General features: G+C 63.7%; 95 protein-coding genes, 4 tRNA genes, 3 rRNA genes and 1 other RNA gene (2 of these 103 running past the window's edge). 60 read left to right on the top strand and 43 right to left on the bottom strand.

What is annotated here, in order from left to right; genetic code table 11:
• Positions 1–534 carry the start of a 4-hydroxybenzaldehyde dehydrogenase gene (gene pchA, locus KF707C_RS24950; protein WP_003457363.1) on the bottom strand. The gene continues 942 nt to the left of window position 1, outside the view, so only the first 534 of its 1,476 coding nucleotides appear in the window; it begins with the start codon at positions 532–534; the stop codon falls past the left edge of the window.
• A 517-nt stretch (positions 535–1,051) separates the two neighbouring features.
• On the opposite strand from pchA, the gene KF707C_RS24945 reads away from it, so the two are divergent.
• Positions 1,052–2,878 (top strand): sigma-54-dependent Fis family transcriptional regulator, encoded by a 1,827-nt coding sequence (locus KF707C_RS24945; RefSeq protein WP_036994494.1) that lies wholly within the window; start codon positions 1,052–1,054, stop codon positions 2,876–2,878.
• Between the two features lie 178 nt (positions 2,879–3,056).
• Here the strand turns inward: KF707C_RS24945 and KF707C_RS24940 are convergent, their stop codons facing one another.
• Both KF707C_RS24940 and KF707C_RS24935 read right to left on the bottom strand, forming a co-directional pair.
• Complete coding sequence (locus tag KF707C_RS24940) at positions 3,057–3,977, bottom strand: SphA family protein (protein ID WP_003457360.1); 921 nt, start codon at positions 3,975–3,977, stop codon at positions 3,057–3,059.
• Positions 3,978–4,183: 206 nt separating this feature from the next.
• Complete coding sequence (locus KF707C_RS24935) at positions 4,184–5,074, bottom strand: helix-turn-helix domain-containing protein (RefSeq protein WP_003457358.1); 891 nt, start codon at positions 5,072–5,074, stop codon at positions 4,184–4,186.
• Between the two features lie 194 nt (positions 5,075–5,268).
• Between KF707C_RS24935 and pobA the strand changes: the two genes are divergently transcribed.
• Positions 5,269–6,456, top strand: coding sequence for a 4-hydroxybenzoate 3-monooxygenase (gene pobA, locus KF707C_RS24930; RefSeq protein WP_003457356.1), 1,188 nt, complete (start codon positions 5,269–5,271; stop codon positions 6,454–6,456).
• A gap of 192 nt (positions 6,457–6,648) precedes the next feature.
• On the opposite strand, the gene KF707C_RS24925 is transcribed toward pobA, so the two are convergent.
• On the bottom strand, positions 6,649–7,005 hold the full coding sequence (locus KF707C_RS24925; RefSeq protein WP_003457355.1) for a YkgJ family cysteine cluster protein: 357 nt from the start codon (positions 7,003–7,005) through the stop codon (positions 6,649–6,651).
• 469 nt (positions 7,006–7,474) lie between these two features.
• On the opposite strand from KF707C_RS24925, the gene KF707C_RS24920 reads away from it, so the two are divergent.
• The 3 genes from KF707C_RS24920 to KF707C_RS24910 all read left to right on the top strand — a co-directional run bounded on the left by KF707C_RS24920 (position 7,475) and on the right by KF707C_RS24910 (position 11,377).
• Positions 7,475–8,698, top strand: coding sequence for an MFS transporter (locus tag KF707C_RS24920; protein WP_003457354.1), 1,224 nt, complete (start codon positions 7,475–7,477; stop codon positions 8,696–8,698).
• Positions 8,699–9,029: 331 nt separating this feature from the next.
• Complete coding sequence (gene rsxC / locus KF707C_RS24915; protein WP_036994481.1) at positions 9,030–10,430, top strand: electron transport complex subunit RsxC; 1,401 nt, start codon at positions 9,030–9,032, stop codon at positions 10,428–10,430.
• Complete coding sequence (locus KF707C_RS24910) at positions 10,427–11,377, top strand: RnfABCDGE type electron transport complex subunit D (protein ID WP_036994480.1); 951 nt, start codon at positions 10,427–10,429, stop codon at positions 11,375–11,377. Before rsxC ends, KF707C_RS24910 begins: the two co-directional genes overlap by 4 nt.
• A gap of 393 nt (positions 11,378–11,770) precedes the next feature.
• On the opposite strand, the gene KF707C_RS24905 is transcribed toward KF707C_RS24910, so the two are convergent.
• The 4 genes from KF707C_RS24905 to KF707C_RS24890 all read right to left on the bottom strand — a co-directional run bounded on the left by KF707C_RS24905 (position 11,771) and on the right by KF707C_RS24890 (position 16,978).
• Positions 11,771–12,889 carry a class II histone deacetylase gene (locus KF707C_RS24905; RefSeq protein WP_003457348.1) on the bottom strand — a complete coding sequence of 373 codons (1,119 nt, stop codon included), beginning with the start codon at positions 12,887–12,889 and terminating at the stop codon, positions 11,771–11,773.
• The gene (locus KF707C_RS24900; protein ID WP_051050806.1) at positions 12,886–14,349 is read right to left on the bottom strand and encodes a purine-cytosine permease family protein; all 1,464 of its coding nucleotides are present in this window, start codon (positions 14,347–14,349) and stop codon (positions 12,886–12,888) included. The genes KF707C_RS24905 and KF707C_RS24900 overlap by 4 nt, the downstream gene beginning before the upstream one ends.
• Positions 14,350–14,648: 299 nt before the next feature.
• Entirely contained in the window at positions 14,649–16,436 is a 1,788-nt protein-coding gene (locus tag KF707C_RS24895) for a choline dehydrogenase (protein ID WP_003457344.1), read from the bottom strand.
• Positions 16,437–16,618: 182 nt separating this feature from the next.
• Complete coding sequence (locus KF707C_RS24890) at positions 16,619–16,978, bottom strand: cupin domain-containing protein (RefSeq protein ID WP_003457342.1); 360 nt, start codon at positions 16,976–16,978, stop codon at positions 16,619–16,621.
• Positions 16,979–17,090: 112 nt separating this feature from the next.
• Here KF707C_RS24890 and KF707C_RS24885 point away from each other — a divergent pair, with 112 nt between their 5' ends.
• On the top strand, positions 17,091–18,071 hold the full coding sequence (locus KF707C_RS24885) for a LysR family transcriptional regulator (RefSeq protein WP_081608153.1): 981 nt from the start codon (positions 17,091–17,093) through the stop codon (positions 18,069–18,071).
• 41 nt (positions 18,072–18,112) lie between these two features.
• Complete coding sequence (locus KF707C_RS24880) at positions 18,113–18,436, top strand: XRE family transcriptional regulator (protein WP_003457338.1); 324 nt, start codon at positions 18,113–18,115, stop codon at positions 18,434–18,436.
• Between the two features lie 85 nt (positions 18,437–18,521).
• Here KF707C_RS24880 and ssrA read toward each other — a convergent pair.
• Positions 18,522–18,896, bottom strand: a transfer-messenger RNA (tmRNA) gene (gene ssrA / locus KF707C_RS24875).
• Between the two features lie 141 nt (positions 18,897–19,037).
• Between ssrA and KF707C_RS24870 the strand changes: the two genes are divergently transcribed.
• The gene (locus KF707C_RS24870) at positions 19,038–21,959 is read left to right on the top strand and encodes a hybrid sensor histidine kinase/response regulator (RefSeq protein WP_036994479.1); all 2,922 of its coding nucleotides are present in this window, start codon (positions 19,038–19,040) and stop codon (positions 21,957–21,959) included.
• A gap of 169 nt (positions 21,960–22,128) precedes the next feature.
• On the opposite strand, the gene KF707C_RS24865 is transcribed toward KF707C_RS24870, so the two are convergent.
• The 4 genes from KF707C_RS24865 to KF707C_RS24850 form a co-directional block, all read right to left on the bottom strand.
• The gene (locus KF707C_RS24865; protein ID WP_003457333.1) at positions 22,129–22,374 is read right to left on the bottom strand and encodes a hypothetical protein; all 246 of its coding nucleotides are present in this window, start codon (positions 22,372–22,374) and stop codon (positions 22,129–22,131) included.
• Between the two features lie 137 nt (positions 22,375–22,511).
• Positions 22,512–25,325 carry an FAD-binding and (Fe-S)-binding domain-containing protein gene (locus KF707C_RS24860; RefSeq protein ID WP_003457332.1) on the bottom strand — a complete coding sequence of 938 codons (2,814 nt, stop codon included), beginning with the start codon at positions 25,323–25,325 and terminating at the stop codon, positions 22,512–22,514.
• Positions 25,326–25,378: 53 nt separating this feature from the next.
• A complete protein-coding gene (gene lldD, locus KF707C_RS24855) occupies positions 25,379–26,524 on the bottom strand; it encodes an FMN-dependent L-lactate dehydrogenase LldD (RefSeq protein WP_003457330.1) in 1,146 nt (381 codons plus the stop codon).
• 73 nt (positions 26,525–26,597) lie between these two features.
• Positions 26,598–28,283, bottom strand: a complete 1,686-nt coding sequence (locus KF707C_RS24850) for a lactate permease LctP family transporter (protein WP_003457328.1) — start codon at positions 28,281–28,283, stop codon at positions 26,598–26,600.
• 326 nt (positions 28,284–28,609) lie between these two features.
• Between KF707C_RS24850 and KF707C_RS24845 the strand changes: the two genes are divergently transcribed.
• On the top strand, positions 28,610–29,377 hold the full coding sequence (locus KF707C_RS24845) for an FCD domain-containing protein (protein ID WP_003457327.1): 768 nt from the start codon (positions 28,610–28,612) through the stop codon (positions 29,375–29,377).
• A gap of 50 nt (positions 29,378–29,427) precedes the next feature.
• Here the strand turns inward: KF707C_RS24845 and smpB are convergent, their stop codons facing one another.
• Complete coding sequence (smpB, locus tag KF707C_RS24840) at positions 29,428–29,907, bottom strand: SsrA-binding protein SmpB (protein WP_003457325.1); 480 nt, start codon at positions 29,905–29,907, stop codon at positions 29,428–29,430.
• A gap of 154 nt (positions 29,908–30,061) precedes the next feature.
• Here smpB and KF707C_RS24835 point away from each other — a divergent pair, with 154 nt between their 5' ends.
• On the top strand, positions 30,062–30,496 hold the full coding sequence (locus KF707C_RS24835; RefSeq protein WP_003457324.1) for a type II toxin-antitoxin system RatA family toxin: 435 nt from the start codon (positions 30,062–30,064) through the stop codon (positions 30,494–30,496).
• The gene (locus KF707C_RS24830; RefSeq protein WP_003457322.1) at positions 30,489–30,809 is read left to right on the top strand and encodes an RnfH family protein; all 321 of its coding nucleotides are present in this window, start codon (positions 30,489–30,491) and stop codon (positions 30,807–30,809) included. Before KF707C_RS24835 ends, KF707C_RS24830 begins: the two co-directional genes overlap by 8 nt.
• Positions 30,810–30,861: 52 nt before the next feature.
• Here KF707C_RS24830 and KF707C_RS24825 read toward each other — a convergent pair whose 3' ends face one another.
• A complete protein-coding gene (locus tag KF707C_RS24825; RefSeq protein WP_003457321.1) occupies positions 30,862–31,389 on the bottom strand; it encodes an outer membrane protein assembly factor BamE in 528 nt (175 codons plus the stop codon).
• Positions 31,390–31,488: 99 nt separating this feature from the next.
• Here KF707C_RS24825 and fur point away from each other — a divergent pair, with 99 nt between their 5' ends.
• Positions 31,489–31,893: a ferric iron uptake transcriptional regulator gene (gene fur, locus KF707C_RS24820; RefSeq protein WP_003457320.1), complete on the top strand. Its 405-nt coding sequence runs from the start codon at positions 31,489–31,491 to the stop codon at positions 31,891–31,893.
• Positions 31,894–31,948: 55 nt separating this feature from the next.
• Here the strand turns inward: fur and recN are convergent, their stop codons facing one another.
• Positions 31,949–33,622: a DNA repair protein RecN gene (recN, locus tag KF707C_RS24815; protein WP_003457319.1), complete on the bottom strand. Its 1,674-nt coding sequence runs from the start codon at positions 33,620–33,622 to the stop codon at positions 31,949–31,951.
• A gap of 155 nt (positions 33,623–33,777) precedes the next feature.
• Here recN and grpE point away from each other — a divergent pair, with 155 nt between their 5' ends.
• From grpE to KF707C_RS24775, 8 genes are all read left to right on the top strand, one after another.
• Positions 33,778–34,347, top strand: coding sequence for a nucleotide exchange factor GrpE (gene grpE, locus KF707C_RS24810; protein WP_003457318.1), 570 nt, complete (start codon positions 33,778–33,780; stop codon positions 34,345–34,347).
• 100 nt (positions 34,348–34,447) lie between these two features.
• Entirely contained in the window at positions 34,448–36,364 is a 1,917-nt protein-coding gene (dnaK, locus tag KF707C_RS24805; RefSeq protein WP_003457317.1) for a molecular chaperone DnaK, read from the top strand.
• Positions 36,365–36,487: 123 nt separating this feature from the next.
• Positions 36,488–37,615 (top strand): molecular chaperone DnaJ, encoded by a 1,128-nt coding sequence (gene dnaJ, locus KF707C_RS24800; RefSeq protein ID WP_036994478.1) that lies wholly within the window; start codon positions 36,488–36,490, stop codon positions 37,613–37,615.
• Between the two features lie 80 nt (positions 37,616–37,695).
• Positions 37,696–38,502: a 4-hydroxy-tetrahydrodipicolinate reductase gene (gene dapB, locus KF707C_RS24795; RefSeq protein WP_003457315.1), complete on the top strand. Its 807-nt coding sequence runs from the start codon at positions 37,696–37,698 to the stop codon at positions 38,500–38,502.
• A gap of 197 nt (positions 38,503–38,699) precedes the next feature.
• The gene (carA, locus tag KF707C_RS24790) at positions 38,700–39,836 is read left to right on the top strand and encodes a glutamine-hydrolyzing carbamoyl-phosphate synthase small subunit (protein ID WP_003457313.1); all 1,137 of its coding nucleotides are present in this window, start codon (positions 38,700–38,702) and stop codon (positions 39,834–39,836) included.
• Between the two features lie 40 nt (positions 39,837–39,876).
• A complete protein-coding gene (carB, locus tag KF707C_RS24785; protein ID WP_003457311.1) occupies positions 39,877–43,098 on the top strand; it encodes a carbamoyl-phosphate synthase large subunit in 3,222 nt (1,073 codons plus the stop codon).
• Entirely contained in the window at positions 43,095–43,571 is a 477-nt protein-coding gene (gene greA, locus KF707C_RS24780) for a transcription elongation factor GreA (RefSeq protein WP_003457309.1), read from the top strand. Before carB ends, greA begins: the two co-directional genes overlap by 4 nt.
• Complete coding sequence (locus KF707C_RS24775) at positions 43,549–43,995, top strand: hypothetical protein (protein WP_036994477.1); 447 nt, start codon at positions 43,549–43,551, stop codon at positions 43,993–43,995. The genes greA and KF707C_RS24775 overlap by 23 nt, the downstream gene beginning before the upstream one ends.
• Before the next feature lie 22 nt (positions 43,996–44,017).
• Here KF707C_RS24775 and KF707C_RS24770 read toward each other — a convergent pair whose 3' ends face one another.
• A complete protein-coding gene (locus tag KF707C_RS24770; protein WP_003457305.1) occupies positions 44,018–44,332 on the bottom strand; it encodes a YhbY family RNA-binding protein in 315 nt (104 codons plus the stop codon).
• Positions 44,333–44,408: 76 nt separating this feature from the next.
• Here KF707C_RS24770 and rlmE point away from each other — a divergent pair, with 76 nt between their 5' ends.
• The 17 genes from rlmE (at position 44,409) to KF707C_RS24685 (ending at position 61,641) form a co-directional block, all read left to right on the top strand.
• Positions 44,409–45,032, top strand: a complete 624-nt coding sequence (rlmE, locus tag KF707C_RS24765) for a 23S rRNA (uridine(2552)-2'-O)-methyltransferase RlmE (RefSeq protein WP_003457303.1) — start codon at positions 44,409–44,411, stop codon at positions 45,030–45,032.
• A 198-nt stretch (positions 45,033–45,230) separates the two neighbouring features.
• Positions 45,231–47,141 (top strand): ATP-dependent zinc metalloprotease FtsH, encoded by a 1,911-nt coding sequence (ftsH, locus tag KF707C_RS24760; RefSeq protein ID WP_003457301.1) that lies wholly within the window; start codon positions 45,231–45,233, stop codon positions 47,139–47,141.
• Between the two features lie 9 nt (positions 47,142–47,150).
• The gene (folP, locus tag KF707C_RS24755; RefSeq protein ID WP_036994472.1) at positions 47,151–48,002 is read left to right on the top strand and encodes a dihydropteroate synthase; all 852 of its coding nucleotides are present in this window, start codon (positions 47,151–47,153) and stop codon (positions 48,000–48,002) included.
• 18 nt (positions 48,003–48,020) lie between these two features.
• Positions 48,021–49,361 carry a phosphoglucosamine mutase gene (gene glmM / locus KF707C_RS24750; RefSeq protein ID WP_003457297.1) on the top strand — a complete coding sequence of 447 codons (1,341 nt, stop codon included), beginning with the start codon at positions 48,021–48,023 and terminating at the stop codon, positions 49,359–49,361.
• Positions 49,362–49,426: 65 nt separating this feature from the next.
• Positions 49,427–50,182, top strand: a complete 756-nt coding sequence (gene tpiA / locus KF707C_RS24745) for a triose-phosphate isomerase (RefSeq protein ID WP_003457295.1) — start codon at positions 49,427–49,429, stop codon at positions 50,180–50,182.
• 4 nt (positions 50,183–50,186) lie between these two features.
• Complete coding sequence (secG, locus tag KF707C_RS24740) at positions 50,187–50,570, top strand: preprotein translocase subunit SecG (protein WP_036994470.1); 384 nt, start codon at positions 50,187–50,189, stop codon at positions 50,568–50,570.
• 10 nt (positions 50,571–50,580) lie between these two features.
• Positions 50,581–50,666 (top strand) — tRNA-Leu (locus tag KF707C_RS24735).
• A 97-nt stretch (positions 50,667–50,763) separates the two neighbouring features.
• Positions 50,764–50,840: transfer RNA gene (locus tag KF707C_RS24730), tRNA-Met, on the top strand.
• 130 nt (positions 50,841–50,970) lie between these two features.
• Positions 50,971–51,429: a ribosome maturation factor RimP gene (rimP, locus tag KF707C_RS24725; protein ID WP_003457291.1), complete on the top strand. Its 459-nt coding sequence runs from the start codon at positions 50,971–50,973 to the stop codon at positions 51,427–51,429.
• Positions 51,430–51,476: 47 nt separating this feature from the next.
• Positions 51,477–52,958 (top strand): transcription termination factor NusA, encoded by a 1,482-nt coding sequence (nusA, locus tag KF707C_RS24720; protein WP_003457289.1) that lies wholly within the window; start codon positions 51,477–51,479, stop codon positions 52,956–52,958.
• A 26-nt stretch (positions 52,959–52,984) separates the two neighbouring features.
• On the top strand, positions 52,985–55,531 hold the full coding sequence (infB, locus tag KF707C_RS24715; RefSeq protein ID WP_003457287.1) for a translation initiation factor IF-2: 2,547 nt from the start codon (positions 52,985–52,987) through the stop codon (positions 55,529–55,531).
• A gap of 93 nt (positions 55,532–55,624) precedes the next feature.
• Positions 55,625–56,014, top strand: a complete 390-nt coding sequence (gene rbfA, locus KF707C_RS24710) for a 30S ribosome-binding factor RbfA (RefSeq protein ID WP_003457286.1) — start codon at positions 55,625–55,627, stop codon at positions 56,012–56,014.
• 4 nt (positions 56,015–56,018) lie between these two features.
• Entirely contained in the window at positions 56,019–56,936 is a 918-nt protein-coding gene (truB, locus tag KF707C_RS24705; protein WP_003457283.1) for a tRNA pseudouridine(55) synthase TruB, read from the top strand.
• Between the two features lie 94 nt (positions 56,937–57,030).
• Positions 57,031–57,300: a 30S ribosomal protein S15 gene (gene rpsO, locus KF707C_RS24700; RefSeq protein ID WP_003457281.1), complete on the top strand. Its 270-nt coding sequence runs from the start codon at positions 57,031–57,033 to the stop codon at positions 57,298–57,300.
• A gap of 154 nt (positions 57,301–57,454) precedes the next feature.
• Positions 57,455–59,563 (top strand): polyribonucleotide nucleotidyltransferase, encoded by a 2,109-nt coding sequence (gene pnp / locus KF707C_RS24695; protein WP_003457279.1) that lies wholly within the window; start codon positions 57,455–57,457, stop codon positions 59,561–59,563.
• 88 nt (positions 59,564–59,651) lie between these two features.
• On the top strand, positions 59,652–61,070 hold the full coding sequence (locus KF707C_RS24690) for a hypothetical protein (protein ID WP_003457277.1): 1,419 nt from the start codon (positions 59,652–59,654) through the stop codon (positions 61,068–61,070).
• Positions 61,071–61,278: 208 nt separating this feature from the next.
• On the top strand, positions 61,279–61,641 hold the full coding sequence (locus KF707C_RS24685; RefSeq protein WP_003457275.1) for a BON domain-containing protein: 363 nt from the start codon (positions 61,279–61,281) through the stop codon (positions 61,639–61,641).
• 62 nt (positions 61,642–61,703) lie between these two features.
• Here KF707C_RS24685 and KF707C_RS24680 read toward each other — a convergent pair whose 3' ends face one another.
• The 20 genes from KF707C_RS24680 to dksA form a co-directional block, all read right to left on the bottom strand.
• The gene (locus tag KF707C_RS24680; RefSeq protein WP_003457273.1) at positions 61,704–63,158 is read right to left on the bottom strand and encodes a rhomboid family intramembrane serine protease; all 1,455 of its coding nucleotides are present in this window, start codon (positions 63,156–63,158) and stop codon (positions 61,704–61,706) included.
• A 10-nt stretch (positions 63,159–63,168) separates the two neighbouring features.
• Positions 63,169–63,459: a DUF2845 domain-containing protein gene (locus tag KF707C_RS24675; RefSeq protein ID WP_003457269.1), complete on the bottom strand. Its 291-nt coding sequence runs from the start codon at positions 63,457–63,459 to the stop codon at positions 63,169–63,171.
• Positions 63,460–63,520: 61 nt separating this feature from the next.
• Positions 63,521–63,826, bottom strand: coding sequence for a DUF2845 domain-containing protein (locus KF707C_RS24670; protein ID WP_003457267.1), 306 nt, complete (start codon positions 63,824–63,826; stop codon positions 63,521–63,523).
• A 54-nt stretch (positions 63,827–63,880) separates the two neighbouring features.
• Positions 63,881–64,180 (bottom strand): DUF2845 domain-containing protein, encoded by a 300-nt coding sequence (locus KF707C_RS24665; protein WP_003457264.1) that lies wholly within the window; start codon positions 64,178–64,180, stop codon positions 63,881–63,883.
• Positions 64,177–67,074, bottom strand: coding sequence for a DUF748 domain-containing protein (locus tag KF707C_RS24660; RefSeq protein ID WP_003457261.1), 2,898 nt, complete (start codon positions 67,072–67,074; stop codon positions 64,177–64,179). Before KF707C_RS24660 ends, KF707C_RS24665 begins: the two co-directional genes overlap by 4 nt.
• A gap of 90 nt (positions 67,075–67,164) precedes the next feature.
• On the bottom strand, positions 67,165–68,184 hold the full coding sequence (locus KF707C_RS24655; protein ID WP_003457258.1) for a class I SAM-dependent rRNA methyltransferase: 1,020 nt from the start codon (positions 68,182–68,184) through the stop codon (positions 67,165–67,167).
• A 151-nt stretch (positions 68,185–68,335) separates the two neighbouring features.
• Positions 68,336–69,514: an acetyl-CoA C-acetyltransferase gene (locus tag KF707C_RS24650; protein ID WP_003457256.1), complete on the bottom strand. Its 1,179-nt coding sequence runs from the start codon at positions 69,512–69,514 to the stop codon at positions 68,336–68,338.
• Positions 69,515–69,602: 88 nt separating this feature from the next.
• On the bottom strand, positions 69,603–70,478 hold the full coding sequence (locus KF707C_RS24645; RefSeq protein WP_003457254.1) for an oxygenase MpaB family protein: 876 nt from the start codon (positions 70,476–70,478) through the stop codon (positions 69,603–69,605).
• 74 nt (positions 70,479–70,552) lie between these two features.
• Positions 70,553–72,490, bottom strand: a complete 1,938-nt coding sequence (gene acs, locus KF707C_RS24640; protein WP_003457251.1) for an acetate--CoA ligase — start codon at positions 72,488–72,490, stop codon at positions 70,553–70,555.
• Positions 72,491–72,621: 131 nt separating this feature from the next.
• Positions 72,622–74,286 (bottom strand): glucose-6-phosphate isomerase, encoded by a 1,665-nt coding sequence (gene pgi / locus KF707C_RS24635; protein WP_003457245.1) that lies wholly within the window; start codon positions 74,284–74,286, stop codon positions 72,622–72,624.
• Between the two features lie 70 nt (positions 74,287–74,356).
• The gene (gene panD / locus KF707C_RS24630; RefSeq protein ID WP_003457244.1) at positions 74,357–74,737 is read right to left on the bottom strand and encodes an aspartate 1-decarboxylase; all 381 of its coding nucleotides are present in this window, start codon (positions 74,735–74,737) and stop codon (positions 74,357–74,359) included.
• Between the two features lie 78 nt (positions 74,738–74,815).
• On the bottom strand, positions 74,816–75,676 hold the full coding sequence (gene panC / locus KF707C_RS24625) for a pantoate--beta-alanine ligase (RefSeq protein ID WP_003457241.1): 861 nt from the start codon (positions 75,674–75,676) through the stop codon (positions 74,816–74,818).
• Positions 75,673–76,473: a 3-methyl-2-oxobutanoate hydroxymethyltransferase gene (gene panB / locus KF707C_RS24620; protein ID WP_003457239.1), complete on the bottom strand. Its 801-nt coding sequence runs from the start codon at positions 76,471–76,473 to the stop codon at positions 75,673–75,675. Before panB ends, panC begins: the two co-directional genes overlap by 4 nt.
• A gap of 102 nt (positions 76,474–76,575) precedes the next feature.
• Positions 76,576–77,076, bottom strand: a complete 501-nt coding sequence (folK, locus tag KF707C_RS24615) for a 2-amino-4-hydroxy-6-hydroxymethyldihydropteridine diphosphokinase (RefSeq protein WP_003457237.1) — start codon at positions 77,074–77,076, stop codon at positions 76,576–76,578.
• A gap of 3 nt (positions 77,077–77,079) precedes the next feature.
• On the bottom strand, positions 77,080–78,486 hold the full coding sequence (locus KF707C_RS24610; protein WP_003457234.1) for a polynucleotide adenylyltransferase PcnB: 1,407 nt from the start codon (positions 78,484–78,486) through the stop codon (positions 77,080–77,082).
• Between the two features lie 684 nt (positions 78,487–79,170).
• Positions 79,171–80,598 (bottom strand): sigma-54-dependent transcriptional regulator, encoded by a 1,428-nt coding sequence (locus KF707C_RS24605; RefSeq protein ID WP_003457232.1) that lies wholly within the window; start codon positions 80,596–80,598, stop codon positions 79,171–79,173.
• Positions 80,599–80,620: 22 nt separating this feature from the next.
• Positions 80,621–83,575 (bottom strand): sensor histidine kinase, encoded by a 2,955-nt coding sequence (locus KF707C_RS24600; protein ID WP_003457230.1) that lies wholly within the window; start codon positions 83,573–83,575, stop codon positions 80,621–80,623.
• The gene (locus KF707C_RS24595) at positions 83,559–83,735 is read right to left on the bottom strand and encodes a hypothetical protein (RefSeq protein WP_003095129.1); all 177 of its coding nucleotides are present in this window, start codon (positions 83,733–83,735) and stop codon (positions 83,559–83,561) included. The genes KF707C_RS24600 and KF707C_RS24595 overlap by 17 nt, the downstream gene beginning before the upstream one ends.
• Positions 83,736–83,809: 74 nt before the next feature.
• A complete protein-coding gene (gene gluQRS, locus KF707C_RS24590; protein WP_003457227.1) occupies positions 83,810–84,697 on the bottom strand; it encodes a tRNA glutamyl-Q(34) synthetase GluQRS in 888 nt (295 codons plus the stop codon).
• A gap of 51 nt (positions 84,698–84,748) precedes the next feature.
• Positions 84,749–85,192 carry an RNA polymerase-binding protein DksA gene (gene dksA, locus KF707C_RS24585; protein ID WP_003457224.1) on the bottom strand — a complete coding sequence of 148 codons (444 nt, stop codon included), beginning with the start codon at positions 85,190–85,192 and terminating at the stop codon, positions 84,749–84,751.
• A gap of 194 nt (positions 85,193–85,386) precedes the next feature.
• On the opposite strand from dksA, the gene KF707C_RS24580 reads away from it, so the two are divergent.
• Both KF707C_RS24580 and sfsA read left to right on the top strand, forming a co-directional pair.
• Positions 85,387–86,562, top strand: coding sequence for a pyridoxal phosphate-dependent aminotransferase (locus KF707C_RS24580; protein ID WP_003457222.1), 1,176 nt, complete (start codon positions 85,387–85,389; stop codon positions 86,560–86,562).
• Positions 86,559–87,266 carry a DNA/RNA nuclease SfsA gene (gene sfsA / locus KF707C_RS24575; protein WP_003457218.1) on the top strand — a complete coding sequence of 236 codons (708 nt, stop codon included), beginning with the start codon at positions 86,559–86,561 and terminating at the stop codon, positions 87,264–87,266. Before KF707C_RS24580 ends, sfsA begins: the two co-directional genes overlap by 4 nt.
• Here the strand turns inward: sfsA and KF707C_RS24570 are convergent.
• Complete coding sequence (locus KF707C_RS24570; RefSeq protein ID WP_003457216.1) at positions 87,263–87,592, bottom strand: Rieske (2Fe-2S) protein; 330 nt, start codon at positions 87,590–87,592, stop codon at positions 87,263–87,265. The genes sfsA and KF707C_RS24570 overlap by 4 nt on opposite strands.
• A 299-nt stretch (positions 87,593–87,891) precedes the next feature.
• Between KF707C_RS24570 and KF707C_RS24565 the strand changes: the two genes are divergently transcribed.
• The 4 genes from KF707C_RS24565 to KF707C_RS24550 are packed head-to-tail and all read left to right on the top strand — an operon-like array spanning position 87,892 to position 91,495.
• Positions 87,892–88,791: a heme/hemin ABC transporter substrate-binding protein gene (locus KF707C_RS24565; RefSeq protein ID WP_003457213.1), complete on the top strand. Its 900-nt coding sequence runs from the start codon at positions 87,892–87,894 to the stop codon at positions 88,789–88,791.
• A 50-nt stretch (positions 88,792–88,841) separates the two neighbouring features.
• Entirely contained in the window at positions 88,842–89,825 is a 984-nt protein-coding gene (locus KF707C_RS24560; protein WP_085986684.1) for a FecCD family ABC transporter permease, read from the top strand.
• Positions 89,825–90,592, top strand: a complete 768-nt coding sequence (locus tag KF707C_RS24555; RefSeq protein WP_003457207.1) for a heme ABC transporter ATP-binding protein — start codon at positions 89,825–89,827, stop codon at positions 90,590–90,592. The genes KF707C_RS24560 and KF707C_RS24555 overlap by 1 nt, the downstream gene beginning before the upstream one ends.
• Before the next feature lie 18 nt (positions 90,593–90,610).
• Positions 90,611–91,495 (top strand): ChaN family lipoprotein, encoded by an 885-nt coding sequence (locus KF707C_RS24550; protein WP_036994463.1) that lies wholly within the window; start codon positions 90,611–90,613, stop codon positions 91,493–91,495.
• Between the two features lie 281 nt (positions 91,496–91,776).
• Here KF707C_RS24550 and KF707C_RS24545 read toward each other — a convergent pair whose 3' ends face one another.
• The 3 genes from KF707C_RS24545 to KF707C_RS24535 form a co-directional block, all read right to left on the bottom strand.
• Positions 91,777–92,577: a Crp/Fnr family transcriptional regulator gene (locus tag KF707C_RS24545; protein WP_003457204.1), complete on the bottom strand. Its 801-nt coding sequence runs from the start codon at positions 92,575–92,577 to the stop codon at positions 91,777–91,779.
• 105 nt (positions 92,578–92,682) lie between these two features.
• Positions 92,683–92,955: a TfoX/Sxy family protein gene (locus KF707C_RS24540; RefSeq protein WP_003457200.1), complete on the bottom strand. Its 273-nt coding sequence runs from the start codon at positions 92,953–92,955 to the stop codon at positions 92,683–92,685.
• Positions 92,956–93,226: 271 nt separating this feature from the next.
• A complete protein-coding gene (locus tag KF707C_RS24535; protein ID WP_003457197.1) occupies positions 93,227–94,786 on the bottom strand; it encodes a bifunctional aminoglycoside phosphotransferase/ATP-binding protein in 1,560 nt (519 codons plus the stop codon).
• A 115-nt stretch (positions 94,787–94,901) separates the two neighbouring features.
• Between KF707C_RS24535 and mrcB the strand changes: the two genes are divergently transcribed.
• From mrcB to KF707C_RS24520, 3 genes are read left to right on the top strand one after another with little or no spacing between them, the layout of a single operon-like run.
• Positions 94,902–97,220, top strand: a complete 2,319-nt coding sequence (gene mrcB / locus KF707C_RS24530; RefSeq protein ID WP_036994461.1) for a penicillin-binding protein 1B — start codon at positions 94,902–94,904, stop codon at positions 97,218–97,220.
• A 16-nt stretch (positions 97,221–97,236) separates the two neighbouring features.
• Complete coding sequence (locus tag KF707C_RS24525) at positions 97,237–97,989, top strand: tetratricopeptide repeat protein (RefSeq protein ID WP_003457192.1); 753 nt, start codon at positions 97,237–97,239, stop codon at positions 97,987–97,989.
• Positions 97,989–98,318 (top strand): YqcC family protein, encoded by a 330-nt coding sequence (locus KF707C_RS24520; protein WP_003457190.1) that lies wholly within the window; start codon positions 97,989–97,991, stop codon positions 98,316–98,318. The genes KF707C_RS24525 and KF707C_RS24520 overlap by 1 nt, the downstream gene beginning before the upstream one ends.
• Positions 98,319–98,327: 9 nt before the next feature.
• Here KF707C_RS24520 and KF707C_RS24515 read toward each other — a convergent pair whose 3' ends face one another.
• Positions 98,328–98,771 (bottom strand): DUF4124 domain-containing protein, encoded by a 444-nt coding sequence (locus KF707C_RS24515; RefSeq protein WP_003457186.1) that lies wholly within the window; start codon positions 98,769–98,771, stop codon positions 98,328–98,330.
• Positions 98,772–99,181: 410 nt separating this feature from the next.
• On the opposite strand from KF707C_RS24515, the gene KF707C_RS24510 reads away from it, so the two are divergent.
• Complete coding sequence (locus KF707C_RS24510; RefSeq protein WP_003457184.1) at positions 99,182–100,906, top strand: acetolactate synthase 3 large subunit; 1,725 nt, start codon at positions 99,182–99,184, stop codon at positions 100,904–100,906.
• 2 nt (positions 100,907–100,908) lie between these two features.
• A complete protein-coding gene (ilvN, locus tag KF707C_RS24505; protein WP_003457181.1) occupies positions 100,909–101,400 on the top strand; it encodes an acetolactate synthase small subunit in 492 nt (163 codons plus the stop codon).
• Between the two features lie 50 nt (positions 101,401–101,450).
• Here ilvN and ilvY read toward each other — a convergent pair whose 3' ends face one another.
• Positions 101,451–102,332 carry an HTH-type transcriptional activator IlvY gene (gene ilvY, locus KF707C_RS24500; protein WP_003457180.1) on the bottom strand — a complete coding sequence of 294 codons (882 nt, stop codon included), beginning with the start codon at positions 102,330–102,332 and terminating at the stop codon, positions 101,451–101,453.
• 126 nt (positions 102,333–102,458) lie between these two features.
• Here ilvY and ilvC point away from each other — a divergent pair, with 126 nt between their 5' ends.
• The 12 genes from ilvC to KF707C_RS24435 all read left to right on the top strand — a co-directional run.
• The gene (ilvC, locus tag KF707C_RS24495; RefSeq protein ID WP_003457178.1) at positions 102,459–103,475 is read left to right on the top strand and encodes a ketol-acid reductoisomerase; all 1,017 of its coding nucleotides are present in this window, start codon (positions 102,459–102,461) and stop codon (positions 103,473–103,475) included.
• 143 nt (positions 103,476–103,618) lie between these two features.
• The gene (gene pssA, locus KF707C_RS24490; RefSeq protein WP_003457177.1) at positions 103,619–104,434 is read left to right on the top strand and encodes a CDP-diacylglycerol--serine O-phosphatidyltransferase; all 816 of its coding nucleotides are present in this window, start codon (positions 103,619–103,621) and stop codon (positions 104,432–104,434) included.
• Between the two features lie 60 nt (positions 104,435–104,494).
• On the top strand, positions 104,495–105,499 hold the full coding sequence (msrP, locus tag KF707C_RS24485) for a protein-methionine-sulfoxide reductase catalytic subunit MsrP (protein WP_003457174.1): 1,005 nt from the start codon (positions 104,495–104,497) through the stop codon (positions 105,497–105,499).
• The gene (msrQ, locus tag KF707C_RS24480) at positions 105,499–106,107 is read left to right on the top strand and encodes a protein-methionine-sulfoxide reductase heme-binding subunit MsrQ (protein WP_036994451.1); all 609 of its coding nucleotides are present in this window, start codon (positions 105,499–105,501) and stop codon (positions 106,105–106,107) included. The genes msrP and msrQ overlap by 1 nt, the downstream gene beginning before the upstream one ends.
• Before the next feature lie 466 nt (positions 106,108–106,573).
• A 16S ribosomal RNA gene (locus KF707C_RS24470) occupies positions 106,574–108,109 on the top strand.
• A gap of 65 nt (positions 108,110–108,174) precedes the next feature.
• A tRNA-Ile gene (locus KF707C_RS24465) sits at positions 108,175–108,251 on the top strand.
• Positions 108,252–108,283: 32 nt separating this feature from the next.
• A tRNA-Ala gene (locus KF707C_RS24460) sits at positions 108,284–108,359 on the top strand.
• 230 nt (positions 108,360–108,589) lie between these two features.
• Positions 108,590–111,480, top strand: a 23S ribosomal RNA gene (locus KF707C_RS24455).
• A 139-nt stretch (positions 111,481–111,619) separates the two neighbouring features.
• Positions 111,620–111,735, top strand: a 5S ribosomal RNA gene (gene rrf / locus KF707C_RS24450).
• The 16S, 23S and 5S rRNA genes sit together here with 2 tRNA genes alongside, the layout of an rRNA operon.
• Positions 111,736–111,900: 165 nt before the next feature.
• Positions 111,901–112,563: a paraquat-inducible protein A gene (locus tag KF707C_RS24445; RefSeq protein ID WP_004422833.1), complete on the top strand. Its 663-nt coding sequence runs from the start codon at positions 111,901–111,903 to the stop codon at positions 112,561–112,563.
• The gene (locus tag KF707C_RS24440; protein WP_004422832.1) at positions 112,550–113,173 is read left to right on the top strand and encodes a paraquat-inducible protein A; all 624 of its coding nucleotides are present in this window, start codon (positions 112,550–112,552) and stop codon (positions 113,171–113,173) included. Before KF707C_RS24445 ends, KF707C_RS24440 begins: the two co-directional genes overlap by 14 nt.
• Positions 113,166–113,563: the 5' end (the start) of a PqiB family protein gene (locus KF707C_RS24435; protein ID WP_004422831.1), read on the top strand. Its footprint extends 1,894 nt past the window's final position; only the first 398 of its 2,292 coding nucleotides appear in the window; the start codon lies at positions 113,166–113,168; its stop codon lies beyond the right edge, outside the window. The genes KF707C_RS24440 and KF707C_RS24435 overlap by 8 nt, the downstream gene beginning before the upstream one ends.

The following is a 113,563-nucleotide window of genomic DNA, read 5'->3' as shown; positions in this document are numbered from 1 at the left end:
CACGGCGTTGCCCAGCGCCAGGGCCGGCGCCAGGGAGCGGGCGGTGAGATGGAGCGGGAAGTTCCACGGGCTGATGACGCCGATCACGCCCAGGGGCACGCGGTAGACGCGGCTTTCCTTGCCGGGAATGTTGGAGCCGATGATGCGGCCGTGGACGCGGTTCGGCAGGCTCGCCGATTCCAGGGTGATCGCCCGCGCGGCGCCCCATTCGATCTGGGCCTTGATACGGGTGCTGCCGGATTCGCGGATGATCCAGTCGATGATCTCCTCACGGCGCTCGTCGAAGATCTTCACCGCCTCCAGCAGCACCCGGGCGCGCTCCGCCGGGGCCTTGGCCGCCCACTCCCGCTGGCTGTCGCGGGCCTTGCGGTAGGCCTCATCGAGGTCCTCGCGGCTGGCCAGGGCGATGCGCAGCAGCGGCGCTTCGGTGAAGGGGTCGACCACCTCGAGGGGGCGGCCGGTGCTCCCGGCGCGCCATTGCCCGGCGAGGGGTTGCAGGTCGAGGTTCTGGTAGGCAGGGCGGATGCTGTTCATGGGGTCTCTCTTGTTGGTTCCAGGGTTCGCCGGCTGGCGGCGACCACGCGCGGTTTTCCAGGGGCGTGCGAGGACGCGGGCGCGATGGCGGGCGTCAGCTCCGGGCGGGCGGAATGGGGGTCAACAACGAAGCGGCGGTGCCGGCGGGTGATGAAAGGCGCTGGGCAGGGGAAGAATGTTCATGGGCCGTAACCTGCGTTGTTGTTGTGGGCGATGCACGCAGTTGAGCCCTAAACAACTACCGTGCCAGCTTCCTGTGTTTCTGGTTTTTTCTTTTAAAACAAAGGCTTGTATTGATCGTTTGCCGGCGCGTGGAGGGGCCTTGGGCGGCGTTGGCAGGGGGTTGCGCGGAAATTTCTGCAGAGAAGTCTGCGTGTCGGCGAATCTTCCTCGCCTCGGTTGCCGGAGACTGTGCGGTTATCGAGTGGTCGCCGATTCAGCGGACGAGCCGGGCAATTGACCGGACTTTCGAGGCGGGCATACTGAAAAACTCCTTTCCTGCCTCCCGTCCATGACCATGACTCGCAAATCCCCGAGCAATCCCGGCCGCGCCATGGGGGATGATTTCCTCAAGCAGTTGCTTGGCCGACAGAAGCGCCTGATCGTCGACCGTGCCAACCAGTTCGGCAGCAGTGGCCTGCCGTCCGCCGAGCAGTTGGCCGAAACCGTCGCCTTCGCCCCCCAGGACGGCAATATCTGGCTCTGCGGCCAGCGCATGATGCTGTTGCAGGGGGCGGCCTTCGGCGCCATCCGCCGCGAGCTGGTGGAGGCCCTGGGGCTGGACAAGGCCCGAGGCCTGCTGACCCGCATCGGCTGGCAGGCCGGCGCGCGGGACGCCGCCCAGGTCAGCGCGCACTGGCCCGAGGGCGATCACGCCAGCCTCTACAGCGCCGGCCCGCGCCTGCACATGCTGGAGGGCATGGTGAACGTGGAGGTGGTGCGCTTCGACATCGACTCCAGCGTCGGGCACTTCTACTCGGAGTTCTTCTGGCACAACTCCCTGGAAGCGGACGAGCACATCGCCGCCTACGGGCTGGGCAGCGAGCCGGGCTGCTGGATGGAGGTGGGCTACGCCAGCGGCTACGCCTCGTCCCTGCTGGGGCGGCTGGTGGTGTTCCGCGAGCAGGAGTGCCGTTGCATGGGGCATTCGGCCTGCCGCATCGTCGGCAAGCCGGCCGAGCAATGGGACGATATCGACCTCGACCTGGCCCATCTGGATGCCCTGGATTTCCTCAGTCGCAGCACCTATGGCTCGGATGAGGAAACCCGCATGGCCGAACTGCCGGAGCCCGCCGATGACCGGGCCATGGTGGGCATTTCCGCCGCCTTCGTCGCCGCCAGCCAGCAGCTCTACCGCGTGGCGCCGACCCAGGCCACGGTGCTGCTGACCGGCGAATCCGGGGTGGGCAAGGAACTCTTCGCCCGCTCCCTGCACCAGGCCAGCCCGCGTGCCGGCACGCCCCTGGTGGCGCTGAACTGCGCGGCCCTGCCGGAGACGCTGCTGGAGGCGGAACTGTTCGGCGTGGAGCGTGGCGCCTTCACCGGCGCCGACCGCTCCCGGCCCGGGCGCTTCGAACGGGCCAGGGGCGGCACCCTGTTCCTCGATGAAATCGCCACCCTGAGCCTCAGCGCCCAGAGCAAGATCCTGCGGGTGCTGCAGGAGGGCGAGATCGAGCGGGTGGGCGGCACGACGCCGATCCCCGTGGATGTGCGGGTGATCGCCGCGACCAACCTCGACCTGCGCCGGGAAGTGGAGGCCGGGCGCTTTCGCGAGGACCTGCTGTACCGGCTGAACGTCTTCCCCATCCACCTGCCGCCGCTGCGGGAGCGCCGCGAGGATATCCCGCTGCTGATGAGCTACTTCCTGCGCAAGTTCAGTGCCCGTCACGGACGCAAGCCCCTGGGCTTCAGCACCCGGCTGGTGAACGCCCTGCTCACCTACCGCTTCCCGGGGAACATCCGCGAGTTGCAGAACCTCATCGAGCGGGGCGTGATCGCCGCCGGCGACGGTGAGCTGATGGACCTGGTGCACCTGGCCGAGGCCGGGGAACCGCTGCGTTCCTGCGGTATCGGCCTGACGGCCGAAGGAAAGCTGGATGGGCTGTCCGAGAAGCCGCAGACGGCCGCGACAAGCACCACGCAGGAGGTGGGGATCGAACCGGAGCTCGCCAATCTTCAGGCGTTTCTCAGTGGCCGCGAGCGGGTGCTCGGCACCTCCCTGAAAGAGATCGAGCAGCGCCTGGTGCAACTGGCGCTGGAGCGCAGCGGCGGCAACCTCACCGCCGCCGCGCAGATGCTGGGCATGAGCCGGGCGCAGATCAGCTACCGGCTCAAGGGCGAGTGAGCGCAGCGAAACCCATCAACCACGGCCCGCATGGATTTCGTCCCTCAGCCCATCCGGGGCTCATCCCTCTCGTAGGATGCGGTAGAGCGAAGCGAAACCCATCAACCACGGGTCGCATGGGTTTCGTGCCTCAACCCCTCCTACGGCTGCGGGGCCTTGCCCGGATGATCGGCTCCGTTCAGAGCGGCATGGTGAACTTCAGCCAGTAGGTCTGGCCTTCCGCGCGGTTGCGCACGCCGCTTTCGTCCTGCCACTTGGCGCTGAGGAACCAGCCCTCGCCGGTGTACTGCACGGCCGGGCCGATGGAGAAGCTGCGGCCTCGGTTGCCGTCGTTGGCGTCCACCAGGGCGGCGGAGGCGCAGTTGGACGCGCTGCACTTGTCGTCGCTGATCTGTTGGTAGGCGTGCCCGCCCACGCCGACCACCCAGCCGTTGCCCAGGCCCCAGCCGAGGGTGTAGTCGGCGTGCAATTCGCGGCCGGACTGGTAGTGGGTGTCGCGGTTCTCGAAGTTGTAGTCGTGCATCAGGCGCACGTCGGCGTTGAAGCCGGCAGGGTCGGTGTAGGTCAGCGCATACACCGCCTGCACCGTGTAGGTGTTGTTGCCGAGGTTGACCAGGTCGTCCCTGTCGTAGCTGCCGGTGGGCAGCACGAAGTCGATGCCCACCGCGCTGTGCAGCTTCTCGCTGTGGTGGAAGCCGATGACCGGGCCGAGGTGGGCGTCGCCGATGCCGCGCTTGTGGTCGTGGGGGCCGTTCTTGACGTTCAGGCGGATGTCGTTCAGGGGCAGCAGGGCGTGGAAGCCGAGGTTGCCGCCGAGCACCTGCTGCTCGGTCACCCAGACGAAGCGCGGGACGATGGTGGTGGCGCGCAGGTCGATATCGGCGGCCTTCCTGCCTGCGTCATCGCGCAGGGAGTCGGCCAGGTAGTTGCCGACGAACACCTGCCCGTAGGTGCCGGGCGGCGGCAGGATGCCCATGCCGTAGATCTCGATGCCCATGGGCCAGGAGGACAGGCCGCCCTCGGTGGCGGAGGCGGTGGTGCCGAGCATCAGGCTGGCGGTGCAGGCAAGCAAGGAGGTGCAAAGGACGTTCTTGTTCATGGTGGACAGCCTTGTTGTTGTTGGAGGCGCTCACGGTCCGGCCGTGGCTGGGGCTGCCCTAAACAATTTGCATGCCAGCGGTTGTTTCATGGTTTTTGGCGATGATGCGCGCATGATCGCGTTCATTTGTCGGTATCGATCACGCCCTGCCGACCACGCGGCGGCAAGCTGTTAAGAAAATTCCGCAGGCTGGAGAAATCTCGACGCTAGCGTTCCTCTTTCCCCTGGCCGTTCTCGCGACGGAAGGCGTTGGGCGACTGGCCGCTCAAGCGGCGGAAGAAGCGGGAGAAGTAGGTGGGGTCGCTGAAACCGAGCCGGTCCGAGACCTGGGCGATGGTCATGTTGGTGTAGATGAGGTTGCGCCGGGCCTCCAGCAGCAGGCGCTGGTGGATGATCTGCAGCGCGCTCTGGCCGGCCAGCCGGCGGCACAGGGTATTGAGGTGGACGCTGGAGAGGTCCAGGCGATGGGCGAAGGCTTCCACCGTGAGGTGCTCGCGGTAGTGCCGTTCCACCAGCTTGATGAAGCGCCCCAGCAACTGGCGATTGCGCTCGTCGCGGCCGCTGGGGGGCGTGTTCTGCTGGCTGCGCCGGGTGATCCAGACCATCAGCACATTGACCAGGGAGTCCAGCACCAGGTCGCGTGAGGCGGCGCTGCCCTCGTACTCCTGCAGCAGCGCGGCGAACAGGGTGTTGATGTAGCGGCGGTCGCGCCCCACCGGGTAGCAGCCGGAGGAGGCCAGCACCGCCAGGGGGGCGCCCAGCCGCTCCTCCAGGCGCTCCACCAGGGGCGCGCCGAGGGTGAGGACGAAGCCCTCGATGTTCTCGGAGAACTGGAAGCCGTGGACGCACAGCGGCGGCGTCACCTGGATCGAGGGTTCGGTGATTTCGCTGCGCCGGCCCTCCACCTCCACCACCGCCTGTCCGCGCTGCACGTAGAGCAGCTGGAACAGGTCGGCGTGGCTGTGGGGCTTGATCTCCCAGTGGTGCAGGCTGCTGCGCTTGGGGATGGATTCGCAGTGCAGCAGGTCCGGGGTCGGCCAGGCCTGGTTTTCGCCATAGAGCTTGAATACGGGAACGCCTGGGATGCGGGTCGTCATGGGTTGGCCGGGTGCGTATGGGGATGGTCAGGAGTTGATCGATAATCGGACGTTGTTTTCAAAAGTGCAATTACTGGTGTGGATATCACCTTCTTTTTCGATTTCCGTCAGCAAAAATGCAGGGGAGTCCAAACCCACCCGTTCGCGACCGCTGCCAGCCACAAGGTCGCGACGCACCATGAGAGACAAGAACAATGAAAACCCAGGTTGCCATTATCGGTGCCGGTCCTTCCGGCCTGCTGCTCGGTCAATTGCTGCACAAGGCGGGTATCGACACCCTCATCGTCGAGCGCCAGAGCCCTGAGTACGTGCTCGGCCGCATCCGCGCCGGCGTGCTGGAACAGGGCACCGTGGACATGCTCCGCGAGGCGGGCGTGAGCGAGCGCATGGACGCCGAGGGCCTGGTACACCACGGCGTCGAGCTGGTGTTCGATGGCAAGCGGGTGCCGGTCCACCTCACCGAGCTGACCGGTGGCAAGAGCGTGATGGTCTACGGCCAGACCGAAGTCACCCGCGACCTGATGGACGCCCGGGCCGCCAGCGGCGCCCCCATCGTCTACTCCGCCAGCAACGTGGAGCTGCATGAACTCAAGGGCGAGCGCCCCTACGTGACCTTCGAGAAGGACGGCGAGCGGGTGCGCGTCGACTGCGACTACATCGCCGGCTGCGACGGCTTCCACGGCGTGTCGCGCAAGAGCATCCCGGAAGGCGTGCTGACCGAGTACGAGCGCGTCTATCCCTTCGGCTGGTTGGGCCTGCTCTCCGACACCCCGCCGGTGCATGAGGAACTCATCTACGCCCACCACGAGCGCGGCTTCTCCCTGTGCAGCCAGCGTTCCCTCACCCGCAGCCGCTACTACTTGCAGGTGCCGCTGACCGACAAGGTGGAGGACTGGTCCGACGAGCGCTTCTGGAACGAGCTGAAGGCGCGCCTGCCCGAGGACGTGGCGGACAAGCTGGTGACCGGCCCGTCCCTGGAGAAGAGCATCGCGCCCCTGCGCAGCTTCGTGGTCGAGCCCATGCAGTACGGCCATCTGTTCCTGGTGGGTGACGCCGCCCACATCGTGCCGCCCACCGGCGCCAAGGGCCTGAACCTGGCGGCTTCCGACGTCTGCTACCTCTACCGCATCCTGGTGAAGGTGTACCGCGAAGGCCGTACCGACCTGCTGGAGAAATACTCCGAACTGGCCCTGCGCCGGGTGTGGAAAGGCGAGCGCTTCAGCTGGTTCATGACCAACCTGCTGCACGACTTCGACGGCCACAAGGACGCCTGGGACCAGAAGATGCAGCAGGCCGACCGCGAGTACTTCCTCGGTTCCCACGCGGGCCTGGTGAACATCGCCGAGAACTACGTGGGCCTGCCCTACGAAGACGTGGAATAACCGCGCCGCTCCCTGGCGGACGTCACCCGTGCGGTCGAATCAGGGCTGGACGAGGTGCCGGCTCCGAAGCAGCGGTTGAGACCAGGCGGGCCCGGTGGCCCTGCTGATGCCTCCAGAAGCCCCTGGGCCCCGTGCTTCAGGGGCTTTGCGTTTCGAGGGCGAAATGGTCCGGACTTCTCCATCCGCCGCCGGCTAGACCAGCACCTGGCGGGTGCTGGCGATCAGCTGATGGACCTGGCGCTCGACATGCGCCTCCGTCGGGGTCTCCGGTCCGCGTCCGTGGGGGCAGGGCAGGCTCGGGGTCGTCCCGAACAGCCGGCAGATCAGCGGACGCTGGTCGTAGGCTTCGCACCCGTGCTCACCCAGGTGCACACAGTTCCAGTGCGCCAGCGCGGCGTCGTGCTCGGCATCGCTTTTCACCGGCAGTCGCGACAGTTCCTCGGATGACGCCGTCACCGGCCCGCAGCAATCGTGGCAGCCCGGCACGCAGGCGAACGATGGGATCTGGCGGCGCAACTGGTCGATCTTTCGAAAGTTCGTGCAGCTCACCGGGCTGACCGCCCTGCGCCGTCGCCCGGCATTCCTGCAAGGCGGTCCGGTGCATCGAGCCGCGTCCTGGGCGTGATCGCGAGGCCCCGGGGGCAACGCTCATGGCGCGGCCGCACTCGGTGGGTCGGCGAATCGATCTGTTCTGGCATGACGGAGTCTCCGGTCGGCCTGGCCTGTAGGCGGTGGATTTTCACACGTTGATTCCGAGGCCGCGCGGTTTGTGCATCAAGCCTTACATGGCGGTGGGGAGCATGTGGAGGACGCTTCCATCGTTACGCCGAACTGAACGCTCAGTAGAGTCGGGTGGCTGCAGGGCAGTCATGGCCACCCGCGCATCCGGGGGATCGAGGTCGGGCCAGCCAGGGCGAGCCGGCTTCGCCGCTTGCCTGCACGAAGGATGCTCCGTTGTTTGCGCGCCCCATATACCGACGTGCTGTCGTCAACGCCAACAGTTCATGAGGAACTCGCCATGCGCTTGAATGTTGCGGTTGTAGTTTTGCTGACCGGCCTGGTGGCGGCGACCTATGGCTTCGGGATCTATCTGTTCGCCCAGCTCGTACCCGATATGCAGGCGTCCCTGGGGTTCGGTTTTTCCTACGTGGGCACCATCACCGCTTCAGCGCAACTGGGGTTCCTGCTCTGCGCCATGCTGGCGGTCTGGCTGACGCCCAAGGTCGGCGGCGGCAGGATGATCGCGGCGTCGGGGGCGGTGTGCGCGCTGGCGTTGCTGCTGATCCCGCTGTCGAGCAACACATTCGTCATAGGTGTGCTGCTGACCCTGCTGGCGGGCACCGCCGCCACTGTCTTCGTGCCCATGGTCGATGTCATCGCCAGGGTGGTCGCCTACCGCTACCGAGGCCTGGCCATGGGGCTGGTGTCCAGCGGGACCAGCTATGGCGTCGCCATCAACAGCCTGCTGGTGCCCATCTATGCCCCCCAGGGCGAGTGGCGCAGCGTCTGGTGGGTGGTGGGGCTGCTCACGTTGGCGATGGCCGTGCTGGTGCTGGTGGTGCTGAAGCGGGGAGGCTTGCTCGGCCAGACCCTGCCGTCAGCGCCGACGGCAACGACAGACGAAGCCGCCTCATCCAGCGGCCGCCCAGGACTGATAAGACCCTGGGTACTGCTGATCTGGTCAATGAACTTCCTGATAGGTTTCGCCACCTTCCCGTTCCAGACCTACCTCTCGTCCTATCTCCGCACCGAGCTTGGCTTCGACGTGCAGTACACCGCCCAGGTCTGGGCCGTGATCGGATTCGTCGGCATGTTCGCCGGGCTCGCGGTCGGTTGGCTCTCGGACCGCACCGGATTGCGCTTTGCCATGTATCTCGTCTACGGCTGCGTGGTGACGGCGGCGCTGATCTTCGTGGTGCAGCCTTCAGGTCATTGGCCCCTGGTTGCCGCCGTACTGTTTTCCACTGCCTTCTACCCCATCTTCGGCCTTATTCCGGCTTACGTTTCCAAGTTGGCATCCTCCAGCGCCATGGCCGTCTCGATCTTCGGTATCGCCAATGTGATGCAAGGCTCCGGCGGCATGCTCGGCAACTATGGTGCGGGGCTGCTGGCCAATCACAGCGGCAGCTTTGCCGGGGTTTACGCCGTCATCAGTGGTGTCGGCGTGTTGCTGATAGTGCTGACGCTGAGACTGCCCAGTGAGGCCCCGGCCGCGGCTTCCAAGGGGTTGGCCGTCGGTTGACGGCGTGGTCTGGACGGGGGTGGCCAGGTTAGGCGGGTTCATCATCGCGGCTCCTGCGGGCGCGCCTGGTGTCGTCGTCATTCACCCCTGTCGGGGCAGTCCCCTTCGCCTTGCAGCGTTCCCGGCAATCGGTACACAGGTCCCAAATAGACCTACCATTTGTCAGGTTTTTGTTCAAAAACTGAACAACACCCTCGTCCGGCGCTCTGAGTTCCCTGAGTGATCGAGTGCCCCGCCTCGCTTTTCCCTCAAAGTTCCCGGAAGCGATAACCCCTTGATGCGCAAAGGCGCGCAGGGGCGCTTCATGTCCAAGAAAATTGGAGGGCAGAGAATGTCTAGCCAATCGTTGCAGAGCATCGAGCGCCTGCCACGCCTCGTACAGGCCCAACGTCAGCCGCAACAGAAAACCTTCTGGCGCCGTCTGTTTGCCATCGCCTCGCCCTCAGGGCGCAGCTGGCACGGAGGGCTGAAGCTCAGAGGCTACAAGGAGTTGTCCAACGCCGATCCCATCGCCCCCGTGGCGGTGGGACAGCTGCAGCTGGCGATCCCCCTCGAGCGGGGTCGCCGCTGCGCCCAGCCTTGCGTGCAGCCGGGACAGCCTGTGCGCAAGGGCGAGGTGATCGGCATCGGCGATCACGACACCCCCTGGGTGCATGCCAGCACCTCCGGCGTCGTGGAACGGGTCGGCCTCGCCTATGCGGCCGACTCGGCCGAGCCGGTCATGGCCGTCATCCTGAATGCCGATGGCCGGGATGAGTGGATCGAACGCACGGTGACCGAGGTGCCGCAAACCCCCGAGGCGCTGGTCGAGCGCGCCTTGCGGATGGGGATAGTCGGCCTGGGCGGGGCGGGTTTCCCGACCGCCCTCAAGCTGGCCGACGCCCGGCACCCCGACCTGCTGCTGATCAACGGCGCCGAATGCGAACCCTTCCTGACCTGCGATGACCGTCTCATGCGCGAACGCGCCGAGGCGCTGATCGAGAGCGCCGACTATCTCGCGTCCTTGATGGGAATCACGCTGACCCGCTTTGGCGTCGAAACCAACAAACCCGAGGCGATGGCCGCGTTGCGCGCCGCCTCCCGCCAGGCCCGCACCCGGGTCGAGATCTGCCCGCTGCCGGCGCGTTACCCGGCCGGAGGGCAGCCGCTGATGATCAAGAGCCTGAGCGGCCGCAACCTGGCGCCAGGGACCCGGCCCGCCGAGATCGGCGTGCTGGCGTTGAATGTCGCGACACTGCATGCGCTGGGACGTGCCGCCTTCCACGGCGAACCGCTGATATCACGCGTGCTGACGCTGACGGGCGGCTGTGAGCGGCCCGGGAATGTCGAGGTGCCGGTGGGCTATCCGGTCAGCGCGTTGCGCGCGCTTGCCGGTGCCGACTCCGAAGGCCGGTTGACCCAGGTCGGCGGCCCGATGATGGGGCAGCCGCTGCCGGACCCTGCAGCCGTGATCAGCAAGACCAGCAGTTGCCTGATCTTCGCGGCCGAGCGCTACCTGCCGGCAGCCCAGCCCGCGGGCAGCTGCATCCGCTGTACGCGCTGCGTCGATGTCTGTCCGATGTCCCTCAGGCCGCTGGACCTCTACGCCGCCGCCGAACGTCAGGACAAGGCCGACCTCCAGGCGCTGCGGCTGGACGCCTGCATCGAATGCGGCAGCTGCAGCAGCACCTGCCCGAGCCATCTGCCGCTGCGCGAGCGCTTCCGCCAGAGCAAGACGGAGCTGCGTCCATGAGCCTGATACTCCGTCCCGCCCCCCATCGTCTCCGCACGGTGATGCTGCTGGTCAGCCTGTGCCTGCTGCCGGGCACCGTCCTCTACGCCTGGCAGTTCGGTGTCGTGGTCTGGTTGCAGACCTTCTGGTGCGTGCTGCTGGCCTTCGGCTTCGAAGCGGGCCTGCTGCGCCTGCGCGGACTGGATGTGCGCGCCGGCTTGAGCGACCTGAGCTGGCTGGTGCTCGGCCTGATACTGGCTCGGGCCCTGCCGTTGCTGGTGCCGCTGTGGATGATGGCGCTGGCCAGCTTTGCCGCGCTCGCGCTCTGCAAGCACGGCAGCGGCGGTCTGGGCCGCAACCGCCTGAACCCCGCCATGGTGGGACTGGGGATCATCGCCATCTGCTTCTACCAGCAGTTGTACCCGGCGCCCTCGAACCATGCCCCCTGGACCCACGGCCTGGGTGCCAGGGAGGTTCTGCTGCAGCAGTTGCAGCTGGCGCCCCCCCTCGCCCTCGATGCCTTCGCCGGCGCCACCCAGCTGTCCCGGGACCAGCTCACGCCGATCACCCCCAATCTGTCGGGGTACGGCTATGTCGCCGGCGGTCTGATACTGGCGGTCCTGCGGGTGATCCGGATCGAGATTCCGCTGGCGATGCTCGCCAGCACGGCATTGCTCTGCCTGGCGGCCGGACATAGCCCGCAGGAAAGCCTCTACAGCCTCAGCCTGGGCGGCCTCCTGTTCACCGCCTTCTTCATCGCCACCGACCCGGTCACCAGTCCCGATACGCGCACCGGCCGCATCCTCTTCGGCGTGGCCATTGGCGTGCTGACCGAGTTGATTCGCGAGTTCGGGCTTTATGCCGATGGCCTTTGCTTCGCCGTGCTGGCCGCCAACCTGCTGGTGCCGCAGATCGACCAGCTGGTGCGGCGCCTGCAACGGCCCTGGTACGCGGCGAGCCGGAGCTGATTCCGCGCGGCGAGCCGAGGCGCCGCTGTCTCAGGTGGCACAGGTATGCCACGCGCTGGAAGAGTCTGTGCCGCCGCAACCGCGACCTGGCGATCACGCCCCTTTTCCCCTCGGCGAAGGCTGATCGTGCCCGGTCGGCCTTCGAGCATCGGGGGCCGGGACGGGTGGGCTAGGGGCTTTGCGGCGATGGCCGGATTCGCCAGCGCGTTGCACTGACAATGGCATGACGACGTTCCTGCGGAGCCTCGGCCTGGCGGCTTGGCGTTCGTGATTCCTGTTCAGCCCAGGTCAGGTGTTCAAGCCAGCCTGCCGGCTCGAGGCGCAGTGCTCGTGAGCACTGGCCTCTCGACAAGCCGTTCGTTCTCCTTCAGGTGCGGCTGATGAAGCGCCTTGTCACCGCGCCTTGCCGGACCCATCCGGCACGCCTGCGACAAGTTGCTCGCACGCGCGTATGGCCGCGTCGTGGTGGGGCAACAGGGCCTGTTCCGGAAGATTCAGGACAGTGCCGATCCAGGGATCCTCGACTGCCGTGCGCCGCCCGGCGAGGGTTTCAACCACGGCGAGCCCGCAGAACGGCCCCATGAGCGGGTCGTAGCCGCCCTCGTGCACGGCGGCCACTCGCGACTTGCACACTTCATCGGCCAGGTCCATCACGAGCGTCGTCAGTTCGCGATAGGCCTCGGAGTGCAGGAGCTGGCGGCCAAAGGGGTCCATCGCCGCCGAGTCGAACCCGCTCGCTATCACGATGAGGTCCGGCCGGAAGCGGCGGATCGCCGGTACCACGACACGCTCGAACGCGGCCACGTACGCCCCTCGCCCCGACCCTGCGGGAAGAGGGATATTGAGGTTGGCGCCCACTCCGGGGCCGGTGCCGACGTCCTGTACCTTCCCGCGTCCGATGGGGTAGAGGTCGTCCTGATGGAGCGAGATGGTCAACACCGACGGGTCGTCGTAGAAAAGGGTCTCGGTCCCGTTGCCGTGATGAACGTCCCAGTCGATGACCGCGACGCGTGACACCGCTCCCGTTTGCTGGAGATGGCGGATTCCGATCGCGGTGTTGTGGAATATGCAGTAGCCCATTCCCTGACCGGCAATCGCATGGTGGCCCGGCGGTCGTACGAGGGCGTAGGCGTTGGTCACAGTGCCCGATACAACGGCACCGAAGGTCGAGATGACGGCCCCAGCGGCGAGCCTGGCAACGTCCGCCGAGCCAGGCCCAACCGGCGTCTCGCCATCGCCCGCATCGCTCCAGGCGGGACCGGTCGGGTTCAGGATCCGGTCGACGTACTCCGGCGTATGCACCCGCAGCAGGTCGGCTTCCGAGGCCGGGCTGAACGGCAGCGGAACGAGGTGCTGTTCAAGGCCGCTGCGTTTCACCAGGCTCGCGAAGCGTCGTTTGGTGTCGCCCTTCTCGGGATGGTCGATGGGTTCCTGCCACGGCAGGCTCCATGCCCGCGTATCGTGAGTGATGAACCTTTCGTCCCAGATCCAGCCGGTTGTCTTCGTATTCATGATTCGCTGACCTTCCTTTCCTTTTCCACCAGGCTGCGTTCGGCGCCCAGATCAAGGGTTCGAGATGTGAGGAGATAAAGTGCGCTGGCAACCAGGAGACCTACGAACATCGAGATGTCGATATCGCCGATTTGGCGAGCTATCCATCCGGTGTAAGGCGCGGTGACGAAGAAGGGCACCATTGCCGCCAGTGCCCCGATATAGGCGACATTCCCTTGCCATCCCCATCGTCCGTAAATACCAGCGGGATTGAAGAGTTCGCGGATCGAGTAGCAACCCTTGCGAACGAGGTAGAAGTCCACCAGGTTGATGGCCGTCCAGGGTGTGAACAGGTACGCCAGGAACACCAGGACGTTTCCGTAGAACAGGTTGAACCGCTCCTCGCCGACCATCGCCGCGACAATCCACACCGACAGCGTCATCACCATGATGGTGATGGCTCGCATGGCCAGCGATGGCCGGACCCGGCGGAAACAGTCCAGGATCGAGATGAGGGTCAGGCTGCCGCCATAGGCATTGAGCGCCATCACCACCAGCAGGCCGATGAACAGCAGTGCGACTGCGATTCGGCCGCCGCCTGCGAACAGGGCATCGCCACCCTGCGCTATCGCGGTGATGACCGTGGCGCCTGGAGCCGCCGCCGCGAGCAGGGAGCCCAGGCCGATCACCCATAGCGCGGAGATCGCCGAAGGCAGATAGGTCCACAGGAACGATGCCCGCGTGGAGACGGTGGGGGCGAGGTAGCGGGAGTAGTCCGATACGTAGGGCGCCCAGCCAAGCTGGAAGCCCGCCACGATGACGAAGGTCGTCGCGAAGGCATGCCATTCGATGGGACCGGGGGCGAATGCGTCCGCAGAAACCCCGCCCCGCGCCACCGCGGCGTAGGTGAGTATCACGATCGTCAAACCCAGTGGTACGACCAGGAATCGGTTGACCCGGTGGATCCATCGGTAGCCATACAGCGCCAAGGTGCCGGCGAACACTACGGCGATCGGAAACCCCCAGGAGATTGGAATACCGAGGAGGAAGTTCAGACTCGAGCCTGCGAGGATCGCGTCGGCGACGTTGTAGTTGAAGTAATTCACGAGGGCGAAGACCCACACCGTGATCGCGGCCCCGAGGAATCCGAACTGCGCTCGGGACTGAACCAGCTGGGGAAGGCCCAGGTGGGGGCCCTGCGAGGAATGCAGAGCCATGAAGAGGGTTCCGAACAGTGAGCCGAACACGGTCGCGACCAGCGTCCAGAAGAGTGAGCCGCCAAGCGCCAAGGTTGTAGCGCCGGTAGCCATCGCTGTCAGGTTGATGTTTGCAACTATCCAGACCGCACCGAGATGCCGCACCGTGCCGTGACGCTCGGTCACCGGTACGAAATCTACGGAGCGCCGTTCGGCACCATCGGATCGACCCTGCGCAATCGCAGGACTCACCGAGGCGCTTTGCCCGTTAGACGTCATTCCCATTTTCTTGTTTTCCTGATTGAGATTGATCGGGGTTGCATCATTGATGCTTCATTCATCGAGCTATCTGTGGGGTCTCCATTTCGGGTCAATCGCGGTGCAACGTTCGGTGCCTCTACAGCCACAAGGGACACGCGACCTCGGTCGCCATGGAGGAACAACTCAGGGCGCGGGATGAAGCCGAGAAGACTCTGGCCGGCTCTCCATGGCACCTGATCGATGCGTGCAAGATCGTTCGGGGCATTTCATTTCCGCTCATCCGGGGGTTGAAGCAAAGGTTCGTGGTCCGGTAACGCGATGACTCAACCCGCTGCCATCGGCAGGGGGGCTCCCTTCACATTGGCCAACAGGGCGGCCGCCAGCCGGTGGCGCTCGCTGGCGTAGTCGCGGGTGATGTTCTGACCGCGTTGCCGGGTAGCCCACTGCGGATCCGCCAGGAGCTGGGCTCCTTGTGCCTCCGGCAGGTGACGGCCACGGATCAGGTCGGACAGCCGCTCGGCCAGCACCAGGGTGGGGGCCTGCAAGTCGCCGGCGGTGGCCGCGGGCATCAGCGAGGCGTCCACTACGCGCAGCGCCTCGACGCCGCGCACCCGGCCGTCGGGGAAGGTCACCGCAGCCTCGTCGCTGCCCATTCGGCAAGTGCCACAGGGGTGGTAGGCGCTTTCCAGCTTCTGCTTGAGAAAGGCATCGATGGCGGCATCGTCCTGAACCGCCGCGCCCGGCGCCAGTTCGCGGCCCCGATAGGGCGCGAAGGCCGGTTGGGCGAAGATCTCCCGCGTCAGGCGCACACAGGCCCGGAACTCCGTCCAGTCATCGGCATGAGTCATGTAGTTGAAGCGCACCCGTGGCAGGCTTTCCGGACGGGCGTCACGCAGTCTGACCCAGCCACGGCTCTTCGAACGCTTGGTGCCGACATGCACCTGGAAGCCGTGCCCCTCCGCGAGTGTCTGCCCGTCATAGGAAATAGCCAGCGGCAGGAAGTGGAACTGGATGTCGGGATAAACGATGCCCGCCCGGCTGCGGATATGTCCGCCGCTCTCGAAGTGGTTGGTCGCACCGAGCCCACGTCGGGTGGCGAGCCATTCGAGACCGATCCGGGCCTTGCCCAGAAGGCTCTGGGTGGGAAACAGGCTGACCGGCTGGGTGCACTCCATTTGTAGGTAGAGTTCCATGTGATCCATCAGGTTCTCGCCTACTTCGGGGGCATCGCAGATCACCGGGATGCCATGTTGTGCGAGTTCCTGCGCCGGCCCGATGCCGGAGCGCTTGAGGATCACCGGGGACATGATGGCCCCGGCTGACAGGATGACCTCCCGCGTGGCCATGGCCCTGGCAGGCTTGCCCGCCACCGAGAACAGGACCCCGGTCGCCCGTCGGCCATCGAATATCACCCGGTCAACCAGCCCGCCCTTGATGACACGCACGTTGCCCCGGGCCATGGCCGGCCGCAGATAGGCGCGGGCAGCGCTCATGCGGCGCCCGTCGCCAACGTTCATTTCCATCGGCCCGAAGCCTTCGTGCTGCCGACTGTTCATGTTGTCACTCACGGCGTAGCCAGCCTCGGAACCGGCTTTGACGAACGCTCGGTAGAGTGGGTTGGTCTCTGGCCCGCGCTTGATGCGCATCGGCCCCTTGGTCCCGCGAAGGGGGCCGCCACCCTCGACGTTCTCCATGCGCAGGAAGTAAGGAAGCACGTTCGACCAGCGCCAGCCATCGGCCCCCAGCGCCTCCCATAACTCGTAGTCCATGGGGTTGCCGCGCACCCAGCACATGCCGTTGATCGATGAGGAGCCGCCCAGTCCCTTGCCACGGGGCAGGTTCACTTGCCGGCCGCCCAGGCCGGGTTCCGGCTCGGTCTTCATGCCCCAGTTGAAGCGCCTGGTGTTCATCGGGATCGACAGCGCGGCCGGCATCGCCACGATGACCGAGGCATCGCTGCCACCCGCTTCGATCACGAGGATCCGCACATCAGGGTCTTCGCCAAGGCGATTGGCGAGCACGCAACCGGCGGCGCCGGCACCGACGATGATGTAGTCATAGTGCCCCTCGTCTTGCGGGCTGGATAATGATGTTTGCTCAAGAGTCGACATGGCGCGGATTCCCACAGTCGTAGGGCTGGAGGCAGAGCCCATCCAACTGGCGCGGCGAGGTCCGCGCCAGGGGAAGGGGCCGGGTTGAATTGGGTTGTAGGGGCCTTCGCTGAGTCCGGGGTCTGCGGCGTCCACCTCAGGTCTGGCTGAGTGGACCGACTCGCCCCCGGCACCCAGGCTGGCTAGCCGACGATCACGTAGAACTTCAGCATCGGCACCGGTTGACGCCAGATGCCGCGAAAGCCCTTGGGCACCAGAAAGGAATCGCCTTGGGTATAGGTTTCGCGGAAGCCGTCAGCCTCCAGCGTGACTTCCCCTTCCAGCACGACCATGAACTCATCGGCCGGGTAGCTTTCGTAACGCTCGGTATACGCCTCGCAGCGCCAGATGCCCGACTTCAGCGGCGGTTCGCTGCGGCTGAAGTAGGCATGGTCCAGGCCCATCGGCCGGCCTTCGATCAGCTCGGCATGTTCAAGGGCTTCGTCCGGCAATTGCTGCCAACCATTGGGGCCAGTGGAGGAGAAACGGATCGGTAGGAGCATGATGAAGCCTCGGATTTGCGCGTTGGGATTGACGCCTAAGCTAGAGTCGGGCTCCCATGCGAACAAGTGACAAGATTTCCTCCTGCGTCACCTCAGGTTACGGAGCCGCTTCTTGAGAAAACACCAGTCCCTGACCGCGCTTCGCGCCTTCGAGGCCGTCGCCCGACTCAACAGCATTTCGTCCGCTGCGGAGGAGCTGCATGTAACGCGGCCGGCAGTGTCAAAACAGGTTGCGCAGCTGGAGAGCGACATGGGCTGCCCCCTGCTGCTGCGTACGGGCAATGTGATCCGCCTGACGCCGTCCGGCCGCGAGTTGTTTCTGGCCCTGCAGCAAGCCTTCGACCTGATCCAGCTGACCACCGACACCATCAGCCGCCGCGCGCGGCAGGGCGAGCATCTGAGAGTGCTTGTGTGTCGTGACTTCGCGTCGAGCTGGCTGGCCGGCCAGGTCGGGAAATTCCTGGTTGCCAACCCCGGCATCTCGGTGGAGATCACCGCCGAAAACAACGGTACTTTCCGCCTCGATGAGGATTTCGACTTCCGTATTTTCTATGGCATGCAAGGCGCCCGGGCCGGCGGAGGGCTGGAAGAAACCGAACTGTGCCGTTGGATCGACCTGCTGGTCTGCACCCAGGCCTTTGCCGAGAGCTATCTGGGCGAGGGTCACAAGCCTTGCGATGCGCCTTACCTGATCGATGCCAATTACGATGTCTGGGAGGAGTGGTGCGCCCTGACCGGGCTCGACCCTGGCGGCCCGCGTCGCCAGCAGACCCTGTTCAACGAAACCACCCTCTGCTTGTCGGTCGCCGCATCAGGTGGCGGTCTGACCATCGGCGACAGCTTCCTCGCACTGCCCGCTATCCGGGCAGGCGAGCTGATCGTCCCCTACCCGTTGGGGCTGGTCAGCGAGCAGAACTACAGCCTGTTCAAACCCAGGGCAAGACCGAACTCACCCGCAAGCCAGAAGTTCGAAACCTGGCTGCGCGGTGCGATAGATGCCTACCAGGTGGCCGTGCGGCAAGCGCTTGCTGAGAAAGGCATTCGAGTCGTGGAGCGTGCCGGTGCTAGCAAGCAGAGTGCGCCTATCGGCTGAGTGGCGATCACCTCGCTGACGCAGTCAGGGTGGGGCCTTCGATGACTGAGAAGTTTGCAGGGCTGCGCGCGAAGATGTCGCCTGACGCCCAGGAGCGAGTCCAGGCAAAGGCTCAGGAATTGCTGGCTGAGTTGCCCTTGAACGAGCTGCGCCAGGCGCGTGGCTTGTCGCAGAAGACGCTGTCGGAGGTGCTGCATGTCCAGCAGCCGGCCATCGCCAAGATGGAGAAGCGTACGGACATGTACATCTCCACGCTGCGCAGCCATATCGAGGCAATGGGTGGACAGCTGGAGGTGATTGCGCGCTTTCCTGACTGTGCCGTGAAGATCAGCAATTTCGCGGACCTCGATGAGCGCCACGGCTGAGTTCGACACTTCTTCGACACATCAAGGCAGAAACGAAAAAGCCCCTGAAATTCACTAGGAAAATCAGGGGCTTAGTCTTGGATTTTGGTGGAGCCGGGGGGATTTGAACCCCCGTCCGCCAGCTCTCCGCTTTCGGGACTACATGCTTAGCCAAGTCTACTGAGTTAGCTCTTTGCGGCCCGACTGGCAGGGTGCTCAGAGCGAGCTGTATGAGTTTTAGCCGTTACGTCTACAGCGAACTTGGCGGCGATCCTGTTCTATCTGACAGTCATTTCGGGTTTACAGGCATCCCCTTATGACTGCTGGCAGCCGAAGCCGCCAGAAGGGTTAGGCCGCGAGGGCCGCCCCGTAGTTGTCGTCGTTGGCAACTAATAGTTTGCAGCAGCTAATTTACGAGGTCTGCTACCAGCTCGGCATGCCCCTAGAGTTTTGTTACCGGCGTCGAATCCTAATCGGCCCCAGAAAACTCAGGGTTTTCAACGGAACGTAGTCTACGGCAAAGGCGTTCGCGCGTCGACCACGCAATTCGCCTAGCGCGGCCAAGCGCTTGCTATATGATTGATAGCTATTGTCAGGACGACCTTTGAGCCGAGACGTCGCCATGCCGCGATCCGCCCAAATCCCCCTGCGCCAGTGGATCTGGCGTGCCTTCGTGCAGAGCTCCCTGATCCCGCTGATTCTCGTCGAGTCGGTGCTGATCACGGCTTACCTGCTGACCAACAGCGCGATTCGCGATTCCCAGGTGGAGTACCTGCAGCAGAGCGCGCTGGAGGATCTGAGCAGCGCGGTGGTGCGCGAGGGCAAGGTGATCGACATGCGCCTGCAGGGCATCGAGGTGCCCACGCGGTTGTTCCGCGATGCCATTGCCCGGGCGCTGCAGGATACGTCCTTCCAGCCGGACGAGTTGGAGCGCCAGCGGCACGTGCTGAGCAACGACGGGGTCTTCTACACCCGCAGCGACGATGGTCGTGCCGCGTCCTTCTACGCCAGCAGCACGCCGGTGGAGAAGCAGGATCACGAGAAGGCCCTGCGACTGTCACAGGTGGACCCGCTGATGCGTTCGATCCGCGAGTCGAACCCGCTGGTGGCGGCTGTCTATTTCAACAGCTGGGACAGCTACAACCGCATCTATCCCTTCTTCATGACGCCCGAGCAGTATCCCCATGACATGGTGATACCCAATTACAACTTCTATTACCTCGCCGACGCCAAGCACAACCCGCAGCGCAAGACGGTGTGGACCGACGTGTACCTGGACCCGGCCGGGCTGGGCTGGATGATGTCGGCGATCACGCCGGTGTACCGCGGTGACTTCCTCGAGGGGGTGGTGGGCCTGGATATCACCGTGGGGCAGATGCTCGGCGAGATCGGCAGCCTGAAGGTGCCGTGGCAGGGCTACGCCATGCTGGTGAGCCGCGACCACAGCATCATGGCGCTGCCCGAGGCGGGCGAGCGCGACTTCGGCCTGCGGGAGCTGACGCGCTTCTCCTATGACGAGGCGGTGCGCCGCGAGGTGCTCAAGCCCGAGGACTTCAACCTGACCCGCCACCGCGAGATGCAACCGTTGCTGGAAGCCATGGCGACCGGCAAGGGCAATGTCCAGGAGGTGGAGCTGGGCGGTCGCAAGCAGCTGGTGGCCTGGACCGAGATTCCACAGACGGGCTGGCGCCTGATGATGGTGGTGGATGAGGCCAATATCTTCCGCGAGACGAACCGCCTGGCCGCGCGTTACCAGCAGATCGGCTACCTGCTGATTGCCGGCCTGGTGTTCTTCTATGCGCTGTTCTTCGCCTGGATGTGGGGGCGCTCGCGGCACCTGAGCGGCGAGCTGGCCACGCCCATGAGCGGGATCATGGGGATGATGCGCAGCATTGGTCAGGGCGACTTCCGTCCAGCGCCGCCGTCGCCCAGTCGTATTGGCGAATTGCAGGCCCTGGCCGAGGCGGTGCAGCACAGTGGCGAGCAATTGCAGGCCAGCGAGGAGGAGCGGCTGGAGGCTCGCCGCAGCCTCGACCTGGTGCTGGAGAGCACCACCGAAAGCCTCTGGGAAGTGGACGCGATCACCTTGTCGATCAAGATGAGTGGGCGCTTCGTGAAGCGTTTCGGCCTGCGCAGCGACGAGATCACCTTCGCCGAGTTCAATGACCGGGTGCACCCGGACGATGTGGAGCGGGTGCGCCGCCTGCGCATGCTGTTCTCGGTCAGCGACCAGGACAACTTCGACGCCGAGTACCGCTTCGCCGATGTCGAAGGGCGCTATGCCTGGCTGCTGAGCCGGGGCAAGGTGCTGGAACGGGACTCTGACGGCCGCGCCCTGCGGGTGGCCGGCACCCATGTGGATATCACCCGGCTCAAGCAGGTGGAGGAGGAACTGCGTATCGCGACCCGCGAGGCCCAGGCGGCCAGCCAGGCCAAGAGCCGTTTCCTGTCCAGCATGAGCCACGAGCTGCGTACGCCGCTCAATGCCATCAACGGTTTCGCCCAACTGATCGCCCTGGAGGCGGAGGGCCGGGAGGACCGCAAGGTGGAAGGCGACTACGCCCAGGAGATCGTCAATGCCAGCCGCCATCTCACCTCGTTGGTGGACGACATCCTCGATCTTTCCAGCATCGAGAGCCGTCGCCAGAAGTTGCAATTGAAGCCGGTGGATATCGGTCCCCTGCTGGCCAGTTGCGGAGAGCTGATCCAGCCCGAGCTCCAGGCCCGCGAGTTGCAGTTGCAGCAGATGCCGCCGCCAGTGCCTCCGCTCTACGTGATGGCCGATGCGCGCCGGTTGCGCCAGGTGGTGCTGAACCTGCTTTCCAACGCCGTGAAGTACAACAGCCCGCAAGGCATGGTGAGCATGGGCTACGAGATCCGCCCGGCGGCCATCCGCATCTGGGTGGCGGACAGCGGGTCGGGACTCAGCTCGGAACAACAGGCCATGCTGTTCCAGCCGTTCCAGCGCCTCGGGCGGGAGAACTCCACCATTCCGGGAACGGGTATCGGCCTGGTGCTGTGCCGGGAGCTGGCGGAGCTGATGGGGGGCGAGATGGGCTTTACCAGCGCGCCGGAGATCGGCAGCCGATTCTGGATCGACCTGCCCAGTGTCGCCACACCGGGTGACTTCGAAACGTCGATGCCGCCGAAGGCCGAGGCGGAGGTGCCGCCGTCGCTACCCAAGGTGCTGTGCGTCGAGGACCATCCCGCCTGCCTCAAGGTGCTGCAGGAAGGCCTGAGGGACCTGGCGGAGGTCAAGGGGGCGGGCTCGGTGGGCAAGGCCCTCGGGGTCCTGGCGGATATCACGCCGTCCCTGCTGCTGCTGGACCTGGACCTGCCTGACGGCGACGGCCTGGATGTGCTGGATTTCGTCCGCTCCAGTCCTCGCCTGGCGATGATGCCGGTGTTGGTGGTCAGTGCCGCGGTGGATGACAAGGTGCTGGCCGAAGCCCGCAGGCGCGGGGCCGACGCTTGCCTGAGCAAGCCGGTGGACCTGAAGCAGGTGCGCCGCATGGCCCTGTCGCTGCTCGGCCAGGAGGCCTGAGGGCCTTTCTCGGGCCGATGCACGGGCTTGCTCGCGAAGGTCTCTTCGCGGGCAAGCCCGCTCCTGCGAATGGGGCGGCACCGGGGGGCTTGTAGGAGCCGGCTTGCCGGCGAAGGGCGTGGATTCGTTCGCGGGCAAGCCCGCCCCTACAGGTTTCCTGCGGTCTTTTCTATTCGCTGGACTGCAACAGGTTCAGCGCTTCCCCCAGAACCCTTTCCGATTCGGCGTGGTCGCCGGATTTGTGCAGTTCCTCGCCCTCGGCGCGGAGTTTCTTCACTTGTTCGAGAACGGCCGGATCGGCAGGGGGATCGGTTTTCAGGATTTCGTCGATCTTCGCCATGTCCTGGGGACAGTGCGAGGCGAGTACCGGTGCGCTGAGCAGGGCGGCGACGAGCAAAACGGCAAAGCGGCGCATGGCTGACCTCCAATGGGGATTGACCGTTGGGGAGTATAGGTAGCGCCCGGGAACTGTGTGGCGGAATGGATCGGTGGGAAGAACCGGCCGGAGCGGCCCCGGTTGGGGCCTCCGGCCAGGAGAGGCGGGGCAGGGCGTCAGAGGCCGGCGCGGGGGCGGGTGACTCGATCCACCAGGTACACCAGACCGTGATAGTCGATGCCGCCGTACAGGCTCAGGCCGATCTCGCAGGTTCGGCTGGTGGAAATTCCTTCCTCGCAGTGCTGCACCGCGTCTTTCAGTGAGCGCAGTGAGTGGGCATTGAGTTCCGGCGTGATGAAGCCCTTGTCTCCGGCGAAGCCGCAGCAATGGATGCCTTCCGGGATGACTACTTCGTGGGTGCAGCGGCGGACGATGTCGATCAGTCCCTGGGCTTCGCCCAGGTGCTGGGTGCTGCAGGTGACATGGACCGCCACGGGTTCGTTCTGGGGCGTGAACTCCAGGCGTTCCAGCAGATGACTGCGGATGAAGCGCACCGGGTCGAAGAGTTGCAGCCGTGCGTCCAGGCCGTCCTGCACCAGGCGCAGAGTGCAGGGGCTGGTGTCGCAGTAGATGGGGTCGAGGCCGCCACGACTGGCGCCGAGCAGGGCGTCCACCAATTCGCGGCGCTTGGCGTCGGCCTGCTCGGCGTAACCCTTGGAGGCGAAGGGCTGGCCGCAGCAAAGGCTATCGAGGTTCTCGGGGAAGACCACCTGGTAGCCAGCCTTCTCCAGCAGCATGCGGGTCTTGTCGATCAGGGGCACCTGTTCCCGGTCGGCGGCCGAGGGGCCCATGGCCCGGGAAACGCAGGCGGCGAGGTAGACGACTCGCGGGCGGTTGTCGGAGGTGGGCGGGGTGAAGTGGATCGGGGCCGCAGCCTGGGGCAGGGCGGGGGTCCATTGCGGCAGCCGGTTGCCGGAGAGCTGGCGCAGGGCGCCCGAGGTCTTCTCCAGCAGCGGCGCGCCGAGCAAGCGGTGGGCGCCGTTGGCGATCCGCAGGGTAAGTCGCGTGCCCTTCAGGGCGGCAGCGAAGTGTCCTGCCAGCCACTTGGCGCTGCCGGCGTGGTGAGCGTCGCGGGCGCGCAGCTTGCGTACCAGGTCGCCGGTGTTGATGCCCACCGGGCAGCGCTGGGCGCAGAGACCGGTGGCGGCGCAGGTGTCCACGCCCTGGTATTGGTAGGCCCGTTCCAGGTCGGCGGTGTCGATGCCGGCGCGTTGCCTGGCCTGGATGTCGCGCCAGATGACGATGCGCTGGCGCGGGCTGAGGGTCAGGCCCCTGGAGGGGCAGACGGGCTCGCAGAAGCCGCATTCGATGCATTTGTCGATGATGTCGTCGGCGGCGGGTAGCGGCTTGAGGTTTTTCAGGTGGAGGTCGCGGTCCTCGCTGAGGATCACGTCGGGGTTGAGCACGCCGCGTGGGTCCAGCAAGCGCTTGATCCGCCACATGAGCTGGTAGGCGTCGCTGCCCCACTCCAGCTCCACGAAGGGCGCCATGTTGCGCCCGGTGCCGTGCTCGGCCTTGAGGGAGCCACCGAACTCCACGGCCACCAGCTGCGCCACGTCCTGCATGAAGGCTTCGTAGCGGGCCACTTGCTCGGGTTGTTCGAAGCCCTGGGTGAAGACGAAGTGCAGGTTGCCTTCCAGGGCGTGGCCGAAAATGATCGCTTCGTCATAGCCGTGCCTGTCGAATAGCTGGAGCAGGCGGTTCACGCCTTCTGCCAGTCGTTCGATAGGGAAGGTGACGTCCTCGATGATCACGGTGGTGCCGGTCTGGCGTACGGCGCCGACGGCGGGGAAGGTGTCCTTGCGGATCTTCCAGAGAAGGTTGTAGACCGCCGGGTCTTCGCTGAAGTCCACCTTCTGTTCCAGGGGGAAGTCGGCGATGGAGGCCATGATGAGCCCCAGTTGTTCGTGGAGCAGGCTCTGGCTGGCGGCGCGGGACTCGATGAGCAGCGCGCAGGCGGTGGCCGAGAGGCCTTTGACCCATTCGGGCATGCCCGGTTTTTCCTGCACCGAGCGCAGGCTGCGACGGTCCAGCAGCTCCACGGCGGAGACGGGCTGGGTCTTGAGCAGGGTCACGGCCTTGCAGCAGCTTTCCACGTCGGGGAAGACGATCAGCGCGCTGGCCTTGTGGGAGTGGTCCGGCACGGTGTCGTAGGTCACCGCGCTGATGAAGCCGAGGGTGCCCTCGGAGCCCACCAGCAGGTGGCTGAGGATGTCGAGCGGCTCGTCGAAGTCCACCAGGGCGTTCAGCGAAAGGCCGGTCGTGTTCTTCAGGCGGTACTTGTGGCGGATCTTCGCGGCAAGATCGGTGTTGGCGCGGGTGTGTCGGCCCAGTTCGGCCAGTTCGGCCAGCAAGGGGCCGTGGCTGGCGCGGAAGGCGCTGACGCTGGCGGCGTCCTCGGTGTCCAGCAGGGTGCCGTCAGCCAGCACCAGGCGCAGGCCGGCGAGGGTGTGGTAGCTGTTCTGGGCGGTCCCGCAGCACATGCCGCTGGCGTTGTTGGCGACGATTCCGCCGATCTTGCAGGCGTTGATGGAGGCCGGATCCGGCCCGATTTTGCGGCCGAAGGGGGCGAGCCAGGCGTTGGCCTGGGCGCCGATGACACCGGGTTGCAGGCGGATCTGCTCGCCGGCGTTGCGGATGTCGCGGCCGTTCCAGTTGTCACCCAGCACCAGCAGCACCGAGTCGGTGATGGCCTGGCCGGAGAGGCTGGTGCCGGCGGCACGGAAAGTCACCGGGACGAGTTCGGCGTGGCCGGCCTTGAGCAGGGCGATGACTTCGGCCTCGCTTTCGACGCGGATCACCAGCTTGGGGATCAGGCGGTAGAAGCTGGCGTCGGTGCCGAAGGCCAGGGTGGACAAGGGGTCGTCGAAGCGCCGCTCCGGAGGGATCAGGCGCTCGACGGTGTTCAGGAAGGGAATCGGCAGGCTCATGCGGTGTCCCGTCTGCAGTCGCGGGCCGTTGGGGCCCGCCGGGTGGTGTCGGCTCAGCGGCCGAGTTCGCGTACCAGGGCGTCGGCGTTGATTTCGCCGATGGACTTGGCGCCGGTGAGCACCATGGCGACGCGCATTTCCTTTTCGATCAGGTCCAGCAGGTTGCCGACGCCCGCGCCACCGGCGGCGGCCAGGGCGTAGACGAAGGCGCGGCCGAGCATCACGGTGTCGGCGCCCAGGGCCAGCATGCGGACCACGTCGAGGCCGGTGCGGATGCCGGAGTCGGCGAGGATCTTCAGGTCGCCCTTCACCGCGTCGGCGATGGCGGGCAGGGCGCGGGCGCTGGAGAGCACGCCGTCGAGCTGGCGACCGCCGTGGTTGGAGACGACGATGCCATCGGCGCCGAACTTCACCGCGTCCTTCGCATCGTCCGGATCGAGGATGCCCTTGATGACCATGGGACCCTGCCAGTAGTCGCGGATCCACTCCAGGTCCTTCCAGGAGATGGAGGGGTCGAAGTTGGCGCCGAGCCAGCCGATGTAGTCGGCCAGCCCCGTGGGGTTGCCGCGGTAGGCGGAGATGTTGCCGAGGTCGTGGGGCTTGCCCAGCAGGCCGACGTCCCAGGCCCAGGCGGGGTGGGTCATGGCTTGCAGCACGCGGCGCAGCGGCGCGTTGGGACCGCTCATGCCGGAGTGGGCGTCGCGGTAGCGGGCGCCGGGCACCGGCATGTCGACGGTGAACACCAGGGTGGTGACGCCAGCGGCCCTGGCGCGTTCCAGGGCGTTCTTCATGAAGCCGCGGTCCTTCAGCACATAGAGCTGGAACCACATGGGCCGGTCGATGGCCGGGGCGACTTCTTCGATCGGGCAGACCGAGACGGTGGAGAGGGTGAAGGGAATGCCCTTGGCCGACGCCGCCTTGGCCGCCTGCACCTCGCCGCGCCGGGCATACATGCCGGTCAGGCCCACGGGGGCCAGGGCGACGGGCATCGAAAGTTTCTCGCCGAACAACTGGGTGTCGAGGCTCAACTCGGACATGTTGCGCAGCACGCGCTGGCGTAGGGCGATACCGGCCAGGTCTTCGATGTTGCGCCGCATCGTGTACTCGGCGTAGGCGCCGCCGTCGATGTAGTGGAACAGGAAGGGCGGCAGCTTGCGCTGGGCGGCGGCACGGTAGTCGGTGGAGGCGGAGATGATCATGGAGTCGATCCGTTTCGGGCGTCAGGGCAGTGAAAGAGGGTCGGACCGCGTTCTCACGCGGTCCGGGGGGCCGTCAATGCACCAGCATGCCGGTGAATATATAGGCCTGGGCCAGGGTGATCAGGCCTACCATGGCGGCGAAGATCAGGCTGTGCTTCAGGGTGAAGCGGAACAGGTCCGATTCCTTCCCTACCATGCCGGTGGCCGCGCAAGCCACGGCGATGGACTGCGGAGAAATCATCTTGCCGGTCACGCCGCCGCTGGTATTGGCCGCTACCAGGAGGGTGTCGTTCACGCCGATCTGGTGGGCGGTGGTGGCCTGCAGCGAGCCGAACAGGGCGTTGGACGAGGTGTCAGAACCGGTCAGGAAGACCCCCAGCCAGCCAAGGAACGGCGAGAAGAACGGGAAGGCTGCGCCGGTGCCGGCGAGCACCAGGGCCAGGGTGGTGGACATGCCGGAGAAGTTGGTGACGAAGGCGAAGGCCAGCACCATGCCGATGGAGAGGATCGGCCACTTCAGCTCGACGAAGGTTTCACCTAGAGTGGTCAGACCATTTCTAACATTGATCTTCAGGATGACCATGGAGAGCAGCGCGGAGAGGAAGATCGCGGTGCCGGTAGCGGAGATTGGGTCCAGCTTATAGACCGCCGGAATCGCAGTGGCCGTGGCGACGATGGGGGCGCCTTTCACCACCAGTTGGTCGAGGTGCGGGATGGCGAACAGGATGACGAACTGCTCCAGCGCGCCGCCCGGGGCGAACAGGGCCTTGAACGGTTTCAGGGTCCAGATGGTCACCAGGACGGTCAGCACCAGGAAAGGCGACCAGGCCTTGAGGATCTCGCCGAAGCCGTAGGGCGACGGGGTGGTGCTGCGTGCACCGCCGAAGCCCCCCATCACGGCCGCGCCGCCGGATATGCCGACGACTTCGGCGCTCTCGGCGCGTTTGGGCTGCCAGACCTTGAGGAACAGGGTCAGGGACACCAGGCTCACAAGGGCGGAGGTGATGTCGGGCAGTTCCGGGCCAATGAAGTTGGAGGTGAAGTACTGGGTGACGGCGAAGCTGGCGCCTGCTACCAGGGCGGCCGGCCAGGTTTCCTTTACGCCGCGCCAGCCGTCCATCATGGCGACCAGCCAGAAGGGCACGATGATGGACAGGAGGGGCAGTTGGCGGCCGGTCATGGCACCGATCTTGAACGCGTCAATGCCGGTCACCTGGCCCGCGACGATGATCGGGATGCCCAGGGCGCCGAAGGCCACCGGCGCGGTGTTCGCGATCAGGCAGAGGCCGGCGGCGTACAGCGGGTTGAAGCCAAGGCCCACCAGCAGGGCGGCGGTGATGGCCACCGGGGCGCCGAAGCCGGCCGCGCCTTCCAGGAACGCGCCGAAGGAGAAGCCGATCAGCAGCACCTGCAGGCGCTGGTCGTCGGTGATGGACAGCACGGAGCTGCGGATCACTTCGAACTGGCCGCTCTTGACCGTCAGTTTGTAGAGGAACACCGCCGCGACGATGATCCAGGCGATGGGCCAGAGACCGTAGGCGAAACCATAACCCGCGGCGGCGAAAGCCATGTCCACTGGCATCTGGAAGGCGAATATGGCGACCGCGAGGGACAGCGCCAGGGTGATGGTGCCGGCGATGTAGCCCTTCATGCGGAACACCGCCAGGGCCAGGAAGAAGAAAATGATCGGGATCAGTGCGACGAGCGCCGACAGCCAGAGGCTGCCAAGGGGGGTGTAGAGCTGCTGCCAGGTTTGCATCGTGGGGTGGCTCCCTAATTGTTTTTTGAGTGCCTGTTAGCCGGATCGAACTGGAACCGCCGAGTTTGTGGCAGGACGGCAGGCGAAGACCGAGTCGGCGCTGCATTCGCCGGGTAAATTGGTAAGACCAATTTACAAGAGCGAGCGCCAAGAGTAAAAGCAGCACTATTCTTGTGTCAATTTGCCGCGCTCAGACTTTGGTCGGGGTCTAGGGGGCGGGGCTGGAGCTTGTAAGGGGGGAGTGGTGTCGCTAGGCTGCGCCGTCACGCGCCGCAGGCACCGGAACAGAAGGCCGCGCGGCGGCTCGCAACCAAGTGGGTGAAGCAATGGGATTCGGTCAGGTACGTCAGCGCCGTTTGTCGGACGACATCGTCAGCCAGCTGGAGGCGATGATTCTCGAGGGCACCTTGAAAGCGGGTGAGCGGTTGCCGGCCGAGCGCGCCCTGGCCGAGCAGTTCGGCGTGTCGCGCCCGTCACTGCGAGAGGCGATCCAGAAACTGGTGGCGCGCGGCCTGCTGGTCAGTCGCCAGGGCGGCGGCACCTACGTAGCGGCGGAGCTGGGCAGCACTTTCAGCGATCCGCTCCTGCAACTGCTGGAGGGCAATCCGGATGCCCAGCGTGACCTGCTGGAGTTTCGCCACACGCTGGAAGGCTCCTGCGCCTTCTATGCGGCCCAGAGGGCGACCCCGGTGGATCATCAGCGCCTGACCGAGGCGTACGAGAACCTTCAGGCCTGCTATGCGCCGGACAGCACCGCGAGCCGCGCGGATGAAGGGGCGGCGGATGCCCGTTTTCACCTGGCCATCGCTGAAGCCAGCCATAACGCGGTGCTGCTGCATACCATCCGCGGGCTGTTCGACCTGCTCAAGCACAACGTGGTGACCAATATCGGCGGAATGTACCTGCAGCGCAGCGAGACCCGGGAAATGCTGGTGCGGCAGCACCGCGCACTGTATGAGGCGATAGTCCAGCGGCGCGCCGAAGAAGCCCGGGAGATCTCCCACCAGCACATCCAGTATGTGCAGGAGGTGCTTGCGGAAGGGCAGCTGGAAGCTCAGCGCCTGGCGCGCGCGCAGCGGCGCCAGGGTAGCTGACGGGAGAGGGCGTCGCAGAGGGTCTTGCCCGGGCGCAGTGCCCGAGGCGCTTATTCCTTGCCCTTGGTGCGCATGGCGCGGGCGATCTCGCGGTCGGAGTCCCGCTCCTTCTCCGTGGCGCGCTTGTCGAATTCCTTCTTGCCCTTGGCCAGCGCGATCTCGCACTTGATCAGGTGCTTCTTCCAGTAGAGCGAGAGCGCCACGCAGGCGTAGCCCTTCTGTTGCACCGCACCGAACAGCTTGCCCAGCTCGCGCTTGTGCAGCAGTAGCTTGCGGGTGCGAACCGGGTCGGCGATCACGTGGGTGCTCGCGGTTTTCAGGGGGGTGATGTGGCTGCCGAGCAGCCAGGCTTCGCCGTCCTTGAGCAGCACGTAGCTGTCCACCAGCTGTGCCTTGCCAGCGCGCAGGCTCTTCACTTCCCAGCCGGCCAGGGCGAGGCCAGCCTCGAACTTCTGTTCGATGGAGTAGTCGTGCAGCGCCTTCTTGTTGAGGGCGATGGTGCCTTGTGGATGTTTCTTTTGCTTAGCCATAGGCGGCGCATTATAGGGAGTCGCAGTCGGCGCGGCTACGGCGGCGTAGGCTTGAGCCATGGAGGCTTATCCTCGACAATGCTGCACTTTTTTCGACCAGTCCGCCCCGGTGCGTCTTCGCCTGGCGCGGCGTGGAACACCGTTCGAGGCCAGAATGACCACCCATATCCAGCGCTCCGCCCTGTTGCCGTTCCCTGCGCAGGCGCTCTACGACTTGGTCAACGACGTGGCGCGTTACCCTGAGTTCCTGCCCTGGTGCTCCGCGGCGACTGTGATGGAGCAGAGCGAAAGCCATATGCTCGCCAGTCTTGAAGTGGCCAAGGGGAGCATGAGTCAGCGGTTTGTGACGCGGAACAGGCTGACGGCGGGCCAGAGCATCGAAATGAACCTCGAGGAGGGGCCCTTCACCCAGCTGCATGGGGTCTGGCACTTCAAGGCGCTGGGAGATAAGGCCTGCAAGATCAGCCTGGACCTGCGCTTCGACTATGCCGGCCCGATCATCAAGGCCACCCTTGGACCGCTGTTCAATCAGGCCGCCAACACCTTGGTGGATGCTTTCTGCCAGCGGGCGAAACAACTCCATGGCTGAGGCGCTGATCCAGGTCGAAGTGGTCTACGCCTTGCCGGAGCGTCAGGTATTGCTGCGTATGGAGGTGCAAGAGGGATGCAGCGCTCGCGAGGCGGTATTGCAGTCCGGGTTGGGGGCACAGTTCCCCGGGCTCGACCTGGCAACCTGCCCGCTGGGGATCTTCGGCAAGGCGCTGCCCAAGCCCGAGGAGCGGGTGCTGGAGCGGGGGGATCGGATCGAGATCTACCGCCCCCTGGTCGCCGATCCCAAGGAGGTGCGCAAGCAGCGCGCGGCCAAGGCGGCACAGGCCAGGGCTGGCGAGCCGGATGCCTGATTCGCACCCATGAAAAAGCCCGGGACCAGCCCGGGCTTTTTGTCGCCACCTGTTACTGCGGCGAGGTGTCTAGCGGTTCCGGGATCGGTACCGGTACCGGTTCGGCGCTGTCCACTTCCTTCTGGATCTTTTCCAGCAGCGAGCCCGGTGCCGGAGGCTCTTCGGCCTTCTGCTGCTGTTGCGGCTGATCCGGTTTCACCTCGGTGGTGGTGCTGTCGGTACCCAGGATGGCTTCGTCGCGGCTCACGCCCGGCATGAAGTCACCGGCCAGGCCGATCAGTTGATCGTTGCCGTCGAACATCAGGCTGACACGCTCCTGCAGGCGCTGACCACCGCCCGGCTGGATGCTGTAGAGATAGTCCCAGCGATTGGCGTGGAAGGTGTCGGTAATCAGCGGATTGCCCATGATAAACCGCACTTGGCGCCGGGTCATTCCGGGCTTCAACTGGTCTATCATGTCCTGCGTTACGACGTTGCCCTGCTGGATATCGATCTTGTAGACCCCGGGAAACGAACAACCGGCGAGTGCGAGCAAGCCTGCGAAGGATAGGCTGGTCAGCAGGAGCTTGGTGTTTTGCATCGGTGGGAGACTTCCACTATCTTGGCTGGGCACGAAAAGTCCCGATCATACCTGCATTAAGGGAAGCTGCGAAAGCCGCATTCCACGAGAAAGCTGACCATGGTTGAAAACAACGAACTGCGTAAAGCCGGCCTCAAGGTGACCTTGCCTCGAGTCAAGATCCTCCAGATGCTCGACTCCACCGAGCAGCGCCACATGAGCGCGGAGGACGTCTACAAGGCCCTGATGGAGGCGGGCGAAGACGTTGGCCTTGCCACCGTCTACCGGGTGCTGACCCAGTTCGAAGCCGCGGGCCTGGTGGTCCGTCACAACTTCGATGGCGGTCATGCGGTATTCGAACTGGCTGACAGCGGCCACCATGACCACATGGTGTGCGTGGACACCGGCGAGGTCATCGAGTTCTTCGATCCGGAGATCGAGCGTCGCCAGAAGGAGATCGTAAAGGAGCGTGGTTTCGAGCTCGTCGATCACAATCTGGTGCTCTACGTCCGCAAGAAGAAATAAGCGCGACGCATGATGCAGGAAGGCGACCCTTGGGTCGCCTTCTTCGTTTCCGGGGTCAGCCCTGGGCGCTGGTGACCATTTTTCGCGCGTGGGCGAGGGACTCCTCGGTAAGGTCGACGCCTCCCAGCATCCGGGCGATTTCCTCCACGCGCGCCGACTCCTGCAGCTTGGCGACAGCGGTGCGGGTTTCCTGGCTGCCGCGTTGCTTGTGCACGAAGAGATGATGGTGGCCCTGCGCGGCGACCTGGGGAAGGTGGGTGACGGTGAGCACCTGGCCGCGTTCGCCCAGGCGGCGTAGCAATTGCCCGACCACTTCGGCGGTGGGGCCGCCGATGCCGACATCCACTTCGTCGAAGACCAGCGTCGGAACGCGCGAGGTCTGGGCGGTGATCACCTGGATGGCCAGGCTGATGCGCGACAGTTCGCCGCCGGAAGCGACACGTGCCAGGGTCTTGAGGGGTTGCCCCGGGTTGGCGCTGACGAGGAACTCCACCTGTTCCAGGCCGAAGTGCTGGGGCTCGCAGGCCTCACTGCGGCTGAGCTGGATGCTGAAGCGGCCGCCGGGCATGCCCAGGCGCTGCATCTCGGTCTCCACCGCCCCGGCCAGTCGTGCGGCGGCGTCATTGCGCAGGAGGCTGAGTTCTTCGGCCTTTTCCCGGTAGTGACGCTCGTAGGCGGCCAGCTCGTCGCCCAGGCGCTCGGCGGCTTCGTCGTCGGCGTTCAGGGCTTCCAGTTCTTCCAGCAGCCGTTGCTGCAACTCACCAAGGTCATTGGGCTGGACCCGGTGCTTGCGGGCGAGGGTGTAGATGGCGTCGAGTCGCTCCTCCAGGGCCTGCTGGCGCGCGGGGTCGGCATCGAAATGATCGATGAAGCGGTTCAGTTCGCCGACGGCCTCCTCGACCTGGATCTGCGCGCTCGAAAGCAGGTTGACCGCTTCCGCCAGGGCGCCAGGCTGGGTGTGGAAGGCGGTCAGGCGGTTGAGGCTGGCGGTGAGCGCACTCAGTACATTGCCGGCATCGCTCTCGCTGCACATGTCGATCACCTGGCGGCAGGCGCCCAGCAGGCTACCGGCGTTGGTCAGGTTCTTGTGCTCCTGCTCCAGTCGCTCCAGTTCATTCTCGCCCAGGGCCAGGTTCTCCAGTTCTTCGAGCTGGTAGCTGAGCAGTTGGTGGCGGGCGCGTTGTTCATCTCCGGAGCGGGATATCCGCTCCAGCTCCTGGCGTGTCTGTCGCCAGCGCTGCGCCGCCAGTTGGACCTGGCGAGCGAGCTCACTGGCGCCGGCGAACTCGTCCAGCAGGCGGCGATGGGTGTCGGTCTTGAGCAGGGACTGGTGCTCATGCTGGCTGTGGATGTCGATCAGCAATTCGCCCAGGCTCTTGAGGTCGCCGAGGGGGCAGGGCGTGCCGTTGATGTAGGCGCGGGAGCGGCCTTCGGCCGTGATGACCCGGCGCAGGATGCAGGGGCCGTCCTGTTCCAGGTCGCGTTCGTCGAGCCAGTCGCGGGCCTCGGCGATGCCGCTGACATCGAAGCTGGCGAGGATATCGGCCTTGTCGGCGCCGGGCCTGACTGCGCCGCTGTCGGCGCGGTCGCCCAGGGCCAGGCCCAGGGCATCGAGCATGATGGATTTGCCGGCACCGGTTTCGCCGGTGATCACGCTCATGCCGGCTTCGAGCTCCAGGTCAAGGTGCTCGACGATGGCGTAGTTGTGGATCGACAGGTGGACCAGCATGGTGCGACTCCCGCGCTGAGATGGCTGGCTATTTATACAGTGTTTGTTTTCTGGCTGACAATTGCCTCTCCCCCTTGAAGCGACAAATTGCGACCCCATATAGGCGGACAGATCAGCGGGTCTTTCCCGCAGCTGTCTTTTATGAGGAGGAAGGCATGGCCGACGAACAGACCCTGGATACCCAGACCCCCGACGCGAATTCCGCAGCCGAAACCGCTTCCGGTGACGACCTCGCCGCTCGCGTCCAGGTGCTGGAAGAGCAGCTGGCCGCGGCCCAGGATCAGTCGCTGCGCGCTGTGGCCGAGCTGCAGAACATTCGCCGCCGCGCCGAGCAGGATGTGGAGAAGGCGCACAAGTTCGCCCTGGAAAGGTTCGCCAATGATCTGCTGCCGGTGGTCGACAGCCTGGAGCGTGGCCTGGAAATGACCAGCGCTACCGACGAGGCCATCAAGCCGGTGCGCGAGGGCATGGAACTGACCCTCAAGCTGTTCCACGACACCCTGAAGCGTTTCCAGGTGGAAGCGGTGGACCCCCACGGCACGCCATTCAATCCGGAACACCATCAGGCCATGGCCATGGAAGAGAGCACCCATGTGGAGCCGGGCAGCGTGCTCAAGGTGTTCCAGAAGGGCTACCTGCTCAATGGCCGCCTGCTGCGCCCCGCCATGGTGGTGGTCAGCAAGGCGCCGAGCGCTACGCCGCCGTCGATCGACGAGCAGGCTTGAAATTCGCCCTCGGGGCCCCATCTGTTAGTTCAAGCGTTTATGTGCTGCCGCAGCCCTCGAGTCGGGGCTGCGGAGAATCCAAAGTTTCGGGAGATCAAATATGGGCAAAATCATCGGTATTGACCTGGGGACCACCAACTCCTGCGTGGCCATCCTGGAGAACGGCAGCGTCAAGGTGATCGAGAACGCCGAAGGCGCTCGCACCACGCCGTCCATCATCGCCTACACCAATGACGGCGAGACCCTGGTTGGCCAGTCCGCCAAGCGTCAGGCGGTCACCAACCCGCACAACACCCTGTACGCCGTGAAGCGCCTGATCGGTCGTCGCTTCGAAGAAGACGTCGTGCAGAAAGACATCAAGATGGTTCCCTACAAGATCGCCAAGGCCGACAACGGTGACGCCTGGGTCGAGGTGAAGGGCCAGAAGATGGCGCCGCCGCAGATTTCCGCGGAAGTGCTGAAGAAGATGAAGAAGACCGCCGAAGACTACCTCGGCGAGCCCGTGACCGAGGCGGTGATCACCGTTCCGGCCTACTTCAACGACAGCCAGCGCCAGGCTACCAAGGACGCCGGCCGTATCGCCGGCCTTGACGTCAAGCGCATCATCAACGAGCCCACTGCGGCTGCGCTGGCCTATGGCATGGACAAGGCCAAGGGCGATCACACCGTGATCGTCTACGACCTGGGTGGCGGTACCTTCGACGTGTCGGTGATCGAGATCGCCGAAGTGGACGGCGAGCACCAGTTCGAAGTGCTGGCCACCAACGGTGACACTTTCCTGGGTGGTGAGGACTTCGATATCCGCCTGATCGACTACCTCGTCGACGAGTTCAAGAAAGAGTCCGGCATGGATCTGAAGGGCGACCCCCTGGCCATGCAGCGCCTGAAGGAGGCCGCCGAGAAGGCCAAGATCGAGCTCTCCTCCAGCCAGCAGACCGACGTCAACCTGCCGTACATCACCGCAGACCAGACCGGTCCCAAGCACCTGAACGTGAAGATTTCCCGCGCCAAGCTGGAAGCCCTGGTGGAAGACCTGGTCGCTCGCACCATCGAGCCCTGCCGCATCGCCCTGAAGGACGCCGGCCTGGACGTGGGCGACATCCACGAGGTGATCCTCGTCGGTGGCCAGACCCGCATGCCGCTGGTGCAGAAGCAGGTCGCCGATTTCTTCGGCAAGGAAGCGCGCAAGGACGTGAACCCGGACGAAGCCGTGGCCATCGGTGCCGCCATCCAGGGCGCCGTACTGGCAGGTGACGTGAAGGATGTGCTGCTGCTCGACGTCAGCCCGCTGACCCTGGGTATCGAGACCCTCGGTGGCGTGATGACCGCGCTGATCGAGAAGAACACCACCATCCCGACCAAGAAGTCGCAGGTGTTCTCCACGGCCGATGACAACCAGTCCGCCGTGACCATTCACGTGCTGCAGGGTGAGCGCAAGCAGGCGGCCCAGAACAAGTCCCTGGGCAAGTTCGACCTGGCCGAGATTCCGCCGGCGCCCCGTGGCGTTCCGCAGATCGAGGTGACCTTCGACATCGACGCCAACGGCATCCTCCACGTGTCCGCCAAGGACAAGGCCACCGGCAAGCAGCAGTCCATCGTGATCAAGGCCAACTCCGGCCTGTCCGAGGAAGAAATCCAGCAGATGGTGCGTGATGCCGAGGCCAACGCCGAGGAAGACCGCAAGTTCGAGGAGCTGGCCGCTGCCCGTAACCAGGGCGACGCGCTGGTCCATGCCACCCGCAAGATGATCACCGAGGCGGGCGACAAGGCTACCGCCGAGGACAAGGCCTCCATCGAGAAGGCGCTGGGCGATCTGGAGGCAGCGCTGAAGGGGGATGACAAGGCCGACATCGAAGCCAAGATGAACGCCCTGTCCCAGGCGTCCACTCCGCTGGCGCAGAAAATGTATGCCGAACAGGCCCAGGCCGGCGGTGAGCAGCCGCAGGGCGCTTCCGCGGACAAGGCTGGTGACGATGCCGTCGACGCCGAGTTCGAAGAGGTCAAGGAAAACAAGTAAGTGTCACGCTTGCTTCCGCTCCAGCGTGCAGGGCTGATCGCCCGGCACGCCTGATCCGCCGCGCGGGAGCCTGCTCCCGCGTTGGCGTGTCTGGGGCTGATGAATTCGAGAGTGCAGGAAACTATGGCTAAACGTGACTTTTACGAAATCCTCGGTGTCGAGCGTGGCGCCAGTGAAGCGGACCTGAAGAAGGCCTATCGCCGGCTGGCCATGAAGTACCACCCGGACCGCAATCCGGACGACAAGGCTGCTGAAGAGAAATTCAAGGAGGCCAACGAGGCCTACGAAGTGCTGTCCGATGCCAGCAAGCGTGCTGCCTACGACCAGTACGGCCATGCCGGCGTCGATCCGCAGATGGGCGGTGGCGCGGGTGCCGGCTTCGGTGGGGCCAGCTTCTCCGACATCTTCGGCGACGTGTTCAGTGACTTCTTCGGAGGCCAGCGTGGTGGTCAGCGCGGTGGTCCGCAGCGTGGCAGCGACCTGCGCTACACGCTGGAGCTGGACCTGGAGGAGGCGGTGCGTGGCACTACGGTGACCATTCGCGTGCCGACCCTGGTCAACTGCAAGACCTGTGATGGTTCGGGGGCCAAGAAAGGCACCAGTCCGGTCACCTGCACCACCTGTGGCGGTATCGGCCAGGTGCGGATGCAGCAGGGCTTCTTCTCCGTGCAGCAGACCTGCCCCCGCTGCCATGGCTCCGGCAAGATGATCAGCGACCCTTGCGGCAGCTGCCACGGCCAGGGGCGCGTGGAAGAGCACAAGACCCTGTCGGTGAAGGTGCCGGCCGGGGTGGATACCGGCGATCGCATCCGCCTGTCGGGTGAGGGCGAGGCTGGTGCGCTGGGTGGCCCGGCGGGCGACCTTTACGTGGTGGTCAATGTCCGCGAGCACCCCATCTTCCAGCGCGATGGCAAGCACCTCTATTGCGAAGTGCCCATCAGCTTCGCGGACGCCGCCCTGGGCGGTGAGCTGGAAGTGCCGACCCTGGATGGGCGCGTGAAGCTGAAGATTCCGGAGGCCACCCAGACCGGCAAGCTCTTCCGCCTACGGGGCAAGGGCGTGGCACCGGTGCGCGGTGGTGGGGCGGGTGATCTGATGTGCCGGGTGGTGGTGGAGACGCCGGTCAACCTGGACAAGCGCCAGCGCGAATTGCTGGAGGAATTCCGCAAGACGCTGCAGAACGATGGTTCGCATTCGCCCAAGGCCAGCAGCTGGTTCGAGGGTATGAAGCGCTTCTTCGGCGATCTTTGACACAGTGGCTCCAAGTTGCGCGCCACGGGCTTCCATGGGCGGTGCGTGCGGCTTGAAGCGGCTAGCGTGGAGCTAACTTTATGCGACGTATTGCAGTGATGGGCGCCGCCGGGCGCATGGGCAAGACCTTGATCGAGGTGGTGCAGCAGACTGGCGGCAGCGCCGGCCTCACCGCGGCCATCGATCGTCCTGACAGTACCCTGGTCGGGGCTGATGCTGGCGAGTTGGCGGGCCTGGGTCGTATCGGCGTGCCGTTGTCGGGTGATCTGGCCAAGGTGACCGACGAGTTCGACGTACTGATCGACTTCACGCATCCCTCGGTGACCCTTAAGAACCTGGAGGTCTGCCGTCAGGCGGGCAAGGCCATGGTCATTGGTACCACCGGCTTCACCGCCGAAGAGAAGGCTCTTCTGGCCCAGGCGGCCAAGCAGATCCCCATTGTCTTCGCCGCCAACTTCAGCGTCGGGGTGAACCTCTGCCTGAAGCTGCTCGATACCGCGGCGCGCGTATTGGGTGACGAGGTGGACATCGAGATCATCGAAGCTCACCACCGTCACAAGGTGGATGCGCCGTCCGGTACCGCCCTGCGTATGGGGGAAGTCGTGGCCAGTGCTCTGGGGCGCGATCTGGAGAAGGTGGCGGTCTACGGTCGCGAAGGCCAGACCGGCGCCCGCGAGCGCGAGACCATCGGTTTTGCCACTGTGCGAGCCGGTGACGTGGTGGGTGACCACACCGTGTTGTTCGCCGCCGACGGAGAGCGCGTGGAAATCACCCACAAGGCGTCCAGTCGCATGACGTTCGCTCGTGGTGCCGTGCGTGCCGCGCTCTGGCTGGAGGGCCAGGATGCGGCGCTCTACGACATGCAGGATGTGCTGGGTCTGCGCTGAGCGATCATCCGTCGCGTCAGACCAAATCGGGATGTCTTTCTGGTGGACCGAAATGACGCATTCCTATAAACTGCAGCTTTAGTGTGTCCACTAAAAGTTACGCAGATGGCTCAGATAAAAAAGCGGGGTGACGACAACGTCATCCCGCTTTTTTACAACCTGCGTTTGCTTCAGCCTTAGATCTACGGGAGGTCTTCTTGACTAAGCCAGCCATACTCGCGCTTGCCGACGGCAGCATTTTTCGCGGCGAAGCCATTGGTGCCGATGGCCATACCATCGGCGAGGTAGTGTTCAACACTGCCATGACCGGCTATCAGGAAATCCTTACTGATCCGTCCTACGCCCAGCAAATCGTTACCCTGACTTACCCGCACATCGGCAACACCGGCACCACGCCGGAAGACGCCGAGTCCAATCGCGTCTGGGCCGCCGGCCTGATCATTCGCGACCTGCCGCTGTTGTCCAGTAACTGGCGCAACAAGCAGCCCCTGCCGGAGTACTTGAAGGAGCACGGTACCGTCGCCATCGCCGGCATCGATACCCGTCGCCTGACTCGTATCCTGCGTGAGAAGGGCTCCCAGAACGGCTGCATCCTCGCGGGTGCCGACGCCACCGAAGAGAAGGCCCTGGAACTGGCTCGCAGCTTCCCGGGACTGAAGGGCATGGACCTGGCCAAGGAAGTGACCAGTGCTGAAGCCTACGAGTGGCGCTCCAGCGTCTGGAACCTGGAAAGCGACAGCCATCCGGAAATCGCCGCCAGCGAGCTGCCCTACCACGTGGTGGCCTACGACTACGGCGTGAAGCTCAACATCCTGCGCATGCTGGTGGCCCGTGGCTGCCGTCTGACGGTGGTGCCGGCGAAGACTCCGGCCAAGGACGTGCTGGCCCTGAACCCGGACGGCGTGTTCCTTTCCAACGGCCCGGGTGACCCCGAGCCCTGCGACTACGCCATCGCCGCGATCAAGGAAATCCTGGAAACCGAGATCCCGGTGTTCGGCATCTGCCTCGGTCACCAGCTGCTGGCCCTGGCCTCTGGCGCCAGGACCGTGAAGATGGGCCATGGCCACCATGGCGCCAACCACCCGGTCCAGGACCTCGACACTGGCGTGGTGATGATCACCAGCCAGAACCACGGTTTCGCCGTGGACGAGAGCTCCCTGCCGGCCAACCTGCGTGCCACCCACAAGTCGCTGTTCGACGGCACCCTGCAAGGCATCGAACGCACCGACAAGGTAGCTTTCAGCTTCCAGGGCCACCCCGAGGCGAGCCCCGGTCCGCATGACGTCGCCCCGCTGTTCGACCGCTTCATCGAAGCCATGGCCAAGCGCCGCTAAGCACGCCTGACGACTGACCTACGGATTCGAGTGAGTAAACATGCCTAAACGTACAGACATCAAAAGCATCCTGATCCTCGGTGCCGGTCCCATCGTGATCGGCCAGGCCTGCGAGTTCGACTATTCCGGCGCCCAGGCCTGCAAGGCCCTCAAGGAAGAAGGCTTCCGCGTCATCCTGGTGAACTCCAACCCGGCCACCATCATGACCGACCCGGCTATGGCCGACGCCACCTACATCGAGCCGATCAAGTGGGCCACCGTGGCCAAGATCATCGAAAAGGAGCGTCCCGACGCCCTCCTGCCCACCATGGGTGGCCAGACCGCGCTGAACTGCGCCCTGGACCTGGAGCGTCATGGCGTTCTGGAGAAGTTCGGCGTCGAGATGATCGGTGCCAACGCCGACACCATCGACAAGGCCGAGGACCGCTCGCGCTTCGACAAGGCGATGAAGGACATCGGCCTGGCCTGCCCGCGCTCGGGCATCGCCCACAGCATGGAAGAAGCCTACGGCGTCCTCGAGATGGTGGGCTTCCCTTGCATCATCCGTCCGTCCTTCACCATGGGCGGCACGGGTGGTGGCATCGCTTACAACCGTGAAGAGTTCGAGGAAATCTGCGCCCGTGGCCTGGACCTGTCGCCGACCAACGAGCTGCTGATCGACGAATCCCTGATCGGTTGGAAGGAATACGAGATGGAGGTGGTCCGCGACAAGAAGGACAACTGCATCATCGTCTGCGCCATCGAGAACTTTGATCCCATGGGCGTCCACACCGGTGACTCCATCACCGTGGCCCCGGCCCAGACCCTGACCGACAAGGAATACCAGATCATGCGCAACGCCTCCCTGGCGGTGCTGCGCGAGATCGGCGTGGAAACCGGTGGTTCCAACGTCCAGTTCGGCATTTGCCCGAACACCGGTCGCATGGTCGTGATCGAGATGAACCCGCGGGTGTCGCGTTCCTCGGCGCTGGCCTCCAAGGCCACCGGCTTCCCGATCGCCAAGATCGCCGCCAAGCTGGCTGTCGGATACACCCTGGATGAACTGCAGAACGACATCACCGGTGGTCGTACCCCGGCCTCCTTCGAGCCGGCCATCGACTACGTGGTGACCAAGGTTCCGCGCTTCGCCTTCGAGAAGTTCCCCAAGGCCGACGCCCGCCTGACCACCCAGATGAAGTCCGTGGGTGAGGTCATGGCCATCGGCCGCACCTTCCAGGAGTCCGTGCAGAAAGCGCTGCGTGGCCTGGAAGTCGGCGTCGCCGGTTTCGATCCCAAGCTCGATCTGGCCGACCCGGAGGCCGAGAGCATTCTCCGTCGCGAACTGACCGTGCCGGGCGCAGAGCGTATCTGGTACGTGGCTGACGCCTTCCGTGCCGGCAAGACGGTCGAGCAAGTCTTCGAGCTCACCCGCATCGACGAGTGGTTCCTGGTGCAGATCGAGGACCTGGTGAAGGATGAGGAGCGTATCAAGACCCTCGGCCTGTCCGGTATCGATGCCGACCTGATGCGCAAGCTCAAGCGCAAGGGCTTTTCCGACGCGCGCCTCGCCAAGCTGCTCGGTGTGACCGAGAAGAACCTGCGCAGCCATCGCCACAAGCTGAAGGTGCTGCCGGTCTACAAGCGCGTGGACACCTGCGCCGCCGAGTTCGCCACCGACACTGCCTACATGTATTCCACCTACGAGGAAGAGTGCGAGGCCAATCCCTCCGGTCGCGACAAGATCATGATCCTGGGCGGCGGTCCCAACCGTATCGGCCAGGGCATCGAGTTCGACTACTGCTGCGTACATGCGGCGCTGGCGATGCGTGAAGATGGCTACGAGACCATCATGGTCAACTGCAACCCGGAAACCGTCTCCACCGACTACGACACCTCCGATCGCCTGTACTTCGAGCCGGTGACCCTGGAAGACGTGCTGGAAATCGTCCGCGTCGAGCAGCCCAAGGGTGTCATCGTGCAGTACGGCGGCCAGACCCCGCTGAAGCTCTGTCGCGCCCTGGAAGAGGCCGGTGTGCCCATCATCGGTACCAGCCCGGACGCCATCGACCGCGCCGAAGACCGCGAACGCTTCCAGCAGATGGTGCAGCGCCTGAACCTGCGCCAGCCCGCCAACGCCACCGCTCGCAGCGAAGACGAAGCCCTGGCGTTGTCCAAGGGCATCGGCTACCCGATGGTGGTGCGTCCGTCCTACGTGCTGGGTGGCCGCGCGATGGAAATCGTCTATCAGGAAGAAGAGCTCAAGCGCTACATGCGCGAAGCGGTGAAGGTGTCCAACGACAGCCCGGTGCTGCTGGATCGCTTCCTCAACTGCGCCATCGAGGTGGACGTGGATGCGGTGTGCGACGGCGAAACCGTGGTGATCGGCGCCATCATGCAGCACATCGAACAGGCCGGCGTTCACTCCGGTGACTCCGCCTGCTCGCTGCCGCCGTACTCCCTCCCTGCCCACATCCAGGACGAGATCCGCGAGCAGGTGAAAAAGATGGCCCTCGAACTCGGCGTGGTCGGCCTGATGAACGTGCAGATGGCCGTTCAGGGCGAGGACATCTACGTCATCGAGGTGAACCCACGCGCGTCCCGCACCGTGCCCTTCGTCTCCAAGTGCATCGGCGACTCCCTGGCCAAGGTGGCCGCTCGCGTCATGGCGGGCAAGACCCTGGCCGAAGTCGGCTTCACCCAGGAAATCATTCCGCCCTTCTTCAGTGTCAAGGAAGCGGTGTTCCCCTTCGCCAAGTTCCCGGGCGTCGACCCGATCCTCGGCCCGGAAATGAAGTCCACCGGTGAGGTGATGGGCGTCGGCGATACCTTTGGCGAGGCCTTCTCCAAGGCCCAGCTGGGGGCCAGCGAGATCCTGCCGAACTCCGGTACCGCCTTCATCAGCGTGCGCGAGGACGACAAGGCCCAGGCCGTCGAAGTCGCCCGTGACCTGGTGTCCCTGGGCTTCGAGGTCGTCGCCACCGCCGGTACGGCCAAGGTCATCGAGGCGGCTGGCCTGCCAGTGCGTCGTGTGAACAAGGTCACCGAAGGTCGTCCACACGTGGTCGATATGATCAAGAACGATGAGGTCACCCTCATCATCAACACCACCGAGGGGCGTCAGTCCATTGCTGACTCCTACTCGATTCGTCGCAACGCCCTGCAGCACAAGATCTACTGCACCACCACCATCGCGGCGGGGCAGGCGGTCTGTGAAGCGCTCAAGTTCGGTCCCGAGAAGACCGTGCGCCGTCTGCAGGATCTCCATGCAGGAATCAAGGCATGAACAAGTACCCCATGACCGTCCAGGGCGCTCGCGCCCTGGAAGAGGAACTGGCCCATCTGACCAAGGTGATGCGTCCGCAGCTGAGCCAGGCCATCGGCGAAGCACGTGAACTGGGCGACCTCAAGGAGAACGCCGAATACCATGCCGCGCGCGAGCAGCAGGGCATGGTCGAGGCGCGTATCCGCGATATCGAAGGTCGCCTGCAGAACTCGGTGGTCATCGATGTGACCACCATCCCCCACACTGGCAAGGTGATTTTCGGTACCACGGTGGATATCGCCAACGTGGAAACCGACGAAGCCGTGACTTACCAGATCGTCGGTGAAGACGAAGCGGACATCAAACAGGGCAAGCTGTCGGTCAGTTCTCCCATCGCCCGCGCCCTGGTGGGCAAGGAAGAAGGGGATGTGGTGACCGTCAGGACCCCGAGTGGCATCGTCGAGTACGAGATTGTCGAAGTCCGCCACGTCTGAGTCTTCATTGTCACGGGCCGGTGCCATTGCCTGGCAACTGGCCCAGACCCTTTGGGTCGGCGGCCTCTGGTTGTTGCACTTCGTCATGCTTCCGGCGCTGGAACGAATCGGTCTGGCGCCGTTGCTGGTGGATGAGGTAGCCGCCACATTGCGGCCGCTGTTGGTAGTGTTCGCTGGATTCTGCGCCTTGCTCCAGGCCCTGTTGCTGATACAGCATGCGGGGCTCGCGCGCTTGTGGCGTGATGCGCGTGCGCAACTGCTCGCCGCTGTGCTGGCCTTGGCGGCACTGTTCCTGTTGATGCGTTTCTGGATGCCGGAAGCGTTGTACTGGCAGAATTTCAGCTATTTGCTGCTGGCCTTCTGCGGTCTGCTGCTGGTGATCCAGCCTCTGCCGTTGCGGCGGCTGGAGAGCCGGGCGCGCTGAGTGCGCGCCCCTGGCAATGGGCTCAGAGGCCGCTGAAGCGGCTGATGTTGGACAGGTTGCGGTTCGGCTTGGGATTGCGGCGATAGACCAGAGCCATCTTGCCGATGACCTGGACGAGCTCGCAGTTGCCCGCGGTGCAAAGCTCGTCGATCAGGGCGCGGCGATCTTCGCGCTCCATGATGCGGAATTGCACCTTGATCAGTTCGTGATCGTTCAGCGCGCGCTCCAGTTCGGCCAGCACGCCCTCGGTCAAACCGTTCTCGGCCACCGTCAATACCGGTTTCAAGTGATGGCCGATAGATTTGTATTGCTTCTTGTGCTCCTGTGAGAGCGCCATAATCAGACCCCTGCGAAAAAAGGCTGCTAGTTTACCCGAGTGATTCCGGGGCGCACAGCCGAACACGAGGTATCCCGTGGCCCGTTCCAAGACTAGCCAGCGTTGGCTGAAAGAACACTTCGACGATCCATACGTCAAAATGGCGCAAAAGGACGGTTACCGCTCCCGCGCCAGCTACAAACTGCTGGAAATCCAGGAAAAGGACCGCATCCTGCGGCCCGGCATGACCGTGGTCGACCTTGGTGCCGCGCCTGGTGGCTGGTCTCAGGTCACCAGTCGGGTGATTGGTGACCGCGGGCGACTCATCGCCTCCGACATCCTGGAAATGGACAGCATCCCCGATGTGACCTTCATCCAGGGCGACTTCACCGAGGATGAGGTCTTCTCGCGAATCCTCGAGGCGATCGGTGACCATCCGGTAGACCTTGTGATTTCGGATATGGCCCCCAATATGAGTGGGGTGAGGGCGGCCGACCAGCCGCGTGCCATGTACCTGTGTGAGCTGGCGCTTGATCTGGCCAGCCGTGTCCTGCGGCCGGGTGGCGATTTTCTGATCAAGATATTCCAGGGCGAAGGTTTCGACGTCTACCACAAGCAAGTGCGGGAGATGTTCGACAAAGTGCAGATGCGTAAGCCGCTTTCGTCGCGCGACCGTTCTCGCGAGCAATACCTGCTCGCGCGAGGCTTTCGCGGGGAATAGACTGCGTGAAGGCCTGACCAGTGGGTCGCCGAGGCCGTGCCGATGGTGCAGGGAGGCCGCAGGGTCTCATAAAGGGTTACAGACGGCGCCTGCCAGGGGCAGGGGTTGTGTAGTAAGTTAGGCCGGTTAATCACCAGCCGTCATGCGGGGTGCGCTCCAGGATAGGGGCCCGTTCCAGAGGGTAGCTAATTGAACGACATGGCAAAAAATCTGATCCTGTGGCTGATCATCGCCGCTGTGCTTGTCACGGTGATGAACAACTTCTCCAGCCCTAGCGAACCGCAGACCCTTAACTACTCGGAATTCATCGAGCAGGTCAAAGAAGGCAAGGTCGAGCGCGTCACCGTCGACGGCTTCGTCATCACCGGCAAGCGCAGCGATGGCGAGTCTTTCAAGACCATTCGTCCGGCCATTCAGGACGGTGGCCTGATTGGTGACCTGATCGATAACAACGTGATCATCGAGGGCAAGCAGCCCGAGCAGCAGAGCATCTGGACCCAGTTGCTCGTCGCCAGCTTCCCGATCCTCGTGATCATCGCGGTCTTCATGTTCTTCATGCGCCAGATGCAGGGCGGCGGCGGTGGCCGTGGCGGCCCGATGAGCTTTGGCAAGAGCAAGGCACGCCTGCTGTCCGAGGACCAGGTGAAGACTACCCTGGCTGACGTCGCCGGCTGCGACGAGGCCAAGGAAGAGGTGGGCGAGCTGGTGGAGTTCCTGCGTGACCCGGGCAAGTTCCAGCGCCTGGGCGGCCGGATCCCCCGCGGCGTGCTGATGGTCGGTCCGCCCGGTACCGGCAAGACGCTGCTGGCCAAGGCTATCGCCGGTGAGGCCAAGGTTCCGTTCTTCACGATCTCCGGTTCCGACTTCGTCGAAATGTTCGTCGGTGTGGGTGCGTCCCGCGTCCGCGACATGTTCGATCAGGCCAAGAAGCATGCTCCGTGCATCATCTTCATCGACGAGATCGACGCCGTCGGCCGCCATCGTGGCGCAGGCCTGGGCGGTGGCCATGACGAGCGTGAGCAGACCCTCAACCAGTTGCTGGTAGAGATGGACGGCTTCGAGATGAATGACGGCATCATCGTGATCGCCGCCACCAACCGCCCGGACGTGCTGGACCCCGCGTTGCTGCGTCCAGGTCGCTTCGACCGCCAGGTTGTCGTGGGGCTGCCGGACATCCGTGGTCGCGAGCAGATCCTCAAGGTGCACATGCGCAAGGTCCCGATCGGCGATGACGTCGATCCGGCTGTGATCGCCCGCGGTACTCCGGGTTTCTCCGGTGCGGACCTGGCGAACCTGGTCAACGAAGCGTCCCTCTTCGCCGCTCGCGTGAATAAGCGCCTGGTGGAGATGAAGGAGTTCGAGCTGGCCAAGGACAAGATCATGATGGGCGCCGAGCGCAAGACCATGGTCATGTCCGAGAAGGAGAAGCTCAACACGGCCTACCACGAGGCAGGTCATGCCATCGTCGGTCGCCTGGTGCCTGAGCACGACCCTGTCTACAAGGTGTCCATCATTCCTCGTGGTCGTGCGCTCGGTGTGACCATGTTCCTGCCCGAGGAGGATCGCTACAGTCTGTCCAAGCGCGCCCTGGTCAGCCAGATCTGCTCGCTGTTCGGTGGCCGGATCGCCGAGGAAATGACTCTGGGCTTCGATGGCGTCACCACGGGGGCCTCCAATGACATCATGCGCGCCACCCAGATCGCCCGTAACATGGTGACCAAGTGGGGGTTGTCGGAGAAGCTCGGTCCGCTGATGTACGCGGAGGAGGAGGGTGAGGTTTTCCTGGGGCGCAGTGCAGGTTCCCAGCACGCCAACGTGTCCGGCGAGACCGCCAAGCTAATCGACCAGGAAGTTCGTCGCATCATCGACGAGAGCTACACCACCGCGAAACGCCTGCTGGAAGAGCACCGTGACAAGCTCGACCAGATGGCTGATGCGCTGATGAAGTACGAGACCATCGACTCCGACCAGATCGACGACATCATGGCGGGTCGTACCGTCCGTGAACCCAAGGACTGGGAGGGCGGTTCCGGTACTGGCACCCCTGCTCCGAGGGAAGAGACCAAGCGTCCCGAGACCCCCATTGGTGGGCCAGCCGGCGAACACTAAGGTTCGTAGATGAGTTCGATGCAGTACCCGACCCGGTTGCCTTGTGGCAACCGGGTTCTTGATTTGGCCCAGCCTCAGGTGATGGGCATTCTCAATGTCACTCCGGATTCCTTTTCCGACGGCGGTCGCTTCAGTGGCCGTGACTCAGCCCTGCGGCATGCGGCTGAAATGGTCGAGGCCGGCGCAACCCTCATCGATGTGGGGGGCGAGTCCACTCGCCCCGGCGCTCGAGTGGTATCCCCGACCGAGGAACTGGAGCGGGTTGCGCCCGTGGTCGAAGCCATCGCCCGCGAGCTGGATGTGGTGATATCCCTGGATACCTCCACGCCCGCCGTCATGCGCGAGGGTGCCCGCCTTGGCGCGGGCATGATCAATGATGTGCGGGCGTTGCGTCGGGACGGCGCATTGGATGCCGCTGCCGATACTGGTCTCGCGGTGTGCCTGATGCACATGCTGGGCGAGCCGGGCACCATGCAGCAGGATCCTCGCTACGATGACGTGACGCGGGAGGTAGGCGAGTTCCTGGCGGTGCGCATGCAGGCTTGTCTTGCGGCGGGCATTCCGGCCGAGCGGCTCGTGCTGGACCCCGGGTTCGGCTTCGCCAAGACCCTGACCCACAATCTCAGCCTGTTCAAACACATGGAAGCGCTTCACGGTTTGGGACGTCCCTTGCTGGTGGGCGTCTCCCGAAAAAGCATGATTGGCCAGACGCTGGGACGGGACGTCCATCAGCGGCTGTCCGGCAGTCTCGCCCTGGCCGCGCTCGCGGTTGCCAAGGGCGCCTGCATCCTGCGCGTTCACGATGTCGCGGAAACCGTCGACGCAGTACGCATGATCACCGCTGTGCAGGCAGCGGAATAAGAAAACACGGAGCACCCCATGAGCAGAAAGTACTTTGGCACCGATGGCATTCGCGGACATGTCGGCCAGTTCCCGATCACACCGGATTTCATGCTCAAATTGGGCTGGGCTGCGGGCATGGCATTCCGCAAGCAGGGCAAGTGCCGCATCCTGATCGGCAAGGACACCCGGATTTCCGGCTACATGTTCGAGTCGGCCCTGGAGGCCGGCTTGCTGGCTGCAGGCGCTGATGTGCTGCTACTGGGCCCCATGCCCACGCCTGCCATCGCCTACCTGACGCGCACCTTTCTCGCCGATGCCGGTATCGTGATCAGTGCCTCCCACAACCCTCACCACGACAACGGCATCAAGTTTTTCTCCGGCAAGGGCACCAAGCTCTCCGATGAAGTGGAGCTGATGATCGAGGAGCTGCTGGATCAGCCCATGACCGTCGTGGACTCCGCCCAGTTGGGCAAGGTTTCGCGGATCAATGACGCTGCGGGGCGTTACATCGAATTCTGCAAGAGCACTACGCCTATCAGCACCGACTTTGCTGGGCTCAAGGTGGTGGTCGATTGCGCCCATGGCGCGACCTACAAGGTGGCGCCCAGCGTCTTTCGCGAGCTGGGAGCCCAGGTCAGTGTAATGGCGGCGCAACCCAATGGCCTGAATATCAACGAGGATTGCGGCTCCACTCACATGGCCAGCCTGCAGGCGGCGGTGGTGGAACAGCAGGCGGATCTCGGCATCGCCTTCGATGGCGATGGCGATCGCGTGCTGATGGTGGATCACACTGGGGCTGTTGTGGATGGCGACGAGCTCATCTATCTGATTGCCCGTGACCTTCACACACGCGGCCGCCTGAACGGTGGTGTCGTGGGTACGCTGATGAGCAATCTGGGTCTTGAGCTCGCGCTCCAGGAGTTGAGCATTCCCTTTGTTCGCGCCAAGGTCGGCGACCGCTACGTGATGAGCGAGTTGCAGGCCAATGGCTGGACCCTGGGGGGTGAGAATTCCGGTCACATCGTGTGCAGCCATTACACCACTACGGGTGACGCCATCGTCTCGGCGCTCCAGGTGCTGATGGCGCTCCAGCGCGGCGGCCAGTCTCTCGCCGAGGCGCGCCAGGGCATGCGCAAGTGTCCCCAGGTGCTGATCAATGTCCGTTATTCCGGCGGCGACGTGGATCCGGTCAATCACCCTGCGGTCACCGAGGCGTCCGCTCGAGTCACCGAGCAGATGGCGGGTCGTGGGCGGGTTCTGCTGCGCAAGTCCGGCACGGAGCCGCTGGTTCGTGTGATGGTAGAAGGTGACGATGAAATGATGGTTCGTGGCTATGCCGAAGAACTCGCGAAAGTCGTCAACGAGGTATGTGCTTGATTTCTCTTGCTTGTTGGAAATTCCTTGGGTAACATCTGCGCCCACTTTGATCGACGGAATAAAGCATGCGCCGACCATTGGTAGCCGGTAACTGGAAAATGCACGGTACCCGCGCCAGCGTCGCAGAGCTGATCAAGGGTCTGCGCCAATTGGCGTTGCCTTCTGGCGTCGAAGTCGCGGTCATGCCGCCATGTCTGTACATCAGTCAGGTCATTCAAGGCCTGGACGGCAAGTCGATTGTCGTTGGTGCTCAGAATTGTGCGGTGGAGCCTGTGCAGGGAGCCCTCACAGGTGAGGTTGCGGCGAGTCAGTTGGCGGACGTGGGTTGTCAGATGGTTCTCGTCGGTCACTCGGAGCGTCGCCTGATTCTGGGTGAGAGCGATGAGGTCGTGAGTCGCAAGTTCGCGGCTGCTCAGTCCTGTGGTCTGGTCCCGGTGCTATGCGTCGGCGAGACCCGGGAGCAGCGCGAAGCCGGCAAGACGCTTGAGGTTGTTGGGCGTCAGCTGGGTAGCGTGATCGAGGAGCTTGGTGTGGGTGCGTTTACTCGTGCGGTGATTGCCTATGAGCCTGTCTGGGCGATTGGTACGGGGTTGACCGCTTCGCCGCAGCAGGCCCAGGAAGTTCACGCGGCTATCCGCTCGCAGCTGTCGGCCGAAAACGCCGAAGTCGCTCGCGGCGTACGGATTCTGTACGGCGGCAGTGTGAAGGCGGCCAGTGCGGCCGACTTGTTCGGCATGCCGGATATCGATGGGGGGCTCATTGGTGGTGCCTCCCTGAATGCGGATGAGTTCGGTGCGATTTGTCGCGCCGCAGGAAGCTGACAAGATGCTGGAAACTGTCGTTGTTGTGGTGCATCTTCTGGTCGCTCTGGGTGTGGTAGGCCTGGTTCTGATTCAGCAGGGCAAGGGTGCGGATGCTGGTGCCTCCTTTGGGGCTGGTGCGTCGGCTACTGTGTTCGGTAGTCAAGGTTCCGCTACCTTTTTGAGTAGAGTTACTGCTATACTCGCCGCGGTTTTTTTCATTACCAGCCTGGGTTTAGCGTACTTCGCTAAAGAAAAGGCTGATGCGCTGAGCAATGTGGGGCTGCCGGATCCGGCGGTTCTGGAAGTTCAGCCAAGCAAGCCGGCAGCTGACGATGTGCCGGTGCTCGAAGAGCAGAAGCCAGCCACTCAGTCGAGTGATGTGCCGCCAGCTCCAGAGCAGAAGTAAGGCAAGTTTTGCCGAGGTGGTGGAATTGGTAGACACGCTACCTTGAGGTGGTAGTGGCCATAGGCTGTAGGGGTTCGAGTCCCCTCCTCGGTACCATACAAAGAGCGGCCCGCAGCAATGCGGGCTTTTCTTTTTGCGGGATGTTCGGTTGACCATGCAAGGTGCTGGCCGTATACTCTCGCACCAGCTTTGACGCGGGGTGGAGCAGTCTGGTAGCTCGTCGGGCTCATAACCCGAAGGTCGTTGGTTCAAATCCAGCCCCCGCAACCAGTAGTCGCGAAGCCCCTTTTTAGGGGCTTTTTGCTAGCTGGACAGTTGGCCTCCGATCACGGATCAGGCGGTTTGAAGGGATGGGCGTTTCGCCCATTTTTTATTTGCACAGCATGCGAGAGGCAATCAGGTGTCGAGCAAGCTAGAACAGTTGCAGGCCTTGTTGGCCCCGGTAGTCGAGGCGCTCGGTTACAAGTGCTGGGGCATCGAGTTCCTGTCCCAGGGGCGTCACTCGCTCCTCCGGATCTATATCGATCACGAGAACGGCATCCTGGTGGACGACTGTGAGAAGGTCAGCCGCCAGGTGAGCGGTGTTCTCGATGTAGAGGATCCGATCAGCAGCGAATACACCCTGGAGGTTTCTTCGCCAGGTATGGATCGTCCGCTGTTTACCCTTGATCAGTACGCCGCCCATGCTGGCGAACTGGTCAAGATCAAGCTGCGCTCGCCGTTCGAAGGGCGACGTAATTTTCAGGGGCTTCTCCGCGGGGTGGAGGAGCAGGACGTGGTGGTTCTCATTGAAGACCGCGAGTTCCTCCTGCCGATCGAACTGATCGACAAGGCCAACATCATTCCCCGTTTTGACTGAGACGCGGATCCCGCGGATCCAATGGATTGCGAAAGGCGAGGCGTACGATGAGCAAAGAAGTACTGCTGGTTGTTGAGTCGGTATCCAATGAAAAGGGCGTACCGGCCGGCGTGATTTTCGAGGCGCTTGAGCTGGCTCTGGCCACTGCTACCAAGAAGCGCTACGAGGACGAGGTCGACCTGCGCGTGTCGATCAACCGTCACAATGGTAACTACGACACCTTCCGTCGTTGGACTGTGGTGGCAGACGAGGATTTCGAGGATCCCGACATCCAGCTGACCCTCGATCAGGCTCAGGCTCGCGATGAGAACGCCAAGATCGGTGATGTCATCGAAGAGAAGATCGAATCCATCGAGTTCGGCCGCATCGCTGCCCAGACCGCGAAACAGGTGATCGTGCAGAAAGTGCGTGAAGCCGAGCGCGCGCAGGTCGTCGAGGCCTATCGCGAGAAGCTGGGCGACATCATTTCCGGCACCGTGAAGAAGGTCACCCGCGACAACGTGATCGTCGACTTGGGTAACAACGCCGAGGCGCTGCTGGCTCGCGAGGACATCATTGCCCGGGAAACCTTCCGTGTTGGCGCTCGCGTGCGGGCCCTGCTGAAGGAAATTCGCACCGAGAACCGTGGTCCGCAACTGATTCTGTCGCGCACTGCGCCGCAGATGTTGATCGAGCTGTTCCGTATCGAAGTGCCGGAAATCGCCGAAGAACTGATCGAAGTGATGGCCGCGTCCCGTGATCCGGGCTCTCGCGCCAAGATCGCCGTTCGCTCCAAGGACAAACGCATCGACCCGCAGGGCGCCTGTATCGGCATGCGCGGATCCCGCGTCCAGGCCGTGTCCGGCGAACTGGGTGGCGAGCGTGTCGATATCGTCCTTTGGGACGACAACCCCGCCCAGTTCGTGATCAATGCCATGGCTCCGGCCGAAGTGGTCGCGATCATCGTCGACGAAGATGCCCACGCGATGGATATCGCCGTTGCCGAGGACAACCTGGCCCAGGCCATCGGTCGTGGCGGTCAGAACGTACGTCTTGCCAGTCAGCTGACCGGCTGGACCCTGAACGTGATGACCGAAGCGGATATTCAGGCCAAGCAGCAGGCTGAAACCGGCGGCATCCTGCGCTCGTTCGTGGACGAGCTGGAAGTGGATGAGGAACTGGCCCAGGTCCTGGTGGAAGAAGGTTTCACCAGCCTGGAAGAGATTGCCTACGTCCCTATGGAAGAGATGCTCAGTATCGAGGGTTTCGACGAAGACATCGTCAACGAGCTGCGCGCCCGGGCGAAGGACCGCCTGCTGACCAAGGCGATCGCCACCGAAGAGAAGTTGGCGGATGCCCAGCCTGCCGAAGACCTGCTTTCCCTCGAAGGCATGGACAAGGACCTGGCTGTCGAACTCGCCGTGCGGGGCGTGATTAACCGCGAAGACCTGGCAGAGCAGTCGATCGACGACCTGCTCGACATCGACGGCATGGATGAAGAGCGTGCCGGCAAGCTGATCATGGCCGCCCGAGCCCATTGGTTCGAGTAAGTATCGCGGCCTGAGGAGAGAAGTGCATGACGCAAGTCACGGTGAAAGAACTGGCCCAAGTGGTCGATACACCGGTGGAGCGCCTGCTGCAGCAGATGCGTGAGGCGGGTCTGCCGCACACCAACGCCGAGCAAGTGGTAACCGACAACGAGAAGCAGGCCCTGCTGGCTCATTTGAAGAGCAGTCACGGTGAGCGCCTGGAAGAGCCGCGCAAGATCACCCTGCAGCGCAAGACCACGACTACGCTGCGAGTTGCTGGCAGCAAGACCATCAACGTCGAAGTTCGCAAGAAGAAGACCTACGTCAAGCGCAGCCCCGACGAAATCGAGGCTGAGCGTCAGCGCGAGCTGGAAGAGCAGCGCGCCGCTGAAGAGGCCGCCCGCCTGAAGGCCGAGGAAGAGGCTCGTCAGCGTGCTGAAGAAGCCGCTCGCCGCGAAGCCGAGGCGCGTGCCAAGCAGCCAGCCGATGCAGTACCTGCCAGCGCTGCCGCACCTGTTGCCCAGCCTGAAGCAGCGCCGGTCGTTGCTGTCGCCCCTGCTGCCGCTCCGGCCACTGGCGCCGCCGCCGCGGCAGGCGCTGCCGATCGCAAACGCGAAGAACCTCGTCGTCCCGAGCGCGCTCGTGACGAGGACGATCGCCGTGATCGCAAGCATGCGCAGCACCGGCCGTCCGTCAAGGAGAAGGAAAAGGTTCCTGCTCCCCGAGTTGCCCCTCGCAGCACCGACGAAGAGAGCGATTCCTATCGTCGCGGCGGTCGTGGTGGCAAGTCCAAGCTGAAGAAGCGCAACCAGCACGGGTTCCAGAGCCCGACAGGACCTATCGTGCGTGAAATCAGCATCGGCGAAACCATTACCGTGGCCGAACTGGCTGCCCAGATGGCCGTGAAGGGCGCAGAAGTCGTCAAGTTCATGTTCAAGATGGGCACTCCGGTGACCATCAACCAGGTGCTCGATCGCGAGACCGCCCAACTCGTCGCCGAAGAGCTCGGCCACAAGGTCAAGCTGGTCAACGAGAATGCCCTGGAAGATCAACTGGCCGAGTCCCTGAAGTTCGAAGGTGAGGCGTCGACTCGTGCCCCGGTCGTGACCGTGATGGGCCACGTCGACCACGGCAAGACCTCCCTGCTCGACTACATCCGTCGTACCAAGGTGGCGAGTGGCGAGGCGGGCGGCATCACCCAGCACATCGGCGCCTATCACGTCGAAACCGATCGTGGCATGGTGACTTTCCTGGATACTCCCGGCCACGCGGCGTTCACCGCCATGCGTGCCCGCGGCGCCAAGGCGACCGACATCGTGATCCTGGTGGTCGCGGCCGACGACGGCGTAATGCCCCAGACCGAAGAAGCCGTCCAGCATGCCAAGGCGGCTGGTGTACCTATCGTTGTCGCCATCAACAAGATGGACAAGCCCGAAGCCAACCCGGACAACATCAAGAACGGCCTTGCCGCGCTGGATGTGATCCCGGAAGAGTGGGGCGGCGATACCCAGTTCGTGCCCGTGTCGGCCAAGGCCGGTACCGGCGTCGACGACCTTCTGGAAGCCGTGCTGCTGCAGGCTGAGGTACTGGAACTCACCGCCACCCCGTCGGCTCCCGGTCGTGGGGTCGTGGTGGAGTCGCGCCTCGACAAGGGCCGTGGCCCGGTGGCTACCGTGCTGGTCCAGGACGGCACCCTGCGTCAGGGCGACATGGTGCTTTGCGGCGTCAACTTCGGTCGCGTACGCGCCATGCTCGACGAGAACGGCAAGGCCATCAAGGAAGCCGGTCCGTCCATCCCGGTCGAGATCCTCGGCCTGGACGGCACCCCGGATGCGGGTGATGAGCTGACCGTGATCAGCGACGAGAAGAAGGCGCGTGAAGTGGCCCTGTTCCGTCAAGGCAAGTTCCGCGAGGTCAAACTGGCCCGCCAGCAGTCCGCCAAGCTGGAGAACATCTTCGAAAGCATGGGCCAGGACGAGAAGAAGACCCTCAACATCGTGCTCAAGTCCGATGTGCGCGGTTCTCTCGAAGCGCTGCAGGGAGCCCTCTCGGACCTCGGCAACGACGAAGTACAGGTCCGCGTGGTAGGTGGTGGCGTCGGTGGTATCACCGAGAGCGATGCCAACCTGGCGCTGGCGTCCAACGCCGTGCTGTTCGGCTTCAACGTGCGTGCCGACGCCGGCGCGCGCAAGATCGTCGAGCAGGAAGGTCTGGACCTGCGTTACTACAACATCATCTACGACATCATCGAAGACGTTAAGAATGCCCTGTCCGGCATGCTGGGCAGCGACGTCCGGGAGAACATCCTGGGTATCGCCGAAGTGCGCGACGTGTTCCGTTCGCCGAAGTTCGGTGCGGTCGCGGGTTGCATGGTCATCGAGGGTCTCGTACACCGCAACCGCCCGATCCGCGTTCTGCGCGACGACGTGGTGATCTTCGAAGGTGAACTGGAGTCCCTGCGCCGCTTCAAGGACGACGTGTCCGAGGTGCGTGCCGGCATGGAGTGCGGCATCGGCGTGAAGAGCTACAACGACGTCAAGGTCGGCGACAAGATCGAAGTGTTCGAGAAGGTCCAGGTGGCGCGTACCCTGTAAATGCAGGATCAGCGGGAAGCTGGAAGCTGGGGGTGGAAGCGTGATCTTCCTACCCTGAGCTTCCAGCTTTCAGCGTTTTAGAGTGATACGAAAATGGCTAAAGACTACAGCCGTACCCAACGCATCGGCGATCAGATGCAGCGCGAACTGGCGCTGCTGATCCAGCGGGAGATCAAGGATCCGCGCCTGGGCCTGGTGACCATCACCGCGGTCGACGTAAGTCGTGACCTCTCCCATGCCAAGGTGTTCGTCACCGTCATGGGGCAGGAGGACAATATCGAGAAGACCCAGCTCAACATCGACATCCTCCAGGATGCCGCCGGTTTTCTGCGCATGCAGTTGGGCAAGGCGATGAAGCTGCGCAGCGTGCCGCAGCTTCACTTCCACTACGACGCCAGCATCCGTCGTGGTGCCGAGCTGTCGGCGCTGATCGAGCGTGCCATGGCGGAAGACCGCAAGCACCCGGGCAACGACGGGGAGTGACGGTGTGGCTCAGGTGAAACGAATCCGCCGTAACGTCAGCGGCCTGCTGATCCTCGACAAGCCACGGGGCATGAGCTCCAACCAGGCCCTGCAGAAAGTCCGCTGGTTGCTCAACGCCGAGAAGGCCGGCCACACCGGCAGCCTCGACCCGCTCGCTACCGGCGTGCTGCCGTTGTGCTTCGGCGAGGCGACCAAGTTCTCCCAGTACCTGCTGGATGCCGACAAGGGTTACGAAACGCTGGCCCAGTTGGGTGTGACCACCTCCACCGGCGACGCCGAAGGCGAGGTGATCGAGCGTCGCGAGGTGACCGTCGGTCGCCCCGAGATCGAGGCGTTGCTTCCGCGTTTTCGCGGTGAAATCAAGCAGATACCGCCGATGTACTCCGCACTCAAGAAGGACGGCCAGCCGCTCTACAAGTTGGCTCGTGCGGGTGAGGTAGTGGAGCGTGAGGCGCGTTCTGTTACTATTGCGCGCCTGGATTTGCTGGCCTGTGAAAATGACCAGGCCAGATTGGCCGTAGCCTGCAGCAAGGGCACCTATATCCGTACCCTGGTCGAGGACCTTGGTCAGGCATTGGGATGCGGAGCCCATGTGGCGGAGCTGCGTCGGACCCAGGCAGGGCCCTTCGTACTGGCCCAGGCGATCAGCCTGGAGACCCTGGAAAAGGCCCACGCCGAAGGCGGCAACGAGGCGCTGGACCAGTTCCTCCTGCCGGTCGACAGCGGTCTGGAGCACTGGCCGCTGATCCAGCTAACCGAGCACAGCGCCTATTACTGGCTTCACGGCCAGCCGGTGCGTGCTCCGGAAGCGCCGAAGTTCGGCATGATGCGGGTGCAGGATCATACCGGTCGCTTTATCGGAATCGGTGAAGTGAGCGATGACGGGCGCGTAGCGCCGCGTCGACTGATTCGGTCGGAGTGACCGAACCGAGGATGGCTGTCAATAGGCACGGTCATTCCTCCATTTTGAACACGGAACCCAGGTTCCGGCCTATTACTCTCAGAGGAAGCCCATCATGGCACTGAGCGTTGCTGAAAAAGCCCAGATCGTTAACGAGTACAAGCAAGCTGAAGGCGATACCGGTTCTCCGGAAGTGCAGGTTGCCCTGCTGACCGCCAACATCAACAAGCTGCAGGACCACTTCAAGGCCAACGGCAAGGACCACCACTCCCGTCGTGGTCTGATCCGCATGGTTAACCAGCGCCGCAAGCTGCTGGACTACCTGAAGGGTAAGGACGCCTCTCGTTACAGCGCCCTGATCGGTCGTCTGGGTCTGCGTCGCTAAGCGACACAGATGAGCTGGAAGCTGGAAAACCGGAAGCTGGACATCGTTCCAGCTTTCGGCTTTCCAGCTTTCGGCTTTTTTAGGGACTGAACCGGGTCCGACTCCCGCCATTCCCACGATTTCCCCCAAAGGCAACAAAGAGAAGGAAAACACCGTGAATCCGGTAATCAAGAAGTTCCAGTTCGGTCAATCGACCGTGACCCTCGAGACTGGCCGTATCGCCCGTCAAGCCTCCGGCGCCGTCCTGGTCACCATGGATCAGGACGTCACCGTGCTGGTGACCGTAGTGGGTGCCAAGCAGGCCGATCCGGGCAAGGGTTTCTTCCCCCTGTCCGTCCACTACCAGGAAAAAACCTACGCCGCCGGCCGTATCCCGGGTGGTTTCTTCAAGCGTGAAGGCCGTCCTTCCGAGAAGGAAACCCTGACCTCCCGCCTCATCGACCGCCCGATCCGTCCGCTGTTCCCGGAAGGCTTCCTGAACGAAGTGCAGGTCATCTGCACCGTGGTTTCCACCAACAAGAAGACCGATCCGGACATCGCCGCCATGATCGGTACGTCTGCGGCCCTGGCCATCTCCGGCATCCCCTTCGCAGGCCCCATCGGCGCCGCGCGCGTGGCTTACCATGAAGAAGCCGGCTACCTGCTGAACCCGAACTACGAGCAGCTGAAAGCCTCCGCCCTGGACATGGTCGTCGCCGGTACCGAAGACGCCGTGCTGATGGTGGAATCCGAAGCCCAGGAGCTGACCGAAGACCAGATGCTGGGCGCCGTGCTCTTCGCCCACCAGGAATTCCAGGCCGTGATCCAGGCCGTCAAGGAATTCGCCGCCGAGGCTGGCAAGCCCGCCTGGAACTGGACCGCTCCGGTCGAGAACACCGCCCTGCTCAGCGCCATCAAGGCCGAGTTCGGCGAGGCCATCTCCCAGGCCTACACCATCACCATCAAGCAGGACCGCTACAACCGCCTGGACGAGCTGCGCGAGCAGGTCATCGCCCGCTTCTCCGGCGAGGCAGAGGGTCAGTTCCCGGCCGGTGAGGTGAAGGAGGCTTTCGGCCTGCTGGAGTACCGCACCGTTCGCGAGAACATCGTCAACGGCAAGCCCCGTATCGATGGCCGTGACACCCGCACCGTACGTCCGCTGAAGATCGAAGTCGGCGTACTGGACAAGACCCACGGTTCCGCCCTGTTCACCCGTGGCGAGACCCAGGCCCTGGTCGTCGCCACTCTTGGCACCGCCCGTGACGCCCAGCTGCTGGACACCCTGGAAGGCGAGCGCAAGGACGCCTTCATGCTGCACTACAACTTCCCCCCCTTCTCGGTGGGCGAGTGCGGCCGCATGGGCAGCGCCGGTCGCCGCGAAATCGGCCACGGCCGCCTGGCCCGTCGTGGCGTTGCCGCCATGCTGCCGAAGGGCGACGAGTTCCCCTACACCATCCGTGTGGTTTCCGAGATCACCGAATCCAACGGCTCCAGCTCCATGGCTTCCGTGTGCGGTGCCTCCCTGGCGCTGATGGACGCCGGCGTGCCGATGAAGGCTCCGGTTGCCGGTATCGCCATGGGTCTGGTGAAGGAAGGTGACAAGTTCGCCGTCCTGACCGACATCCTGGGTGACGAAGACCACCTGGGCGACATGGACTTCAAGGTGGCCGGTACCGCCAAGGGCGTGACCGCCCTGCAGATGGACATCAAGATCAACGGCATCACCGAAGAGATCATGGAGATCGCCCTGGAGCAGGCGCTGGAAGCACGTCTGAACATCCTCGGCCAGATGAACCAGGTGATCGCCGAGTCCCGCAGCGAGCTGTCCGAGAACGCTCCGACCATGCTGGCCATGAAGATCGACTCGGACAAGATCCGTGACGTCATCGGCAAGGGCGGCGCCACCATCCGCGGCATCTGCGAAGAGACCAAGGCCTCCATCGACATCGAAGACGATGGCAGCGTGAAGATCTTCGGCGAAACCAAGGAAGCCGCCGAGGCCGCACGTCAGCGCGTCCTGGCCATCACCGCCGAAGCCGAGATCGGCAGGGTCTACGTGGGCAAGGTCGAGCGCATCGTCGACTTCGGTGCCTTCGTCAACATCCTGCCCGGCAAGGACGGCCTGGTGCACATTTCCCAGATCAGCGACAAGCGCATCGAGAAAGTCACCGACGTACTGAAGGAAGGTCAGGAAGTGAAGGTCCTGGTGCTGGACGTGGACAACCGCGGCCGCATCAAGCTGTCCATGAAGGACGTGGAAGCCGCCGAGGCCTCCGGCGTCTGATCATCGCCAGCCGATGAAGAGAGGGCCCCTTGCGGGCCCTCTTTTTTTGCCCGGACAATGGCCAATCGCAATCATCCGGAACCCCGTCATGGACAAGACGCTCTGCCAGTACCACCCCACCCAGCCCGCCACCTGGCAGTGCTCGCCGTGCCAGCGGCACTTCGGTGATTGCTGCATCCCGCTCAATGCCGATGCCCCGGACGATGCCCCGGCCTGCCCACTGTGCCGTAGTCCGCTGACCTTCCTGGGCGCCGCCAACACCGCCCAGCCCTTCTGGGAGCGCCTGCCGCAGTTCTTCGCCTACGCCCTGCAGACCGGGCCGCTGGCCTTCGCCGCACTGTTGGCGCTGGCCAGCCTGTTCATGCCGCGATCGCTCATCCTCTGGGTCGCGTTGCTCAGTGTCGCCACCAAGTACTTCCACAGCGTCATCGAGGCTAGCAGCGAGGGGCGGCGGGAGGCACCGAGCCTGATGGAGGCCTTCACCGGCGAAGGCTTCAGCCTGTTCTTCAAGCAGATGGCCGTGTTCCTCGTGGCCCTGGGCGCCCTTTGGCTGGCGGCGGACTTCGATAGCGAAGTGGTGTTCTGGGGGATGAACATCGCCATCGTCCTCCTGCTTCCGGCCAGCATCATCCGCCTGGCCCTCAGCCGAGAACTGGGGGCGGCCTTGAGTCCCGACCAGGTGGGTGAGGTCATCCGTGCCATGGGCTGGCGTTACCTGATCCTCTGCGCTTTCCTCTTCATCCTCTGGCAGTCGCCGGGGTACGTGGCCTGGATGCTCGCCAGTGGCCTGCCCAAGGTGGTGCTGATGCCGGTGGCCACCTTCCTCTTCGGCTACTTCGGCGTGGTCATGTGCAGCATGATGGGCTACGCCGTCTTCCAGTATCAGGGCGCCCTGGGGTTCGCCATCGCCGAGGAGGGTGCCCAGGTCGGCCTCCCCGAGCAGGAGTGGCGCCGGCGCCGTGCACTGGCGGATGCCGAGATCCGCCTGAAGGAGGGGCAGAGCGACGGGGCCCTGGAAACCCTGGCCAAGGCCCTGCAGCGGGACCCTGAGGACCTGCGCCTCAACGAGCGCTATCACCAGTTGCTGTTCGGCCTCGGGGCGCGCGAACGCTGCCTGCAGCACCTGACCCATTACCTGCCCCTGGTTGCCCGGCAGAATCCCGCCCTGGCCGCGACCGCCCTGCTCAACGCACGCCAACTGCAGGGCGATTACCTGCCGGACGATGCGCTGGTGTGCGAGCAGGTCGCTACGGCCCTGCTGGAGCGACACCGGGTGCGTGAGGCGCTGAGCCTGTTGCGCAACCTGCATCAGCGCTTCCCCGACTACCCCCATATTCCCCGGGCCTACCTGCTGGCGGCGCGGGGCTTCGCCGAAGGACTGGGCCAGCTGGATCCGGCACGCAAGCTCCTGGCCTACATCCGGGCGCGTCATCCGGCTTCGCCCCTGCTGGATCAGGTCGCCGCCCTGGAAGAAACCCTGGGCAGGCTTGAGGGTGTTCGCCGTTGAAGGGGGCTTGATGTCGTGCAGTCTGCACGGCCCTTCGCGGGGCAACGTGCAGACTGCATGTAGGAGGTGGAAGGGAGTGTCTCGTAAATTATTGATTACGCTATGTTTTTCTCTTTGTCGTGAGCTGGCACAGGGCTTGCGATGTTTCAGGTGAGCCTGCAGCCAGGAGCCGGTTGCAGATGATCCGAAGCGAAGAGGAGAACCCCTCATGAAACAGACTTTCACCAAGTGGACCTTTGCCGCTGTCACCGCTGCCGCCCTCAGCCTGCCGTACGCGACCGGCGCCTATGCGGATACCCTCAGCGGCCCAGCCGTGTTGGCGGCCAACGAGACCATGCAGAAAGCCGAAGAGGCTGTCTCCGACACCTGGATCACCAGCAAGGTCAAATCCACCTTCCTGGCTGACAAGAACCTCAGCGGCATGGACATCAAGGTGGAGACCAACAAGGGTGTCGTCGCCCTGTCCGGCATGGTCAAGACCGATGCCGAGCGTGAGCTCGCCATCACCACTGCAAAGGGCATCAAGGGCGTGACCGCCGTGTCCGCCGATGGCCTGAAATCCGCCGAGTGAGGCTCGGCCCCCCTGAACGATGAGGCCCTGCGATACGCGGGGCTTCGTCGTTCAGGGGGCAGTCAGCGACCCAGGTATTGTTGGTAGAGCGCCAACTGGCGGGTCTGCTCCGCCTCGGGAAAGGCCCGGCGCAGGTACTGCCCCAGTTCGCCCACGCCTCGCAGGTCCTGGCGCTGACCCAATTGCTTGGCCAGTTGCAGGGTCAGGCCGGGCAACTGCGCGGGTGCCGGCGAGACCTGCGCCAGGCGCCGCCAGGGCGCCAGGGCGCGGCCGGCCTCGCCGGCCTTGAGCAGGCGCTGCAGCAAGTGCAGCAACACGGCGGGATGCTGCAGCAGGCGTTGCTGGGGGTCGGCGACGTCATCGGCCAGCTTCTGCAGCAGAGGCAGGGTGCCCGCCTGATCCGCCAGCCCGAAGAGTTGCTTGAGCACCGCTGACATCAGGGCCTTGTCCTGGCGTCCCTTGGCGACTGGATAGAGACGCTCCAGCAGGGTCGGGCGCCCTGGATAGCGCGCCAGCAGGTCGAGCCCGCGAGGCACCGCCTGGTCCAGGGCGAAACGGCCGATCAACTGATCCAGCGCCGCCAGTTCCCGCTTGAAGGGCCCATCCGGGTCTTCCTTGTTCAGGTAGGCCTCGTCCACCCGGAGGATTCCTGCCCGGCCCAGCAGCCAGGTGGCGAGGAAACCGAAGCCCAGTCCCCCCAGGTGCGCGTAATAGTTCACATGGTCGTCCGCCGCCAGTACGCCGTAGAGCTCCTTGCCCAGCCAGGCGGGGAATATCCACAGGGCCGGGGCCTTGAAGTAGCCGATCAGGGGCCCGAGCCAGTAGAAGAAGCGAATGCGCCGCAGGCCGTAGACGCCGATGGTCATCCCCATCAGGCCGGAGACGGCGCCCGAGGCGCCGATGCCGGCGACCCAGACCGGGTCCAGCGCCCACCAGAGCAGGTGCGAGGCGAGGCCGCTGGCGAGGTAGAGGCCCAGGTAGACCCAGCGCCCGAGCGCCGCTTCCAGGGCGAAGCCGCAGATGAACAGAAAGAGCATGTTGCCCAGCAGGTGATCGAAGCTGCCATGGAGGAACATGGCGCCGAACAGCCCCTCTACGCTGAACTTCTTGGGAATGAAGCCGAAACGCTGGGCGCTGATCCGGTCCCTTGCCTCCTCGGCCCGCGCGCGCGCCTGCTGCCAGGTGGCGTCGGCCTGGTAGGCCGGTCGTTGGTGCAGCCAGTCCTCGAACTCCAGGTCACGGAGAATGATGGCGGCGAGGTCCTGGCGGCGCATGGCATCGACGGCGTGGCGCTGGTCGGTGTCGAGCTTTTCCCGCTCCACCAGATGGTCGATGTACAGGGCACGCTCGCGGTTCAGCAGGCCTTCGTCGAGATAGAGCCGTTGTGCTTTCTCTGCCCGTGCCTGGTCACCGCCCTGGTAGCCGATGTAGATCAGGGTATTGAGCAGGATCAGCAGCAGGGTGATGACCGGCGGCCGCCGCCAGTCCAGGGGTTGGTCGGCGGGCAGGATGATCATGATGCGCGGCTCAGTTGCGCTGGCTTTCGATTTCGCTGAGGCGGCCGCCGACGAATCTCAGGTAGTGGTACATGCCGTTGGTAGGTCCGTAGACCCATTCTTCCACCTGCATCTCCTGGCGACCGCTCTGGGTTTCCGAGTAGCCGATGAAGTTGCGGGAAGCGGGTTCGCCGCACTTTCGCTGGACCTCGACCGTGCGGTCCCCAACGCTCACCAGCTTGCTTTCGCAGCGAAAGGTGCTGGCCTGGGCGTCGAGGGCGATGAGGAGGGTGGCTGCGAGGGCGCAGGTCAGGCTTTTCATGGGGCGGGCATCCTGTCCGGTGGTTGAAGGCGCAGAGCCTAGCATTCCGTCAGAGCGGCTGTCAGTTGCCGCGCTTGCTGCTGATACCGCGCAGGCGGTTACCCTCGAAACGGAGGAAGTGGTACATGCCGTTGCGGGGGCCGTAGACCCATTCCTCAACGCGGACTTCGGTGCGCTGTCGGTACTCGTCCATGACTTCGCGGTAGCCCAGATCCGCGCGGCTGGTGGGTTCGCCGCACTTCTCCAGCACCTCGCCGACGGTGTCGTCGAGGCTGATCAGGTGGCTGGCGCAGCGCAGGGTAGAGGAGGCCTCGGCGGTCCCCAGGACGAGCAGCAGTGGCAGGCAGGCGAGCAGACGGAGGATCACGTGCGGGTCCGGAGGCGTAGGGGAGCTACAGCCTACACCCGGCGCATGCGGACGTCAGCGGCTTCGCCGCGTCTCGATGCGCACCAGGCGGTTGCCCTCGAAGGTGAGGATGCTGAGCATTCCGTTGTTGGGGCCGTAGACCCATTCCTCCACGGTGAACTCACGCCGGTCGTAGCCGCCCAGGGTGTAGCCTACCTGGTCACGGTGGGCCGGCTCGCCACACTTCTGCAGGACCTCGAAGGCACGGTCGCCGAGGCTGATGAGCCGGCTGCCACAGCGCATTGTGTCCGCCCCGGCCGGTGTGGCCAGGGCGAAGGTCAGCAGGACGGCGGCCAGGGCGTTGCGCATGGTCATTCGCTGTCCAGGTGCAGCGGGGTGATGACCTCTCCGGCCTGATTCGGCTCCACCAGGCTGACGTCCAGCAGAAAGATGCGTTCGTCGGCGAGTCCGCCGCGGTCCACCAGGTAGTCCTTGATGCTGGCCGCTCGGGCCTGGCCCAGCTGGCGCAGCAACAGGTCGCTCTGGGCCCAGGAGGCGAGTACGGCGTCCCGTAGCCTGGCGGCACGTTCGTCGCCGTCCAGTTGCTGCCACTCCGCCGGGGGCTGCTGTTTCATCCGGGTGCGGTAGATGCCTTCGAGCATCGGCGCCTTCTCGTCCTCGGGTACCTCGATCTGGCTGGCGTCGGTTGGCACCTTGTCGCCCCGGCGCTGGGCGATCTTGTAGTAGGTGGACTGGTACTCCCGGGCCAGGCGCTGTTCGGCCAGGAGTGGGCCGTCTGCGGATCTGGCGCTTGCGCCTTCGACCTCCAGGCGTAGCGCGGGGCGTTGTTTCAGGGCCTCGGCCAGGGTGTCCAGGGCTTTCTGCGCGTCGGCGTCCAGCTCGCTGCTGCCGGCGGGGAAGGGCACCTGGCCCAGGTCCTCACCGCTGCCGCCCACCAGCCCGGCGACGAAGTTGAAGGGAGCCTGGACCGCACGCAGCACCAGGTTGCGCAGGGTCTGCCAGACGATGGGGGCGACGCTGAACTGCGGGTCGTTGAGGTTGCCGGCCACCGGCAGGGAGATATCGATCTTGCCCTGGGTGTCCTTGAGCAGGGCGACTGCGAGACGCACGGGCAGGTCGACGGCGTCGGGGCTGTCCACCTGCTCGCCCAGTTGCAGTTGCTCCAGCACCAGGTGGTTCTCGGCCTTCAGTTGGCCCTTCTCGATCTGGTAATGCAGGTCGAGGTTCAGCCGCCCCTTGCGGATGCGGTAGCCGGCGAACTTGCCGGAGTAGGGCGTCAGGGTGGTGAGCTCGACACGCTTGAAGCGGGTGGCGATGTCCAGGCTGTCCAGCGGGTCGAAGGGGTTCAGGCTGCCCTTGATGGTCACCGGCGCGTAGCGGTCCACCTTGCCCTCCACCGCCACCTTGGCCGGTTTCGGGTTGCGATTGTCGAGGGTGCCGATCTCGCCATTGAGTTGCTGGATGGCGGTGGCGAAGTTGGGGGTCAGGCTGAAGTCGGCGAAGTTGGCCGAGCCATCGTGAATCTCGATGCCGCCGATGCGGATACCCAGCGGCTTGCCGGCGGGTTCCGCCTTGGCCTGGGGATTGGCGGGCTGCGGGATCACCAGGTCGCTGGCGTTGGTGGTCAGGTCCTCGTTGATGATGAAGCGCGCATAGGGCTGGCTCAGGCTGACCTTGTCGATGCTGAGGCTGTCCCCGTGCCGGTAGTCGAGGCCATCCACCAGCAACTGCTGCCACCTGACGAAGTCCCGCTCCTTGAGGGTGTCCAGGGTGTGCATCTGGTTGACCAGGGCGCGACCGGTGATGGCCAGGGCCAGCGGCTCGGTGCCTTTCAGGTCGACGTCGAGGTCGCTGTCGAGCATGCCGCTGCGCAGCTCCAGGCGGATGAAGGGACTGATGTAGGCCTGGGCCACCCGCAGGTCGATGTCGCGGGTCTGCACCTGAAGCTTCGCCGTGGTGGGCTTCAGTTGCACCTGGCCCACCGCCTGCACCTTGCCCTGCTTGCCGAGCCCGGTGTCGAGGCTGAGGTTGAAGGGGGATTCGCCACGGCTGTCGAAGTCCTTGATGTCCAGGTCGAGCGGACCCAGGTCCAACTGCACCGGCTGCTTGGGCACGCGGTCGGCCAGGTGGACCTTGTAGCCCCGCAACTGGGTGTCCTTGAGGGTGACTATCCAGGGCCTGGCCGGCTCCGCTGATGGTTTCTCCGCCGGGGCGTCGGCATTCTCGGCCTTGGCCGCCGGTCTGGCCTCGCTGGCGAAGAGTTTCTGCCAGTCCAGCTGCCCGTCGGCCTCGCGGGCCGCCCAGGTTTCCAGGTTCCGGCTCTGGATCTTGCCCACCAGGACCTCCTGCTTGGCCAGGTCCAGGCTGCTGTCGCTCACCTCCAGCACCTCGAGGTTGGCCAGGGGGCGGTTGTCCGGTGCCTTGATGGCGAAGGGGGAGACCTTGATCCAGATCTTGTCCAGGTTCAGTTGGGTGCCTTCGGCGAGGCTCAACCTGTAGTCGGTGGACAGGCTCACCACGCCCTTCTCCAGCACCAGCGGCACGGCATCGCGGACGTAGGGCCAGAACGCTTTCATCTGGCCCTCGGTGAGTTTGAGCTGACCGCTGGACGTGAAGGGGATGAGGGTCATCTGGCCTTGCCAGTCGATGCGCCCGCCATGGGGGCCGGTGGCCACCAGGCTCATGTCGGTGTTGTCGTCCGGAAGGGTGCTGAGATTGGTCAGTTCCAGGTTGAGGGAGTCGTAGTTGAACTCCACCGGCTCGCTGGGGCGCAGGTCCTGGAAGTGCAGGCTGCTCTCGCTGAGTTGGATGTGGTCGATGCGCAGGGGAAAGGGATCGCCGGCCGGCTCCTCCGCCTTGGGTTCGCTGGGGGGAAGCTTGAACAACTGGGCGAGGTTGAGCGACCCGTCCTTGGCGAAGAGCACTTCGGTCGTGGATTTGTGCAGCGCTACGTTCGCCAGGTGCAGGGCGCCGGACCAGAGGCTGTCCAGTTCGAGGTTGGCATAGAGCCGTTCGAAGCCCAGCTGTTCGGCCCGCTCTTCTCCCAGGTGCAGGCCCCAGAGGGTCAGTTCCAGGCTGAAGGGGTTGAGCTGGATGCGTTCCAGGCGGGCCGGCACCGTGGCGTACTCCGCCAGTTGCTGGTTCGCCACTCGCAAGGCGATACCGGGGAGGATGAGGAAACCGAGCAGGCTGTAAAGAGCGACGGCGATCAGCAGGGCGCAGGCGGCCCGTTTCAATCCTTTGTACATGAGGCGTCAACTATCCCGGAAAAGTCTGCCTTGGATTATGGCACGGCCTCCGGGTTCCGCTCGGATGCCCAACCCTGTTCTCGCCGGTCTCTAGAGCTGCAGGATCAGGGTCTTGAGGGGCGGTCGCCCATCCCTGGAGGGAAAGTCGGCAGCCGGCGACAGGGGCTGCCAGTCTCGCACCGGCCGGCCCAGCTTGCTGGCGCAGCGCAGGACCTGATCGCGCCATTCGTCCATGTCCACCTTGGCCAGGTTGTTGTTGCACACGAGGACGCCGTCCTCGGCGGTGGCCAGCAGGGCGGGCTTGAGCAGGCTCTGGTAATCCCTCTGGAGGTCCACGGTGCCGAAGGCGCTTTTGGCCCAGGCCGGCGGGTCGAGGAAAACGAGGTCGAACTGGCGCGCGTCGAGGCGCGGGTAGCTGGGCAGCTTCTGTCCATGGCGACGGGCGATGGGCAGGCCGGCCAGTTGGCGAATGGCTGGGAAGTAGTCGGACTGCACGAATTGCATGGGCGCGAGCCCCGGATTGAGCGAGGCGTTCTCCCGACCCACCGCCAGGTTGCCCTCGGCGAAGTCCAGGTTCCACACCTCATCGGCTCCGCCTGCCGCCGCAGCGAGGCCGACTCCGCAGGTATAGGCGAACAGGTTGAGTACCGACTTGCCCGCACTGTGCTCCTTGACCCAGCCCCGGGCGTTGCGCAGGTCGAGGAACAGCAGCGGATCCTGGCCAGGGTGGCGACCCCGTACCCGGTAGTTCAATCCCCATTCATGCCCCATCAGGTCCTCCAGGGCACTGGTTTCAGCCTGGTACACCGGGTCTCGGCGGTCTACGCGGGAGTTGCCCTGGGAACGGTCGTTGTAGACCAGCAGCAGGGGCTGGCCAATGAAGGCGTCCACGGTGGCGGCCAGTTCCAGCAGTTCGTCCCGCTCCAGTGGCTGGTGGAAGCTCTGCACCATCAACTGCGGGCCGTAGCGGTCGAGGGTCAGGCCGGGTGCGCCTTCCTGGCTGCCGTGGAACAGGCGATAGCAGTCGGTGCCCTGTGCATGGAGCTCGGCCAGCAGCGGTTGGCGGGCGTCAAGGGCGGCGCGCAGCGCCGGGAGGAGGACGGAGGGCATGCGCGACGTCTCGCAGGAAAGGGCGCGCAGTTTAGCAAAAGGGCACAGGGTGGACCTTAGTGGATGCCGCCCTGTTTGGCCCTGAGTCGAGGAGCTGATGGCGCTCCTGCGATGACGCCGGCCAGGGCCGGCGTTGTCGTTCAGCGCGGGATCAGCGCTCGATGGCCAGGGCCACGCCCTGTCCGCCGCCGATGCAGAGGGTCGCCAGGCCCTTCTTCGCGTCGCGCTTGATCATCTCGTGCAGCAGGGTCACCAGCACGCGGCAGCCGGAGGCGCCGATGGGGTGGCCGAGGGCGATGGCGCCGCCGTTGACGTTGACCTTGCCGGCGTCCCAGCCCAGTTCCTGGCCCACGGACAGGGCCTGGGCGGCGAAGGCCTCGTTAGCTTCGATCAGGTCCAGGTCCTGGAGGCTCCAGCCGGCCTTCTCCAGGCAGCGGCGGGTGGCGGAGACCGGGCCGATGCCCATGATCGCCGGGTCGACGCCGGCGTTGGCGTAGCCGGCGATGCGCGCCAGCACCGGCAGGCCCAGGGACTTGGCCTTCGCGGCACTCATCAGCAGCACGGCGGCGGCGCCGTCGTTGAGGCTGGAGGCGTTGCCGGCGGTGACGCTGCCGTCCTTCTTGAACGCCGGTTTGAGCTTGGCCAGGGCTTCTGCGGTGGTGCCGGCGCGGGGCTGCTCGTCGGTGGCGAAGGCGACCGGCTCGCCCTTCTTCTGCGGGATCAGGATCGGGGTGATCTCGTCATTGAAGCGGCCGGCCTCGATGGCGGCGCAGGCCTTCTGCTGGGAGGCGGCGGCAAAGGCGTCCTGCTGCTCGCGGCCGATGCCGTACTTCTCCACCAGGTTCTCGGCGGTGATGCCCATGTGGTAGTCGTTGAAGGCGTCCCAGAGGCCGTCCTGGATCATGGTGTCCACCAGCTTGGCGTGGCCCATGCGCAGGCCGGTGCGGGCGCCGGGCATGACGTAGGGGGCGAGGCTCATGTTCTCCTGGCCACCGGCGATGATCACCTCGGCATCGCCGCAGCGGATGGCCTGGGCGCCCAGGTGCAGGGCCTTGAGGCCGGAGCCGCAGACCTTGTTCAGGGTCAGGGCGGGCACGGCGTGGGGCAGGCCGGCGAGGATGGCGGCCTGGCGCGCGGGGTTCTGGCCGCTGCCCGCGGTGAGCACCTGGCCGAGGATGACTTCATCGACCTGCTCGCCGGCAAGGCCGGTCTGGGCCAGCAGCTGGCGGATCACCGCCGCGCCCAGCTCCGGGGCCGGGATGTTGGCCAGGCTGCCCTGGAAGCTGCCGATGGCGGTGCGGGTGGCGGCGACTATGACGACGTCTTGCATGTTTTCAGTCCTCGAACAGTAGAGTCGGCCCAGGTTGTGACCGGAAAGGCGCTTATGGTCGCACAGGGCCGGGTGACCGGCCAGCCGCTCAACGGGGTGGCAAGCCCATGCGACGGCGGGCCCGATGGACGGCGCCATTGCGCATCGCCCAACGCAGCAGTGGCGCGACACGCCATACGAGATCGCGAACCACCCGGCGTTGCCATGGGCGCTGGTGCAGGCCCAGCGTGGCGCTCGCCCAGTCGGGCAGGAGGTCGACCCCCGCCTGCATCATCAGGATGCCGAAAGGCTTGGCGAGGGCGCTGGGGGCCGGGGCGCTGAACAGCAGGCGCACGACCTCGCGGGTACGTTCGTCAGCCTGGAGCTGCGGGCGCATGGCGTCCAGGTAATCGGCCACCGCCTGACGCGACCTGGGGACGTTGCGCGCACCCAGGCGCTCGGCCACCAGGGCGATCTCGGCGTAGTAGCGGTCCTGCTCCTCGCCCGAGAGGTCCGGGTTCAGGTAACGCAGGTGGGCCTTGAGGAAACAGCTGACCTCGGCGACATGGACCCAGGTGAGCAGGTCCGGGTCGCTGGCGGCGTAGGGGCGGCCGTCCGGTGCGGTACCCACCACCTTGAGGTGGATCTCGCGGACCTTGTCGATCAGCCATTCGGCGTCCCGGCGAGTGCCGAAGGTGGTGCCGGAGATGAACTGGCCGGTACGACGCAATCGACCGAGCATGTCGTCGCGGAAGTTGGAGTGGTCCCAGACACCCGACAGGGCGAGCGGGTGGAGCATCTGCAGCAACAGGGCGCTGATGCCGCCGATCATCATGGAGGTGAAGTCGCCGTGGATCTTCCAGCAGGCGGAGTCCGGGCCGAACAGGCCGGGATCGCCCTCTGGGTTTTCGTAGTCGAGCTGTCCCAGAGCGAGGCCGGTGAGGCTGATGATCTGGCGTTCGATTCGGCTGCGGATGAATTCCATGGGGCGGAAAGCTACAAGCCCCAAGCGGCAGGCTGCAAGTGGGAAGCCCCTTGCGACCTGCCGCCTGGCGCAGCCTACTGGTTGAGGCGTTTGTCGATCAGGCTCTGCACCACGGACGGATCGGCCAGGGTGGAGGTGTCTCCCAGGTTGTCCAGTTCGTTACAGGCGATCTTGCGCAGGATGCGGCGCATGATCTTGCCGGAGCGGGTCTTGGGCAGTCCCGGGGCCCACTGGATCAGTTCTGGCTTGGCGAAGCTGCCGATTTCCTTGCTGACCAGGGCCAGCAACTCCTTCCTCAGTTCGTCGGTCGGTTCCAGTCCGGCCATGGGCGTGACGAAGGCGTAGATGCCCTGGCCCTTCACGTCATGGGGATAGCCCACCACCGCGGCTTCGGCGACGGCGTCGTGGAGCACCAGGGCGCTTTCCACCTCGGCGGTGCCGATGCGATGGCCGGAAACGTTGATCACGTCGTCGACCCGGCCGGTGATCCAGTAGTAGCCGTCCTCGTCGCGACGAGCGCCGTCGCCGGTGAAGTAGTAGCCCGGATAGGCGGCGAAATAGGTGTCGATCATCCGTTTGTGGTCGCCGTAGACACTGCGGATCTGGCTCGGCCAGCTCGCCTTGATGGCGAGGACGCCTGCGCCGGGGCCGTCGATTTCCTTGCCCTTGTCATCCAGCAGCACCGGCTGTACGCCGAAGAAGGGGCGGGTGGCGGAGCCGGGCTTCAGGGTGGTGGCGCCCGGCAGCGGCGTGATCAGGATGCTGCCGGTCTCGGTCTGCCACCAGGTGTCGACGATGGGGCAGCGACGGTCGCCCACCACGTTGTAGTACCACTCCCAGGCTTCCGGGTTGATCGGTTCGCCCACCGAGCCCAGCAGGCGCAGGCTGGTGCGGGCGGTCTTCCTCACCGGTTCCTCGCCTTCGCGCATCAGGGCGCGGATGGCGGTGGGGGCGGTGTAGAAGATATTCACCTGGTGCTTGTCGATCACCTGCCAGAAGCGCGAGGCATCCGGGTAGTTGGGCACGCCCTCGAACATCAGGGTGGTGGCGGCGTTGGCCAGGGGACCGTAGACGATGTAGCTGTGGCCGGTGACCCAGCCCACGTCCGCGGTGCACCAGTAGATGTCGCCCTCGTGGTAGTCGAACACGTACTTGTGGGTCATGGCCGCGCCCAGCAGGTAGCCGCCCGTGGTGTGCAGCACGCCCTTGGGTTTGCCGGTGGACCCGGAGGTGTAGAGGATGAACAGCGGGTCTTCCGCGTCCATCCATTCCGGCGGGCAGTCGTCGCTGGTGCCGTGGAGGGCCTCGTGGTACCAGAGGTCGCGGCCTTCCACCCAGTCCACCTCGCCCTGGGTGCGCTGGACCACCAGCACCGAGGAGACGTCGGGGCAGTCTTTCAGGGCCTTGTCGACGTTCCGCTTGAGGGGGACGTACTTGCCGCCGCGCACGCCTTCGTCGGCGGTGATCACGGTGCGGCAGTCGGCGTCGAGGATGCGGTCACGCAAGGCGTCGGGGGAAAAGCCGCCGAACACCACCGAATGCACGGCGCCGATGCGGGCGCAGGCGAGCATGGCGTAGGCCGCTTCGGGGATCATCGGCATGTAGATGCAGACGCGATCGCCCTTCTTGACGCCCCGGCTCTTCAGCACGTTGGCCAGGCGCGCGACGTTGTTGTGGAGCTTGCGATAGGTGATGTGGGCGGATTCGCCGGGGTTGTCGCCTTCCCAGATGATGGCGACCTGCTCGCCCCGCTGTTCCAGATGGCGGTCGATGCAGTTGTAGGCGACGTTCAGCTTGCCGCCCTTGAACCATTCGGCCTCGCCCTTGGCAAGATCGCTGCGATGCACCTGATCCCAGGGTTTGAACCAGCTGAGGAAATTGCTGGCCTGTTCGCCCCAGAATTGCTCGGGCTGTTCGACGGATTGCTGGTACAGGCGCTGGTAGGCGGCGTCATCCAGGAGGGCATGCTTGCGCACGGCTTCCGGCACGGGGTGAAGGCTGATCTCGTACATGGTGGGGTCCTTGTTGTTGTTGGCTCGAGATGCGCACAAGGGTGCCCCCAAGCCGGCGCCTCGTTCAAGGGCTGACCCAGGAGTTTCGAGAGATCGGGGGAGGGCGAGGCCCGCTGGCCTCGCCGTTCGCCTCAGCCGCGATGGCGGGCGCGGAAGAAGTCGATCAGGCCCTGGGTCGAGTTGTCTTCGGCCTGCGTTTCCTCCTGGCCGGTCAGGCGCGAGTACACGGCCTTGCCCAGCTCCTTGCCCAGTTCGACGCCCCACTGGTCGAAGGCGTTGATGCCCCAGAGCACGCTCTGCACGTAGACCTTGTGTTCGTACATGGCGATCAGCGCGCCCAGGCGGCGAGGGCTGATGCGCTCTACCACCAGGGTGTTGCTCGGGCGGTTTCCGGGCACCACCTTGTGTGGAGCGAGGCGCTGGACTTCGTCTTCCGGCAGGCCCTTGGCACGCAGCTCGGCCTCGGCTTCCTCGCGGGTTTTGCCCAGCATCAACGCCTGGCTCTGGGACAGGCAGTTGGCGAACAGCCACTGGTGGTGATCGGCTACCGGGTTGTAGCTGGACACCGGGACGATGAAGTCCGCCGGGATCAATTGGGTGCCCTGGTGCAGCAACTGGTGGTAGGCATGCTGGCCGTTGCAGCCGACGCCGCCCCAGATCACCGGCCCGGTGCCGGCGCTGACGGGGCTGCCGTCCTGGCGCACGCTCTTGCCGTTGGATTCCATGTCCAGCTGCTGCAGGTGGTCCGTGAAGTTACGCAGGTAGTAGTCGTAGGGCAGGATGGCGTGGCTGCGGGCGCCCCAGAAGTCGCCGTACCAGACGCCGAGCAGGCCCAGCACCACCGGGATGTTGCGCTCGAAGGGGGTGGTCTGGAAGTGCTGGTCCATGCTGTAGGCGCCGGACAGCAGTTCCTTGAAGTTGGAGATGCCGATGGACATGGCGATCGGCAGGCCGATGGCGGACCACAGGGAGTAGCGTCCGCCCACCCAGTCCCACATGGGGAAGATGTTTCCTTCGCGGATCCCGAAGGCCATGGCCGCTTCCTTGTTGCTGGAAACCGCGATGAAGTGCCGGTAGAGCTCGGCCTCGCTACCGCCTTGGGCCAGGTACCAGGCGCGTGCCGCCTGGGCGTTCTTCAGGGTTTCGAGGGTACCGAAGGACTTGCTGGAGACGATGAATAGAGTGGTCTCGGCGTTGAGCTTGCACGCCAGTTCGCGGAACTCGCTGCCATCGATGTTCGCCAGGTAGTGGCAACGCACGCCCTTCTGGGCAAAGGGCAACAACGCTTCGGATACCAGCTGCGGGCCGAGGAAGGAGCCGCCGATGCCGATGTTCACGACGTCGGTGATGGGCTTCTCGGTGTAGCCGCGCCAGAGACCGTTGTGCACGGCGGTCACCAGTTCGGTCATCTGGTGCAGCACACGGTGCACTTCGGGCATCACGTCCTGGCCATCCACTGTCACCCTGTCGCCGATGGGGCGACGCAGGGCCGTGTGCAGCACCGGACGACGTTCGGACGCGTTGATCACCTCGCCACGGAACATGGCCTTGATGGCGTCGCCCAACTGGCCTTCCTGGGCGAGCTTGACCAGCAGCGCCAGGGTGTCGGGGCGGATCAGGTTCTTGGAGAAGTCCAGCAACAGGCCACAGGCACTCAGGCTGAATCGCTGGAAACGATCGGGGTCGGTGGCGAAGGCCTGGCGCAGGCTGAAGGCGGCCAGTTCCTGGCGGTGCTGTTGCAGCGCGCTCCAGGTGGGCAGTTGGGTGACATCGAGGGGCGTCAGGTGATGATCCATGGCGTACCTGTAGGCGACTTATGAAAAAGCCCGGAAATATCCGGGCTTCGAGGCGTTCCGCTGATTGGTCTCAGGCGACCTGGACAGGAATCGCGTTGCTGGTGTGGCTGAGTTCGTTGCCCGGGGCCATGTACAGCATACGCGGTTTGAAGTTGGCCAGTTCCGCCTCGCTGTAGTGGGCGTAGGCGCAGATGATGACGCGATCACCCACCTTGGCCTTGTGGGCGGCGGCACCGTTCACCGAGATCATGCGCGAACCGTTCTCGCCGCGGATGGCATAGGTGGTGAAGCGCTCGCCGTTGTCGACGTTGTAGATCTGGATCTGTTCGTACTCGCGGATGCCGGCGAGATCGAGCCACTCACCATCGATGGCGCAGGAGCCTTCGTAATCGAGCACGGCGTGGGTCACTTCGGCGCGGTGCAGTTTGGCCTTGAGCATGATGGCGTGCATGGCATTTCCTCGTCGTTACGCGGGCGGCGGCAGAGTGTGCCCGAACCCCCTTGGGGGTTCAAGGTGCTTGGAATGGGGTCAGGCTTGCGCTTCCAGGCTGAAGGCCAGGTTGTCGATCAGTCGGGTATTGCCCATGAAGGCGGCGGCCAGGATCACCAGATGCTGGTCCTCGACGTCGGCGCGACGCAGGTTCAGGCTTTCGCGGATCTCCAGGTAGTCGGGGCGGAATCCGGCGGCGGCCAACTCGTCGCGGCCTTCCTGCTCCAGGCTGGCGAAGTCGCGGCGGCCTTCGCGGATGGCGTTCGCCAGCCGCTGCAGGGTGCGATAAAGGGCCGGCGCGGCGGCGCGCTGGCCTTCATCCAGGTAGCCGTTGCGGGAGGACAGGGCGAGGCCGTCCTCCGCGCGAACCGTAGGCTCTCCGATGATCTGGATGGGCATGTTCAGGTCCCGTACCAGCTTGCGGATCACCGCCAGTTGCTGGAAGTCCTTCTCGCCGAAGACCGCGAGGTCGGGCTGGACCATGTTGAACAGCTTGCTGACCACGGTAGCGACGCCCTCGAAGTGACCGGGGCGGCTTTCGCCGCAAAGGCCCTCGGAGACCAGGGGAACGTTGACGCGGGTCTGGCCGTCCATGCCGTCGGGGTACATGTCCTCGACATCGGGATGGAACAGCAGCTGGCAGCCGGCGGCGACGAGTTTCTCCTGGTCGGCCACCAGGGTGCGCGGGTATTTGGCCAGATCTTCGTTGGGCCCGAACTGCAGCGGATTGACGAAGATGCTGGTGACCACGAAGTCGGTGCGCTGGCTGGCCTTCTCCACCAGGGCGACATGCCCGGCGTGGAGGTTGCCCATGGTGGGCACGAAGCCGATGCGCTTGCCTTCGCTGCGCGCACGGGCGACGGCGGCCCGGAGTTCGCGGACGGTCTTGACGGTGATCATGCGGAGAATCCGTGTTCGGTGGCGGGGAACGAAACGTTCTTCACCGCGTTGACGTAAGCGGCGAGCGCGGCCTGGATACTGGTCTGGCCTTCCATGAAGTTCTTCACGAACTTGGGCGTGCGGCCGGTGAGGGAAAGGCCCAGCATGTCGTGCAGGACCAGTACCTGTCCGTCGGTGGCGCTGCCGGCGCCGATTCCGATCACCGGGATTTTCACCGACTGGGTGATCTCGGCGGCCAGTTCGCTGGGGACGCACTCCAGCAGCAGCATGGCGGCTCCGGCCTGCTCCAGGGCCATGGCGTCGGCGCGCAGTTGGCGCGCCTGGGCTTCCTGGCGGCCCTGGACCTTGTAGCCGCCAAGGATGTTGACGGCTTGCGGGGTGAGGCCCAGGTGGGCGCAAACGGGGACGCCGCGTTCGGCCAGCTGACGGATGGGTTCAGCCAGCCAGGCGGCACCTTCCAGCTTGACCATATGGGCGCCGGCCTGCATCAGGGCGGCGCAGTTGGCGAAGGTCTGCTCGAGGTTGGCGTACGCCATGAAGGGCAGGTCGCTGATGATCAGTGCGCCCCGGTTGCCGCGTTTCACGGCGGCGGTGTGGTAGGCCATATCGGCCATGGTGACCGGCAGGGTGCTGTCATGGCCTTGCAGGACCATGCCAAGGGAGTCGCCCACCAGCAACACATCCACACCGGCCTGGCAGGCAGCCTGGGCGAAGGTGGCGTCATAGGCTGTCAGCATGGCGATCTTCTCGCCTTTCAGCTTGAGCTCTTGCAGGGTGGTCAGGGTCACATCAGGCATGAAAACGTCCTCATCGGCGCCGTTTTGCACGGGCGCGGGGCAACGGGACGCTTATAGTCCCGATGGGGGGGCATGGTGTCAATTGCAGGTGTTACCGACCTGTTACGGCGTTACCGCCAAGCCGGGAAGGCGCTCGAGGCCTTCGAACGGGCAGGCCTCCAGCAGCGCCTGGAGGGGGCGCCCGTCGGGCAGCACCAGTCCGGCGGCGATTTCGGCCAAGGGGTAGAGCACGAAGGCGCGGGCGTGCATGTGGTAGTGCGGTACCTGCAGCCTGGGTTCGTCGATACGACGCTTGCCGAACAGCAGGATGTCCAGGTCGAGGGTGCGGGGGCCCCAGCGTTCGTCCTTGCGCACGCGCCCTTGGGACTGCTCGATGGCCTGCAGGGCGTCCAGCAGTTGCAAGGGTTCCAGTGTGGTCTCCAGACACGCCACGGCATTCATGTAGCGGGGCTGGTCGGGCGGGCCCAGCGGGTCGCTGGCATAGAAGGAGGATACGGCCGACAGGCGGCTATCCGACAACTCGGCCAAGGCGTTCAGGGCGCCACGCAACTGCCTCACGGGGTCGGCGAGATTGCTGCCGAGGCCAATGTAGACGCGTTCCATGGATCAATCGCCGGAAGCGCCGCCCGGGGCGCCTTCGCTGCGCGGGCCACGCCGACGGCGACTGCCGCCACGCTTGCGGCGTTGGCCGGAGGGCTGCTCGTCCTTGGAGCTGAGCTCCCGGATCATGGCGCGGCGCTGGCTGTCGCTGGCGTCCTGGTAGTCGGTCCACCATTCGCCCAGGCCATCGGTTTCCTCTCCGGCGCTTTCGCGCAGCAGGAGGAAGTCATAGCCGGCGCGGAAACGCGGATTCTCCAGCAGCATGTCGGCGCGCTTGCCCTGGCGGCGTGGCAGGCGTTCCTGCATGTCCCAGATCTCGCGGATCGGAATGCTGAAACGTTTGGGAATGGCGGTACGCTGGACCTGCTCCATGATCAGGCCGTGGGCGGCCTCCTGCATCGCCGGGATCGGCGGCATGCCTCGTTCCTGCAGCAACGCCGCGCGTGCGGGCAGCGCCGGCCAGAGCAGCGCGGCGAAGAGGAAGGCGGGGGTGACGGGCTTGCCCTGGTGGATACGCTCGTCCGTATTGATCAGCGCCTGGCGGATCAGTCGGCCGGTGTACTCGGGATCGCGCTCAAGGGCGGCGGCGCTGGCCGGGAACAGGGGGGCGAACAGGTCGTACTGCACCAGCAGATCGAAGGTCCGCTCGGCCTTTCCGCTGAGGAACAGCTTGAGCACCTCATCGAATAGGCGCGCGGAAGGGATATCCCGCAGCAGAGGTGCCAGTTGGCGAATGGGGGCGGCGCTGTGCTTTTCGATTTCGAAGCCCAGTTTGGCGGCGAAACGTGCCGCCCGCAGCATGCGCACCGGGTCTTCCTGGTAGCGCTGCTCTGGAATGCCGATCAGTCGGACCAGACGGTTACGGATGTCGTGCACGCCGTGGGCGTAGTCGAGGATGCGCTCGGTGGTGGGGTCGTAATACAGCGCGTTGATGGTGAAGTCTCGGCGCTGGGCATCGTCTTCCAGGCTGCCATAGACATTGTCACGCAGGATGCGGCCGCTCTCGTTGCGGGCCGCCTGGTTGTTGTCTTCCTCTTCCTCACCCTGGGGGTGGTTGGCGCGGAAGGTGGCGACCTCGATGATTTCCCGACCGAACTGCACGTGGGCCAGCTTGAAGCGGCGTCCGATCACCCGTGCGTTGCGGAACTCGGCGCGCACTTGCTCAGGTGTGGCATTGGTGGCGACATCGAAATCCTTGGGGCGCAGATCCAGCAGCAGGTCGCGTACGCAGCCACCTACCAGGTAGGCCTGATAGCCGGCCTTCTGCAGGCGATCCACCACGATCACCGCGTTGCGGCTGATGCCTGTGCGGCGCAGCGAATGCTGATTGCTACCCAGTACTTCGGGGGTGCTACGCGGATGCTGGGCGCGGCGAAGGGGAGAACGGAAAGACTGGAACAGCTTCTTCAGCATGGGATGCACTGTTTTGCGGAATGGACGGCCAGAAAAGGATATGGGCGCACGATGGCCGCGAATTCTAGCACTGGGAGGGGGGGATGTTGAAGGAAAGGTCTGAAAGGTGTCAAAGCTACTGGGGGAGCCGAAGCTCCCCCCCAAATTGGTGTGTGCTTTGTTTTTATTGTGTCGGGCTTGCTGTTCTTGTTGTTCGACCCGTTCCCGCAGGCTTGACGCCATCTGGGGTGCCCTCCATTCGAGGGTCAATAGCAAACGGATTGCTTTGGACGCTGACGGTGCCGTGATCATTCCATGACCCAACCAGTACGGGCGCTGCTTTGGAAGCAGTTTTTGTTGTTCTCTGCCTGGCTGTGGGGCGAGCCCCAAGGGCAACTCCTCTCCAAAAGAATCAGTTAGCTCCGCCTCCGCTGTCTTGTTTTTGTTGTGCTGGAGTCGATACGTCTTGTTTTTATTGTGGGGTTCAGCATTTGTTATTGTTGTTGTGCCCCAGATAAAGCAGAAGCCGTGCCAACTTTATCGATTCCTTTAAAATCAAGGGGTTGCGCGAGGTTCGGTGAAAACGCTGGGCCAAAAAAAGCCGGGTTTTCGTTACCTTTAGACCCGGCTTTGTTACGCGATGTTAGGTGGGGTAACAGCGCGGGGAACCGATTGTGTTCCCCACGGTCGCCAGCAGCCGCTGGCTCAAGGACCAGCTGCAGCTCCGGATTTGCGGCGCGGGATACCCAGGCGCTGGCGGCGCTCCCACAGGCACTTGCGGCTGATACCCAGTTTGCGAGCCAGTTCTGTCTCGGTCATGTGGTCCTGGTGCTCCAGCACGAAGTGCTGGAAGTAGTCCTCCAGGGAGAGGTCCTCGGTCGGCTCGTGCGCGGTGTTGTTGCCCTGGGACGGCGCGGCGGCTTCGTTGAAGTCATCGTCCTCCAGGTCATCCAGTTCAATGTCGATGCCAAGCAGGTCCGCCGAGATATCCGGGCTCTCGCAGAGGATGACCGCGCGCTCGATGGCATTCTCCAGCTCGCGCACGTTACCCGGCCAGTTGTAGTGGCGAATCGCCTGTTCGGCATCGGTGGCGAAGCGGAGGTTCTCGCGTCCCATCTGGGCGCATTGGCGCGCCAGGAAGGCACGGGCGATTTCCAGCACGTCGTTGCCGCGCTCACGCAGTGCAGGCAGTTTCAGCGAGATGACGTGCAGACGGTAATAGAGGTCCTCGCGGAACTGTCCGGTCTTGGCCAGGGTCTTGAGGTCCCGGTGCGTGGCGGCAATCAGGCGGACATCCACCTTTTGCGACTGCACCGAACCGACACGACGAATCTCGCCTTCCTGGAGCACTCGCAGGAGGCGCGCCTGGGCTTCCAGGGGAAGCTCGCCGATTTCGTCGAGGAACAGGGTGCCGCCGTCGGCCGCTTCCACCAGGCCGGCGCGGCCCGCAGTGGCGCCGGTGAAGGCGCCTTTTTCGTGGCCGAAGAGTTCGGATTCGATCAGGGTTTCCGGAATGGCCGCGCAGTTCACCGAGATCAGCGGGGCCTTGGCGCGGCGGGAGAGATTGTGCAGGGCGCGGGCCACCAGTTCCTTCCCGGTACCCGACTCCCCCTGGATCAGTACGGTGGAGTCGGTGGGGGAGACTTTGCGGATCTTGCTGTAGAGCTCCAGCATCGCAGGGCAGGAGCCGATGATGCCGATCTCGCCATCGGCATTGGCGGCCTGCGCCTTGTCGCCGCCGCGGCTTGCCGCTGGACGCTCGCCAGTAGAGGACTTGGCCTCCTGCCGCTCCTTGAGGATGCGGGCGACGGCCTGGAGCATTTCGTCATGGTCGAATGGCTTGGCGATGTAGTCCACCGCGCCCATCTTCATCGAGTCCACCGCCGAGCGCAGGCTGGCGTAGCTGGTCATGATCAGCACCGGGGTGCCCTGGGCCAGCTTGATCAGTTCGGTGCCGGGAGCGCCGGGCAGGCGAAGGTCGCTGATGATCAGGTCGAAACCGGGAATGCTGTAGCGCTCCTGGGCCTCTTGTACCGAGCCCGCCTCGCTGACCTGGTACTGGTTACGTTCCAGCAGGCGGCGTAGGGCGGAGCGGATGATGGTTTCGTCTTCGACGATCAGAATATGTGGCATTAATTCGGCTCTCTAGACGGTCTCAGCCCACGGCGGATGTTGCTTCGACAAAACGAGGCAGCGTCACCCTGATTCGGGTGCCGCGTTGCCGCTCTGTGTCGGTCGGGCTTTCTATGGTTATCTGTCCATAATGCTCTTCCACGATCGAATAGACCAGTGCAAGGCCAAGGCCGGTCCCTTTCCCTGGGTCCTTGGTGGTGAAGAATGGTTCGAACAGGCGGTCCATGATTGTCTTCGGAATTCCGCTGCCTTCGTCTTCGACGATCAGGTCGACGGTGTGCTCGGACGCTTCGCTGCGGACACGGATGGCGCTGCCGCCGGGTGATGCGTCGCGGGCGTTGGAGAGCAGGTTGATCAGCACCTGAGCCAGGCGCTGTGGATCGCCCTCGGCAATATGCTGCGGGTCGCAGAGGTTGAAGAAACCCACCTCGACGCTGCGCTTGTTCAGGGCCAGCAGGCCGATGGCGTCCTGGGCGACTTCGGCCAGGCACACGGGCTCGCTGGCCTGCTGGCGGCCGCCGGCGTGGGCGAAGCTCATCAGCGACTGGACGATGCGGGTGACGCGCTTGGTCTGCTCGAGGATCTGGCTGCTGATCTCCTTGATCTCGGCGTCTTCCTCACGCTCTTCCCGAAGGTTCTGAGCCAGGCAGGCGATGCCGGTGATGGGATTGCCGATCTCGTGGGCAACGCCGGCGGCCAGGCGTCCGATGGAGGCGAGGCGCTCGGAGTGCACCAGCTTGTCTTCCAGCAGCTGGGTGTCGGTGACGTCCTCCATCAGCACCACGAGGCCGCTGCTGCCGGGGGCCAGGGGCTCTTCGATGGCAGCCTTGTGCAGGTTGAGGGCGCGGACCTGGCCGTCGAGTGTCAGGCGGTGTTTGTGCAGGTGCTCGTCGGGCAGGTTGATGAAGCTCTCCAGCAGCCCCTTCCAGGGCTCGGCGATGGTGGACAGGCGCGAACCCACCACGCGTTGGGCGGGCACCTCCGTCAACTCTTCCATGGCCCGGTTCCACATGAGGATTTCCTGGTCCTTTGCCAGGGAGCACACGCCCATGGGCAGCTCCTGCAGTGTCTGGCGGTGGTAACGGCGAAGGGCGTCCAGTTCCGCGGCGAGACCGGTGAGGCGTGAGTGGTAGTCCTCCAGCCGGCTTTCGATGAAGTGGATGTCCTCGGTGACATAGCCTTCGCTGCCGGATTTGTAGGGCAGGAAGGTTTCCACCATGTCCTGGGCCACGCTCGGTCCCATCAGTCCGGACAGGTTGGCCTCGATCCGGTCGCGCAGACGGCGCAGCGCATAGGGACGGCGCTCGTCGAACGGCAGGTGGAGGTCGCGCAATGCCTGCTCCACTTCCTTCTGTGCGGTCTTGGCGCCCAGGGGCTTGGCCAGTTGCGTGGCGAACTCCTGGGGCGAGCCGGCCATGAGCTCGCGGCGCTGGGGGCGGCGCACGTTGTCCACTGTGCAGGCTTCCGCTGCACTGCGTTCCTCGGGGCTCGCGTCGGTAAAGAGGGAGACCAGGGTGAAGATCAGCACGTTGGCCGCCAGGGAGGCGATGGCCGCGATGTGCCAACTGGTGTCGTCCAGCACGTAGATGGCGTTGAACAGCGGCAGGTAGACGCCTTGCAGGTTGCCGACCAGGGGCAGCAGCATGGCGAACAGCCAGACACCGAAGCCTGCCAGCAGGCCAGCGATGAACCCGCGGCGGTTGGCGGTGGGCCAGTACAGTACCGAGAGGGCGCCGGGCAGGAACTGCAGGGTGGCGACGAAGGCGACGATGCCCAGGTTCGACAGGTCCTGCTCCGCCCCCAGCAGCAGGTAGAAGCCATAGCCGGCCATGATGATGAAGGCGATCAGGGCGCGGCGGGTCCACTTCAGCCAGCGGTAGATATTGCCCTCCGCTGGCGGCTGGTAGAGGGGGAGCACCAGGTGGTTCAGGGCCATGCCGGAAAGGGCGAGGGTCAGCACGATGATCAGGCCGCTGGCGGCGGAAAGACCACCGACATAGGCCAGCAGTGCCAGCACTGGATTGTCCACGGCGATGCCGAGCCCCAGGGTGAAGTACTCGGGGTTGGTGGTGGCGCCGAGCTTGAGGCCCGCCCAGAGGATCAGCGGGATGGCGAGGCTCATCAACAGCAGGAACAGCGGCAGGCCCCAGCTGGCGCTGACCATGGCGCGGGGGTTGAGGTTCTCGGTGAAGGTCATGTGGTACATGTGCGGCATGACGATCGCCGAAGCGAAGAAGACCAGCAGCAGGGTACGCCAGGGACCTTCCTGCAGGGGCGTGTGCAGGGTGGAGAGCGCGGCCTGGTTCTGCAGCAGCCAGAGCTCCAGTTCGCGAGGGCCGCCGAATACTCCATAGAGGGCGTAGAGGCCGATGGCGCCCAGGGCGACCAGCTTGACCAGTGACTCGAAGGCGATGGCGAACACCAGGCCTGCATGCTTCTCGCGGGTGGCGATGTGGCGAGCGCCGAAGAGAATGGTGAAGAGCGTGATCAGCGCGCAGAAGCTCAAGGCGACGCGATTGTGCACCTGCTCGCGGGTGAGGATGCCGATGGAGTCCGCCACTGCCTGGATCTGCAGGGCCAGCAGCGGCAGCACGCCGATGATCATGATGACCGTGGTGAGGGCGCCGGCCCAGGTGCTGCGGAAGCGGAACGCGAAGAGGTCGGCCAGCGACGACAGCTGGTAGGTCCTGGTGATGCGCAGGATCGGATACAGCAGCACCGGGGCCAGGAGGAACGCCCCGGATACGCCCAGGTAGCTGGCGAGGAACCCGTAACCGTACTGGTAGGCCAGGCCCACGGTGCCGTAGAACGCCCAGGCGCTGGCATACACGCCCAGCGAGAGGGTGTAGGTCAGCGGGTGACGGATGATCCAGCGCGGGACGAAGCCCCGGTCGCTGAGCCAGGCCACGCCGAACAGGGCCAGGAGGTAGGCAGCGCTGATCAGGATCAGTTGGGTGAGGCTAAAGCTCATCAGCATCGCGTTGACTCTGCAGGATGAAGGTCACCACGATCAGGATCAGCCACAGCAGGTAGGGTCGGTACCAGGCGCCATTAGGGTCGATCCACCAATCCATGATGGCGGGGGAGAAGAGGTAGATCCCCACCACCAGGAGCAGCACCAGTCGATAAATGTACATGCCACAAAGTCTCGTCGTGTCTGCGGCGATGGTAGCGAATGCACCGGGGCGCGGCGAGTGCCCGGTTCAGGTGACTAGCGCAATTGCGCCTCGGGGATGGTCCGGCTGCGTGGAATGAGTGTGGGGTCCCAGTGGGCGATGCCCCAGTCCAGTACGTCTCGTGGCCGGGCGTCGGCGAGCGTTTCCGGCGGCTCCTGACCCAGCGCCCGAAGGGCACGGGTAAGCAGCGGCGCCGCGCGGTCGGCAGGGAGGGGGGGAGAGCGATACGACTTGCCCAGCTTGTGACCATCCGGCTGGGTGATCAGCGGGACGTGGAGGTAGCGTGGCTGGCTGAGCCCCAGCAGCTCCTGGAGGTAAAGCTGGCGCGGAGTGGAGTCCAGCAGGTCGGCGCCGCGCACCACCTGGTTGACCCCCTGCCAGGCGTCGTCCAGGACCACGGCCAGTTGGTAGGCGTACAGGCCGTCGCGGCGGCGGATCACGAAGTCGCCCACTTCGCGTCCCAGGTGCTGGCGGAACTCGCCTTGCACCCGGTCGATGAAGTGGTACTCCAGCTCAGGTACGCGGATGCGGATCGCCGCATCCTGCTGCGGATGCTGGGCCAGACGGCAGAAGCCGGGGTAGACGCCCTGGTGGTCTTCCAGCTGCTTGCGCGAGCAGGTGCAGGCGTAGGCCAGCCCGGCTTCGAAAAGGCGATCGATCACCTCGGCGTAGGCAGCATGGCGTTCGCTCTGGCGGACCATGTCACCGTCCCACTCGAAACCATAGTTCTCCAGGGTCTGGAGAATCGCCGACTGGGCGCCAGCCACTTCACGGGGCGGGTCCAGGTCTTCCATGCGCAACAGCCAGAGGCCGTCGTTGGCACGGGCATCGAGGTAAGAGGCAAGGGCTGCGACCAGTGAGCCGAAATGCAGATAGCCGCTGGGAGTGGGGGCGAAGCGCCCGATGTAGGCGGGGGAACTCATGGTGTGCCAGGCAGATAAGCAACGGGGCGCCAGTGGCGCCCCGCTTCGGCATCAGGAGCCGAGCTGCTTTTCCTTGATCTCCGCCAGGGTCTTGCAGTCGATGCAGAGGGTGGCGGTTGGACGGGCTTCCAGACGACGGATGCCGATCTCGACACCGCAGGAGTCGCACCAGCCGTAGTCGTCGTCTTCGATCAGCTGGAGCGTCTCGTCGATCTTCTTGATCAGCTTGCGCTCGCGGTCACGGGCGCGCAGTTCCAGGCTGAACTCTTCTTCCTGACTGGCGCGGTCGGCCGGGTCGGGGAAGTTGGCAGCTTCGTCCTGCATGTGGTGCACGGTACGGTCCACCTCTTCCATCAACTCCTGCTTCCATTTGTTGAGGATGTTGGTGAAGTGAGCGCGCATGCGGTCGCTCATGTACTCCTCGCCCTTCGTTTCTTGGTAAGGCTCAAAGCCACGAAGCAACTGGCTGTTCTGTTGTTTAGCGTTGATGGGCATGGATGGCCGCCTCTCACTTTCTCTAATCCATAGCGCAGGATCATGGTCCATCGCCGGTGGTGCCGGCCCTGCGGCTGCAAGCGGGCGAACTTACCAGATCGAATCCGGGTGCGCTACTCCCCGGTATCGCGCCTGCTGCGCCGCCCGGGGGCCATTGGGTAGAATCCTCTCTTTGCCTTAATAAAGGAAGGCCAATGGCCCAGCCCTACAGTGCGCGCAGCCGCGCTATCGAACCCTTTCACGTCATGGCCCTGCTGGCCCGTGCCAATGAACTGCAGGCGGCCGGCCACGATGTCATTCACCTGGAAATCGGCGAGCCGGACTTCACCACCGCCGACCCCATCATCCGGGCCGGTCAAGCGGCGCTCGCTGACGGGCATACCCGTTACACCGCTGCCCGTGGGCTGCCGCAATTGCGTCAGGCCATCGCCGGCTTCTATGCATCGCGCTATCGGTTGAACATAGACCCGGAACGCATTCTTATCACCCCCGGTGGTTCCGGCGCGCTGCTGCTGGCCAGCAGCCTGCTGGTGGACCCGGGTCGGCATTGGCTTCTGGCGGACCCCGGCTATCCCTGCAATCGTCACTTCCTGCGACTGGTTGAAGGCGGGGCGCAGCTGGTGCCGGTGGGGCCGGATACCCGCTACCAGCTCACGCCGCAGCTGATCGAGCGGCATTGGGATGACGGCAGCGTGGGTGCCCTGGTGGCGTCTCCGGCCAATCCCACGGGGACCGTCCTTCACGCCGACGAGCTGGCAGCCTTGTCGACAACACTGAAGGCGCGCGGTGGCCACCTGGTGGTGGACGAGATCTATCACGGCCTGACCTACGGGATGGAGGCGGCCAGCGTGCTGGAGGTGGATGACGAAGCCTTCGTGCTGAACAGTTTTTCCAAGTATTTCGGCATGACCGGCTGGCGCCTGGGCTGGCTGGTGGCGCCGCCCGCAGCCGTATCCGAACTGGAGAAACTGGCGCAGAACCTCTACATCAGTGCCCCTTCGGTGGCACAGCACGCCGCCCTGGCGTGTTTTCAGCCCGAGACGCTGGAAATCCTCGAACAGCGCCGCGCCGAGTTCGCCCGCCGTCGCGACTACCTGCTGCCCGCCCTGCGGGAGCTGGGTTTTCGCATCGCCGTGGAGCCGGAGGGCGCCTTCTACCTCTATGCGGACATCTCCGCCTTCGGTGGCGACGCCTACGCCTTCTGCCGCCACTTCATCGAAACGGAATACCTGGCCTTTACGCCGGGCCTGGATTTCGGCCGTCACCTGTCCGGCCAGCATGTGCGTTTCGCCTATACCCAGAGCCTGCCGCGCCTGGCCGAGGCCGTGGAGCGTCTCGCCCGTGGCCTGAAGACCTGGGCGGGTAGATGAGATTCGACCCGGCGCTTGAGGAGGGCAGGCTGCTCAAGCGCTACAAGCGCTTCCTCGCGGATATCGAGACGGCGGCCGGCGAACACCTGACCATCCACTGCCCCAATACCGGCTCCATGCTCAACTGCATGAGCGAGGGATGCCGGGTCTGGTTCAGCCGTTCCAGCGACCCCAAGCGCAAGCTGCCGGGTACCTGGGAGATTTCCGAGACTCCCCAGGGGCGGCTGGCCTGCGTCAACACGGCGCGGGCCAATGCACTGGTGGAGGAGGCGCTGCGGGGTGGCGTGATACCGGAGCTGGCGGGTTTCCAGGGGCTGAAGCGCGAAGTGGCCTACGGACAGGAGAACAGCCGCGCGGACTTTCGCCTGGACTTTGCGGAGGGAGCGGCCTTCGTCGAGGTGAAGAGTGTCACCCTGGGGTTCGAAGGTACCCCGGTGGCTGCGTTTCCGGATGCCGTCACGCTGCGCGGCTCCAAGCACCTGCGAGAACTGGCGGCCCTTGCTCGGGAGGGTGTGCGTGCGGTCCAGCTGTATTGCGTGAACCTCTCCGGCATCGAGGCCGTCAGGCCAGCGGAGGAAATCGATCCGGCCTACGCCGCCGCATTGCGCGAGGCAGTGAAGGCGGGTGTCCAGGTGCTGGCCTACGGCGTGGAGCTGACGCGGGAAGAGGTTCGCGTCACGCGCCGTCTCGAGGTGAGGCTTTAGGTCTCGGGCCGGCCCAGTAGCCAGATACCCTCGCTGTCCTCACGGCATTCGAGGGGCTGCAGGGTGTCGCCGGAGCAGGGGCCGGCCACGCATTCACCGGACTCGATCAGGAACAGCGCGCCATGGCTCGAGCACTGGATCAGGCTACCGCTGTTGTCGAGAAACCGGTCGGGCAGCCACTCCAGGGGAATCCCGCGATGGGGGCAGCTGTTCTCGTAGGCGTGAACGCGGCCGTGCTTGCGCACCAGCAGCAGGTTCAGGTCGTCGATCAGAAAGCCCCGGCTCTGACCTTCGGCCAGTTCGTCGGGGCGGCAGAGCAGGATCATCGTCATCTCCATGGCAGGCGCGCATTATGGCGCGCCATCGTGGCTTGCCAAGAGGGGCTCGTCCTCGTGTTGAAAGGGGGCCCTGGTCTGGGCGGGGATTTTTCCGTGTTCGTCGCCGTCGTTCGTCAGGTCAGACGGATGATGGCGGCCGGCATCCCGGAGCGGGAAGTCTGGTGAGGCTTGGCCGAGGCTGCTTCGGTTCCTTGAGCCCCTACTCCGTCGCGCTGTTCCCGAATCAGGCCGGCGCCCTGTGATTGCAGGGCGCCAGCGTTTCCAGCTTCCATGATGGAGTCGTTTCGATGCGTCGAGTTCTCGGTCTGGCCGGTCTCTGTGCCGGCATTCTGTTGTCCCATCCGGCCGTGGCGGACGATGGTCGTCCCCAGCGTTGGGTCAGTGCCGGAGGTTCCGTCAGTGAGTGGGTGGTGGCATTGGGTGGACAGGACAAGCTGGTGGGGGTGGACACCACCAGCCTGCACCCGGAATCCCTGAGAACACTTCCCAGCATCGGCTATCAACGCCAGTTGGCTGCAGAGGGGATCCTGTCCGTGCGTCCGGATATCCTGATCGGAACGGAGGAGATGGGGCCCCCGTCGGTGCTGGCACAGCTGGAGGCGGCAGGTGTCCGTGTCGAGCGCCTGGAGTCCGCTCCCGACCTCGTCACCCTGGAGCGCAATCTCAATCTCCTCGGTGGTCTCCTGGGGGATGAGACGGGCGCCGAACGCGCGCTAGCCGACTACCGTCAGCGCTTGGAGCAGCAGGCGAAATGGGTGGCCAGGATCCGGCAGACCGAGGAGGCCCCCAAGGTACTGTTCCTCCTCGGCCACGCCGGCAGCAATCCCCTGGCGGGCGGCAGGGACACCACCGGCGCCTGGCTGATCGAGCGTGCTGGCGGTCGTAACCTGACGGATCACCAGGGCTACAAGGCCATCTCCAGCGAAGCCCTGGCGGCCATGGACCCCGACGTGGTGGTGGTCGCCGACCGCCGCCTGGATGGCGAGGCGGCCCGCGAGGCCCTGCTCAAGCAGAACCCCGCGCTGGCGGCGACGCGGGCCGCTCGCGATGGTCGTCTGCTGAGCCTGGACCCGACCCTGCTGGTGGGTGGCCTCGGTCCGCGCCTGCCGGATGGGATAGCCGCATTGTCCAGAGGCTTCTATCCTTCCGCTCCGGCCCTGATCGTGAACAGTTCCAGCCAGCCATGAGCGTATCCATCCCAGCCCGTCCTCTCTTTCTCGCCCTGGGGGCGCTGCTGTTGCTTGTCCTCTGGCTTTCCCTGGCATTGGGACCGGTCAGCCTGCCGCTGGGCGATACGATGCGTGCGGCCTTGCGTCTGGCAGGGCTGCCAATTTCCGGTGAGGGCCTGGCACAGGCGGAGCTGATCCTGGGGCAGATTCGCCTGCCGCGTGCCTTGCTGGGGCTGGCGGTAGGCGCCGTTCTGGCGCTCTCCGGTGTCGCCATGCAGGGGCTGTTCCGCAACCCCCTGGCTGACCCGGGGCTGGTGGGCGTCTCCAGCGGAGCCGCGCTCGGCGGTGCCTTGGCTATCGTCGCTGGCGCAAGCGTCGGCGGGCTGCCGACCGCCATCGAGCCCTACCTGCTGTCGATCTGCGCCTTCGCGGGTGGGCTGGGCGTCACCTTGCTGGTCTATCGGCTGGGGCGCCGAGACGGCCAGACCAGCGTCGCGACCATGCTTCTGGCCGGCATTGCCCTGACCGCCCTGGGGGGCGCCGTCGTCGGTCTGTTCACCTACCTGGCGGATGACGCCACCTTGCGCAGCCTGACCTTCTGGAACATGGGCAGTCTCAATGGCGCCAGCTACAACCGGCTCTGGCCGCTGCTGGCGGTGACCCTGCTGGTGATCCTCTGGCTGCCGCGCCGGGCAAGGGCGCTCAACGCCCTGCTGCTGGGTGAGTCGGAGGCCCGTCACCTGGGCTTCGAGGTGGAGCGCCTGAAGCGCGAGCTGGTGTTCTGTACCGCCCTGGGAGTGGGGGCGGCGGTGGCGGCGGCCGGGCTGGTCGGTTTCGTTGGTCTGGTGGTGCCGCACCTGGTACGCCTGGTGGCGGGGCCGGACCATCGCGTGCTGTTGCCCGCTTCGGCCCTGGCCGGGGCCAGCCTGATGCTCCTTGCGGACCTGGCGGCACGGTTGGTGCTGGCGCCCGCGGAGTTGCCCATCGGTATCGTCACGGCGCTGATTGGTGCGCCATTCTTCCTTTATCTGCTGGTACGAGGTCGCCCCTGATGTTGCGCGTGGAACAACTGGCCGTGCAGCGTGGTGGCAGGCGCGTGCTGGCGGGGATCGAACTGGAATTGCGACCGGGTGAAGTGCTGGGTGTACTGGGGCCCAATGGCGCGGGCAAGAGTACGCTGCTGGGGGCGCTCTGCGGCGAGGTGCCGGCGTCGGTCGGCCGGGTCTGTCTGGATGAACGGGAGCTGGGTGATTGGTCAGGCCCTCAACGTGCCCGTCGATTGGCCGTACTGCCGCAGAGCTCCACGCTGGGGTTCGCCTTCCGTGTCGACGAAGTGGTGGCCATGGGGCGCATGCCCCACGATAGCGGCCGTGAGCGTGACGCCGAGGTCGTGGCCGAGGCGCTGGCGGCGGCGGATGCCAGCCACCTGGCTGGGCGCAGCTACCTGGCACTGTCCGGCGGCGAACGGCAGCGCGTGCACCTGGCGCGGGTGCTGGCGCAGCTCTGGCCCGGGGTGGCGGGGCAATCGCTATTGCTGGACGAGCCCACCTCGATGCTCGACCCCCTTCACCAGCACACCACCTTGCACACCGTGCGCGAGTTCGCCGAGCGGGGCGTCGCGGTGCTGGTGATCCTGCATGACCTGAACCTGGCGGCGCGCTACTGTGATCGCCTGCTGCTGCTCGCCGACGGACGCCCCCATGTGCTGGGGACTCCGGAGCAGGTGCTCCAGGCCGAGCCGCTGAAGGCGGTATTCGGGCTGGACGTGCTGGTGCAGCGTCATCCCGAGCGGGGGCATCCGCTCATAGTCGCTCGCTGATATGTCGAAGGATTCTCCATGCGCCCACTTCTGCTGGCCCTCCTTGCCTTGCTTTCCGCGTGTCAGAACCTTCCGCCACCACCCGATTGGCAGAGCCCGGAGGGTCGCCATGATCCGAGGCTTGGACTCATCCAGGATCTGCGCAGCGGTGAGCGGCTGACGCCGGGGCAATTGCTGGAGCGGCTCGCGGATCAGTCGAGGGTGCTGGTCGGCGAACAGCACGACAACCCGGATCATCACGCCCTGCAACTCTGGTTGCTGCGCGCCCTTGAGTCGCGGCGCGCCCAGGGCAGCCTGCTGCTGGAAATGCTCGAGCCTGCACAACAGGCCAGCGTCGATGCTGTTCACAAAGGGCCGTTGCCGGCTGACCTTCCCAGGGCGCTCGCCTGGCGGCCGAGTTGGGACTGGACGCTTTATGGGCCCATAGTCACCCATGCGCTGGCGCAGCCATACCCGCTGTTGGCAGCCAATCTCGATCGCGACGAGATCAAGCGTCTTTACCGGGAGCGTCCGCAGCTCCGGGGCGAGCGCTCGACCCGCGATGACGTGAGCAGGTCGCTGCTGTCGCAGATCCGCGAATCCCACTGCGGCATGCTGCCGGAATCCCAATTGCCGGCGATGCTGGCGGTGCAGCAACAGCGTGATCGGCGAATGGCCGAGCGGCTGCTGGCGGCGCCGGTCCCGGCCATGCTCTTGGCCGGGGGCTTTCATGTCCGCCGGGACCTGGGAGTGCCGTTGCACCTGGAGGATCTCGGGCAGACGCACGGCACGGCGGTGCTGATGCTGGCCGAGGTGGGCAAACCGGTGGCGCGTGGCGAGGCCGACTATGTCTGGTATACCGCAGCACTGCCGGCGATCGACCATTGCGCCGGATTGCGGGAGAGCGCGTCGCCCCGTCGCTGAAGCCGCGGTGGGCGCGGGGCGGCTTGGGCTGAATCTCAGGCAAAAAAAGACCCGGCAAAGAGCCGGGTCTAAAACCGTGATTAGCCTGATGAGGAGATAATCTGAAAGTCCGACTGCTTGGATTCCCAGCTTACCGACTGATCTCGCGATCAGTTGTGCGAATAATAACGATTATCATTTTCGAGTCAAGCACTCATTCGAAAAAGCTTCATGGCCCTGAATTCGCGCTTGGATATGAAAACCCCGGCATGCCGGGCCGGGGTTCGTTCGTTGGGCCAGGATCACTCCCGATCCGGCGATAAGCGCAACTGAGTGACCTCCTTGTTCAGCAGGTCGATCCGCCGCGCCATGCTCTCGATCAGGCTGTGGGCGATGCGCGGGTTGCTCTGCATCAGGCTGAGGAATTGCTCCTTGGGGATCACCATCACCGTGCAGGGTTCGCTGGCGATCACCGTCGCGCTGCGTTTTTCACGGGTGAACACGGCCATGGCGCCGAAGATCTCGTCCTTCTGCACGTCGCCTACCTTCTGGCCGTCGACATAGGCCGCGGCATGACCCTCGATGATGATGAACACATGATCGGCTTCATCCCCCTGACGGATCAGTTCCTCGCCCTTGGCGAAGTGCTGGAAACCCGTGGAGGGGCGCACATCCGGCTGCTTCAGCCGCGCGACGGCATCGGAGAGCAGGGCGGTGTGTCCCACCAGGTACTGGATGAAGAGTTCCTGCAGCTTTTCGCTGGCATAGATATGCCGGAACACTTCGCTTCGGTTATAGGGCAGCAGGCTGACGGGTTCATCGCTGCTGTAGCGGCAGGACGGCAGTTCGATGCCCTGGCGCAGCCCCACCAGGTCGCCTTCCTGCAGGTAGAACAGCGGACGCTCGTCGACATTGGCGTGGAGCAACCCGTTTTCGATGAGGAACAGCTGGTTGCCTGGCAGCAGCGCGGACAGGTCGTCGGTCTGCTCCAGGCGCAACGCAGGACCCGCAGGGGCCAGGCCGTCGAGCAGTTGCCCGGGGATGCTCTGCAGTCTGTTGATCAGCTGATCGGCGTAGGCCGGTTGCTCCCCGAGTAGGTACATGGCAGGAATTCCTTGAGCGGACTGGAATGGCGTGACACACGAAGGTCCCTGAAACAATAGGGATAGAAGGTCCGCAGGTAAATCACTCCCGCAGGAGGTTGTGAGCTAGCTCTTGTTGTGGCCAATCGGCGCGTCCAACTGGTGGTTCAGTTCTGCCTTGTGGCCGGGAGGCAGTTCGCTCCAGTGCACGTCCAGCAGCGCGCCCTCGATGGCGTAGAGCAGCACCTTGGAAGCCCGGAACCCCCGCGCACGGACGGCCTTGTAAGCGCCCACGGCACCCAGGCGTCGAAGGTCCGAGGCGCTATGGATCCCAACCGCATGGAGCCATTGCGCTGACGTCTTGCCCAGGTTCTTCATATGTTGCAGTTCGTCGTTCATCGAGCCTCCTTGCGATGGATGTGGCGCGAGAGGGACAGGGCTGTGGATAAGTGTAGCGGCCACCCGCAGTGCCTGGCTTTTTGCTATCGCCGTATCCTCGCGCGGCTCCTGCACGGAAAACGATCACTGCTGTTGCGATAGGGCCGATCCTGCGCTGCTTTCCGCCTGGGATGGCACCAGCGCTGGGATGGACGGCGGTTGCTCGGCCGAGAGTGACTCAGGCGGCAGTATAGAAGCCGCACCGGATCCTGCCCGGTGCGGCGGCCCGGGCTCAGACGCCCGGCAGGTGTTGCCGGATACGCGCCACCAGGCTGTCCAGGCTGGACGCCTGGTCGGTGTCGATGCGGCTGCTCTGGGCCAGTTCCTCGGCGGTCAGCGGCTCACGGTTGGCCATTTGGGCGCGAACCACTTCCAGCGTAGCGTCGGAGGGGTCTCCTCCTTCCGCCTGGCGCTGGACGAGCCAGGCCTCGATCACCGCTTCCGGGGCATGGCAGTCGAGGATCAGGAAGGGCGTTCCGGTCTCTTCGGCCACCTTGCAGGCGGCGGCGCGCTGTTCGTGCTTGAGGAAGGTGGCGTCGATGACCACCGGGAAGCCGGCATGCAGGGCGGCATCCGCCAACTGATTCAGGCGCCGGTAGGTGGCGGCGCTGGCGTCCTGGTCGTAGATGCCGCTCGCCAGGCCTTGTGCGGCGGCCTTCTGCTCACCGAACAGGCGCTTGCGCTCCACGTCCGAGCGCAGGCGGATTGCGCCCAGCGCTTCCACCAGGCGCAGTGCCACATGGCTCTTGCCGGAGGCGGAGACGCCGTGGGTGATGGCGAGGAAAGGGGAGGGGATGGCGCTGTAGCTTTCTGCCAGGCCCGCATAGTTGCGGTACTGGCGCAGGGTGGCGGCCTTCTGCACGGGGTCGGCCTGGTGGGCGAGGCTGAACAGGGCGATCTTCGCTCGAACCAGGGCGCGGTAGGCCTTGTAGAAGTTGAGCAGCTCCAGTCCTGCGTAGTCTCCCGTGCGCTCCAGGTAGCGGCTGATCAGGCGGCGGGAGAGGGATTTGAGTCCCCGGTCTTCCAGGTCCATGGCCAGGAAGGCGATGTCGGCGTAGACGTCGGTGAAGCGGAAGGGCTCGTTGAATTCGATGCAGTCGAAGAGCACCACCTGGCCATCGATCAGGGTGGCATTGCCCAGGTGGATGTCTCCGTGGCATTCGCGGATGAATCCTTCCTGCTTGCGGCGCTCCAGCAGTGGCTTCAGGCGTTCGAAGCTGCTTTCGGCCCAGGCTTCCATGGCGTCCAGCTGCGGAAGGTCGGCCTTGTCGGTCAGCAACGGGCGAATCTGCTCGAAGTTCTGCCGAACCGGCATCATCACGGCCTCTGCGGTTCCTAGGGGGTGCTCCTGGGCGACCTTCGGCGCGGCCAGGTGGAAGCTGGCGATCTGGTCGGCCAGGGCGTCGATATGGGCGGGGGTCAGCTCACCGCGAGCCTGGACTGCGCTGAGGAGGTTGTCCTGGGGAAACTGGCGCATCTTCAGCACGTACTCGAAGGCTTCGCCCTCGCCACCGATCTGCGGGGCTTCCGGACTGCCGGTGATGGGCAGGACTTCCAGGTAGAGGTCCTGCGTCAGGCGCTGGTTGAGACGCAGCTCCTCGCCGCAGAAGTGCCGGCGGGCTTCGAGGCTGGTGAAGTCGAGGAAACCGAAGTTCACCGGCTTCTTGATCTTGTAGGCATAGCCGCCGGTCAGCAGCACCCAGGAAATGTGCGTCTCGATCACCTGGAAACCGTCCACCGGGTGAGGGTAGAGGGACGGGTTCTGCAGGGCGGCGATAAGGGGCTGGCTCACGGGCGTTCCTTGTTCTGTCGCTTGTAAAGACTCGCATTATGGCGGCTCGGAACTGGCCTGCAAACCGTCAGGGCGTGCCTGTTGGCTGTGGATAAAGTGCGTATAATGCGCCGCCATGACACGTCCCCGCTCCCCCAAATCCCGCTCCAAACGCCGCTCCGGCGGCCTTCGCCCCTGGTTGGGCTGGGCCATCAAGCTGGGCCTCGTCGGCCTGGTGATCCTTGCCGGTTTCGCCATCTACCTCGACGCTGTGGTGCAGGAGAAGTTCTCCGGCAAGCGCTGGACAGTTCCCGCGAAGGTCTATGCCCGACCGCTGGAGCTGTTCGTCGGCCTGAAACTGTCCAAGGAAGACTTCCTCAAGGAGCTCGATGCCCTGGGGTATCGCCGCGAAAGCGTTTCCAACGGCCCTGGTGCCGCATCGGTCGCTGGTAATACCGTCGACCTGAACACCCGTGGCTTCCAATTCTATGAAGGCGCCGAGCCGGCCCAGCGGATTCGCGTGCGCTTCTCCGGCGACTATGTCGCAGGGCTCACCCAGGCCGGCGGCGCTGACCTGGCCGTGGCGCGCCTGGAGCCGTTGCTCATCGGCGGCCTTTACCCGGCGCAACCTGAGGACCGGGTCCTGATCAAGCTGGACCAGGTGCCCGCCTATATGGTGGAAACCCTGATGGCCACCGAGGACCGCGAGTTCTTCAATCACCACGGCGTCTCGTTGAAGTCCATCGCCCGGGCTTTCTGGGTCAACGCCACCGCCGGCGAACTGCGTCAGGGCGGCAGTACCCTGACCCAGCAGTTGGTGAAGAACTTCTTCCTCACCAATGAGCGCAGCCTCTCCCGCAAGGCCACCGAAGCCATGATGGCGGTGTTGCTGGAACTGCACTACGACAAGCGCGAGATCCTCGAGGCCTACCTCAACGAGGTGTTCCTCGGCCAGGACGGCCAGCGCGCCATCCACGGATTCGGCCTGGCCAGCCAGTATTTCTTCAGCCAGCCGCTGGCTGAGCTCAAGGTGCATCAGATCGCCCTGCTGGTGGGCATGGTCAAGGGGCCGTCCTACTACAACCCGCGTCGCTTTCCGGAGCGTGCGCTGGAGCGCCGCAACCTGGTGATCGACCTGCTGGCCGAGCAGGGTGTGATTTCCCCGGAGGAAGCCGTGGCGGCCAAGCAGAAGCCCCTGGGTGTGACCCAGCGCGGCAGCCTGGCGGACAGTTCCTACCCGGCTTTTCTAGACCTGGTGAAGCGTCAGCTGCGCCAGGACTACCGCGAGGAAGACCTGACCGAGGAAGGCCTGCGCATCTTCACCAGCTTCGACCCCATCCTGCAGTCCAAGGCGGAGGTCTCCCTGAACGAAACCCTCAAGCGCCTGTCGGGGCGCAAGGGCGTCGACCAGGTGGAGTCGGCCATGGTGGTGAGCAACCCGGAAACCGGTGAAATCCAGGCCCTGATCGGTAGCCGCCAGCCGCGCTTCGCCGGCTTCAACCGCGCGGTGGATGCCGTGCGCCCCATCGGTTCGCTGATCAAGCCCGCCATCTACCTCACCGCCCTTGAGCGTCCAAGCCAGTACACCCTTACCAGTTGGGTGGCGGATGAGCCTTTCTCGGTGAAGGGGCAGGATGGCCAGGTCTGGCGTCCGCAGAACTACGACAGACGTGCCCACGGAACCATCTACCTGTACCAGGGGCTCGCGAACTCTTACAACTTGTCGACTGCCAAGCTGGGCCTGGAACTGGGCGTACCCAATGTGCTCAAAACCCTTGAGCGGCTGGGTGTTTCCCGCGAATGGCCGGCGTATCCCTCGATGCTCCTAGGCGCGGGCGCGCTGACCCCGATGGAAGTGGCGACCATGTACCAGACCTTGGCGAACGGTGGCTTCAATACGCCGTTGCGTGCGATTCGTAGTGTGCTCACTGCGGAGGGCGAGCCGCTCAAGCGCTATCCCTTCCAGATCCAGCAGCGATTCGATCCGGGCGCCATCTACCTGGTGCAGAACGCCATGCAGCGCGTGATGCGCGAGGGGACCGGGCGTTCGGTCTACAGCCAGTTGCCCTCTTCCCTGACCCTGGCGGGCAAGACCGGGACCACCAACGATTCCCGCGACAGCTGGTTCGCCGGCTTCAGCCAGGACCTGCTGGCGGTGGTCTGGCTGGGGCGCGATGATAACGGCAAGACGCCGCTCACCGGTGCCACGGGTGCGCTGCAGGTCTGGACAAGCTTCATGCGCAAGGCCGATCCGTTGCCGCTGGACATGCCTATGCCGGACAACGTGACACAGGCCTGGATCGATCCGCACAGCGGGCAGGGGTCCGACCCGAGTTGTCCGGGCGCGGTCCAGATGCCTTACATTCGCGGCAGTGAACCTGCCCCCGGCGCCCCTTGTGGCCTGGGAGCACCCGTGGACTCGGTCATGGACTGGGTTCGCGGCTGGATGCAATGAACCAAGAGGATGAAACGTGAGTAAAGCCTGGATTCCCGCCCTTGCCGCCATGACCCTGCTGGCGGGCTGCGCTTCGCCTCAGCGTGGGGCTATCCCCGTGGTCGATTCCGGCGCGCCCCTGTCGGAGCTGGAGCAGCCCGGCGCTGGGCGCTACAACCAGGCGCCGGCTGCACCGCGCAGCCTCCCGGAGGACTCCGGCGTGGTGGTGATGGTGCCCGGTGCGAGCGCGGGCTCTCCCATCGCCGCCCCTGCATCGAGCGCGCCCATCAGCGGTAGCGTTTCTACCGGCCCCATCACCCCCGGCCCTTTCACCTCTGGCCCGGGTGCAGCGCCCGTCGCGCCGACCAGCAGCAACTATGGTGCGCCCAGCTACAGCACTCCGAGCTACAGCGCCCCGGCTCCCTCGGGTATTCCCAGCTCCGGCGGCCTGGCCGCTGACGAGCAGCTGGACGGCCCGGTGCTGGCGCTGCTCACCACCGCACAGCAACAGCAGGGCGGCGGTGATCTGAACGGCGCGGCTGCCAGCCTGGAGCGCGCCCAGCGCATCGCGCCTCGCGAACCCCAGGTGCTTTATCGACTGGGCGAGGTTCGCCTGGCACAGGGTGATGCTGCACAGGCCGAGCAGTTCGCGCGCCGTGCCCTGACCTATGCCAATGGCCGTCCGGCCCTGCAGGCCAGCCTCTGGGACTTGATCGCCCGCTCTCGCGAGCGCCAGGGTGACATGGCGGGCGCCGCTCAGGCCCGTGATCGCGCCAAGGTGAATCTCTGATGGATTCCCGCACCCTAGAGGTGGCCGATCAGCTCCTGCTCATCGAGCGGGAGTTGCGGCTCCTCGGTTTCTGGGCGCTGGAGGCGCCCAGTGCCGAGGCGCTGGCCAGTCAGGCGCCCTTCTGCGTGGATACGCTGGCGTTCGAGGAGTGGCTGCAGTGGGTGTTCCTGCCGCGCATGAAGGCCATTCTCGAGAATGATCTGGAGTTGCCCCAGGCATCGGGCATCCGCGCGATGGCGGAGGAGGCGTACCGGGAACGGAGCGGCGAGGTCGCTGCCCTGCTCGAGGCGCTGGGGGCGTTCGATCGATTGATCGGTGGTACCCGCTGACGTCGCACGTCAGTTGCAGTTTTCGTCGATTGCCTTCTGGGCTTCCTGGATCCGGGATTGCCGTTCTTCCTCGGTCAGGCGGCGTACCTCGCCGTTGATGTCCATCCGGATGCGTGGATTGTTCTGCAGCTGCGCCAGGTTGGTACGGACGTTTTCGCAATAGGTGCGACGCTCGGCCTCCTGGCTGGCGACTTCCGCCTTCACTTTCTCATCGATGGCCTTCTGGTCCCCGACAGGCTGGGTTTCCGGCAGATCGCCCATCTCGCTGTCCAGTTTGGGCAGTGGCTGAGGCTTGGGCACAGAGGTGTTCACGCTGGTCGCTGCCTGGCCATCCGGCGGCTGTGCGCCGAAATGAGTCACGCCCTGGGCGTCCACCCACTTGTAGACCTGCCCGGCCAGGGCGGAAGCGCTCAGGACCAGCAGCAGGCTGCCGGCGAGAATCATGCGGTGCATGGGGTTTCCTTCTGAAGTCGGAGAATCCTGCGGTAACTATAACCAAAAGCCGCGATCCCCGATCCTGCGTCACGTCACAGCACTCCATGCAAGATTTACTCATGGATCACTTGACTTGGAGCCTTCTAATCCGAAGAATCCAGGGTTCGCTGTTCCAGTGGGCCGGCCGCAAGTCGGAAGCTGTAGCAGTCGATGAGGTGCATACCCGCGCCGACCTGTTACACCCGCAACGCGTTACCTCGCGCTGGGTGGGAAAGCCCCGCAACAACTCTCAGGGGGGGACCCGTTGCTTGTCGAGTTCAGCAGCTGACGTAGTCGGCGACCACCAGTCGCTCACGCGCTGCTCGCAGGCAGACCTATTCAGGCCGTCCGGTCGCGGGCGGTTATCTGGCGTTCTAGAGGTGAAAAACGTGGAGCTTTTATCTGGCGCTGAAATGGTCGTCCGCTCGTTGCGTGACGAAGGCGTTAAGTACATTTACGGGTACCCGGGCGGTGCCCTCCTGCATATCTACGATGCCCTGTTCAAGGAAAATGACGTGACCCATATCCTGGTCCGTCATGAGCAGGCCGCTACCCACATGGCTGACGGTTATGCCCGCGCCACCGGCAAGCCCGGCGTGGTGCTGGTGACTTCCGGTCCCGGCGCGACCAACGCCATCACCGGTATCGCCACCGCCTACATGGACTCCATTCCGATGGTGATCCTGTCCGGTCAGGTGCCGAGCAACATGGTGGGTACCGATGCGTTCCAGGAGACCGACATGGTCGGTATCTCCCGTCCCATCGTGAAGCACAGCTTCATCATCAAGCATCCCTCGGAAATCCCCGAGGTGATCAAGAAAGCCTTCTACATTGCCCAGTCCGGTCGTCCCGGGCCGGTTGTGGTCGACATTCCCAAGGATATGGGCGACCCGACGCAGAAGTTCGAGTACAGCTACCCCAAGAAGGTCAAGCTGCGTTCCTACAGCCCCGCCGTTCGCGGTCACTCCGGCCAGATCCGCAAGGCTGCCGAGATGCTGCTGGCCGCCAAGCGCCCGATTCTCTACTCCGGTGGCGGCGTGATCATGGGTAATGCGTCCGAGCAGCTGACCGAGCTGGCGAAGATGCTCAACCTGCCGGTCACCAATACCCTGATGGGCCTCGGTGCGTTCCCGGGTACCGACCGCCAGTTCGTCGGCATGCTGGGCATGCACGGTAGCTACACCGCCAACCTGGCTATGCATCACTCCGATGTGATCCTGGCCGTCGGCGCGCGTTTCGACGATCGCGTCATCAACGGCGCCGCCAAGTTCTGCCCGAACGCCAAGATCATCCACATCGACATCGACCCCGCGTCGATCTCCAAGACCATCAAGGCCGACATCCCGATCGTGGGGCCGGTGGACAGCGTGCTGTCCGAAATGGTCGCCATCCTCAAGGAAATCGGCGAAACCCCGAACAAGGATACCGTCGCAGCCTGGTGGAAGCAGATCGACGAGTGGCGTGCTGGCGGTGCCCTGTTCCCCTACGACAAGGGCGACGGCAGCATCATCAAGCCCCAGAGCGTGATCGAGACCTTGTGCGAAGTGACCAAGGGCGACGCCTACATCACGTCCGATGTAGGTCAGCACCAGATGTTCGCGGCGCAGTACTACCGCTTCAACAAACCCAATCGCTGGATCAACTCCGGCGGCCTGGGCACCATGGGGTTCGGATTCCCCGCCGCCATGGGCATCAAGCTGAGTTTCCCCGAGTCCGATGTCGCGTGCGTGACCGGCGAAGGCAGTATCCAGATGAACATCCAGGAGCTGTCCACCTGCCTGCAATACGACCTGCCGGTGAAGATCATCAACCTGAACAACGGTACGCTCGGCATGGTCCGCCAATGGCAGGACATGCAGTACAACAGCCGTTACTCCCACTCCTACATGGAGTCGCTGCCTGACTTCGTAAAGCTGGCCGAGGCCTATGGCCACGTCGGTATTCGTGTGACCGATCCGAAGGATCTGAAGGCGAAGATGGAAGAAGCGTTCTCCCTGAAGAACCGACTGGTGTTCCTCGATATCCAGGTCGATTCCAGCGAGCACGTCTACCCGATGCAGATCCGGGATGGCGCCATGCGTGACATGTGGCTGAGCAAGACGGAGCGGACCTGAACATGCGACACATCATTTCCCTGCTGCTGGAAAACGAGCCGGGCGCACTGTCCCGCGTCGTGGGCCTGTTCTCCCAGCGGAACTACAACATCGAAAGCCTGACCGTGGCCCCTACCGAGGACCCGACCCTGTCGCGTCTGACTCTCACCACTGTCGGCCATGATGAAGTGATCGAGCAGATCACCAAGAACCTGAACAAGCTGATCGAAGTCGTGAAGCTGGTGAACCTCTCGGAGAGCGCTCACATCGAGCGCGAACTGATGCTGGTCAAGGTCAAGGCTACCGGTGCCCAGCGCGCCGAAGTCAAGCGCACCACCGATATCTTTCGCGGCCAGATCGTCGACGTGACTTCCAGCGTCTACACGATCCAGCTGGCGGGTACGAGCGACAAGCTGGACAGCTTCATCCAGGCCATCGGCACCAGTTCGATCCTGGAGACCGTACGCAGTGGAGTCACCGGGATTTCCCGTGGCGACAAGGTTCTGAGTATCTGATATCCGCTGTGAAAAACCCCGCCTCGCGCGGGGTTTTTTTATGTCTGGAATTACTGTCGGCGATTCCAGAAAGCTGCGATCAGTGGATCCTTGAGACGCTTTTCCAGGGCGAACAGGCCAATGTCGTAGGCGGTCAGGGGAGGCTGGATATCGTAGATGCGGATGCGCGCGGTCAGAGGACTGTTGTCGAGTACGATCTGTGGAACTACGCCAATGCCGAAACCCAGGCTCACCATGCTGACGATGGCTTCGTTGCCGCTCACCTGGGCGTAGATGCGCGGCTTGATGCTGTGGCTCTTCAGCCAACGATCGGTGCGAGTTCGGGCCAGGCCTTCTTCCGAGAGAATCATCGGTACGTCCCTCCAGCTCTCCGCCGAGGGACGTTGCAGCTGCTCCTCGGTCAGCAGTTGCGGTGACTGTGGGCCTATGAAACGCAGCTCGGAGCGGGTAATGGACTGGAAGTCGACGCCAGCCGGCAGATTGTCTGGACGGGCTCCGATGGCCAAGTCTTCCAACCCCTGTTGCACACGTTCGACGGCCTTCGCGGGGTCACCCGTGTGCAGCTTCATCTCGATTCGTGGGTAGTCCTGGCGGAAGCTGCTGAGGATGTCGTAGAGAAAGCTGTAGCTCGCCGTTACCGAGCAGTACAGCGAGAGTTCGCCGTGCAGGTCTGCCTGGTCCTGCATGAACCGCTGGCGGATGGCGTGCCAGCCGTTCATGACCTCGCTGGCGTACTCGCGGAACTGCCTCCCTTCGCGGGTTAGCTGGACCGAACGACTGTCGCGCACGAAGAGTGGGACGCCAAGTTCATCTTCGAGTTGCTTGATGCTGCGGCTGAGTGCGGAGGGGCTGACATGCTGCTCGCGGCTGGTCTTGCCGAAGTGCAGGTTGTCGGCGAGGGAAAGAAACAGCCTGAGGGAGTGGTTGTCCATGATTGTTTCTAATAGTGGCACGTTGCATTGCGAATATATCATTTTACGCAATGGATCGAATCGCTTAATGTGGCTTCGTCGCGGTGTGCGCACCCCATCCCTTTCGTTTCATAAAGAGCCAAGAACATGAAAGTTTATTACGACAAAGATTGCGACCTCTCCATTATCCAGGGCAAGAAAGTTGCCATCATCGGTTACGGTTCCCAGGGCCATGCCCAGGCCTGCAACCTGAAGGATTCGGGTGTCGACGTCACCATCGGCCTGCGCAAGGGCTCTGCCACCGTTGCCAAGGCCGAAGCCCATGGCCTGAAAGTCACCGATGTTGCCAGCGCCGTCGCAGCTGCCGACCTGGTGATGATCCTGACCCCGGACGAATTCCAGGGCCAGCTGTACAAGAGCGAGATCGAGCCGAACATCAAGAAGGGCGCCACTCTGGCCTTCTCCCACGGTTTCGCCATCCACTACAACCAGGTTGTACCGCGTGCCGACCTCGACGTGATCATGATCGCGCCGAAAGCCCCGGGCCACACCGTGCGCTCCGAGTTCGTCAAGGGCGGCGGTATCCCTGACCTGATCGCCGTATACCAGGACGCCTCCGGCAATGCCAAGAACGTTGCCCTGTCCTACGCCTGTGGCGTTGGCGGTGGCCGTACCGGCATCATCGAGACCACCTTCAAGGATGAGACCGAGACTGACCTGTTCGGCGAGCAGGCCGTACTGTGCGGTGGTTGCGTCGAGCTGGTCAAAGCCGGTTTTGAAACCCTGGTCGAAGCTGGCTACGCGCCTGAAATGGCTTACTTCGAGTGCTTGCACGAGCTGAAGCTGATCGTCGACCTGATGTACGAAGGCGGCATCGCCAACATGAACTACTCCATCTCCAACAACGCGGAGTACGGTGAGTACGTGACTGGCCCGGAGGTCATCAACGCCGAATCCCGTGCCGCGATGCGCAATGCCCTCAAGCGCATCCAGGACGGTGAGTACGCCAAGATGTTCATTCAGGAAGGCGCTTCCAACTACGCCTCCATGACCGCTTACCGTCGCAACAACGCTGCTCACCCGATCGAGCAGGTTGGTGAACGTCTGCGCGCGATGATGCCGTGGATCGCTTCCAACAAGATCGTCGACAAGACCAAGAACTAAGGTCTTTTCCTGATCTCAAGGGACGCGGCTTCGGCCGCGTTCTTTCATTTTGGCGCCAGTGATCTGGTATAAAGCCCACTGCCGGGCGGGGCCTTGCCGATGACCGCCCCCCACACACCGAATTCGTTGCAAGGATGTTGTTCATGAATGAACGCCCCGAAGAGCCGAATCAGCCCATCGATAACGACAGTCTGCTGCCCATCGACGAACACGTCGAAGAGGGGCACGACTCCGAAGGGCGCAAGGTCAGGCATCGTGGTATCTACCTGCTGCCCAACCTGTTCACTACGGCCAACCTGTTCGCCGGCTTCTACGCCATAGTCAACGCCATGAGCGGCAACTTCTCGGTGGCCGCCGCCACAGTGTTCGTCGCCATGGTGCTGGATAGCCTCGACGGCCGCGTCGCCCGGCTCACCAATACCCAGAGTGCCTTTGGTGCCGAGTACGATTCGTTGTCGGACATGGTGGCATTTGGTGTCGCCCCCGCCTTGTTGGCCTTCGAGTGGGCTCTGAGTGGCCTCGGCAGCGTCGGTCTGACGGTTGCATTCATCTATGTGGCGGGCGCCGCGCTGCGTCTGGCTCGCTTCAATACCCAGATCGGCAAGGTGGATAAGCGCTACTTCATTGGCCTGGCCAGCCCTGCCGCAGCGGGCGTGGTGGCGGGAACCGTCTGGGCGTTCAGCGATTTCGGCATCAAGGGCTCCAACATGTCCTTTATTGTCGCGCTGCTGGTGGCGCTGGCGGGGATGCTGATGGTGAGCAACATCCGCTTCTACAGCTTCAAGGATCTGGACCTGAAGGGGCGTGTTCCCTTCGTGGCGATCCTGATCGTGGTGCTCGCGTTCGCCGTGGTGTTCAGTGACCCGCCGCGTATCCTGCTGCTGATATTCCTGGCTTACGCTGCGTCCGGTCCGGTGCAATACTTGCTCCAGTTGCGACGTCGTAAGCAGGTCGATTGATGTAATTTCCTCGCGGCTCCGCAGTCTACAGGGCATCTCAGCCCGAATTGCGGAGCCGCCATGCTGATCCAGATCCCTCCTTCGTCCGCTTGCCGCGAGCACGAAGTCACGCCTGAATCCCTCTATCTTTCCCGACGCAGGTTCCTGGCCGGCGTTGGTGGGGCGGCCGCCATGGCGGCGCTTCCGTTATGCGCCCAGGATGCTTCGGTATACGACGACGTCGAACCTGCCAAGGCGCCAGCCTGGTTCGACGCAAAACTCGCTGGAACTCGCTGGCGTACAGTGACGGCCGGCGATGAGTCGATCACACCCTTCCGGGATGCAACCCACTACAACAATTTCTATGAGTTCGGTACCAACAAGGGCGACCCTGCGCGCTATGCGGAGAAGCTGCGCGTCGAGCCCTGGACTGTTCGCATAGAAGGCGAAGTGGATAAGCCTGGAGCTTATGCACTGGAGGACCTGGTGAAACCCCATGCCCTCGAAGAGCGGATCTATCGTCTGCGCTGCGTCGAAGCCTGGTCCATGGTCATTCCCTGGTTGGGCTTCCCTTTGAGCGAGTTGTTGAGTAGGGCGCAACCCAACGGCAACGCCAAGTACGTCAGTTTCGAAACCCGCCTGGCTCCTGATGAGATGGCGGGGGTTCGCTCCGGATTTTCCCTGATCGACTGGCCCTATGTAGAAGGGTTGAGGCTGGATGAAGCGATGCATCCGCTGACGCTTCTGGCTGTGGGCATGTATGGGCGGGTGCTGCCTAACCAGAATGGGGCACCCTTGCGCTTGGTAGTGCCCTGGAAGTACGGATTCAAGAGTATCAAGTCCATCGTGCGCATACGTCTCGTAGCCGCCCAGCCGAAGACGACCTGGCAAACCATAGCGCCCGAGGAATATGGCTTCTTTTCGAACGTCAATCCCGAAGTCGATCACCCGCGGTGGAGTCAGGCTCATGAGCGGAGGCTGCCCAGTGGGCTGTTCTCACCGAATATCGTTCCGACGCGGATGTTCAACGGCTATGAAGAAGTGGCCAGCCTCTACGCGGGGCTGGATTTGAGGAAGAATTACTGATGCGATTCGCTCTCTGGCGACTCTTTGTGTTCCTAGTGGCACCCGTTGCGGTCGGATTGTGGATATATCAGGCCTGGATATTTGCCCTGGGACCCGATCCCGGAAAGGTACTGGTGGATCGTCTTGGGCTTGGGGCGCTCTGGTTGCTTCTCATAACGCTTGCGATGACTCCGTTGCAAAAGCTCACAGGGTGGAGTGGATGGATTGCCGTTCGCCGGCAATTGGGTCTCTGGTGCTTCACCTATGCGGTGTTGCATATCAGTGCCTATGCAGTGTTCCTCTTGGGGCTGGACATGCAACAGTTCCTGATCGATCTGGGCAAGCGACCTTATATATTCGTGGGTGCGCTGGGGTTTCTGGGGCTTTCCGCCTTGGCGGTCACTTCCAATCACTTCAGCATCCGGCGACTCGGCAAGCGTTGGAAGCAGTTGCATCGCCTGATCTACGCCATCCTGGCCATCGCGCTGCTGCACATGCTCTGGGTGGTCCGCGCCGACATGGCGGAATGGTCGGGATATGCGCTGGTCGCGCTGGGACTCATGCTTTTGAGAGTGCCCCAGGTGGAGAGGAAGTTGCCTCGCTTGTTCAGGTCGGTACAGCCGGGATGACACAAAAATTACAAGGAAGGTATTGACGGCAGATTTCTCATCCCTATAATGCGCCCCACTTCCGGCGCAGTCGCCAAGCGAAACTCCTTGAGAATCAAAGGGTTAAGCTGAAAGCGAAAGGCTCGGAAGTGAGGTGTTGACGACGGGGTTGAATCCTGTAGAATGCGCCTCCCGCTGACGAGAAGAGTGAATCGGATCAAAAGCGCAAGCGGTTGAGTAGAAAAGAAATTTTCGAAAAACAGCTTGACAGTAAGAAGGGCTGCTGTAGAATGCGCGGCCTCGGTTGAGACGAAAGACTTGATCGAAACGCTCTTTAACAACTGAATCAAGCAATTCGTGTGGGTGCTTGTGAGGTAAGACTGGTAGTCAACTGATTATCAGCATCACAAGTAACACTCGTGAATTCGAGAGTTTATTTGCGATTGCTGAGCCAAGTTTAGGGTTTTCTCAAAACCCAAGCAGTATTGAACTGAAGAGTTTGATCATGGCTCAGATTGAACGCTGGCGGCAGGCCTAACACATGCAAGTCGAGCGGCAGCGGGTCCTTCGGGATGCCGGCGAGCGGCGGACGGGTGAGTAATGCCTAGGAATCTGCCTGGTAGTGGGGGATAACTCGGGGAAACTCGAGCTAATACCGCATACGTCCTACGGGAGAAAGTGGGGGATCTTCGGACCTCACGCTATCAGATGAGCCTAGGTCGGATTAGCTAGTTGGTGAGGTAAAGGCTCACCAAGGCGACGATCCGTAACTGGTCTGAGAGGATGATCAGTCACACTGGAACTGAGACACGGTCCAGACTCCTACGGGAGGCAGCAGTGGGGAATATTGGACAATGGGCGAAAGCCTGATCCAGCCATGCCGCGTGTGTGAAGAAGGTCTTCGGATTGTAAAGCACTTTAAGTTGGGAGGAAGGGCAGTAAGTTAATACCTTGCTGTTTTGACGTTACCAACAGAATAAGCACCGGCTAACTTCGTGCCAGCAGCCGCGGTAATACGAAGGGTGCAAGCGTTAATCGGAATTACTGGGCGTAAAGCGCGCGTAGGTGGTTCAGCAAGTTGGAGGTGAAATCCCCGGGCTCAACCTGGGAACTGCCTCCAAAACTACTGGGCTAGAGTATGGTAGAGGGTGGTGGAATTTCCTGTGTAGCGGTGAAATGCGTAGATATAGGAAGGAACACCAGTGGCGAAGGCGACCACCTGGACTAATACTGACACTGAGGTGCGAAAGCGTGGGGAGCAAACAGGATTAGATACCCTGGTAGTCCACGCCGTAAACGATGTCGACTAGCCGTTGGGATCCTTGAGATCTTAGTGGCGCAGCTAACGCGATAAGTCGACCGCCTGGGGAGTACGGCCGCAAGGTTAAAACTCAAATGAATTGACGGGGGCCCGCACAAGCGGTGGAGCATGTGGTTTAATTCGAAGCAACGCGAAGAACCTTACCTGGCCTTGACATGCTGAGAACTTTCCAGAGATGGATTGGTGCCTTCGGGAACTCAGACACAGGTGCTGCATGGCTGTCGTCAGCTCGTGTCGTGAGATGTTGGGTTAAGTCCCGTAACGAGCGCAACCCTTGTCCTTAGTTACCAGCACGTTATGGTGGGCACTCTAAGGAGACTGCCGGTGACAAACCGGAGGAAGGTGGGGATGACGTCAAGTCATCATGGCCCTTACGGCCAGGGCTACACACGTGCTACAATGGTCGGTACAAAGGGTTGCCAAGCCGCGAGGTGGAGCTAATCCCATAAAACCGATCGTAGTCCGGATCGCAGTCTGCAACTCGACTGCGTGAAGTCGGAATCGCTAGTAATCGTGAATCAGAATGTCACGGTGAATACGTTCCCGGCCTTGTACACACCGCCCGTCACACCATGGGAGTGGGTTGCTCCAGAAGTAGCTAGTCTAACCGCAAGGGGGACGGTTACCACGGAGTGATTCATGACTGGGGTGAAGTCGTAACAAGGTAGCCGTAGGGGAACCTGCGGCTGGATCACCTCCTTAATCGAAGACATCAGCTTCTTCATAAGTTCCCACACGAATTGCTTGATTCAATTGCGAAGGCGATTGGGTCTGTAGCTCAGTTGGTTAGAGCGCACCCCTGATAAGGGTGAGGTCGGCAGTTCGAATCTGCCCAGACCCACCAATTGTCGCGGGGTCGAATGACCGGCCGACATTGGGGCCATAGCTCAGCTGGGAGAGCGCCTGCTTTGCACGCAGGAGGTCAGGAGTTCGATCCTCCTTGGCTCCACCACTCTCCAGTCAGGCAGCCAAGAGTGCAGAATTGAGTATCCGTGGTTGGATATTGAATTCTGGACTTTGCTTCAGAATCGTTCTTTAAAAATTCGGGTATGTGATAGAAGTGACTTGTTGAATGTTTCACTGCATTCAGCAACTCAAGGCAAAATTTGCGAGTTCAAGCGCGAATTTTCGGCGAATGTCGTCTTCACACCATGATCGCAGGCAGATTGCTTGGGGTTATATGGTCAAGTGAAGAAGCGCATACGGTGGATGCCTTGGCAGTCAGAGGCGATGAAAGACGTGGTAGCCTGCGAAAAGCTTCGGGGAGTCGGCAAACAGACTTTGATCCGGAGATCTCTGAATGGGGGAACCCACCTAGGATAACCTAGGTATCTTGTACTGAATCCATAGGTGCAAGAGGCGAACCAGGGGAACTGAAACATCTAAGTACCCTGAGGAAAAGAAATCAACCGAGATTCCCTTAGTAGTGGCGAGCGAACGGGGACTAGCCCTTAAGCTTCTTTGAATCTAATAGAACGCTCTGGAAAGTGCGGCCATAGTGGGTGATAGCCCCGTATATGAAAGGTTCTTGGAAGTGAAATCGAGTAGGACGGAGCACGTGAAACTTTGTCTGAACATGGGGGGACCATCCTCCAAGGCTAAATACTACTGACTGACCGATAGTGAACCAGTACCGTGAGGGAAAGGCGAAAAGAACCCCGGAGAGGGGAGTGAAATAGAACCTGAAACCGTATGCGTACAAGCAGTGGGAGCCTACTTTGTTAGGTGACTGCGTACCTTTTGTATAATGGGTCAGCGACTTATATTCAGTGGCGAGCTTAACCGAATAGGGGAGGCGTAGCGAAAGCGAGTCTTAATAGGGCGTTTAGTCGCTGGGTATAGACCCGAAACCGGGCGATCTATCCATGAGCAGGTTGAAGGTTAGGTAACACTGACTGGAGGACCGAACCGACTCCCGTTGAAAAGGTAGCGGATGACTTGTGGATCGGAGTGAAAGGCTAATCAAGCTCGGAGATAGCTGGTTCTCCTCGAAAGCTATTTAGGTAGCGCCTCACGTATCACTCCAGGGGGTAGAGCACTGTTTCGGCTAGGGGGTCATCCCGACTTACCAAACCGATGCAAACTCCGAATACCTGGAAGTGTCAGCGTGGGAGACACACGGCGGGTGCTAACGTCCGTCGTGAAAAGGGAAACAACCCAGACCGTCAGCTAAGGTCCCAAAGTTGTAGTTAAGTGGGAAACGATGTGGGAAGGCTTAGACAGCTAGGAGGTTGGCTTAGAAGCAGCCATCCTTTAAAGAAAGCGTAATAGCTCACTAGTCGAGTCGGCCTGCGCGGAAGATGTAACGGGGCTCAAACTACACACCGAAGCTACGGGTTCGTCGCAAGACGAGCGGTAGAGGAGCGTTCTGTAAGCCTGTGAAGGTGAGTTGAGAAGCTTGCTGGAGGTATCAGAAGTGCGAATGCTGACATGAGTAACGACAATGGGAGTGAAAAACTCCCACGCCGAAAGACCAAGGGTTCCTGCGCAACGTTAATCGACGCAGGGTGAGTCGGCCCCTAAGGCGAGGCTGAAAAGCGTAGTCGATGGGAAACGGGTTAATATTCCCGTACTTCTAGTTACTGCGATGGAGGGACGGAGAAGGCTAGGCCAGCTTGGCGTTGGTTGTCCAAGTTTAAGGTGGTAGGCCGAACACTTAGGCAAATCCGGGTGTTCAAGGCCGAGAGCTGATGACGAGCTTTCTTTTAGAAAGCGAAGTGGTCGATGCCATGCTTCCAGGAAAAGCTTCTAAGCTTCAGGTAACTAGGAACCGTACCCCAAACCGACACAGGTGGTTGGGTAGAGAATACCAAGGCGCTTGAGAGAACTCGGGTGAAGGAACTAGGCAAAATGGCACCGTAACTTCGGGAGAAGGTGCGCCGGTGAGGGTGAAGGACTTGCTCCGTAAGCCCATGCCGGTCGAAGATACCAGGCCGCTGCGACTGTTTATTAAAAACACAGCACTCTGCAAACACGAAAGTGGACGTATAGGGTGTGACGCCTGCCCGGTGCCGGAAGGTTAATTGATGGGGTTAGCGCAAGCGAAGCTCTTGATCGAAGCCCCGGTAAACGGCGGCCGTAACTATAACGGTCCTAAGGTAGCGAAATTCCTTGTCGGGTAAGTTCCGACCTGCACGAATGGCGTAACGATGGCGGCGCTGTCTCCACCCGAGACTCAGTGAAATTGAAATCGCTGTGAAGATGCAGTGTATCCGCGGCTAGACGGAAAGACCCCGTGAACCTTTACTGTAGCTTTGCACTGGACTTTGAGCCTGCTTGTGTAGGATAGGTGGGAGGCTTTGAAGCGTGGACGCCAGTTCGCGTGGAGCCATCCTTGAAATACCACCCTGGCATGCTTGAGGTTCTAACTCTGGTCCGTCATCCGGATCGAGGACAGTGTATGGTGGGCAGTTTGACTGGGGCGGTCTCCTCCTAAAGAGTAACGGAGGAGTACGAAGGTGCGCTCAGACCGGTCGGAAATCGGTCGCAGAGTATAAAGGCAAAAGCGCGCTTGACTGCGAGACAGACACGTCGAGCAGGTACGAAAGTAGGTCTTAGTGATCCGGTGGTTCTGTATGGAAGGGCCATCGCTCAACGGATAAAAGGTACTCCGGGGATAACAGGCTGATACCGCCCAAGAGTTCATATCGACGGCGGTGTTTGGCACCTCGATGTCGGCTCATCACATCCTGGGGCTGAAGCCGGTCCCAAGGGTATGGCTGTTCGCCATTTAAAGTGGTACGCGAGCTGGGTTTAGAACGTCGTGAGACAGTTCGGTCCCTATCTGCCGTGGACGTTTGAGATTTGAGAGGGGCTGCTCCTAGTACGAGAGGACCGGAGTGGACGAACCTCTGGTGTTCCGGTTGTCACGCCAGTGGCACTGCCGGGTAGCTATGTTCGGAAGAGATAACCGCTGAAAGCATCTAAGCGGGAAACTCGCCTCAAGATGAGATCTCACTGGGATCTTGAATCCCCTGAAGGGCCGTCGAAGACTACGACGTTGATAGGTTGGGTGTGTAAGCGCTGTGAGGCGTTGAGCTAACCAATACTAATTGCCCGTGAGGCTTGACCATATAACACCCAAACAATCTGGTGATTGTGGGTGCGACTGGTGAAGTCGATGTGAACCGAAAGTTCGCATGAACCGCAAAGCCAACAACTGTCACATACCTGATTAGGGGTAGCGTCCCAGACGATGCCCCAACCGAATTGCTTGACGACTATAGAGCGTTGGAACCACCTGATCCCATCCCGAACTCAGCAGTGAAACGACGCATCGCCGATGGTAGTGTGGAGCTTCTCCATGTGAGAGTAGGTCATCGTCAAGCTCCTATCCCAAACCCCCGATACGCTAACGCGTGTCGGGGGTTTGTCTTTGGGCGATGGAAAGTCGGGCGAGGGGCCTGATGGAAGTGGCCGATATACCTTGTGGCCGCGACCGGTTCGGCGCGCTCGTCTAGAATAGCCGCGTAATCCCTGAGAGCCTTGATGCCATGCCTGAGCAGGCTGACCCGCGCCCGCTGTCCGAACTTCCGCTGCACGGCCTGATCGCCTGTCACGAGTGCGATCTGCTGATGCAGCGTCCTCGCCTTGGCGACGAGCAGAAAGCCTGCTGCCCCCGCTGTGGATATGAATTGGTGGTGCATCGTTCGCAAATGGTGCGCCGCGCCCTGGCCCTGGCCTTCACTGCATTGCTTCTGTACATCCCAGCCAACTTCCTGCCCATCATGAAGCTCAACCTGCTGGGCCAGACCACTCACGACACCGTCTGGACCGGCGTACTGGGCCTCTACGATACAGGCATGCAGGCAGTGGCCTTGCTGGTGTTCCTCTGCAGTATGGTCATCCCCCTGGTCAAACTCCTCTGTCAGTTGGTGGTGCTTCTCTGCATCAGCTTCGGGCGGGCCCAGGGTCTGGGCATCGTGCTCTACCGCCTGTACCACCATTTACGGGAGTGGGGGATGCTGGAGGTCTACCTGATGGGCATCCTGGTCTCCATCGTCAAGCTGATCGACCTCGCCGACCTCCATCTGGGCATTGGCCTGGCTTGCTTCATCGGTTTGTTGCTGTCTCAGGTCTGGTTGGAGGTCACCATGTCGCCGCACCAGGTATGGGACGCCCTGGATCCGGAGGGTGAGGCCCATGCGAGCCATTGATGCCGGCATCATCGTCTGTGACGAATGCCATCAGCTCAACCACATGGGCTCCGACGACGACCACGGTCATTGCCGTCGTTGTGGCGCCGTTCTCTACGCGCGCCGCCCCGACAGCATCGTGCGTACCTGGGCCCTGCTCATCACCGCCACCATCCTTTACGTTCCGGCCAATCTGCTGCCCATCATGACGGTGAACTTCTTCGGCAACGGGGCGCCTTCCACCATCATGGGCGGGGTGCTGGAACTCATACATGCCGACATGGTGCCCATTGCCCTCGTGGTGTTCGTCGCCAGCATCCTGGTGCCCACGTTCAAGCTTGTAGGGATTGCATTGCTGCTTTACTCAGTACAGCGACGGCTGCCCATGTCACCGCGGCAGCGCATCCTGATGTACCGCTTCATCGAATGGATAGGACGCTGGTCCATGCTCGATATCTTCGTCATCGCCATCCTCGTGGCCTTGGTGAGCTTCGGCAATCTGGCCAGTATCGAAGCGAACCTTGGAGCGGCCGCCTTCGCCAGCGTCGTGGTCATCACCATGATCGCCGCAGTGACTTTCGACCCCAGGCTGATCTGGGACAACACCGATACGGACGACGAGAATGCCTGAGCTGCCGACGCCGAAAACCAAGAAAACCACCAACTGGTCCGCCATCTGGGTGCTACCCCTGCTGGCACTGATCATCGGTCTCTGGCTGGCCTGGAAGGCCATGAGCGAAGCGGGCATCGAGATCCATATCCGTTTCGAGAACGGCGATGGCATCCAGGTGGGCAAGACTCAGCTGATGTACAAGGGCATTCAGGTGGGCAAGGTGGTCGACCTGCATGTCAGCGATGACATCAAGGGCGTGATCGCTACCGTCGAAGTCATGAAGGAGGCAGAGCCCTACCTCAGCAAGAGCACGCGCTTCTGGCTGGTTCGACCGCGCGTATCCCTGGCGGGTGTGACGGGGCTGGAAACCCTGGTATCCGGCATCTACATCGCCATCGACCCGCAGCA

It is taken from the genome of Pseudomonas furukawaii (genome assembly GCF_002355475.1).
In the GTDB taxonomy this organism is placed as follows: domain Bacteria; phylum Pseudomonadota; class Gammaproteobacteria; order Pseudomonadales; family Pseudomonadaceae; genus Metapseudomonas; species Metapseudomonas furukawaii.
The sequence above is the reverse complement of the archived record's forward strand: the minus strand, read 5'-3'. Positions and strand labels throughout refer to the sequence as shown.

What these genes read in the sequence shown, in the direction of transcription:
- KF707C_RS24905 (WP_003457348.1), bottom strand. Translation starts at nt 12,889, where the DNA reads ATGAATACGAAGACAACCGGCTGGATCTGGGACGAAAGGTTCATCACT.
- dnaJ (WP_036994478.1), top strand. Translation starts at nt 36,488, where the DNA reads ATGGCTAAACGTGACTTTTACGAAATCCTCGGTGTCGAGCGTGGCGCC.
- panD (WP_003457244.1), bottom strand. Translation starts at nt 74,737, where the DNA reads ATGCACGCCATCATGCTCAAGGCCAAACTGCACCGCGCCGAAGTGACC.
- rpsO (WP_003457281.1), top strand. Translation starts at nt 57,031, where the DNA reads ATGGCACTGAGCGTTGCTGAAAAAGCCCAGATCGTTAACGAGTACAAG.
- KF707C_RS24685 (WP_003457275.1), top strand. Translation starts at nt 61,279, where the DNA reads ATGAAACAGACTTTCACCAAGTGGACCTTTGCCGCTGTCACCGCTGCC.
- KF707C_RS24890 (WP_003457342.1), bottom strand. Translation starts at nt 16,978, where the DNA reads ATGCTCCTACCGATCCGTTTCTCCTCCACTGGCCCCAATGGTTGGCAG.
- KF707C_RS24600 (WP_003457230.1), bottom strand. Translation starts at nt 83,575, where the DNA reads ATGCTGATGAGCTTTAGCCTCACCCAACTGATCCTGATCAGCGCTGCC.
- ftsH (WP_003457301.1), top strand. Translation starts at nt 45,231, where the DNA reads ATGGCAAAAAATCTGATCCTGTGGCTGATCATCGCCGCTGTGCTTGTC.
- KF707C_RS24830 (WP_003457322.1), top strand. Translation starts at nt 30,489, where the DNA reads ATGGCTGAGGCGCTGATCCAGGTCGAAGTGGTCTACGCCTTGCCGGAG.
- ilvY (WP_003457180.1), bottom strand. Translation starts at nt 102,332, where the DNA reads ATGGACAACCACTCCCTCAGGCTGTTTCTTTCCCTCGCCGACAACCTG.
- KF707C_RS24675 (WP_003457269.1), bottom strand. Translation starts at nt 63,459, where the DNA reads ATGAAAAGCCTGACCTGCGCCCTCGCAGCCACCCTCCTCATCGCCCTC.
- folP (WP_036994472.1), top strand. Translation starts at nt 47,151, where the DNA reads ATGAGTTCGATGCAGTACCCGACCCGGTTGCCTTGTGGCAACCGGGTT.
- KF707C_RS24910 (WP_036994480.1), top strand. Translation starts at nt 10,427, where the DNA reads ATGAGCCTGATACTCCGTCCCGCCCCCCATCGTCTCCGCACGGTGATG.
- rsxC (WP_036994481.1), top strand. Translation starts at nt 9,030, where the DNA reads ATGTCTAGCCAATCGTTGCAGAGCATCGAGCGCCTGCCACGCCTCGTA.
- KF707C_RS24660 (WP_003457261.1), bottom strand. Translation starts at nt 67,074, where the DNA reads ATGTACAAAGGATTGAAACGGGCCGCCTGCGCCCTGCTGATCGCCGTC.
- KF707C_RS24690 (WP_003457277.1), top strand. Translation starts at nt 59,652, where the DNA reads ATGGACAAGACGCTCTGCCAGTACCACCCCACCCAGCCCGCCACCTGG.
- pgi (WP_003457245.1), bottom strand. Translation starts at nt 74,286, where the DNA reads ATGGATCATCACCTGACGCCCCTCGATGTCACCCAACTGCCCACCTGG.
- pssA (WP_003457177.1), top strand. Translation starts at nt 103,619, where the DNA reads ATGAATGAACGCCCCGAAGAGCCGAATCAGCCCATCGATAACGACAGT.
- KF707C_RS24445 (WP_004422833.1), top strand. Translation starts at nt 111,901, where the DNA reads ATGCCTGAGCAGGCTGACCCGCGCCCGCTGTCCGAACTTCCGCTGCAC.
- gluQRS (WP_003457227.1), bottom strand. Translation starts at nt 84,697, where the DNA reads ATGAGTTCCCCCGCCTACATCGGGCGCTTCGCCCCCACTCCCAGCGGC.
- KF707C_RS24835 (WP_003457324.1), top strand. Translation starts at nt 30,062, where the DNA reads ATGACCACCCATATCCAGCGCTCCGCCCTGTTGCCGTTCCCTGCGCAG.
- msrQ (WP_036994451.1), top strand. Translation starts at nt 105,499, where the DNA reads ATGCGATTCGCTCTCTGGCGACTCTTTGTGTTCCTAGTGGCACCCGTT.
- KF707C_RS24655 (WP_003457258.1), bottom strand. Translation starts at nt 68,184, where the DNA reads ATGCCCTCCGTCCTCCTCCCGGCGCTGCGCGCCGCCCTTGACGCCCGC.
- mrcB (WP_036994461.1), top strand. Translation starts at nt 94,902, where the DNA reads ATGACACGTCCCCGCTCCCCCAAATCCCGCTCCAAACGCCGCTCCGGC.
- KF707C_RS24850 (WP_003457328.1), bottom strand. Translation starts at nt 28,283, where the DNA reads ATGCAAACCTGGCAGCAGCTCTACACCCCCCTTGGCAGCCTCTGGCTG.
- panB (WP_003457239.1), bottom strand. Translation starts at nt 76,473, where the DNA reads ATGCCTGATGTGACCCTGACCACCCTGCAAGAGCTCAAGCTGAAAGGC.
- KF707C_RS24645 (WP_003457254.1), bottom strand. Translation starts at nt 70,478, where the DNA reads ATGGAATTCATCCGCAGCCGAATCGAACGCCAGATCATCAGCCTCACC.
- KF707C_RS24570 (WP_003457216.1), bottom strand. Translation starts at nt 87,592, where the DNA reads ATGATCCTGCTCTGCCGCCCCGACGAACTGGCCGAAGGTCAGAGCCGG.
- greA (WP_003457309.1), top strand. Translation starts at nt 43,095, where the DNA reads ATGAACAAGTACCCCATGACCGTCCAGGGCGCTCGCGCCCTGGAAGAG.
- KF707C_RS24555 (WP_003457207.1), top strand. Translation starts at nt 89,825, where the DNA reads ATGTTGCGCGTGGAACAACTGGCCGTGCAGCGTGGTGGCAGGCGCGTG.
- acs (WP_003457251.1), bottom strand. Translation starts at nt 72,490, where the DNA reads ATGTACGAGATCAGCCTTCACCCCGTGCCGGAAGCCGTGCGCAAGCAT.
- KF707C_RS24935 (WP_003457358.1), bottom strand. Translation starts at nt 5,074, where the DNA reads ATGACGACCCGCATCCCAGGCGTTCCCGTATTCAAGCTCTATGGCGAA.
- KF707C_RS24595 (WP_003095129.1), bottom strand. Translation starts at nt 83,735, where the DNA reads ATGTACATTTATCGACTGGTGCTGCTCCTGGTGGTGGGGATCTACCTC.
- recN (WP_003457319.1), bottom strand. Translation starts at nt 33,622, where the DNA reads ATGCTGGTCCACCTGTCGATCCACAACTACGCCATCGTCGAGCACCTT.
- KF707C_RS24550 (WP_036994463.1), top strand. Translation starts at nt 90,611, where the DNA reads ATGCGCCCACTTCTGCTGGCCCTCCTTGCCTTGCTTTCCGCGTGTCAG.
- KF707C_RS24515 (WP_003457186.1), bottom strand. Translation starts at nt 98,771, where the DNA reads ATGCACCGCATGATTCTCGCCGGCAGCCTGCTGCTGGTCCTGAGCGCT.
- dnaK (WP_003457317.1), top strand. Translation starts at nt 34,448, where the DNA reads ATGGGCAAAATCATCGGTATTGACCTGGGGACCACCAACTCCTGCGTG.
- KF707C_RS24665 (WP_003457264.1), bottom strand. Translation starts at nt 64,180, where the DNA reads ATGACCATGCGCAACGCCCTGGCCGCCGTCCTGCTGACCTTCGCCCTG.
- KF707C_RS24870 (WP_036994479.1), top strand. Translation starts at nt 19,038, where the DNA reads ATGCCGCGATCCGCCCAAATCCCCCTGCGCCAGTGGATCTGGCGTGCC.
- folK (WP_003457237.1), bottom strand. Translation starts at nt 77,076, where the DNA reads ATGGAACGCGTCTACATTGGCCTCGGCAGCAATCTCGCCGACCCCGTG.
- dapB (WP_003457315.1), top strand. Translation starts at nt 37,696, where the DNA reads ATGCGACGTATTGCAGTGATGGGCGCCGCCGGGCGCATGGGCAAGACC.
- KF707C_RS24520 (WP_003457190.1), top strand. Translation starts at nt 97,989, where the DNA reads ATGGATTCCCGCACCCTAGAGGTGGCCGATCAGCTCCTGCTCATCGAG.
- KF707C_RS24545 (WP_003457204.1), bottom strand. Translation starts at nt 92,577, where the DNA reads ATGTACCTACTCGGGGAGCAACCGGCCTACGCCGATCAGCTGATCAAC.
- KF707C_RS24940 (WP_003457360.1), bottom strand. Translation starts at nt 3,977, where the DNA reads ATGAACAAGAACGTCCTTTGCACCTCCTTGCTTGCCTGCACCGCCAGC.
- tpiA (WP_003457295.1), top strand. Translation starts at nt 49,427, where the DNA reads ATGCGCCGACCATTGGTAGCCGGTAACTGGAAAATGCACGGTACCCGC.
- ilvN (WP_003457181.1), top strand. Translation starts at nt 100,909, where the DNA reads ATGCGACACATCATTTCCCTGCTGCTGGAAAACGAGCCGGGCGCACTG.
- KF707C_RS24895 (WP_003457344.1), bottom strand. Translation starts at nt 16,436, where the DNA reads ATGTCGACTCTTGAGCAAACATCATTATCCAGCCCGCAAGACGAGGGG.
- KF707C_RS24920 (WP_003457354.1), top strand. Translation starts at nt 7,475, where the DNA reads ATGCGCTTGAATGTTGCGGTTGTAGTTTTGCTGACCGGCCTGGTGGCG.
- KF707C_RS24565 (WP_003457213.1), top strand. Translation starts at nt 87,892, where the DNA reads ATGCGTCGAGTTCTCGGTCTGGCCGGTCTCTGTGCCGGCATTCTGTTG.
- KF707C_RS24540 (WP_003457200.1), bottom strand. Translation starts at nt 92,955, where the DNA reads ATGAACGACGAACTGCAACATATGAAGAACCTGGGCAAGACGTCAGCG.
- panC (WP_003457241.1), bottom strand. Translation starts at nt 75,676, where the DNA reads ATGATCACCGTCAAGACCGTCCGCGAACTCCGGGCCGCCGTCGCCCGT.
- KF707C_RS24825 (WP_003457321.1), bottom strand. Translation starts at nt 31,389, where the DNA reads ATGCAAAACACCAAGCTCCTGCTGACCAGCCTATCCTTCGCAGGCTTG.
- pobA (WP_003457356.1), top strand. Translation starts at nt 5,269, where the DNA reads ATGAAAACCCAGGTTGCCATTATCGGTGCCGGTCCTTCCGGCCTGCTG.
- infB (WP_003457287.1), top strand. Translation starts at nt 52,985, where the DNA reads ATGACGCAAGTCACGGTGAAAGAACTGGCCCAAGTGGTCGATACACCG.
- KF707C_RS24580 (WP_003457222.1), top strand. Translation starts at nt 85,387, where the DNA reads ATGGCCCAGCCCTACAGTGCGCGCAGCCGCGCTATCGAACCCTTTCAC.
- ilvC (WP_003457178.1), top strand. Translation starts at nt 102,459, where the DNA reads ATGAAAGTTTATTACGACAAAGATTGCGACCTCTCCATTATCCAGGGC.
- dksA (WP_003457224.1), bottom strand. Translation starts at nt 85,192, where the DNA reads ATGCCCATCAACGCTAAACAACAGAACAGCCAGTTGCTTCGTGGCTTT.
- KF707C_RS24845 (WP_003457327.1), top strand. Translation starts at nt 28,610, where the DNA reads ATGGGATTCGGTCAGGTACGTCAGCGCCGTTTGTCGGACGACATCGTC.
- grpE (WP_003457318.1), top strand. Translation starts at nt 33,778, where the DNA reads ATGGCCGACGAACAGACCCTGGATACCCAGACCCCCGACGCGAATTCC.
- smpB (WP_003457325.1), bottom strand. Translation starts at nt 29,907, where the DNA reads ATGGCTAAGCAAAAGAAACATCCACAAGGCACCATCGCCCTCAACAAG.
- KF707C_RS24610 (WP_003457234.1), bottom strand. Translation starts at nt 78,486, where the DNA reads ATGCTGAAGAAGCTGTTCCAGTCTTTCCGTTCTCCCCTTCGCCGCGCC.
- fur (WP_003457320.1), top strand. Translation starts at nt 31,489, where the DNA reads ATGGTTGAAAACAACGAACTGCGTAAAGCCGGCCTCAAGGTGACCTTG.
- KF707C_RS24440 (WP_004422832.1), top strand. Translation starts at nt 112,550, where the DNA reads ATGCGAGCCATTGATGCCGGCATCATCGTCTGTGACGAATGCCATCAG.
- KF707C_RS24945 (WP_036994494.1), top strand. Translation starts at nt 1,052, where the DNA reads ATGACTCGCAAATCCCCGAGCAATCCCGGCCGCGCCATGGGGGATGAT.
- KF707C_RS24605 (WP_003457232.1), bottom strand. Translation starts at nt 80,598, where the DNA reads ATGCCACATATTCTGATCGTCGAAGACGAAACCATCATCCGCTCCGCC.
- secG (WP_036994470.1), top strand. Translation starts at nt 50,187, where the DNA reads ATGCTGGAAACTGTCGTTGTTGTGGTGCATCTTCTGGTCGCTCTGGGT.
- glmM (WP_003457297.1), top strand. Translation starts at nt 48,021, where the DNA reads ATGAGCAGAAAGTACTTTGGCACCGATGGCATTCGCGGACATGTCGGC.
- sfsA (WP_003457218.1), top strand. Translation starts at nt 86,559, where the DNA reads ATGAGATTCGACCCGGCGCTTGAGGAGGGCAGGCTGCTCAAGCGCTAC.
- lldD (WP_003457330.1), bottom strand. Translation starts at nt 26,524, where the DNA reads ATGATCATCTCCGCCTCCACCGACTACCGTGCCGCCGCCCAGCGCAAG.
- KF707C_RS24880 (WP_003457338.1), top strand. Translation starts at nt 18,113, where the DNA reads ATGACTGAGAAGTTTGCAGGGCTGCGCGCGAAGATGTCGCCTGACGCC.
- KF707C_RS24770 (WP_003457305.1), bottom strand. Translation starts at nt 44,332, where the DNA reads ATGGCGCTCTCACAGGAGCACAAGAAGCAATACAAATCTATCGGCCAT.
- KF707C_RS24900 (WP_051050806.1), bottom strand. Translation starts at nt 14,349, where the DNA reads ATGGGAATGACGTCTAACGGGCAAAGCGCCTCGGTGAGTCCTGCGATT.
- msrP (WP_003457174.1), top strand. Translation starts at nt 104,495, where the DNA reads ATGCTGATCCAGATCCCTCCTTCGTCCGCTTGCCGCGAGCACGAAGTC.
- KF707C_RS24680 (WP_003457273.1), bottom strand. Translation starts at nt 63,158, where the DNA reads ATGATCATCCTGCCCGCCGACCAACCCCTGGACTGGCGGCGGCCGCCG.
- KF707C_RS24865 (WP_003457333.1), bottom strand. Translation starts at nt 22,374, where the DNA reads ATGCGCCGCTTTGCCGTTTTGCTCGTCGCCGCCCTGCTCAGCGCACCG.
- carB (WP_003457311.1), top strand. Translation starts at nt 39,877, where the DNA reads ATGCCTAAACGTACAGACATCAAAAGCATCCTGATCCTCGGTGCCGGT.
- KF707C_RS24860 (WP_003457332.1), bottom strand. Translation starts at nt 25,325, where the DNA reads ATGAGCCTGCCGATTCCCTTCCTGAACACCGTCGAGCGCCTGATCCCT.
- KF707C_RS24650 (WP_003457256.1), bottom strand. Translation starts at nt 69,514, where the DNA reads ATGCAAGACGTCGTCATAGTCGCCGCCACCCGCACCGCCATCGGCAGC.
- nusA (WP_003457289.1), top strand. Translation starts at nt 51,477, where the DNA reads ATGAGCAAAGAAGTACTGCTGGTTGTTGAGTCGGTATCCAATGAAAAG.
- rbfA (WP_003457286.1), top strand. Translation starts at nt 55,625, where the DNA reads ATGGCTAAAGACTACAGCCGTACCCAACGCATCGGCGATCAGATGCAG.